General features: G+C 48.2%; 81 protein-coding genes and 2 riboswitches (2 of these 83 only partly in view). Of the genes, 2 read left to right on the top strand and 79 right to left on the bottom strand.

Translation table 11 applies throughout. From position 1 onward, the window contains the following. From flgL to prfA, 74 genes are all read right to left on the bottom strand, one after another. Positions 1 to 63, bottom strand: the 5' portion of a protein-coding gene (gene flgL, locus H583_RS0103660; RefSeq protein ID WP_028559277.1) for a flagellar hook-associated protein FlgL. The gene continues 876 nt to the left of window position 1, outside the view; only the first 63 of its 939 coding nucleotides appear in the window; it begins with the start codon at positions 61 to 63; its stop codon lies beyond the left edge, outside the window. 20 nt (positions 64 to 83) lie between these two features. Next, a complete protein-coding gene (gene flgK, locus H583_RS0103655) occupies positions 84 to 1634 on the bottom strand; it encodes a flagellar hook-associated protein FlgK (protein ID WP_028559276.1) in 1551 nt (516 codons plus the stop codon). A gap of 17 nt (positions 1635 to 1651) precedes the next feature. Continuing rightward, positions 1652 to 2155 carry a flagellar protein FlgN gene (locus H583_RS0103650; RefSeq protein WP_028559275.1) on the bottom strand — a complete coding sequence of 168 codons (504 nt, stop codon included), beginning with the start codon at positions 2153 to 2155 and terminating at the stop codon, positions 1652 to 1654. A gap of 54 nt (positions 2156 to 2209) precedes the next feature. Continuing rightward, positions 2210 to 2488 (bottom strand): flagellar biosynthesis anti-sigma factor FlgM, encoded by a 279-nt coding sequence (gene flgM, locus H583_RS0103645; RefSeq protein WP_028559274.1) that lies wholly within the window; start codon positions 2486 to 2488, stop codon positions 2210 to 2212. A 136-nt stretch (positions 2489 to 2624) separates the two neighbouring features. Beyond that, positions 2625 to 3023, bottom strand: a complete 399-nt coding sequence (locus H583_RS31815) for a flagellar protein (RefSeq protein ID WP_036708327.1) — start codon at positions 3021 to 3023, stop codon at positions 2625 to 2627. A gap of 172 nt (positions 3024 to 3195) precedes the next feature. Then, the gene (locus H583_RS35115) at positions 3196 to 4098 is read right to left on the bottom strand and encodes a ComF family protein (RefSeq protein ID WP_051235940.1); all 903 of its coding nucleotides are present in this window, start codon (positions 4096 to 4098) and stop codon (positions 3196 to 3198) included. 1 nt (position 4099) lies between these two features. Further along, positions 4100 to 6283, bottom strand: a complete 2184-nt coding sequence (locus tag H583_RS0103630) for an ATP-dependent helicase ComFA (RefSeq protein ID WP_028559273.1) — start codon at positions 6281 to 6283, stop codon at positions 4100 to 4102. Positions 6284 to 6448: 165 nt separating this feature from the next. Further along, a complete protein-coding gene (locus H583_RS35110) occupies positions 6449 to 6940 on the bottom strand; it encodes a glycosyltransferase family protein (RefSeq protein WP_051235938.1) in 492 nt (163 codons plus the stop codon). A 57-nt stretch (positions 6941 to 6997) separates the two neighbouring features. Next, positions 6998 to 7702, bottom strand: a complete 705-nt coding sequence (locus tag H583_RS0103620; RefSeq protein ID WP_028559272.1) for a hypothetical protein — start codon at positions 7700 to 7702, stop codon at positions 6998 to 7000. After that, positions 7702 to 8907, bottom strand: coding sequence for a hypothetical protein (locus H583_RS0103615; protein WP_028559271.1), 1206 nt, complete (start codon positions 8905 to 8907; stop codon positions 7702 to 7704). Before H583_RS0103615 ends, H583_RS0103620 begins: the two co-directional genes overlap by 1 nt. 102 nt (positions 8908 to 9009) lie before the next feature. After that, the gene (locus tag H583_RS0103610; RefSeq protein WP_028559270.1) at positions 9010 to 9450 is read right to left on the bottom strand and encodes an anti-sigma factor; all 441 of its coding nucleotides are present in this window, start codon (positions 9448 to 9450) and stop codon (positions 9010 to 9012) included. Continuing rightward, positions 9447 to 9980, bottom strand: a complete 534-nt coding sequence (locus tag H583_RS0103605) for an RNA polymerase sigma factor (protein ID WP_036708324.1) — start codon at positions 9978 to 9980, stop codon at positions 9447 to 9449. The genes H583_RS0103610 and H583_RS0103605 overlap by 4 nt, the downstream gene beginning before the upstream one ends. Before the next feature lie 312 nt (positions 9981 to 10292). Further along, on the bottom strand, positions 10293 to 11018 hold the full coding sequence (locus H583_RS0103600; protein ID WP_028559268.1) for a response regulator: 726 nt from the start codon (positions 11016 to 11018) through the stop codon (positions 10293 to 10295). A 4-nt stretch (positions 11019 to 11022) separates the two neighbouring features. After that, positions 11023 to 12186, bottom strand: coding sequence for a sensor histidine kinase (locus tag H583_RS0103595; protein WP_028559267.1), 1164 nt, complete (start codon positions 12184 to 12186; stop codon positions 11023 to 11025). A 68-nt stretch (positions 12187 to 12254) separates the two neighbouring features. Beyond that, the gene (locus H583_RS0103590) at positions 12255 to 14999 is read right to left on the bottom strand and encodes a stalk domain-containing protein (RefSeq protein WP_036708321.1); all 2745 of its coding nucleotides are present in this window, start codon (positions 14997 to 14999) and stop codon (positions 12255 to 12257) included. A 353-nt stretch (positions 15000 to 15352) separates the two neighbouring features. Beyond that, positions 15353 to 19723 carry an Ig-like domain-containing protein gene (locus H583_RS0103585; RefSeq protein ID WP_154665793.1) on the bottom strand — a complete coding sequence of 1457 codons (4371 nt, stop codon included), beginning with the start codon at positions 19721 to 19723 and terminating at the stop codon, positions 15353 to 15355. A 124-nt stretch (positions 19724 to 19847) separates the two neighbouring features. Beyond that, positions 19848 to 21050: a methionine adenosyltransferase gene (gene metK, locus H583_RS0103580; RefSeq protein WP_028559264.1), complete on the bottom strand. Its 1203-nt coding sequence runs from the start codon at positions 21048 to 21050 to the stop codon at positions 19848 to 19850. 133 nt (positions 21051 to 21183) lie between these two features. Next, positions 21184 to 21456 carry an alpha/beta-type small acid-soluble spore protein gene (locus H583_RS0103575; protein WP_028559263.1) on the bottom strand — a complete coding sequence of 91 codons (273 nt, stop codon included), beginning with the start codon at positions 21454 to 21456 and terminating at the stop codon, positions 21184 to 21186. A 113-nt stretch (positions 21457 to 21569) separates the two neighbouring features. After that, complete coding sequence (locus H583_RS0103570; RefSeq protein WP_028559262.1) at positions 21570 to 22049, bottom strand: hypothetical protein; 480 nt, start codon at positions 22047 to 22049, stop codon at positions 21570 to 21572. Between the two features lie 11 nt (positions 22050 to 22060). Further along, positions 22061 to 24589, bottom strand: a complete 2529-nt coding sequence (locus H583_RS0103565; RefSeq protein ID WP_028559261.1) for a hypothetical protein — start codon at positions 24587 to 24589, stop codon at positions 22061 to 22063. Positions 24590 to 24719: 130 nt separating this feature from the next. Beyond that, positions 24720 to 27647, bottom strand: coding sequence for an S-layer homology domain-containing protein (locus tag H583_RS0103560; protein WP_028559260.1), 2928 nt, complete (start codon positions 27645 to 27647; stop codon positions 24720 to 24722). 592 nt (positions 27648 to 28239) lie between these two features. Next, positions 28240 to 32319, bottom strand: a complete 4080-nt coding sequence (locus tag H583_RS0103555; protein ID WP_028559259.1) for an S-layer homology domain-containing protein — start codon at positions 32317 to 32319, stop codon at positions 28240 to 28242. A 144-nt stretch (positions 32320 to 32463) separates the two neighbouring features. Beyond that, a complete protein-coding gene (locus H583_RS0103550; RefSeq protein ID WP_028559258.1) occupies positions 32464 to 33600 on the bottom strand; it encodes a glycosyltransferase family 4 protein in 1137 nt (378 codons plus the stop codon). Between the two features lie 101 nt (positions 33601 to 33701). Further along, positions 33702 to 34496: a WecB/TagA/CpsF family glycosyltransferase gene (locus tag H583_RS0103545; protein WP_036708402.1), complete on the bottom strand. Its 795-nt coding sequence runs from the start codon at positions 34494 to 34496 to the stop codon at positions 33702 to 33704. Positions 34497 to 34529: 33 nt separating this feature from the next. Continuing rightward, a complete protein-coding gene (gene csaB / locus H583_RS0103540; RefSeq protein WP_028559256.1) occupies positions 34530 to 35681 on the bottom strand; it encodes a polysaccharide pyruvyl transferase CsaB in 1152 nt (383 codons plus the stop codon). Further along, complete coding sequence (locus tag H583_RS0103535) at positions 35648 to 37765, bottom strand: DUF5693 family protein (protein WP_028559255.1); 2118 nt, start codon at positions 37763 to 37765, stop codon at positions 35648 to 35650. Before H583_RS0103535 ends, csaB begins: the two co-directional genes overlap by 34 nt. A 12-nt stretch (positions 37766 to 37777) precedes the next feature. Beyond that, a complete protein-coding gene (locus H583_RS0103530) occupies positions 37778 to 39487 on the bottom strand; it encodes a phospho-sugar mutase (protein WP_028559254.1) in 1710 nt (569 codons plus the stop codon). Then, on the bottom strand, positions 39484 to 39936 hold the full coding sequence (gene fabZ, locus H583_RS0103525) for a 3-hydroxyacyl-ACP dehydratase FabZ (RefSeq protein ID WP_028559253.1): 453 nt from the start codon (positions 39934 to 39936) through the stop codon (positions 39484 to 39486). Before fabZ ends, H583_RS0103530 begins: the two co-directional genes overlap by 4 nt. Before the next feature lie 341 nt (positions 39937 to 40277). Then, positions 40278 to 42878 carry an Ig-like domain-containing protein gene (locus tag H583_RS0103520; RefSeq protein WP_028559252.1) on the bottom strand — a complete coding sequence of 867 codons (2601 nt, stop codon included), beginning with the start codon at positions 42876 to 42878 and terminating at the stop codon, positions 40278 to 40280. 359 nt (positions 42879 to 43237) lie between these two features. Next, positions 43238 to 43579 (bottom strand): DNA-directed RNA polymerase subunit beta, encoded by a 342-nt coding sequence (locus H583_RS31800; RefSeq protein WP_036708317.1) that lies wholly within the window; start codon positions 43577 to 43579, stop codon positions 43238 to 43240. A 19-nt stretch (positions 43580 to 43598) separates the two neighbouring features. Continuing rightward, positions 43599 to 44432 (bottom strand): flagellar hook-basal body protein, encoded by an 834-nt coding sequence (locus H583_RS0103510; protein WP_028559251.1) that lies wholly within the window; start codon positions 44430 to 44432, stop codon positions 43599 to 43601. A gap of 14 nt (positions 44433 to 44446) precedes the next feature. Beyond that, positions 44447 to 45313 carry a flagellar hook-basal body protein gene (locus tag H583_RS0103505; protein WP_028559250.1) on the bottom strand — a complete coding sequence of 289 codons (867 nt, stop codon included), beginning with the start codon at positions 45311 to 45313 and terminating at the stop codon, positions 44447 to 44449. A gap of 118 nt (positions 45314 to 45431) precedes the next feature. Then, positions 45432 to 46430 carry a rod shape-determining protein gene (gene mreB, locus H583_RS0103500; RefSeq protein ID WP_028559249.1) on the bottom strand — a complete coding sequence of 333 codons (999 nt, stop codon included), beginning with the start codon at positions 46428 to 46430 and terminating at the stop codon, positions 45432 to 45434. A gap of 156 nt (positions 46431 to 46586) precedes the next feature. Beyond that, complete coding sequence (spoIIID, locus tag H583_RS0103495; protein WP_028559248.1) at positions 46587 to 46874, bottom strand: sporulation transcriptional regulator SpoIIID; 288 nt, start codon at positions 46872 to 46874, stop codon at positions 46587 to 46589. A gap of 193 nt (positions 46875 to 47067) precedes the next feature. After that, positions 47068 to 47811, bottom strand: coding sequence for a M23 family metallopeptidase (locus H583_RS0103490; RefSeq protein ID WP_028559247.1), 744 nt, complete (start codon positions 47809 to 47811; stop codon positions 47068 to 47070). 75 nt (positions 47812 to 47886) lie between these two features. Beyond that, a complete protein-coding gene (gene spoIID / locus H583_RS31795; RefSeq protein WP_051235934.1) occupies positions 47887 to 48984 on the bottom strand; it encodes a stage II sporulation protein D in 1098 nt (365 codons plus the stop codon). Between the two features lie 183 nt (positions 48985 to 49167). Continuing rightward, positions 49168 to 50601, bottom strand: a complete 1434-nt coding sequence (gene murA, locus H583_RS0103480) for a UDP-N-acetylglucosamine 1-carboxyvinyltransferase (RefSeq protein WP_028559246.1) — start codon at positions 50599 to 50601, stop codon at positions 49168 to 49170. Positions 50602 to 50925: 324 nt separating this feature from the next. Then, a complete protein-coding gene (locus H583_RS0103475) occupies positions 50926 to 51174 on the bottom strand; it encodes a DUF1146 family protein (RefSeq protein WP_028559245.1) in 249 nt (82 codons plus the stop codon). A gap of 49 nt (positions 51175 to 51223) precedes the next feature. Continuing rightward, the gene (locus H583_RS31790; RefSeq protein ID WP_051235932.1) at positions 51224 to 54244 is read right to left on the bottom strand and encodes a S8 family peptidase; all 3021 of its coding nucleotides are present in this window, start codon (positions 54242 to 54244) and stop codon (positions 51224 to 51226) included. 143 nt (positions 54245 to 54387) lie between these two features. Continuing rightward, positions 54388 to 55023, bottom strand: coding sequence for a proton-conducting transporter transmembrane domain-containing protein (locus H583_RS31785; protein WP_051235930.1), 636 nt, complete (start codon positions 55021 to 55023; stop codon positions 54388 to 54390). Between the two features lie 5 nt (positions 55024 to 55028). Continuing rightward, positions 55029 to 56621 (bottom strand): complex I subunit 4 family protein, encoded by a 1593-nt coding sequence (locus tag H583_RS0103460; protein WP_028559244.1) that lies wholly within the window; start codon positions 56619 to 56621, stop codon positions 55029 to 55031. Continuing rightward, positions 56621 to 58171, bottom strand: a complete 1551-nt coding sequence (locus H583_RS31780; RefSeq protein ID WP_051235928.1) for an NADH-quinone oxidoreductase subunit 5 family protein — start codon at positions 58169 to 58171, stop codon at positions 56621 to 56623. Before H583_RS31780 ends, H583_RS0103460 begins: the two co-directional genes overlap by 1 nt. A gap of 247 nt (positions 58172 to 58418) precedes the next feature. After that, a complete protein-coding gene (locus tag H583_RS0103450; protein ID WP_051235926.1) occupies positions 58419 to 58889 on the bottom strand; it encodes a Dps family protein in 471 nt (156 codons plus the stop codon). Between the two features lie 252 nt (positions 58890 to 59141). Continuing rightward, positions 59142 to 59543: a F0F1 ATP synthase subunit epsilon gene (locus H583_RS0103445; protein WP_028559242.1), complete on the bottom strand. Its 402-nt coding sequence runs from the start codon at positions 59541 to 59543 to the stop codon at positions 59142 to 59144. A gap of 23 nt (positions 59544 to 59566) precedes the next feature. After that, complete coding sequence (gene atpD, locus H583_RS0103440) at positions 59567 to 60970, bottom strand: F0F1 ATP synthase subunit beta (RefSeq protein ID WP_028559241.1); 1404 nt, start codon at positions 60968 to 60970, stop codon at positions 59567 to 59569. Positions 60971 to 61004: 34 nt separating this feature from the next. Beyond that, positions 61005 to 61862: an ATP synthase F1 subunit gamma gene (gene atpG / locus H583_RS0103435; protein WP_028559240.1), complete on the bottom strand. Its 858-nt coding sequence runs from the start codon at positions 61860 to 61862 to the stop codon at positions 61005 to 61007. A gap of 103 nt (positions 61863 to 61965) precedes the next feature. Continuing rightward, positions 61966 to 63480, bottom strand: coding sequence for a F0F1 ATP synthase subunit alpha (atpA, locus tag H583_RS0103430; protein WP_028559239.1), 1515 nt, complete (start codon positions 63478 to 63480; stop codon positions 61966 to 61968). A 27-nt stretch (positions 63481 to 63507) separates the two neighbouring features. After that, positions 63508 to 64047, bottom strand: a complete 540-nt coding sequence (locus H583_RS0103425) for a F0F1 ATP synthase subunit delta (protein WP_028559238.1) — start codon at positions 64045 to 64047, stop codon at positions 63508 to 63510. After that, on the bottom strand, positions 64044 to 64529 hold the full coding sequence (gene atpF / locus H583_RS0103420; RefSeq protein WP_028559237.1) for a F0F1 ATP synthase subunit B: 486 nt from the start codon (positions 64527 to 64529) through the stop codon (positions 64044 to 64046). Before atpF ends, H583_RS0103425 begins: the two co-directional genes overlap by 4 nt. A 110-nt stretch (positions 64530 to 64639) precedes the next feature. Beyond that, a complete protein-coding gene (gene atpE, locus H583_RS0103415; protein ID WP_028559236.1) occupies positions 64640 to 64852 on the bottom strand; it encodes a F0F1 ATP synthase subunit C in 213 nt (70 codons plus the stop codon). A gap of 100 nt (positions 64853 to 64952) precedes the next feature. Further along, a complete protein-coding gene (gene atpB / locus H583_RS0103410) occupies positions 64953 to 65726 on the bottom strand; it encodes a F0F1 ATP synthase subunit A (RefSeq protein ID WP_028559235.1) in 774 nt (257 codons plus the stop codon). A gap of 10 nt (positions 65727 to 65736) precedes the next feature. Continuing rightward, positions 65737 to 66117 carry an ATP synthase subunit I gene (locus tag H583_RS0103405; RefSeq protein WP_028559234.1) on the bottom strand — a complete coding sequence of 127 codons (381 nt, stop codon included), beginning with the start codon at positions 66115 to 66117 and terminating at the stop codon, positions 65737 to 65739. Beyond that, positions 66110 to 66331 (bottom strand): AtpZ/AtpI family protein, encoded by a 222-nt coding sequence (locus H583_RS0103400; RefSeq protein WP_028559233.1) that lies wholly within the window; start codon positions 66329 to 66331, stop codon positions 66110 to 66112. The genes H583_RS0103405 and H583_RS0103400 overlap by 8 nt, the downstream gene beginning before the upstream one ends. A gap of 190 nt (positions 66332 to 66521) precedes the next feature. Further along, positions 66522 to 67670 (bottom strand): non-hydrolyzing UDP-N-acetylglucosamine 2-epimerase, encoded by a 1149-nt coding sequence (gene wecB, locus H583_RS0103395; RefSeq protein ID WP_028559232.1) that lies wholly within the window; start codon positions 67668 to 67670, stop codon positions 66522 to 66524. 26 nt (positions 67671 to 67696) lie between these two features. After that, positions 67697 to 68332: a uracil phosphoribosyltransferase gene (gene upp, locus H583_RS0103390; protein WP_028559231.1), complete on the bottom strand. Its 636-nt coding sequence runs from the start codon at positions 68330 to 68332 to the stop codon at positions 67697 to 67699. Between the two features lie 246 nt (positions 68333 to 68578). Further along, positions 68579 to 69826 carry a serine hydroxymethyltransferase gene (locus tag H583_RS0103385; RefSeq protein WP_028559230.1) on the bottom strand — a complete coding sequence of 416 codons (1248 nt, stop codon included), beginning with the start codon at positions 69824 to 69826 and terminating at the stop codon, positions 68579 to 68581. Positions 69827 to 69891: 65 nt separating this feature from the next. Continuing rightward, a complete protein-coding gene (locus H583_RS31775; RefSeq protein ID WP_036708311.1) occupies positions 69892 to 70500 on the bottom strand; it encodes a TIGR01440 family protein in 609 nt (202 codons plus the stop codon). A 14-nt stretch (positions 70501 to 70514) separates the two neighbouring features. Then, a complete protein-coding gene (gene rpiB / locus H583_RS0103375) occupies positions 70515 to 70973 on the bottom strand; it encodes a ribose 5-phosphate isomerase B (RefSeq protein ID WP_028559229.1) in 459 nt (152 codons plus the stop codon). Between the two features lie 257 nt (positions 70974 to 71230). Then, a riboswitch (ZMP/ZTP riboswitch) is annotated at positions 71231 to 71311 on the bottom strand. A gap of 55 nt (positions 71312 to 71366) precedes the next feature. Then, entirely contained in the window at positions 71367 to 71951 is a 585-nt protein-coding gene (locus tag H583_RS0103370; RefSeq protein WP_028559228.1) for a low molecular weight protein arginine phosphatase, read from the bottom strand. Between the two features lie 51 nt (positions 71952 to 72002). After that, the gene (locus tag H583_RS0103365) at positions 72003 to 72563 is read right to left on the bottom strand and encodes a manganese efflux pump MntP (RefSeq protein ID WP_028559227.1); all 561 of its coding nucleotides are present in this window, start codon (positions 72561 to 72563) and stop codon (positions 72003 to 72005) included. Positions 72564 to 72635: 72 nt separating this feature from the next. Continuing rightward, positions 72636 to 73712, bottom strand: a complete 1077-nt coding sequence (locus H583_RS0103360; protein WP_154665792.1) for an L-threonylcarbamoyladenylate synthase — start codon at positions 73710 to 73712, stop codon at positions 72636 to 72638. A 469-nt stretch (positions 73713 to 74181) separates the two neighbouring features. After that, positions 74182 to 74850, bottom strand: a complete 669-nt coding sequence (gene spoIIR / locus H583_RS0103355; protein ID WP_028559225.1) for a stage II sporulation protein R — start codon at positions 74848 to 74850, stop codon at positions 74182 to 74184. A 120-nt stretch (positions 74851 to 74970) separates the two neighbouring features. Then, positions 74971 to 75663 carry an ECF transporter S component gene (locus H583_RS0103345; protein ID WP_245585832.1) on the bottom strand — a complete coding sequence of 231 codons (693 nt, stop codon included), beginning with the start codon at positions 75661 to 75663 and terminating at the stop codon, positions 74971 to 74973. Next, positions 75633 to 77378, bottom strand: a complete 1746-nt coding sequence (locus H583_RS31770; protein WP_036708308.1) for an ABC transporter ATP-binding protein — start codon at positions 77376 to 77378, stop codon at positions 75633 to 75635. Before H583_RS31770 ends, H583_RS0103345 begins: the two co-directional genes overlap by 31 nt. Next, entirely contained in the window at positions 77351 to 78256 is a 906-nt protein-coding gene (locus tag H583_RS31765; RefSeq protein ID WP_036708306.1) for an energy-coupling factor transporter transmembrane component T, read from the bottom strand. The genes H583_RS31770 and H583_RS31765 overlap by 28 nt, the downstream gene beginning before the upstream one ends. Then, positions 78240 to 79199, bottom strand: coding sequence for a DUF4430 domain-containing protein (locus H583_RS35105; protein WP_051235924.1), 960 nt, complete (start codon positions 79197 to 79199; stop codon positions 78240 to 78242). The genes H583_RS31765 and H583_RS35105 overlap by 17 nt, the downstream gene beginning before the upstream one ends. Before the next feature lie 180 nt (positions 79200 to 79379). Next, positions 79380 to 84002, bottom strand: a complete 4623-nt coding sequence (locus H583_RS35100; protein ID WP_051235922.1) for a prenyltransferase/squalene oxidase repeat-containing protein — start codon at positions 84000 to 84002, stop codon at positions 79380 to 79382. A 217-nt stretch (positions 84003 to 84219) separates the two neighbouring features. Beyond that, positions 84220 to 85017, bottom strand: coding sequence for a DUF4430 domain-containing protein (locus H583_RS0103320; protein WP_028559223.1), 798 nt, complete (start codon positions 85015 to 85017; stop codon positions 84220 to 84222). 177 nt (positions 85018 to 85194) lie between these two features. Further along, positions 85195 to 85395, bottom strand: a riboswitch (cobalamin riboswitch). 221 nt (positions 85396 to 85616) lie between these two features. Continuing rightward, the gene (locus H583_RS31750; RefSeq protein WP_051235920.1) at positions 85617 to 98534 is read right to left on the bottom strand and encodes a SpaA isopeptide-forming pilin-related protein; all 12918 of its coding nucleotides are present in this window, start codon (positions 98532 to 98534) and stop codon (positions 85617 to 85619) included. Positions 98535 to 98587: 53 nt separating this feature from the next. Next, the gene (locus H583_RS0103310; RefSeq protein WP_028559222.1) at positions 98588 to 99181 is read right to left on the bottom strand and encodes a class D sortase; all 594 of its coding nucleotides are present in this window, start codon (positions 99179 to 99181) and stop codon (positions 98588 to 98590) included. A gap of 602 nt (positions 99182 to 99783) precedes the next feature. Then, positions 99784 to 100002 carry a hypothetical protein gene (locus H583_RS0103305; RefSeq protein WP_028559221.1) on the bottom strand — a complete coding sequence of 73 codons (219 nt, stop codon included), beginning with the start codon at positions 100000 to 100002 and terminating at the stop codon, positions 99784 to 99786. 101 nt (positions 100003 to 100103) lie between these two features. Beyond that, on the bottom strand, positions 100104 to 101096 hold the full coding sequence (locus H583_RS0103300; RefSeq protein ID WP_036708304.1) for an Rpn family recombination-promoting nuclease/putative transposase: 993 nt from the start codon (positions 101094 to 101096) through the stop codon (positions 100104 to 100106). A 132-nt stretch (positions 101097 to 101228) separates the two neighbouring features. Next, positions 101229 to 102278, bottom strand: coding sequence for a peptide chain release factor N(5)-glutamine methyltransferase (gene prmC, locus H583_RS0103295; RefSeq protein ID WP_081666964.1), 1050 nt, complete (start codon positions 102276 to 102278; stop codon positions 101229 to 101231). Positions 102279 to 102315: 37 nt separating this feature from the next. Further along, positions 102316 to 103389 (bottom strand): peptide chain release factor 1, encoded by a 1074-nt coding sequence (gene prfA / locus H583_RS0103290; RefSeq protein ID WP_028559218.1) that lies wholly within the window; start codon positions 103387 to 103389, stop codon positions 102316 to 102318. Between the two features lie 286 nt (positions 103390 to 103675). Here prfA and H583_RS35095 point away from each other — a divergent pair, with 286 nt between their 5' ends. Continuing rightward, on the top strand, positions 103676 to 104821 hold the full coding sequence (locus tag H583_RS35095) for a tetratricopeptide repeat protein (protein WP_028559217.1): 1146 nt from the start codon (positions 103676 to 103678) through the stop codon (positions 104819 to 104821). Between the two features lie 251 nt (positions 104822 to 105072). Here H583_RS35095 and ychF read toward each other — a convergent pair whose 3' ends face one another. Further along, a complete protein-coding gene (gene ychF, locus H583_RS0103280; RefSeq protein WP_028559216.1) occupies positions 105073 to 106173 on the bottom strand; it encodes a redox-regulated ATPase YchF in 1101 nt (366 codons plus the stop codon). Between the two features lie 107 nt (positions 106174 to 106280). Next, positions 106281 to 107261, bottom strand: coding sequence for a DUF6612 family protein (locus tag H583_RS0103275; RefSeq protein ID WP_028559215.1), 981 nt, complete (start codon positions 107259 to 107261; stop codon positions 106281 to 106283). A 349-nt stretch (positions 107262 to 107610) separates the two neighbouring features. On the opposite strand from H583_RS0103275, the gene H583_RS37120 reads away from it, so the two are divergent. Beyond that, positions 107611 to 107757: a hypothetical protein gene (locus H583_RS37120; protein ID WP_169456458.1), complete on the top strand. Its 147-nt coding sequence runs from the start codon at positions 107611 to 107613 to the stop codon at positions 107755 to 107757. A 111-nt stretch (positions 107758 to 107868) separates the two neighbouring features. On the opposite strand, the gene H583_RS0103265 is transcribed toward H583_RS37120, so the two are convergent. The 3 genes from H583_RS0103265 to H583_RS35090 form a co-directional block, all read right to left on the bottom strand. Next, positions 107869 to 108297 (bottom strand): hypothetical protein, encoded by a 429-nt coding sequence (locus tag H583_RS0103265; protein ID WP_028559214.1) that lies wholly within the window; start codon positions 108295 to 108297, stop codon positions 107869 to 107871. Between the two features lie 156 nt (positions 108298 to 108453). Continuing rightward, positions 108454 to 110829: an S-layer homology domain-containing protein gene (locus H583_RS0103260; RefSeq protein WP_028559213.1), complete on the bottom strand. Its 2376-nt coding sequence runs from the start codon at positions 110827 to 110829 to the stop codon at positions 108454 to 108456. A gap of 273 nt (positions 110830 to 111102) precedes the next feature. Further along, positions 111103 to 115343 carry the 3' portion of an S-layer homology domain-containing protein gene (locus tag H583_RS35090; protein WP_051235918.1) on the bottom strand. The gene runs 2416 nt beyond the window's last position, so 4241 of the gene's 6657 nt are visible here — the last part of the coding sequence; its start codon lies off the right edge, out of view — the gene reads right to left on this strand; its stop codon occupies positions 111103 to 111105.

The raw sequence follows: 115343 nt of genomic DNA, 5'->3' as shown, positions 1-115343 counted from the left end.
ATTACCCGAAACATTACGCAGCAACTGGCTGTTGAGCATCGATTGGGTTACACGAATTGCCATGGTTTATCCCCCTGCCTTCTTTAACGTCCGACGACGCCCATACCGTTAATAATCCGGTCAAGCATCTCGTCAATTGTAGTCATATTACGTGCAGCCGCATTGTAGGCATGCTGGAATTTGATCAGATTGGACATTTCCTCATCTAACGATACGCCGCTCACGGATTGTCTTCTACCGTCAACTTGATCCACCAAAGACTGGGCATTGCTCGTCTGGCGCGCCGCCTCCTTCGTCTGTACGCCTAACTGGCCGACTACTGAACTGAAAAAGGAGCTGAGTGTATTTTCGTCTTTGACAGCATCTGTACCAAAATTGAACTTGGCGTCCCTTGCCTGGGAAAATAACACTGCCAACCCGTTATTCCCGATAACCGGTTTTTCCACACCGTTCTCATCAACCGTTACCTTCATCGCAGTGGCAATTTGAAAAGCATCATCGATGATCGACTGGTTAACCTTGAATGTAAGTGCCGAAATATCGTCGGTTCCTCCGTTTGCATTCGTAAAGAACGGAACCCCCTGCTGACCCGATAAAGTGTATCCAAGCTGATGCAGGCCATTAAGCCCCTTTACAGTAACCTTCGTATCCTCGGTGACTTCACGCGTGCCTGCAGGAATGCCATTCAGAACAACTCCTGGCGGCAGCATTGTCCCTTTAGGGAGCGTAATCTCTACATCACCGTTTGCGATTGTACGTGCCAGCTTGTCCAAATCATTGATGTAGCCTTGAACGAAACGGTCCCTGGATTCGATCAGGCCGTACATTTCACCGTCATTCAAATCCCCATTTGTAAAAGCTTCTTGAATTCCGTCCATAGTCAACGGGTTCAGGACGTTACCCTCTACCAAATTCACGCCGCCCATCGAAATCTGATAGCCTGTGCCCAGTTCCGTTACATTAATATTAATGACTTTGGAAATCTGGTCAGCCAGCAAATCCCGCTGGTCACGCAGATCATTCGCACTGTCCCCAAGTCCCTCGACACGGTTAATCTCCACGTTCAACTGGCTGATGGTCCCCAGCATCGAGTTGACGTCGAGCATTTTAATATTCATGTTAGTCTCAATATCTGCTTGGAGATCATTCAATTGCTTGGCCGTATGATTAAGAGAGTCTGCTAATGCCTGAGCCTGCTCCCGTACAATCTTGCGGCTGTCCCCGCTCTCCGGCGTCTTGCTCAAATCCGACCATGCATTAAAAAACTCTCCCAGCACCGTTCTGAAGCCGGTTTCCGTCGGCTCACTGACGATCTTCTCCAGCTTTTCCAACGTATCCTTTTGAACCGTATAATTGCCCAGCGCCTTATTCTCATTGCGGAACTGGTCATCGAGAAATTTCTCGCGAATCCGGGTAATCGAGGAAAATTCAACCCCCATTCCCATCTGCCCAGGCACTGTGGAGCGCATCATCCCGTAGCCTTCCAACGGTCTGGCCGCTACCATATTTACCTTCTGGCGGGAGAAGCCCTCTGTACTTGCATTCGAAATATTATGTCCGGTCGTATAAAGCGCTGCCTGCTGGGTAAAAATCCCCCGTCTGGAGACCTCCAGCCCATGAAATGTCGATCTCATCTGTCCACACCTCTTTCTTATGCCTTGGTATCAAACTGGCTAAAGCGCTTAAAGCCCTCTGACTGAAGTGAACGGTGGTACGTAGCCTCATCCTCGCTCGGTCCCGCAATAATATCCAGAGAATGTGCGATATATTCAAGATTAAGCTTCATCATTTGCTGATTGAAATCGTTAATATCCTGAAGCTCCTTCAACGTTGCGGACAACTGCTCGCAAGCGGCTTGAAGCGACTGTTTCTCCTCAGCCTTATACACCATCTGAATGAGCTGTGTCATGCGAAAGGAGTTCGTAGGAGCCACTCCCCGCTTTACCAGATACTTGCCTACGGCAAGCAGCCGCTGCCGGTCCAGCTCCGCAGTCTTCTGGATCACCTTGGTTTCGCGATTCGTTGCCGATGCAACAGCATCGGTGGCGTTCGCCAGAATCGCATCGCGCTTCTCCAATCCCAGCGTAATGAGCTGACGGTGCGCCGTATTCAGTTCTTCCAGCGTATCGACAATGACTTGTACAGCTTCATCCATGTTGTAATCTCCTTGTGCTATAAAATAAGGCTGGTTGCTAATCGGCTAATTGATCTATTCTTTAGGTAATTTCAAATAAGGCAACAGCTTTTCCGCAATCTTGCCGGAATCCACATGATAAGTGCCTGTCGTTACCGATTCTTTTAGTTCACTCAGCTTTTTGGCGCGTTCCGCCTGATTTGTTCGCTGCGACTCCAATAATTCTTTCGCCTCCGGTGAAATCGACACTTCGTCTTTGCGACGAGCCGATGCTGCATGATCCGACCGTTTCCCGCTGCCGCCGGCTGCGTATTTCTGTATGCTTGCAATCCGTCCGATTTCATTCAATTTCATAGTCTCACTCCGTTCAAAAAGAAATAGCCGATGATTACTATGATGTAATATCGGCATAGAGTTTATAAAAGTTTATAGCATTCGGGCTGAATCAAGTGCTCCATTGTTTGGAAAATGCAAAGTCGTGAGCAAATACTCAGGATTCCCATTCCCCGATCTGGTATGTATTGGACGATTTATTTCCTGGTCCCTGCCTTCCCTGACCCTTTACCGAATTCACATCCTTAACCAGCCGCTGACGGCAATCATTGCAGATGTTATTTTCACGAATCAGTGTTCCGCATACTTCACAAGGATAGGACATATTGGGAGCATTTATAATCGAAATACGGCCTTCGCGGATGAACTTCGTAATTTGCTTTGTGCTGACCCCCGTTTCCTCAGACAATTCATTAATCGACAATCCCGGGGTTTTTCTGAGCGTATCTGAACAAAGCTCGTACTGCTTATCAATTTCTTTTATACAAGCAGGACACAGGTTCCGCAGATTAAGCTGATAGAGCTTGCCGCAGCGGGGACAGTTACCCAGATTCATCAATGCCAACTCCTTTTCGTTCCAGCTGACTAAGTTACATTTTATTTTAACGGATAACTTTATTTTTTTCACTAATGTTTTCTTAAAATTAATCTTCAGTTTGTCTGAAGCACAGAATTTCTAAGTTGAATATAGAACTAACCATAGGACAGACAGCCTTGCCTTCGCTATCCTATCCCCTCGCCCAGGCAAGAGAATAGACCTCTACCGGAATCACTGTCCCGCTCAGCGATTTGGCACATGCCCTAAGCGTGCTTCCCGTTGTATAAATATCATCTACAATCAGAATTCGGATGGTGCTGTTAGTTGGAGTGCTTTGTTGACGGTTGCGCTTCAGAGATAGCTGATTGAGCAAGTGAGCAGCATCAGGAGCAGGAGTGAACAGAGCTTCTGTATTTTGAAACCTTGCTTTTCGCGATTGAAAGCTTTGCTTGGGCGTGTCCCGAATCCTGTTTAAAAGTTCGATAGCGGGCAGGCCGTACCGCACGGCAAGCCCCTCCGCGAGCAGTTGTGCCTGGTTAAAGCCCCTCTCCTCAGCCCGCTGGCTGCTAACCGGGACATAAGTGAGCGCATCCCATACGTAAGCGGCTTGGTTCGGGCCGCCCCGCTGAAGAAGCTGCATCAGTTCCCGAGGATGATATTTGGCAAGATTTTTATGCGTGCAATATAAGCGGTAAAGCTCCGAGGTCATGTGTTCGAAAGCCGGGCACATAAGTGCTTCAAGCAAGGAGGCAACAGCTTCGTCACCCCGGTATTTCAATTGAGCCAGAAGCTCCTTCATCCCATCGTCATAGCGAACTGCACTGCGATTGCGTATGAGTTCAGAAGTTGGAAGTCTGATACAGTCATTGCACGGGATACTTCTGCCGCAAGCATGGCAACAGATTTGACCGGCTTCAATCCAAGGAATACTGCTGCAGCATTCCCGGCACAGCATGGCGGATACAAAACGGGCATACGACGTATAACCGGGCATTCCTTCCCGCATCGTCTCCGCAACTACTTTTCCGCATATCCGGCAGGATTTGAAAGAGGGACGAAGCAGTTCAAAAAAAGAGCGAAATAACCGTTTCAAATCAGCTCCCCTCCTTACGCAGGAGATAACCGTGTTTACGGGCATAGCGGTTCATCGTCATAATCTGTCTGACTGCCGATGCCTGTGAACGGGTCTTGTCCGGGCTGCAAAAATAAACGTTCCCGAAGGGATCATCGCCTGAACGCCCGGCGCGTCCTGCCATTTGAACAAGAGACGCCGCATCAAACAAACCAGCACCTGCATCCATAATAAAGACATCGCTGCGCGGCACGGTAACTCCCCGCTCCAATATTGTCGTAGTGATCAGCAAACGAATCTCCCGCTTCCGAAACCGCTGCACCTTTTCCGTACGTTCAGCATCGGCAGATGATGTCCCGTCGATCATGACATTCTTCAATAAACCACGAAGCAGCTGACATAATGGCTCTACGTGACGGATCTTGGCAACAAACACAAAAAGCTGGGCCTCCCTGTTTAATGATTTGCGAAGCGCCTGAATCAATTTGACAGGGATAGCCTGCCGGCTAATTAACTCTGCTGTGCCGGGTATGCGCAGAAGTACCGGGACAGGCAGCGGATGACGATGATAGCGTACAGGAACCCTGGCATGAGCGAGGTTGCCGCGGTTTGCGGCTCGCTGGAGGTCTTCCGGCGGAGTTGCCGAGAGCAGCACTCTGGCACCGCCGGGCTTGCTGACCTTCCGGGCAGCAAAATAAAGCTGTTCGTCGCCCAAATAAGGAAAGGCGTCCAGTTCATCAATAATGACGAGCTCAAAAGCAGCTTCAAAACGGAACAGCTGATGGGTGGTGGAAAGTGTAATTTCTCCCGCCTCCCAGCGCTGGCTGCTTCCTCCGTATAGGGTAACAACAGAGCGTCCGGGAAAAGCTTTGCGGATTCTTGGATCAAGCTCCAGTACAACATCCCGGCGGGGAGTAGCCAAGAGTGCCCGGCCGCCCCGCTGCAATGTGGATTCAATTAACGGAAAGATCATCTCCGTCTTGCCGGCCCCCGTCACTGCCCAAAGTAGAAATTCACGATGCTCTGGTTCCGCATAGGTACTCCTAGAAAGATGAAGCCCAATGCGGGCTGCTATCTTCTGATAGCATGGGAACGGCCTGCTGTCAGCAGCTGCAAGCGGAGAAGGAGCCGCCTCGATATAGCGAAGCGCTTCGCCGGCTGCAGCGAGCTGAGCCGGGCTAAGTCCCCAATGACGCAGGCGGTCTGCCAGCGGTATTGGGGTTTGGTCCGCATGGGGGGCCGGCCATGCGGCTGGTGACGCGGCCACAGGCACTGCCGTGGCCGGCTCTCGCCCGGGTGCAGGGCTGCCGAGCACGAGCAGCCCGCACTCGCGTGCCCGGCCCATGCCGAGGCACGCCTCGCAGTAGGCGCACATGCGCCCGCACGCGGCGCATGGTGTACGGCGCATGCGCGCCGCTCCGCTGCCGCAGCGCTTGCAGCGGCAGTCCCTCCGCGGGCGCGGCCATGCCAGCGCCCGCACAAGGGCGCCTCGCCGGCGCCCGGCCGCCGCAGCGGCTATGGCGCTGCACAGGCGCAGCCGGCCCTGATGGGCCGCAAGCTGGAGCAACGCGTCCCAGCTTGCGCCTGCCGGCAGTGCTGCGCCAGCGGCGGCGAGCAGGTCGTGCGCTTCGCTGTGCAGCAGCGCACGACCCTGCAAAACCAAGACCGCAGCATCAGCGGCTGCGGCCCACACTTGCCCTTGAGCATGGCGCAGCAGCCCGCGCTCACTTCCACTTTCAGCTTGTCCCGCAGCGAGCCAGCTGAACTCCATGCACCGGGCGTCATCGTTGAAGAATGTCACCTTTCTGTTCTTCTCTTTCATTTCCCTGGCCCGATGCTCATTCCATACATGCTCCAGCATCTGCTTCAAGAGAGGCTTGATCTGCTGCTTCTCCAGACGACGGCTCCCGTACTTTTCATTCCAGCGCTCCGCCGCTTCAACAGCAATGCCGAGCGGCTGGCTGCTTCTCCCCCAACACATTGCTTGGTGTTCATTTTGCAGACAGTCGGATCGTGGGAAGGGAACTGAATCAACTGAACAATCCGCTGCTTTTTCCAGTTCTTTATTGAAGCGCACCTCCCTTCGCATGACCCCATCCCAAAAATCCTCATCCAGCCAATAAAGCTGTGTCACCTCACTATGAATACTTGCACCCGCCTGCCAAATTCCCGACTCTAGCTGTACAGCATATATCCATGCTTTCATTCTCATCCCCCTCTTTATGACAACGCAAAAAAGCACACTCCTATAAGCGCAGAAAACGCTTTAAGAAGTGTGCTTCACTCCAACTCTTTTACCATTTTCAGTATACCCCACAATCGCCGGCGGAACAACCAAAGGATGACAGAGCAACGACAACGGGCGGAAGGACTATAACGGCAACTTTTCAAGCTGCTCCGGCCTTCTTAAATCAACAACAATCGCGTGGTCGGCTTCCGATACAATTCCTTCCGCTTGCAGCATCCACAAATAATGATGAGGCTCACGGATACCCGAACGCCCCGGCCAGGGGTTGAAGCTTGAAACTGCCTGCTGTGCCGCCGCAGCTTCTGATCTTCGTTTTGCTTCTCCCGCATTGTACAGCAAAATGCCCTTATCCTTACGGGCCAGCTTCTGCACGATTGCCCCGGTTTCATCGGTTGAGCCTTCATCGACAACCGTTATTTTGACCGGCGAACCGGATTTTAAAGATGACCAGCGAATCGCCCGGATGTAACCTTCCATTTGCAGCTCATGGTTGTCGCCCACAAGCACATAATGAGAGGTGTTGGACTGCTTTTGGCCGTAATAATAACGGATGATCAACACGATCGCTGCAGCCAGCATATAGCACACTACAATGCCAAGGAACAAGGAGACCATAAGAGCCACCTCCTTTTTGTAGCACTATATGCGCTGCGCGAACTGGTGGTTCCAGACTTAAAGGTTATCGTTAAGCTTCCAGTTCTTTGGCAGCTCTCCTTCAAATATCGGGCGTACAAGCCATCCAGGCATCTCGACCGGAATAGTTTCCGGCAACACCAGAGTGACGTAGCAATAATCAGAAGAGACTGGAAACCTTCCTCTCTCTTTTAACTGATTCAACGAAATATACAAGGTATCGCCTGCCTGGCGCATACGGGTTACATCCAGTTCCTTCTGCCCTTCCCTTCCTGGCGAGACCAGACAATTCCCAAACACTTCAACACTGCGCTCCTTCATTTTATCAACGGAAACTTGCGGTCCCATTCTGCCGTTTCCACGGACCACAATTCGCTTTATGGAGGCATCAACCGGTTGTTGATGGTCTGTAATATCCATGTATGTTTTTTCCGCTGTTAACTTGCGGAATTCTTCTATAATACCTGAGGACTGCCCAAGCGCTAACAAAATCGCAGTTCCTCCAAAGAAAGCCACCACAAACATGCTGAACAGATCAAATTTGACAAGCGGCGCATCCTGTTTGCTCTGCCACAAATAAATCAAAATTTCAATGCCCACCATAATGAGCAGCAAGGGCCACCATAGAACAGCCCGCTCGAGCCACTGCGATCCAAAGAAATAGGAGAGTGCAATCATGCTTCCCATTGCGATCATCGCCAGGCCCATTGACCAGGTCCCGACTCTCCATTGTCTATTTCCCATTACATATTACCTTCCTTCTTCTTCCTTGTCCCTTTTACCAGAAGCATAATACCGCCAGCAATAAGCAGAATCGCTACCATAGCGGACTGAATATGCTCACGAATGGCATACAGGTTAAACAAGTCCTTGAAATACCGCGGCAAAATACCAACCAGCAGCTGATCAAATACATAATAAATGCCCAGCAAAATCAGTCCTGCACCCAATCCCCGCTGCCGGTTAGGAAGCCATTGTATTACAGGCTCATCTTGCAGATGCCCCCCGTACTGCTCAAATTTGGAGCTTTGCTGCAACCCGTCAAAAAAGGCATAGCACCAAATAATCGGCACAATAAATAAAAACAAAGTTAAGCGCAGCGTATCCAGTATATAAATGGAAAACAGGAAGCCGGCCATAAGCTGCAGGCCGCGGCGCTGCAATCCCAAATACATATGGCCCGCGCCCGGAAATACAGAAAACAGTGTCGCCACAAGCCTGCTGCGTCTGCCGGTCTCCCGCTCGCGATCCCATTCCTCAAGAATCGTAATATCCTGCAAAACCTCTCCTCTTTGCTTTCGGCCAACCAGAGATATAGCATCAAACATTCCATATAGCCATAGAATCGGGAGCGCAGCCAGAAAGACTAAAAAACCTCTCTGATTGGTTAGAATTGACAGAAAAAAAATCATGATCATCATACCGAAAAATCCGACAAGCAAAGTCAACCCGCGCTGCTTCAATCCAAGCTGCAAATGCCCAAGTCCCGGGATGAAAGATAGCAAAATCGTAAAGAAGCGCTCTGTCGCTTGATTCCCTTGTCCCGGCGGAACAGCACCCTGTCCATACCCATGCTGAGCGGAAGAACCGTTATGATGGGACGGCGATACTTCATTATGTGAATATCCATTTGGGGATATTGGAGGTATCGGGGAGTTTACGGATGGTCCGTTTCCCCCGTAATAGCCATCCCTCCATACGCCAGCAGGGTGCCTGACCAAATAAATGATAATGTCCAGCATGTTGAACAGCCATACTATAGCTGCGAAAAAAATAACGATTAAAATATTGCCTCCGTCACCTGATGCAACAGCCAGCAAACCTCCTCCTCCAAGTATGCCAAAAAACAGCAGCATGAAAGTAACCGCTCTGCCAATACGGTTGATTGCAAAATGCCCCATTCCGGGGATAAAAGCCAAAAAGAAAATAGATACCGGACTTCGTACCAATTTGTTCTGCCCCTTTCTTAAATACCTTTTTACATTTCCGTTGCTATATGAAAAACCGTGCCGGAATGTATTGTAATTTCGCGCTTGTTATTCGTTCACGTATTACTTGCCCGTCTTGCCCGTTACCCAGGAGTTTAACACCTCAGAGGTTCTGTCCATAACTTTCTCTGTCAGGAGAGGCGTATCGTGCTCTGCAATTACGGATATCCTCCACTTGTCCGTATAGGAAAACAGTTCATGAAAGACCCCTGATGACATAAGCAAAAACGTAATACTGGCAGCAATCATATAATGGAGAACCTTGGTTTTGCGTTCATGACCGGATGAGTTCTGCCTTGTTGACTGCAAGCCGGACATTACCTTCTCTGTTAATGCTTCTGCCCTTTGCTCAGGCCAGATGCCATGACTGGATTCTGCAGCTTCAGCATAAAGCTTTAAACAGTGGTCACAGGCGTACAAATGCTTCTCCGCAAGCTTCCGCTCCATATCCGTCACGCGGTCCAGGGAGTAAGCCAGCCAAAAGTCTTTGTCCAGATGCTTCATGTCAAATCCTCCTTCTTCCAGTGCTTCCTCAACCATTGTTTGGCGCGATAGAGACGGGACTCAACGGTTTTCAATTCCACTTGTTCCTGTTCGGCAATTTCCTTATAACTTTTGTCCTCCATATAGAAAGCTTGTACAACCTTCTTATGTCCTTCAGGCATAGCTTCAATCATATTATGGACCTGCTGAACCCTTTCGGCCCGTAAAACCGCTCCTTCAGTTGTTCCCTCATAAGCAGCCGCATTGTTATTATTGACACCCAGCTGAGACTCCGGGCCGCCCACTGTCCCTTCCAGCGGCAGCTCAATTGTGCGCTTCAGTTTGCGCTTGTAATCAATTGCCTTGTTGACTGCAATACGGGTAAGCCAGGTTTTGAGGCCTTGCCCTCTGTACTGGGGGAGAGCCAGGTATATCTGCAGCAGCGCTTCTTGGAGCGCATCCTCTGTATCCTTCGGATTTCGAAGCACCGCGTAGATGTAGCTGTACAAATCCTGACGGTAATGCTCGACAAGAAGGCGAAATACTTCCATGTTGCCGTCTTTAATTTGCTTTATCCACTCCTCTTCACAAATACGCTCTCCCCCTTCCCATTTTAAATAGACGAGTAAAAGAACAAAAACCCTGCACGATGATTAATAAAATACTGAAGAAAATTTAAAATATATGATTCTATGTCTTGTGAAAGTATCTGCTGAACCATAAAAAAGAATGCCCCTAACGCCAGATGAACAACGACCCGCAAGAGCATCACTTTTTCAAGCGTTATCTTGCGGGCCATGGTTCATATTAGAGCTTTAGGGCACTCTTTATATTCTGTCCAATATGTATGCAAAAATTGAAGGTTACAGGGTAACCCAGCCATTCTTGATAGAGTTGATTACCGCTTGCGTCCGGTCATCAACCTCCATTTTTTGCAGAATGCTGCTGACATGGTTTTTAACCGTCTTCTCACTGATATACAAATATTCGCCGATCAGCTTGTTGCTTTTCCCCTCAGCCATCAGTCTCAGAACCTCTGCTTCTCTGCGGGTCAGCGGGTTGTTGTCGCCTGCGATAAATTTCACGCCGCTTTCTTTGGTTGCCGCCGCACCGGATACAGCGCCAATCTCGTCCAAGTATGTCATTCTGCGAAGCTGGTTGATCAGCTTGCCCGTGACCTTCGGATGAATATAAGCGTGGCCGCTGACGACAGAACGGATCGCATTGACTAACGCCTCAGCTTCCATGTCTTTCAGCAGATAACCGCTGGCTCCCTTGCGAAGGGTCTCAAACACATAACTTTCATCGTCATGAATCGACAAAATAATGACTTTCACATCCGGGAAAATGTCACGCAGTCTCTCTGTAGCGACGACTCCGTTCTCCACCGGCATATTGATATCCATCAGAACAACCTCAGGCTTCTGATGATTGCAAAACTCCAGTACCTGAATGCCATTGCCGCATTCCCCAATGACTTCGAGGTCTTCTTCCATATTCAAAATCCGTTTCAAGCCTTCACGAAAAAGCTGGTGATCGTCTGCGAGCAAAACCTTGATTTTGCGTGTTCCTGTTGATGCTAACTCCATATTATTAAGACTCCTTTCTTATCTCTGCGTTTATAGGAATATGAATCGTAATTTTAGTGCCTTCCTGGATTGCTGATTCGATATCCAATCTTCCCTCGAGCAAATCCACCCTCTCTCGCATGCCGATCAGTCCAAAGCTGGAATTTTCGGCTGCCCGTTGTTCGGCTTGGCCGACATGAAAGCCGCTCCCGTTATCCTGTACAACAATCTTGACCATCTGGGCCTGATACGTGATTTCTAGCGATACAAATGAAGGATTCGCATGCTTCAAGGCATTCGTATATGCTTCCTGAATTAAGCGGTAGATCCCGGCCTCCATTGCGGAAGGCAGTCTAATTTCCCGGCCTACCAACTCAAAGTTCGTGCGGATTTTTGTTTTTTCCTCAAAATCCTGCACATACTTGCGCAGCGTAGGCACAAGGCCCAAATCATCCAAGGCCATTGGGCGCAAATTGAAAATAATTTTCCGAATTTCCTCCAAGCCGGAACGAACCTGACCTTTTAGATCTATTAATTCGTCCTGAACCAGGCGAAACTCCTGCTTCACCAGCATTCTTTCTGCAATCTCTGTGCGAATGACAAGGTTAGCCAAAGACTGGGCAGGACCATCATGGATCTCACGGGCGATGCGTTTACGTTCTTCCTCCTGCGCCAAAATAATTTTGAGTCCAATCAGTTGACGATTTTTGGCTGACTCCAAAATTCTAGTAATCTGGGTAAGGTCTCCGGACAGATACTCCAGCACTACATTCACTTGTGAGCTGATGGTCTCTGCACGTTCAATCGAAAGTTCGACATTTTTCGCGCGAAGCTGCAACTCGTCCCGCCTCGCCTTTAAATAGTTCTCCTTTTCACGAAAAACCATAAGCTCAAGTTGGATTTGCGTCGCTTTTTCATAGGCGATCTTGATGTCTTCTTCCTTGTACCGGACAAAGTCCCGGCTTACCTCGGTAAGCCGGATTCTTGAACGGCGGTAATCCAGCTCGAGACGATCAACTCTCTCAATCGTCTCGGCTGTTTCCTTGAACACCTGCTCCAGCTCCTTGGTCAGCAGAGTAAGCTCGTTGCGGGCGGCTTCGCAGATTTCAAAGATTTGATATTTACTGTCTTCCATAACCTGAATCGCATTTTTGATGACGCGATCGATGTCATCGACTCTGTACTCCACTACCGAACCCGCCCACTTTCCTATTAAACTCGACTGCTACTATCATACCATAGATGCTGTATGAAATATTATTGGATTGTAACTTTTTGGGCCTTACTGTCCCAATTCACGGTCAAACCAAGCTGCTCGGATACCAGACGGACCGGCACGAGTGTTCTGCCGCTGCGTTCAATAGGACTAACTTCCGTCTTGATTCTTGAGCCATTCATCACAACTTCCTTGCGTCCGATCCAAAGGTCCAGCATCTTGCTTCCCCGGATAAAAGTCACCCGGCGGCTGCTGCCTTCCCAGTTTACCTGACCGCCAATCGCATCCGATACGAAACGCAGCGGCACATAAGTAGTCCCGCTCAAAACGATTGGAGCTGCATCAAGGGCTGTTGCCTGGCCGTTTACTGCGGCGCTCTTCTTGCCGATTGTCAGCTCGATTTTGGAAGCCGCGGGAGTTGAAACCATATTCTGATATTCAAATTTAATATCGTCAATTGCTACCTGTCCTGTGAGTGCGCGCTCCTCTTGTCCGGATTCCGGGTTCGCGACATAAATCTGCTTGACCGAGATTGGGTAGCTTAGGCCCAGCCCGCTCAAGTCCACCTTGACATCCTTCCACCCGGTCCAATCAAGAGGTCTGGCCAGATCGAGATAATGTGTCTTCCCTTTGGCATCGTTTACCTCGGCGCGCAGCCAGTTTTTGCTGCCGTCTCCATAGACGGAGGCTGTCAGGCTTACAGGCTTGCCCTCTACGGCCTTTCCGTTGCTGCCCAGTACTGCGTAAGCCCAACGGCCGCCGGCGCCCGTGGTGAAGTCATACGTAATTTGCAGGGCAGATCCTTCCTTGCCGCCCAGCCCTTTGGCAATAGAAGCAGAACCTAATGTGCCGGATGGATTGCCTTTAAACGTAATCGGGTAATTCACCTTCTCGAAGTCTTCCCAAACTTTCGATGCTACCGATTTCGAAGCAGAGAAGGCAGCCATTGTAGCATAGCCGTCATATCTTGCAATCGCATAGGCATTATCAGCGCCCTTGTTCACGGACTCGACCATCAGCTTTCCGTCCTTCACGGTGCCCTTCATGCCTTGCAGCTCCCAGGTTATGGATTCAGCCGGAACCGTCAGCTCGCGGCCATCGTTTAATTTCACCTTAACTGGCAGGCTGATGGATGAACCTGCAGCAACCGAGCTGCTGCTCGGGGACACGGTCATCTGATCAATCTGGCTTCCGGCAACCACTTCCACATCCATTGTCGCTGATGCGCTGCCGGATTTGACCGTCAGTGTCGTTTTCCCGGTTTTCTTGGCTGTAAATACATTTCCGGAGAAGCTGCCCAGTGACTTCGCACTCCAGGTTGCATTGGCTCCATCAAATTTAATCGGATTATAGTAGGTGTCGTAACCTTTCAAGGAGAACTCCGCCGGCCCGTTAACGAATACGCTTGAAGGTCCGCTGGCGCGGATTCCTTTTGCTTCGCCTTGAGGAGCATTCGTGTATACCCCCAGACCATTGGCCACAGCACGCTGGGATGTTCCAACCCCGTTCGAGGTCGAGTGTGTCAGCCCTGCTGCGAAATCACCCAGCGGACGCGACACCATCGTTGTAGAACCTCCTCCGTCGAGATTAAGCCCTTTCCACACCCCAAGAGAGACCATTGCAGTCTGCAATTCCTTAAGCGTCATGCCCGAGCTGCTGCCTTGCTTCTCAACTGTGAACAGATACAGCTTCTTGCTATCCTTGGAATACCCGATCGCCGTACGTGCTACCGGGCTGCTGCCGCTTACACCGGAAATGTCACGGGTAAATGCAGCTTCCTTCCCGTTATCTACAAGCATCGTATGCCCGCCGACCATCATCTGGAAAGTACCCGGATCCTTCTTCGCTCCTGTAGTCAGGGACACCAGATTATAATTTGTCGAGACCTGTTGACCAACTTTCAGGTTCTCCCGCACGAATTTGGCTGCATCTCCATGTGCCCTGAGTATGTAGCCGTCATTCGTCACCGTGCCGGGAATCGAGCCGTTTTCCTGAATCTGCGTTACTACGCCATTTTTGACCAACACTTCAGTCGGAATAGTCGCGCTGTTCTGCGGGCGTTCAGTCGTAGCCCAGGCGCTTGTATACATATAGAGCGCATTGACATGACTCCGCTGGCCGCCGTTAGCTGTATCCATCGTGTAATTGGTCTTGTTGATGCCGGATAGTGAAAAAGAAGCACCTGACTCCGCTGTTACGGTTCCTTCGAAGGAATAGTTATCAATTTCAGGCGTACGGTTCTTGTCCAGAGAGAAGGAATACATGCCTTTAATTACAGAAGGAGTGGTCACCAGGTTACCATCGGTAATTTGCGGGCCCATTCCAACACCCTCGGCAGTCATAATGAAGAAGTCTGCATTTATACCCGCTACAGCTCCGGTTTCAGCAACCATATTCGTGACCGTATTTTTGCTGGCGACCGTACTGTTTTTACCGCTCATCACATCCAGTTTCACATACGGATTGCTCAAATCAAGCTCCAGCACATATACGTTGGCCTGAACAGCCTTGTTGCTCCGCGTTGAAGTCCATACATATTTTTGCTGCTTGACTCCGGACGTTACCATCACTTCATCCTGCAGCTTAATGGAAGGTGATTGTGCGGATGCTGCCGAAACAACCGTTCCTCCCCATGTCAAAGAAAGCGGAACAAACGGCTGCACCAGCAATACTCCGCTCAACGTCACGATTAAAATCTGCTTTCTCATCGTTGCAACAGTCTTTTTTGCCGGGACGGCCCGGTCCATCCCTTTGCGTCTTTCGCTTCTGTTTAACGGTTTCCGCATTTCTCCTGCAACTCTCCCATCTAGAAATCTATTAGTTATAGACTTCTAAACGTAGAAAAAAGTTCCGCAAAATTAGAAGACTTTAATAGTTTTTTAGAATTGACGGGGATTCATCGCTTGGAATTACCAAATAATTATGGATTTTTTAATTAAATAGAAAAAAACTGCCGCATGGTGTCGGCAGCCTTTTCTGTATAAGTGGAACAAAACAAACGGAAGCCGTATGGCCCAAGTGTGAAAGAATTCTGGGGAAGCGAAGCTTTCGACTTTGTTCCCGAATTTCGGAAGAATCTTCACACGGCGACCCTGCTTCGAAAATCATTCATTCAACTTATTCATCACTAATAGTTAGGTCAAGCATCAAGAAAATTAATATAAACCAGCATTCTTTTAATGATGATCGCCGCTTGCGCCCGTGTTGCATTCGCTTTTGGCCCCATCGTGTCCTTCGTCAGACCGGTAATAATGCCCGCCTCGACTGTTCTTGCCAGGGAATCACGCGCCCAGCTTGAAATGCTTCCACGGTCCTTATACGGGGTGAAGTAAGAAGCGGCGCTGCCGTTCAGATCGATTTTTACACCGGCGACCGCTGCTGCCCGAATGATCATGGCAGCCATCTCTTCACGGGTAATAAAATCATTCGGCTTAAAGCTGCCATCCGGATTTCCTTTGACGATATCAGCTTTGGACGCGGCTCCGATATAAGCTGCCATCGGTGAAGAGGCACTCACATCCTTGAATTTCGCCCCGGCCGCTTTATCGCCGGACAAGCCAAGGCCTCTTGCAATGAACATGGCAAATTCAGCGCGGGTAACCGGCTTCTCCGGTTCAAATTTCGTTGCTGTACGTCCCTCTGTAATATACTTGCCTGTCAATGCAATAATATCGCTGCCTGCCCAGTGTTTGCCCGTATCCGTAAAGCTGGCAGATCCATTGATCACCGCATAGGAACCTCCGGCAGCCTGACGCATAAACGATACAGCAGAAGCGCCATTCACTGTTTTTACCTGGGTCGGGACATAAGACAGTTTGCCTGTCTCCGGATCAAGCCAGATGGCCGAGGTTTTCTTCGCATCGAATTGAATCCTCGAGTTCATCGTATACGTTACATAACCAGACAACGAATCAACTGTTTTTTCTGCTCCATTGCCAAGCACAGAAAGCTGGAAGTAAGCTGGGCTCGTCATCAGTTGGCCCGGTGAACGATTAATCATAGACATCAGTGAGCTGGACGACGAAATCGTTGATGTCGCATCAATCCGAATAAGCAGCTGCGTATTAGCCGAGTTGGTTCCGGCCTGTTTTGCAAGTTCATTAAAGTTCAGGCTGCTCAATGGGATTTCGTACATCATTTCTCTATAGCTGACAGCAAATGAAGCATTGGACATTTGCTTTTGCGTACTTTCCAGCTGGCCCAGCGATACGGCAACAATTGCAGCCTGCTCCGATGTTGGCACTGTGAACTGGACTCTTGGCGCTATTCCGCTTCCTTTCAGAATCGCATCATAAGCAGCCTGCAGTTTATCGGTCTGAATCGTATAGCGGCTGGCCGCGCGGTTGGCTGGAGTCATATCCAGACTCGTCGTGGCAAGGGAGTCTTTCATATTAATTCCGCCTGCTGCTGCATTGTCCATTCCCGCTGGAAGGTTTACCTGGCCAGGGTTCGGATTATTGCCGTTATTTCCGCTATTATTACCGTTAGTGACTTTATAGTCAGTGAAGCTCCCTACAGTTGTACCTGTAGAGGTTCGTAGGCTTCCTGTAGAGCCAGTATAGCTGACAAGCACCGCATCACCAGAATTAATAGCTTTTGATAATTGAAGAACCACATTAGACCCGGATACAGTCACACTGTTTACCGAGGTATATACGCCTTGAATCCTCACATTGAATTGGGATGCCGCTGGTACATAGCTGCTGTTCAAATTCTGCGAGAAGGCCAGCGTGATGCTTTGCCCCTGGGCATATGCACCGGTCAATAACCCGGTACCTGTCGTATGCGTAGCCGCCTGATTTGAAAAGGATGGCGCTTGATTGCCCGACAAATCGATAATTGGCGGATAACCAACCACATAGCTAACCAGTACATTTTGGTTCGTCGATACTGAAGATGCCAGCGTCAATATGACTTGTGTATTATTTACTTCTACATTGGTAATACCTCTGGCTTGTTGGTTGACCAGAACGGCAAATTGGCTTGCAGTTGGAACAGGGCTCGTAGTAAGCCCTTTATTGTAGGTCAGCGTCACCTTATTGCTGTTCACTGTCAATGTCTGAAGCTCAGGCGGCTGCCGGTCAAACGGGTTACGGACGTAAAAATTGCTAAAGGCTTGTACAGAGTTTCCATAGTAATCACGGAGCGCGTAAGAACCCGGTGTATAGTTCACATAAACGGGAGCATTATCCGAAACAATGGAATCAAGAGTAATTGTAGCCGCCATTCCACCTGCCACAACATTTTTAATCGAACGAGAACTGCCACCTACAAAAACAGTAAATTGATTGTACGCGTCCTGTACCGAAGGCATTGCACTTAGGCCTTCAGAGAAATAAACAGTTATCGTATTATTGCTGACTGTCCCGCTGGTTGGCTTCGGCAAGGTAGTATCTGAAGAGTTCGTAACCGTATAACTTGATATATTATTCGCCTGATTGCCTGACAAGTCTTGAAGTGGTGTAGAGCCCTTGGAATAAGACACCTTCACCGTCTGACCGTATATGACCCCATTCGGGAGAGACAATGTAACTGTCTTATCATTAATAGAAATACCTGTTACATTTCTTGAAACATCGTTGACTGTTACATAAAAATTTGAAACAGGAGGAGCATAAGCTGCATTTAACGTTTTGGAATACGTAAGAACAATTCGGGTACCGCCGGACATTTCCGCCTTGGAAAGCTGTGGAATTGCCGTATCTACTCCAGTTCGGAAGGTCCATTGAAACTCATTTTGAATGCCTGGAAACTTATTACCGGCCAAATCGGTTACGGCACCAGCCGGGATTTCTACAAAATACGAAACCCCATTAATTAACGACGATGATGGTCTGATATTTAGTTTTCTGTTGTCATTCGTATCTACAGTTGCTGTAGTGGAAAAGGATGAACTTGTACCTGAACGTCTAATTGTAATAACGCCGTCTCCTCGTTGAATCGGCTTGTTGAACGTAACAAACATCGTCGGGCTGGTGGAGACATTCGTTGCATTATTAGCAGGAGAGTAAGTCACGATATGTGGAGCTGAAGTGTCTTTATTTACTCTAAAAGTCCAGGTCGACTTGTCATTAATACCCGCATAATTGTTGCCCGAGCTGTCCGCGAAAGCCTGATTTCCAATTTGAACGTAATAGGAGCTGTTATCAACAAATTGTCTTCCCGGATTCACAGTAATTTTACTTGTCCCACCGCCAGTAACCAAATCAGAAGTGACAGGAATGGAAGCAAAGACTGCGTCATTGGAGGCATTGCGGATAACTACATTACCTATTCTCGGGTAGACTTCTTTATCGAATGTAATTTCAAGCCTGGTATCCAATGCGTTGGCAGTTGAACCCCGGCTTGGGCTAAGAGTCCGTACTGTCGGGCTTTGGCTATCTACTGTATTAAAGCTCCATGTGGAAGCATCTGAAATCCCCTGGAAGCTGATAGAGCCTACCGCAGAACGGAAAGCGCCGCTATCCATAATGACATAATAGCCTGTATTCGCATCAAAATTATTATGCGTAATTGTAACGAAGGATCCTGATACTTGTACATTCGGGCTGCCTACACTAATCGTTTGAAACATACGGTTATCAGAAATTCGGCGAATTTCAATATTTCCGCTTCCTTTAACCATAGCCGCATTGAAGCTCATCGTGAGCGGCGCATTCACCGCTACCCCGTTCTCCTTATGTGACGGGCTAAAGCTTGGCATGGCCATTGGGGGAGCTGATGTAGTAAAGTTCCAACCGCTAACCGCAGTTGTTCCTTTGCCATATGAATCCACAAAAGCATTATTATCAATGGCTACGTTGTATCTGCTCCCAGAAGCCAACTGAGATGGTAGGGTAACCCGAATCGTTCTGTTAAACGACCCGCTTCCCTGTACATTGCTTGATGTTACGGAAATCACCTGCACATCCCCGGTGTTTTCATTTTGCAAGGTAATATTCCCGGCAGAGGCATACACCGTTTTATTAAATACCAGTTCAAGTGCAGTATCGATCGGTACGACTGATCCGGAAGCCGGATACATGGAGGTAATCAATGGTGAGTTAGAATCTGTTGATATAACTGAGAAATTCCATGCTGTCGCATTTACGATGCCTGCAAAGTTAGCCCCATTGCTGTTTTGGAAAGCACCAGCATCAACAAGAACGTAATAATCACCACCTGCTTCAAGCGTACCCGATGGAAGGTTAATATTTACGATATTGCCGCTAATCGAAATTTCGCTTCCTGAAGCAGCAGAAATCGACCTTACAATTTGATTATCTGCTACTTTACGAATGGAAATGGAAGCTGAACCGGTTCCTCTGGTTACATTCTCGTCAAACGTCATTGAGAGATTCGAATTTACTGGTACATTTACAGCGTCATCAACAGGATAGGTACCGAGCAAAACCGGTCCTGATGGCGCAGCTTCGACTTTGACAGGAGCTGATAATACCATATTTAACAATAACTCTACGATTAACACTGTCACTAGCAATACTGAAATCCGTCTTAAATTCCGAACCAAAGCTGACTCACTCCCCAAAAAGACAATTGTATATATATTTTCGGTTAATTAATTGGCGAAGTTTAGAGCATAAATAAAATAAACCGCCATACTAAAATGTATGACGGTCTAAGAGGGTACTTTATTAGCTCAGAGCATCCGCTTTCAGCTTGTCAGCCTTGTCCACGCGCTCCCATGGCAAATCTACATCTGTACGTCCAAAATGACCGTAAGCCGCAGTTTGTCCATAAATCGGGCGACGCAGATCCAGCATTTTAATAATACCAGCAGGACGCAGATCAAAGTTACTGCGAATCACTTCTACCAGTTTCTCTTCTGCTACTTTGCCAGTACCATAAGTATCTACGTTAATGGATACAGGGGTGGCTACACCGATTGCATAAGCAAGCTGAATTTCGCATTTGTCAGCAAGTCCCGCCGCAACGATATTTTTCGCTACATAACGTGCTGCGTAAGCTGCAGAACGGTCAACTTTTGTCGGGTCTTTACCTGAGAAAGCACCACCGCCATGACGAGCATAGCCGCCATAAGTATCAACGATAATTTTACGCCCTGTAAGACCGGCATCACCTTGAGGTCCGCCAATAACAAAACGACCGGTTGGGTTAATATAATATTTTGTAGCATCATCAAGCCATTCGGATGGTACAGCAGGCTTAATTACATGCTCTTGAATATCGTTTTGGATTTGTTCCAACGTTATTTCCTCAGCATGCTGAGTAGAAACGACAATAGCATCAACACGAACTGGCTTGCCTTCCACATATTCAATTGTAACTTGGGTTTTGCCATCTGGACGGAGGTATTCCAAGGTTCCGTTCTTTCTTACCTCTGACAGCCGGCGTGCAATACGGTGTGACAATGCGATTGGCAGTGGCATCAGTTCAGGAGTCTCATTTGTAGCAAAACCGAACATCAAACCTTGGTCGCCTGCACCGATATCTTCATTTTCCTGACGAATATCTTTGCCATCACGCGTCTCAATCGCTGCGTTTACACCTTGTGCAATATCAGCAGATTGCTCATTAAGCGAGGTCAATACCGCACATGTGCTGGCATCAAAACCAAACTTGGCACGGGTATATCCGATATCCTTAATCGTACGGCGAACGATAGCCGGGATATCCACATAATCCGCACGGCTGCTGATTTCCCCAATAACAAGCACCAGTCCGGTGGCTACAGATACTTCACAAGCTACGCGCGCATAAGGATCAACTTCAAGAAAAGCATCCAATACAGCATCGGAAATTTGGTCACATATTTTATCGGGATGACCCTCGGTTACAGACTCAGAAGTAAATAAGTGGCGACCTTTTGTTGACATCCGTTCAACCTCCCATATACCTTAGTATGTTATAAGTTCGTTTTACCTACATAAAAAATGAACCTTTTCCATAAAGGAAAAGGTTGTTAGACAACTCTCTAGGACAGTATGATACCGGATATGTTTCTTCCTGTCAATGGATGCTTCCAAGCACTTGTTCGGCTCTGGCAATCAGACGCTTTGTAATTTCTCCACCAACAGAACCTGCGTCACGCGTAGCTAGCTGGCTCCATGGAACATATCCTTGACCCGCTGTTGGAACATCACCAATTTCCCCTGCAAACTCAGTATCCGCTTGTGCTGCCGAATGAATCATCAAACCCAACTCAGCAGCGATCTCATATTTCATTTGATCCAATACCTGACGGCATTCGGGTACCACTTTTTTATTGCTTCGAGTAGCCATTATTAGCACCTCCATTGGTTTTGTAGCTTTATTATATGGAGGAAACGGCTACCCGAAGCGTATAACTTGTTTACATTCCGGGGAAAAATATCTAGGTGCAGCAAGGATTTCTTTTATTTTAGGTCATACCCGCCTTTAACAAGGACGATCAATTTATTATTCTTTACTTTGGCATCCGGCACAATGCCGCGGCCAGCCCGTGGTGACAAGATTAAGTGATTGTTGGCTACGGCTTTACCGTTAGTAAGGTCCGTACCAACGGTTAAGTTTGAAATGCCATCCTTCTCCTCACTATAGGCCAAAGCCTTTCCCGAGCGGACAATAAACTCTGTGCCTTCTTGCGTTGCAACGATGGTTTTCCCTTCCGGAACGGTTACAACCTGCATTGCTGCAGTATTCCCTGATCCCGGGTTTTGATTAGAACCGCCGCCATTTTGCTTCAATAATTGGTCGACATAGCTCTTCGTTACAACAGGATCCTCTGCTGTACCAGGCGTAACCTGGCTTCCAATCGCCTCACTATGCCAGACAGTACCGATTACAGCACCGACAGATAGGATGGAAATAGCTGCAAACAGTTTAACCCTGTTCAAAATTGATCCCCCTAGGAATTTGGATTATTGTTGTTGTTATTTTGGGACACATAGAACCGGCTGTAATCTTTATAGGCAAGCAGTTTTTTGTGGCCATTATGATATTCGTATACATTGAGCTTATATCCGTTGTACAGAACACGGGAGATGTTTGGACCGGTAAATTCAATTTTGCGTTGTTGGTTTTTACCTACAACAAGTCCTTTTTCACCTTCAAATTCTACAATCTGCTCATAGGTAGTGTTGCCATCATTAATTTCAAACAGAAGCTGCTTTTTGTTTTCATTCACTTCATATTTCTTGCTATCTGTCAGAGTATATCTGAGGTCCAACGTTAAGGCTGAATTTCCGGAAATCCCTGCATCAACCTTCTCCAGGGTCAGGGTATAAGGATTGATTTTCATATCCTCGAATTTGTCGCTTACTTGATTAATTGCAACAGGTACATTAAAGGAACCGCCTTTAATGTAGCTATCTGGTTTGTCCTCAATTGTGGAGTATTTCCCGGCTGTAATTGCCTCACCAGCGATAAATTGCAAGCCTTCTCCATCATAGGATTTTGGAATTTGAGCTGAGGCAATAAACAGCGCTTTGCCGGTAGGACTCAATTTGGATTTCACATTTTGGACCTCTGCTTCAATGTATTTTCCGTCTTGAGTTTTGAAATATCCCTTCAATACAGGCAATTCAGAAATCCGGTCTTCCTTGTTTGAATAACTAAATTCAACATAATACATGCTTGAATTTTTATCTTCAAAGCGATAGGAATTTTCCAAATCTAGCGTAGCCTTACGCCCTTTAGAATCCAGGTTGTACGTGTTTCGTACGTATTTCACAGGAGTAAGCTCGTTAATGGTGAATTGTCCCATCGTTCTGATTTTCTTCTCTTCAAGCTGGTCATTCAGGACAAGGCTCATTTTAGAAAATTTATAGCTATATGGAACTTTAGTGCTGATTACATATCTAATGCTTTCACCTGCAGGAATCAAAATCTGATTGTCAAGTTTGACGATGGAGACATCCTTGGCATCCAGTGCAGCACCATTCATTTTCAATGTGCTTTTCATATCCGGAATCAGTTGCTCTTTCTCACCTTTGTTACGAATCTCCACGTAGACGTTAACAATATCTTGATCGCCCCATGGCAGTCTTTCGGTATCCATAATAGCAATTTCATATTTACTATTTTCGTTTTGATATTGTTTAATTAAAGATGCTTGTGAGTCTCCAGTTTTAACCGTTGGCAGTTTGAATCCAGTCAGTACGTAACCGGAAGTTTTATTTTCTTCTTTCGGTTGTTGTACGAGCAAAGTCCAAGATTTAGAAGCATCGCCTACAGGTACTTTTCCTGTCAAAATCAATTCTTTTTGAATTCCTGGTACAAGTTCAATTTCCTCAGCTTCAGGGATTGCCGGATATCTGACTCCACCTGAACTGAGCAAATCAAATGAATATTTAGGAAGCTTAATTGCTTTGCTTCCCTTATTTGTAAACTTTAATGTTACAGAAACTTCGTTTTGCTTTTCGCCTTCATCTACGTAACTGTACTCAATACCAGTTTCAACTTGCACACCATCAATTTTGATGCTCTTGGTCTTGTTGACTTCAGCAATAATATTGCTTGCAGCTTGCCAAGTCATCGCGTAGTTTGCTACTGGAGATTCGAATTTTGCTTCGCCTTCAGTTTGCGTAACAAACAGTTGTGCACCATTCAGATCTACATTGGACTTTACCTCTCCAGAGAGCAAAACATCCAGCTTTTTACCAGATTCCAGTTTCTGATCAGCAGTAATATCGGTATTTAGCTTTACAATATTGCCTGCTTTGGTTTTCATATAAAATTGGTATTCAGAGACATTCTTCACAAAGCTGCCCGAGTTCTCCAACTGGAAGGTTGTTTGGAACTGTGTCGTATCACCCAAATTAAATCTTGAACCCGGCTGCAGATACGTTCTGATTCTCTCTGTGCCTTTTGTTAATACATAATATTGGTTGGACGGTACCACATTGGCGTACTTGGATGTGACACGAGCTTCGCCAATTACACGCTCGTAGTTGGGCATGCTAAAGTCCCATTTAATCAGTTTGAATTTCAAATTGTAGTAGTTCAGTTTAGGATTTACTTTCGCATAAAACTTAAAGGTCTGTGAGGACTGTGGAGCGACACGATTCGACTTGCTATTGCCAGGGTTGGCTTGAACTGAATATTTAGAGCCGCTAGTGTCCATAACGTCAACCCAGTAATCCATAAAATCAAGGTTCTTATTGTCCTTGTTATGTACAGTTACCGTATAATGCACAATCTTTTCATTATTGCTGTATTGGAATAATACATCACTAATTTCAATATAGCTTTTGGAAGTAATATTAAAGGTCTTCAGCTTAGTACCTGCGAAGGCTTTAATTGTATTCGTTTGTTTGGTTTGTGTCGTTGTCGTTTTGGCCGCCGTATTAGCGGCATGTATAAGCTGTGATGGATCTGATATAAGAAGACTTGCGGCCAGTGCTACCGTGCATGTGTACCTACCCAGTTTTTTCATCCATTAATTCTCCTTTGTATAAAACTAGCTATATATATAGACGAAAAAAAAGGCGAAAAGTTTCACGAAATCTGGATTTAACTCATTTGAAAAACAAAAAAAGAAGCCCCGAAGGGCTTCCTTTCTTTAATTACTCAACTTCTACAGTGATAGATGCAGGCTCTGCACCATCAACATTGTAGTTTACGTTGAACTTGTCGCCAACTGCCAGTGTAGCTGTAATTTCGCTTGCAGCACCAGTAGTTTTGTTGAATTTGTTAGCAGCTCCACCAAATACGGATGTGATAGTTGGGTCGTATTTGTAGTCGCTACCGTAGTTGTCAACAAATTTCAGGGCGTTATCGAATACATCTTTCAGGTTAGTGAAAGTTGCACCTTTAGTAACATTAATTGTTACTGTACCGTTTTCGCCTTTGTAGTTGTTGTCAGACTTGAATTCAACTCTAGAGATCTTAATTTTTTCGTTAGAAACTACAAATTCTTCGGAAAGCAATTTGTGGTTTTCGTTTTTAACTTGTACTGTGTACTTAACTGTTGCTTCTTTAGTCTCAGTTGTTGGACCAAAGTTGTAGCCAGTACCAACTACTACGATTTTACCATCCTCATATTTGAAGTTATCAGCAGATGGAACGATAACATCGTATTGGGATCTAGCCAATTGATATTTCTCACCATTGTACGTACCGAAAACTTTTACTTCTTTTTTATGAGGGCTGTTTTGACCACCAAAGAATTTGGAAACTTTCTCAACAGAGAAATTATCCAGATCTTTCAGATCAGCAGTCGAGATTGTGAAATCTTGAGTCAGTTCAACATTGTTGTCAGTAGTTGTGCTTTTCAGAGTAACTCTGAAACGAGCAGAACCAGCTTTAGTTACTACAACTTTAGTGTCTTTACCGATAACATATTTGTTACCATCTTTATCTGCATTTTGAACATCGTAACCTTCTCCACCGCTTAATTGCTCAAGAGTCAGTTCGTATCCAGTTTTCAGATCCCAATCACGGGACAAGTTGTCAACAATTTTAATTTTGGAAGTAGATACTTCGAAAGAAGCAGAATTGCCATCCAAAACTTTGTTGCGATCAACATCTACTTTTTTGATGTCGTTAGGTTTTGGAGCAGCTGCAACATTAACTTGTGCAGAAGCTTGGTTGCTACCATTGTTGTTCACATAAGCAAAGATGGTGTAAACGCCTTGGGAAGCTTTAGAAACATCAAGTTGCAGTTCAGCATTACCATTCAGTGTGTTTTCAACAAGTTTAAACGTCTCAGCACCGAAAGAAGAGTTCAGTGTGATCTTTTTATCCAAGTCTTTAAATTTAGTTACTTGGTTGCCGTTGCCATCAAGAGCTGTAAAGTTAACTTTAACTTTTTTGTCTCCTACAGCTACATTCGTTGGAGCTTCCAGTTGAATGCTTTGAACAGCAGTACCTTTATTAACTTCTACATCAAACTTAGTTTGTTTACCAGTGAAGATAGAATTGAAAATTACAGTATTCGTACCTTCTTGTGTAAAGTTGCTGAGGTTGTTTTTGCTCAGTTTGATACCGATTTGATCTTTGTTTTTACCTTGATCATTTACGAAATCAGGAACATTGTTATCCCTTTCTTTCGCAATGTCAAAGATAGATTGGTTAGAAACATAAACGCTCAGATCTTTTTTCAGCTTGTTCAGATCAGTAATCAGGTTACCGTACTGGTCTTTAGCTTCGAAAAGAATTGTGAACTCAGAGAAAGTAGAACCAGCAGAGATGGTTTTGCCATCTGGATGGTACAGTTCTTTAACAGTTACAACATCTACACGGGATTGTGTACCAACTTCCAATGTATCGTTGAAGAATACATTGTTGCTTCCGCTGTTGTAGTTACCGGAAACATATACTTTCTCAGTGATTTGGTAAGACATATTGGTTTTGTCATCAAGAGCCAATACCAATTTACCATTGGATTGAGATTTCACAAAACCTTTGGAAGACTGGAAGTTGATGCTGCTTCCATAGTTTCTTGTTACATCGTCACCATATTGGTTAGTAACTTTGTAAGAAATTTCGATCTCTTGGTTGTTCACATCACCAGTGTTTTTTGTGCCCAGAGCAAATTTGTCGCCCACAAGCTCGATTTTAGCAACTTTTTCATTCTCAGCAGAGAAAGTCGCAGACAGTTCAGCATCAGTAGCTTCTTTAGCAACTACAGTGTAGTCACCAGCTACCAGCTTGTTAGCCAGTTGCAGTTTAGCTACTTTTTTGTCGTCAGAGAAAACAACTTTATCAACAGCTACAGTAACGGATCCACGCTTCAGTTCGAATTTCGCTTTAGCAGTGTCGATCTCTTTGTTGAAAGTTACAGTTACTTCTTTAACGGAGTTAGCTTTAACATCAATTGCAGGAGCTGGTACTACATAACCAGGCAGTCCAAGAACTTCACCCAATTTTTTTCCAGTTCCAGCAACATCTTTGTCAAGAGCAGTTACAACGATGTCATAAGTTACACCGCGTTTTGCTTTCTCATCGATGTTCAGGTCAGAACCGATGATGCCAGCTTTAACAGCCAGTTCGCCGATTTTGGAGTAGTCAGAAGTGTCTACTGCAAGAGCGCGAAGGATAACTGTTGCGAACTCTTTGTAAGTAATTTGGTTGTCAAAACCAAAGTTAGTTGCGGAATTACCTTGCATGAAGTTGTTGTCTTTAGCCCAAGAGATGTATCCGTTGTAGAAAGTACCACGAACATCTGTGAACGTGTGAGTTTTTGCAGTTGCTTTAGCTTCGTCTTCTTTACCAGCAAGACGGGAGATCAAAACAGCTACGTCTTGACGCAACCAGTTTTCGTCCTCCAGAAGATCGCCGTTTTGGTTACCTTTAATTACGCCGTAACCTTCCAGCTTTTTACCAGCTTCGGATGTTGCTGCAGCCGCTACAGATGCAAACATAGAAAACACCATAGCGATGGCTACTAGCAAAGATAAACTTTTCTTCATAACCTTTTTTTCTCCTCCTCTAAAATGCTTCGGTTGTTGAGAGTTTTGATAATTGCTTAATGAATGGCTCGTTTCCCTCATCGGCCGATTCACCCCCTTCCCAGAGTTGAGCGCGATAGTATTAAATAATGTCTGCTGTCATGTTTAACCCTTGTAATAACATGTCGCAGAAACTCGTAAACACAAGAAGAAAAAAATGGCAGATTCGCTAGATCACTATAACATTATACAATGGCTAATATCCAGCGTAAAGTAGAATTTTCCTAAGTATTATCGAACATTTCCCATTCAGGAATTATGTCTCCAATCCTCTGCCTCGTTTCTACATGTATTTAAACGCAGCATTTCGCGAAAAGTTGCGACCCTTTGAAAAAAGTTTTAAAAAATCTTTTTCAGCCTGTCAAATCAGCCCTTTGCTCACGCCTTACGTATGTACATGGAACGAATTTCAGTATAACCCTGTTATCCCATTCCGTCGATATTAAACATTTTCCATGGGGATTGTTTCAAACTGTCGAAGCTTGTCTGCTTGTTTATACTTCGTATATAGCAGCCTGTCCTCTATATGATAGATTCGACGTCATTATTTCATTATACCTCAAAACACATACTGATTGCAAAAAATTACGAAGCGGCATCGTGCCGCTTCGTAATTAGGCCCATTTTCTGATTATTAACTCAACAATTTAGGAAGCTTCTTCTGATCAGCCATTACTTTAGCGATAATAATCGCAGCATCACTTCTCAGCAACCGGGCTTTAGGCTGGAATACATACCCCCGCTTCGGATCATTGATATCTACAGGGGATCCCTGAATAAAGCCTTTCTTCTGAATTGCCAAGATGGATGGGGCAGCATAGAAGTCCATGGTTCCTTCATCCATGAATGCTTTTTGCAGGGCAGACTTCACCTTGGATGCATCCGTCTCCAGTTTCATATTGAGTGCCTTGGCAAGCATTACAGCAGCATCCTGTCTGATAATAGAAGACTCCGGATCAAACACTCTCGGCTGGGTGCCACGGATGATGCCAGCGCGTGCTGCGGTCTCCACATAACGATAATCCCATAGAGACTCCATATTTATACCGCTGCCCAAGTTAGGGACATCTACAAAATGAGTAGGTCCGTCATAACTGAGCTTCATTTCAAGCGCTCTAACCAGCATTCTTGAGAACTCCGCACGGGTAACATATTGATCCCCGCCAAAAGAACCGCTTGGATCAACTGCATTCATAACCCCTTTAGCATAAATAGCTTCCATTGATTCTCTGCCGTAAGGATGATCTGTTACATCATTAAACCCGTATGACAGCTTAGCAACCACATAGTAACCGAATTTATCAAAAGGAACTTTAATCGTATTCTTTTTGTCGTCTACTACTCCGCCAATATTTTCCCACTGCTGGGTGTAGTAATCAAAACGGAATACAGTCACCAGAACTCCGCCGCTTTGACGGATGCTAGGATCGTAAGACAACGTCAGCGTTCCACGTTTGGAAGGTACGACCTCCCTGTTGTTCGGCCGGTTGAAATAATAAGGCTTCGACTCGCCGTCAATGACAGAGAACGGATAAGGATCAAAACCATAAGTCACAGGATCATATACTTTATCTGTCGCAGGATCATCTGCCTGGCCCGCATCAATCCAGTAAACCGGACTGGACTTGATAAAGCGCTGAGGGAAGCTCGCCGAAAATAAAATTTTGCCTAAAGACAGATCAAGGTCATAGTTAGCTGGAACTGTCTCATAATCATGCCGGTCAACAACACCATCCTCAGGGTTTGCTATTGCAAACAACAGGTTATTGCCTTCATATACCTGTCCCTTCAAATTTTCCGGCAAATTATAATCCGGACGAATTAAATTTGTTCCCTTAGTGAAAGAAAGCGTCAGCTTGTTATCAAATACCTTATGGGATGATGCCATCTTTTGCAGCATTTGCCCGCCTGGAATATTCTCCGGCACATATTTAACATTGAAGAAATCCGTTATTTTATCCTTTCCACGGGTAATCACAATGTCAATTTTATTATCCTTGCCTGCTTTCAGGTTGGTTACGTGTGCACTAAAGGCAGGAATCAGTCTTGGTTCGCCATTCACCATATCATTATAATCACGGAACGTTACTTTCTTTGCAGGCACTTTGTTAATCGTCATAGTCTCCGCGCCCGGAGAATTAACAATTACCTCCACATAGTTCTGGTTCAAAATTCGTTTTTCTCTAATTGGAGCAAGTACAGTGTATGGAATGGTTGTCGGATTAATTTCCAGCCTGTAGCTGGCACGCGGCCCATTCTCCCCACTGTTATATACATAGATATTGTATACCAGCGGACTTCCGTCACTCGGAAGATCCTGTGCAGGCAGCATAAAGGCAAAGCTTTGTTTCTCAAGATCATACAAGACGGTTATATTCTCTACCGTGTCGCCTGCTAAAATTTGATTGTTCTCATTGGAGTTTGTTGATTTCGTTACCAGCTGATTATCCAAAGTCCAGACAATATCCTTTTTGCCTGCACTTGTGATTTTGAGCCGGTAATTTTTCTTTTGGTCCCCAAGTCCATCCCGTTTTGCATTGACTCCATCAACCGTACTTCCCAGATCAATGAATCCAAACGTACCATAGATTTTTGCTCTTGCCTCTTTAGTTGTATAAACATTACCGTTCAATATAAAATTCGGGTCATTCGGCATTGGGTCATTATAGTTAACCGAATAAGGAAATACACCTTCTGTATTTGGCGCTGGAATGACCGGCAAATTTGTAGGGATCAGTGTTATCTTAATGTCCCGCTGGTAATTATTCTTATTGGTGCGGAAAACAATACGAATATTGTTGTCACCAGATTTGTACAAAGCATCATAGGCAGCTTTCACTGCATCCGTTTTGATCTTGAATTTAGCTTTATTGTTGTTATCATTGTCTTCAGTATCTACCTCAAGCGGGATTTGCGTATTATTCACATAGAAAAATACAGTCTGTGTCTCCCCATTAGCAGACTCGTAACGGATATCATTGCTATTGGCAATGTTCAGGAGCTCACCTTTAAAGCTGCCAAATTCGTCCGTAATAATCGCTTCTCCTTTGGAGTCTTGCAAAGTTGTATCAAATTTCAACTGCATGCCGTCATAGATCGTCTCAAATTTGGCATAAGGACCGTACAGCAAAGTTATCGGGACAGGGAATTCATCGGTTGTAGCCTGTCCGGCACTGTCCAAGACAAAGTTCAGAGTCTGCTTGCCTGTGGACGGGAGTTTGTTAATCTGGACAAACACCCTGGCGTATTGCTTCTCAACCCCGTCTACATTTTTAACGGTGAAGTAATGCACCTTTCTTTGCTCATATTCATACTTCTTAACGGCATCCTGCTCTGTATATTTTTTTCCGGTCGAGTCTGTAATGCTTTTTATTCTCATCAAATTCTCGAGATTTCCAGCAGACTCCGGGTTGCCAATAACCAGTTCAACCCCGACTGGAAGAGAGAAAATATCTGAATTTTTCATATCCGAGCCCTGCATTCCCTCAAGCTGGGCATCTGACGTTGAGCGTGTGAAACCAGGCAAATACTTAACTTCTTCAATAAAAGCAAGCCCTTTATTGCGAAGCCGGAATGTATACAAATCCGATGTATCTGTGCCAGCAGGAACTTTGGCAACGTTCATTCCCTGAAATTGAAAATACTGCAGCGTATCGAACGGTAAAGAAGCTGAACCGGCTGTCCCCAAATTAATCTCGAAAGGCAGTGTCATAAATCGGGTAGACGGTGTAGGCGTATATCCCGGCTCATGTGTAACCACAGGAATAGCGGTATAAGCCCCATTGGTAGTTCTGCGGTACTTCAAATCAGCTTCCGCGATGGAAGGCTTATATGTTCCGGTCTGTGCATCATAAACCACCGGTACAATAGCTTTACCCTTGAGAGTAATGTTATCGTTGCCATCGACTGAAAAGTTAGGATTTCTTTCCAGACTTGCTGAATCTGTCGCAGTGGTCAGATTCAAATCATAAAACGTAACCTGCCCATTATAAAAAGCTACGTCGCGAACCGTCTCGACGAACTGATTTTTATTGAAGACACGAATGGTAATTGTATTCTTACCTTTACGAACGTTAACGGGGGAAGCAATAAAGCTCCAGTTGGTTGTACTGTTAACAGAATAGGTATAGCTCTTGTTGTTCACAATTACAGTTACCTTGTCCGCGTTTGGTGCACGGCCGGTAATGCTGATATCCGTGCTTGCTTTGCCTTGGGAAGGTACCGAGTGAAGAACTGTCGTTCCTTCTTCCTGAATTTCATATTGCAGGCCGTCAAGGCTGGCCACAAGATTGTACAGGGTCGGGCTGTTGCGATACTCGATATAAATGGAGTCGGATACATCCGAGTTCCCTTGTGTTCCCTTGAACGTAATCCGGTTCAAACCAGGGAACAGCTGCAGGTTATACACAGCAATTGAATTGCCGCTAAGTGTAATGTTCGAAGTCTGATTCTCATTGGAATTTACAACCTGCTCTTCATCACCCAAGAGGTTGATCTGATACACACTGTATGAGATCGTACTCCCGATAACATTATTAATCGTCCCGTTCAAATTTACCCGCTCATTTGTTGTAATCCGGGCAGATTTTGGGGAATACTGCTCGTTTACAAAGGTGAAATTATTCGCTCCTGCTGCTTGGGCAATCGGAGCGGATGGCGGCAGCAACGTAATAATCAGCGCAATCGTCAGCAAAATAGATAAAGCCTTCTTCAACACATTGTCCTCCCTGGTTTGTAGATTTTTCTACTCACATTTCTATAGGTTTGTTATCGGCTCAATATGTCGAAAATTGAAGGGAAATACAAAAAAACTGCTGCAAGCTCATCGCTTACAGCAGTCATCCTATAATTTGTGTTCTTATTTCGAACGCGACTGTGTATCCACTCTCAGCAGCGTACGCTGGATAAAGTTAATAAGAGGCCTTCTTGACTTGTCTACAATACCGATCAGTTCGGCTCCAATCTGCAGGCCGAACACTAATACACATACAACGACAAAGGTTACCCAGCCTCCCGCATCCGAGCGGATTACGACAGCCTGCACAATCGCACAAGCGCCGAAGAATGCGGCAATGGCGTAAATGATCAGCACCGTCTTGCGATGGCTAAACCCAAGCTCGCGGAGACAGTGATGCAAATGGCCTTTATCCGGAGCAAAAATCGGCTTCTTGTTAATCAGACGCCTTACAATTGCAAAGAATGTATCCGATAACGGCACTCCGATAATAAGCAGCGGCGTCACAAAAGAAACAATCGTAATTTGCTTAAATGCCAGCATAGACATCATAGCCAGACTGAACCCAAGAAACAACGAGCCTGAATCTCCCATGAAAATCTTTGCAGGATGAAAATTAAAGAACAGAAATCCGACAATGCCGCCAAGCAGTAAGGCACTCATCAGAATGATTGGCTCAAATCCCATCAGAGTCGCCATGATCAAAATGGTCCCAATTGCAATTCCTGATACGCCTGAAGCCAGGCCATCAAGTCCGTCAATCAGGTTGATTGCATTGGTAACACCAACAATCCAGAAAATCGTAAGCGGTATACTAATCCATTCGGCAATCGATTGCATCGATCCCCCGAACGGAATGTTCACAAAGTTGATTTTCACATCAAAGCCGAATACAACGATGCAAGCAGCCACAAGCTGGCCTGCAAGCTTGACCTTCGCAGATAGTTCAAAGCGGTCATCCAGTGCGCCGATCAATACGATCAACGTGCCTCCGGCAAGCATGGCGCGGATCAGGTTCATGTCCGAACTGTCGAACAGCCCTTCAGGGGCGAACGGAAGAAGAACTAAAAGCCCTGCTGCAAAAGCTACATAGATGGCAAGTCCGCCAAGTCTCGGCATAATGCGGGTATGAACTTTACGGTGGTTGGGCTTATCAATGGCCCCAACTGCAAATGCAAATTTTTTAACAAGCGGTGTAAGAACAAGAGCTAATACAAGTGCAATAGCAAAGCCTGAAAGATAAAGAAAGCTCACTGACATTTCCAACTCTCCTTTTGGTTCTACCGGATTGAATTATACCCCGATTCAAAAAGAAACTCCAATGCCGTTTTCACGCTATTTTAATCATTTTCAAGCGTTTTTCACGGAGTTGGCCAACGTTTTGTGACGTTTTCTTTCTCTCGCACCACTTTCACTACAAATTTCGGCAGCGCAAGCATTCTTTTGTATCGTCTCGGCTCCTGAATCAGCCTATACAACCATTCCAGTCGGAGCTTTTGAAAAATCAGCGGGGCCCGCTTGAGACGGCCGGAGATGATATCGAAGCTTCCTCCGACACCCATGACAACCGGAACGCCAAGCGCTTCTTTATGTTTATAAATCCAGGGCTCCTGGTTATTTGCCGCTCTTGCCACAAACAACAGATCAGGACCGGCTTCCTTAACCTTGGCAATAACTTCCTCATCCTCTGCTTCTCCAAAAAAACCGTTATGATAACCGGCAATTTGAACGAGAGGGTACTTCTGCTGCAGACGGGATGCTGTTTCCTCAATAATCTCTTGAGATGTGCCCAGCAAATACACCCTCCAGCGCTTCTCCTCGCCAACTTGCATCAACCTGTGAAGCAAATCAAAGCCGGCTACCCTTTCCTTTACCGGCATGCCAACGTAACCTGCAGCCCATACAACTCCTGCACCATCAGGAACGATGAGTTCTGCTTGTTCCATGACCCGGTAATAATCTGGACTTTCAAGCGCCATCATAATCATAATGGGATTTGCCGTTATGACTTGAGTGACCCGGCGTTGTTGTATGGATTCAGTTAAATAATGTACTGTCTCATCCATATTCATGCGCGAGAATGGAACGCCAAATATTGGTACAACCGGAGTTTGCTGATTTGACGTATCATTATGGTTTGCTTGTCCTTCCGGCATCCCGGAAATGGAGCTCGAATTCATGATGCTTTGTCACCTCTTCATTTGACGCAAATATTGCACGATTTGTATAGCTGGCTGACGCGATTCTTGTTTCAATTTGTCAATTATATCATTTTTATCGCTGACCCATCCAGCAGGATTTTCGATCAAGGCGGATACAGACGCTGTAAACTCAGCCGGATCCAGAGCTTCCGTTGTTCCTGCCGGCTTTGATTTCAGACGCCCAAGAAACTGGTCAATCTTCGGATCATAAGAGATACCGAGCAGCGGAACCTTAGTATTCGCCGCATAGATAAGCGCATGAAGCCTCATCCCCAGCAACACATCCAACTGGCTGACCTCCTGCAGCATACGCTGCGGGTCATCCCCTACCTCCCGGATCTCTGTTCTTCCAACTCCAATACTTCCCAGCTTCTCTATGACATAAGCCGATGCTTCCGCATCGTCAGGAGTGTGAAAAGGCAAGAACCTCAACTGCACATCCTTGGCCTGAAGCAGTTCTCCGAGGGCGTCCGCAATTCTGTCCAAATCGGCCCGGTCCTTGCGCCAGAAGCGCAGAGAGACTCCGATAATCGGCTGGCGCCCCTCAGCCTCCTGCCCGCTCCTAATTCCGCCTGCTCCGGCTTTCTTCTGTCCCGGAAGCGGCAAACCCATTACCGGATCAGGAACAACCTCAATCCGGCTCTGGGGAACGCCAATCCCGGCCAGCAGCCCGGCGGATTCCTGATCACGGACCGAAATATAACGGCTACCCTTCATTGCACTGCGAATCAGCGGGTTCATCCAGCCGCGGCTCACAGGGCCAACACCCTGTGAATAGATAAAGGTCGGCTTGCCCAGCCACTGGGCAAGCTTAATAATTCCAGCGTAGTAAGGAATCGTCTTTGCGCTGGTTGCATCCTGCAAGAGGCTGCCGCCGCCGCTAATTAATCCATCGCTGCCCTTCAATGCAGCAATGACATCTTTCGGCCGCATCCGGTGTACAGCTTCGACACCATACATGCCAGCGGTCGACTCAGGATCAATGGAGAGCACAACTGGCTGGATGCGAATACCCGCCTCCTGTGCACAGTTGTCCAGCGCCAGGAGGATCGATTTCAGCACTGCTTCGTCACCGCTATTGCGAAAGCCGTAATAACCGGAAATCGCTATACGGAAGACTTGCCCATCTTCGGTACCCATTTACGCCAAACCCCTTCCACAAGCTGCCACACGCCGATGAAGACCAGCCCGATAATCGCCCCGATTCCCAGTCCGAGCAGCACTCGAATGAAGGAAATATACAAAGGTGTATGAATATGCGCAAACGTGTCAACCATAGACAACTGCCCGATAGAAGCTACAATAAACAGAATCCATGCAACACGATATCTCAGGGAAAGGAACAGACCAAGCAGGAACAATGGATGCGCAAATAAAAATTCTTTGAATCTTGGACGAACGCCAATTGTTGTCTCCAGCAGGTTGCGGAACATAATTTCCAAGCCGGTGGCCTGGCCGGAGTTCCCCGTTCTGGAAAGGTAATACATGCCAACAGCACCCAATATGCCCGCAGCAACTACCCATAGCACCGTAATCTGCAGAGAAAGCAGCTTGCGGATATTCGTCCAAACGGATTGCGTGCCTGTGTAAAGGAACAGGTACAACGCCACAAGCGCAATCGGCGCCAGATGAAGCAGACTTACGCCGCGGAATTGCTGCAGCACGAGACTATAAGTAATGTTGTTGAGCAGGCCAAAAACAAAAGGCACTCCCAACAAAGAAATAATTGAAGTGGAAACAAACAGTCCAATTGCCATGGTCAGACGGCGGGTAGCACGCGGCCCCTCAAATACCCATTGTCCGCCAAACAGCGCATCACTGTTCTCGCTTTTCCCTCTCCATGGTCCTCCGACCATTCGCAAGTCACCCTCTGTATGCAAGCGTACACGGCCCAAAGCCCAGATTAGAGCCAATGTAGGCGCAGCGATGCCCGCGCCAAGAGCAAGTCCCTGCTCCAGTACGGAATGGGATAGTACGAACAAGCCCGCACTCCCAATTAAACCGATGAAGAACGAAGGAAGCAGCAGCACAGGGATGAATTGTCCAATTAGCAATGCAATCAGAGCTACCGCTCCAAGAGCAACGACAGCCTTGAATGGCTTGGTCCAAGACGGATTGTCATACTTGAATGCTTTTGCTGTACCATTCTTGAAACCCTGTTGTTCAAGCTGCGCAACAGCGCCTTTAACATCTTCATCTCCTTTTAATGCATGGTACGTATTGTCAAGCGAGTTAATAATGGCAGCTTTGTCCACACTGCGCAGCACTTGGCCATTAATATAAAACATCCGGATGTTCCGATCCTTTGCTGCCAGCAGGAACCGGTCAGCAATAACATCAGGAGTCAGATTCATTGCATCTGCATCGGATAATGAATACAGCCTTGCCACATTATAATGGGTCAAATTGGCCAGCAGGTTAAATCCCTTTTGCGGAGCCTTCAGATTCTCAATTGCAGCAATTCCCATTCCATGCTTATTAAGCTGTTCTGCAAAGGCATTCAAAGTTTTATCAGCGGCATGATCCTCATAGCCCGGAACCGCAGTTCCGTCAAACAAAATACGGGTAATGCCAAGGTCCTGGAAACTTTGGAGCATACGCTCAACAAGCTCTGCATCATAGGGTCTGGTCCGGTCAGACAGACGCGGCAGCAACTGGAAGCCTCTGTCATGCAAATTCTGCAAAGCAATCGGGTCAGGAGGCATTCTTTTCACAACCGCATTCTCCACAGGCGTCTCAATAATCAAGCCTTCGCGCTCGTCAAAAGTCCATGGCGTTACATTGATGCCAGAACGCTCGAACACATATTCAATCATGGATGAAAGCGATTGTCTGGTCGGTGCGTCGGCAAACAGGACATACGTATAATTTTCATTCAAGGGTGCTGTTTTGTTTTGCAAAGTAGCGATCTGGGACGAATTGTAAATCGTCAGCCGTCTGGCGAGGCTAAGCTCATCCAGCGTGCTTTCAAAAACCGCCATCGTCCCGATGCCCGCTTCCTTCAAATGATCGAGCTGCTCGGCAGTGAATGCTTGCGGATTGCCCTGATAGGCCGAAATTTGCAGTAGATCCTTATAGTTGAATATAAATTCAACTTCATTGGATGTATCTTCCATTTGCACTCGCAAATACCCGATCGGCATAGCCGCCAGTACACCAACAATCGTCAGCAGCCACAGCCATTTTCTGGCCTTGCGATTCCATTTTTGTAGGGATTGAAACACGCCTTCCACTCCTTAAGCTTGAAAATCTACCCTTTGCATCACATTATTGACCAATTTATCCAAGGAAGCGGAAGCTTCTTCAGGCGACTTGCCGCATACAGCAAAATACAATTTAATTTTCGGTTCGGTACCTGATGGACGCAGACAGAACCAGGAACCGTCAGCCAGCATATATTTCAAGACATTCTCCGGCGGCAGGCCATTCAAGCCAGGCAAATAATCCAGTACTTGTTCTACTTTTACCCCTGCAACCTCTGCCGGTGCATTTGCACGCCAGTCTTCCATAATAGCAGCAATTTTCTGAACACCGTCTACACCTTTCAACGTGCGGGATTCCAGTGTCTCCAAATAAGTACCGTAACGGCTATAGAGCTCAAGCAGCACATCGTAAAGTGTTTTGCCCTGTTTTTTGTAATAAGCAGCAGCTTCACAAATCAGCAGGGATGCAACTACCGCATCCTTGTCTCTTGCATATGTACCTGTCAGGTATCCATAGCTTTCCTCATATCCGAATAAAAATGCTTGTTTGCCCGATTTTTCAAATTCATTCATTTTCTCACCGATATATTTGAAACCGGTCAATGTATTGACAACCTGAGCACCGAAGGACTCTGCAATATCCGCTCCCATTTCGCTGGTTACAATGGTTTTGACCACTACACCGTTTTCCGGCAAACGTCCCTGCTCCTTCAACTGGCTGAGCAAGTAATGGACCATAAGCGCGCCGGACTGGTTGCCTGTGAGAACTACATATTCGCCTTCATTGTTCTTCACTACAGCTCCCATACGGTCGCCATCCGGATCTGTACCGATAATAATGTCTGCATTCTTCTCCTGGCCAAGCTTGATAGCCAAAGTGAAGGCTTCACGCTCCTCAGGGTTAGGCGATTTGACCGTGCTGAAATAACCGTCCGGCTGCTCTTGCTCGGCGACAATATGCACCTGTTTAAAGCCGACAGTCTTCAAAACTTCAAGGACAGGCATATTAGCAGCCCCATGCAGAGGCGTAAATACGACGCTTATTGAATCACCCAGCTCGTCCTTCAATAACTTGCTGTTCACACTCTGAGCAGCTACAGTATCGATATAAGCGTTGTCTTCATCTTCTCCAAGCCAGCGAATTAGTCCAGCCGCCTCAGCTTCTTCCTGGGAAATCCGTTTAATCTGATCAAAGCCTGTAATTTCTCCAATGGAAGCAATAACTTGTTCTGCATCTGCCGGGACCAGCTGGCATCCGTCTGAACCATATACTTTATATCCGTTATATTCAGGAGGATTGTGGCTCGCAGTAATGACAATTCCGCCACTCGCATTCAGATGTCTCACGCTGAAAGAAAGCTGCGGCGTCGGACGAAGCCCTTTGAATAGATAAGTGATGATTCCATTAGCCGCAAGTACCTGAGCAGATTCCAACGAAAACTCCGGGGACTGGTTACGTGAATCATGGGCAATAACCACTGACGGCTTGTCATTATGCTTTAGCAGCCAATCAGCAAGACCTTGTGTCGCTTTACCTACGGTGTAACGGTTCAACCGGTTCGTTCCCGCACCCATTACGCCGCGCAGGCCTCCAGTACCGAATTCCAGCTCACGGTAGAAACGATCCTCGATTTCCTTTTCTTGACCTGAAATCCCGCTTAATTCAGTCTTGGTCGCTTCATCAATAACCGGATCCTTGATCCATGCTTCATAACGCTCCAACGCCTGCTTCATTTGTGTCATGGTGCCACCTCTTCTGTGCTTGATTTATCAACTAAGGCAAACATAATTTCTCCTGAAGCGACGACCTTGCCGTCTACGCTGGCAGTTGCTTTCCCTTTGCCAATTGTTCCTTTCAGGCGAATAATTTCCACTTCAAGACGCAGCGTGTCTCCGGGAACGACTTGACCACGGAAACGGAAGCCATCAACACCTGCCAGAAACCCGAGTTTATTTTTGAATTGTTCAACTTTCAAAATTGCTGCAGCACCTACCTGTGCAAGCGCCTCAACAATAAGCACCCCCGGCATTACAGGATGTCCAGGAAAATGCCCTGTGAAAAAGGGCTCATTATAAGTCACACATTTTATGCCAACTGCACGAACTCCCTCCTCCATTTCCAAAATGCGGTCAACCAGCAAAAATGGGTGGCGATGCGGGATCGTTTCTTGAATTTGTACAATATCCATCATAAATTCCAGCTCCTTCTACAAATTTTGTAGCATATCTATGTAATAAAATGATGCTCAAGTAGTAATACTATAAGTATCCCTTCATGAACTGCAGTCATGAGGGTTAAGATAAGGGAACAGGGCTGATGAAGAACGGATGTTTCTTTATTATGCCTTGTTCCTTTCTTGACAGAGCTTCCCAATCATTATACCTCTCCCCAACCAAAAAAAAAACCACCCTGGGTCGGGTGGCTTCTTCATAAGATGACAAAATATCGGATTTATTTCCCTGGGCAATCTGTCGACTTCCCTTGTTTTACTGGGCTTGCAGCATACGGATATACGAAAAGATGAGAAACTTCTTATTCGACAGTAATCTGGATTTTCGCCGATTTATTGCCGAATTTCACCGTCACCGTTGCTTTTCCTTTACCTTGTGCTGTAATAAGGCCATGCTTCACATGTGCAACAGTTGCTCTGGATGAACTCCAGATTCCATCTGATGAGATATTTCTTTCTTTATTATCCATGTAAGTAGCGATTCCTTCGAGCTGAATCGTCTGGTCGCTCTTAAGAACAAGCTGAGTAACCGGCTTGCTGTTATTATAAATATCCAAGTATTTCAACATGTCCACATCAACGCTGATCGTTACGGTTTTACCGTTGTACCTGGCAGTAATCTTTGTCTTTCCATACCCTTGCGCAGTAACTTTACCTTGATTAACGGATGCAATTTTCACATTTCCGGATTTCCACTCTGCCAGAGACGTTACATCCTTCGTTCTGCCGTCAGGCAGAGTCGCTGTGAGCTTCAGAGGTTCTGTTGTTCCTGATTGCATCGTCAATATCTCATTATTGGCTTCCAGCTTTTGTACAGAGCCTACTTCAACACTAATCGTGATGGTTTTTCCGCCAAATTTAGCTGTAACGTTCGTTTTGCCCACTGCAAGCGCGCTAATTAAGCCGTTGTTCACATCGGCTACGGTCTTCGAGCTTATAGACCATTCAGCTGCATCTGTTACATCGGTTTTGTTGCCGAGGCTGTCCGAAGCCGTCAACGTTACCTGCTTGGTCTCCGAAAGTTCAAGCAGCACGGTGTAGGTGTCCGCGGTCAGCTTGTCCGCTACATCAACCTCCACATTAATGGTGACCTTTTCTCCGCCAAAACTAGCTGAAATCACAGCTGTACCACTGCCATTAGCCGTAACATGCCCTTTATGCACAGATGCAACATCCGGCTTGGATGATTGCCACTCGGCAGATGACGTGACATCTTTCGTGGTGCCATCCTTGTATTTTGTTGTCAGCGCAATAGCCGATTCTTCGTTTTTGCGAAGAACAATCTTTTTCTGGCTAGGTGTCAACTTCTCAATAACACCTACCGATACAACAGTAGTTGCCGTCCGGGTGCCATATTTAACAGTAATTGTTGAGGTTCCGCTCTTGATTGCTGTAATTGTCCCTTTATTCACTTCCACAATCTCAGGACTGGACGAGGTCCAATCCGCCATTTGTGTAATATTGACAACACGATTATTGTTGTAATTGGCGTTGGCTATCAAAGATAGTGTAGCTCCGGCTTGCATATCAACAGAGTCCTTGTCAATCGTGATCTGGTTCGGCACATCAACCCTTACAGTAGCGGAAATCTGCTTGCCGCCATAAGCGGCCTTCACTTGTGTAGTTCCGGATTTATAACCTGTTACTTTGCCAAGCGTCACATCGGCAATCTCTTTATTCTCAGAGCTCCACTGTGCTTTATCTGTAATCAATTCTTTTTTTCCGTCCGCAAATGTAGCATACAGCTTAAGATCCTTGGAAGCATTCAATTCTACATCAATCGTATCGGTATCCAAATCGAGACGTTTTGGAACCTCAACATCGACATGGATTTTCACGCTTTTGTCTCCATAGGTTGCGGTAATTTCCGCTTCACCGGACTTATAGGCAGAGATTTCTCCATTGGTCGCGAACGCAACCGCTTCGTTGGAAGAGCTCCATTTCGCTTTGTCCGTGATGTCGGCTTTTGTACCGTCCATATAAGTAAGGGTGAGTGTCAGCTTCTCAGATGTGCCTGTCCGCAGGAACAACTCCTGCTTGCTTGCTTCCAGCTTTCTGGATGCGTCTACGCTCACTTCAATGGTAGCAGACTTGGTGCCATAGGTAGCTGTGATGGTCGCTGTACCTGCCTTGTAAGCTTTGATGGTTCCGTTAATCGCATCGGCAACCTTCTCATTGTCACTTTTCCATTCCGCCTTATCGGCTACATTATCTGTAGACCCGTCCGGATAGGTGGCAGTCAATACAATTTGCTTCTCTTCATTCAGGAGCAAATTAAGCTCTGTTTGTGCCACATCAAGACGGCGGGCAATCTCTACGGCCGCTTCTACTGTGACCGATTGATTTCCGTACTTTGCTGTGACTTTGGCATTCCCGGATTTCTTTCCTGTTACGAGGCCGTTGACCACAGTGGCAACAGAGTAGTTGTCTACAGACCAAGCCGCTTTCTTGGTTACAGCCTCGCTTGTACCGTCCTCGTAGATTGCTGTTAATTCAATTTGCTTTTCCTTGCCTACACGAAGATCAAAATCATTGACGTTCATCGTAAGCGCCTTAACCTTCTTGCTGACAGTCACATTGACAATAACGGTCTTGCCGAGGTAGGTCGCCGTAATTACAGCTGTACCTTCCTTCTTCGCCGTGATTGTACCCGCGTATACCGTTGCAACCTCAGGACTGCCGCTGCTCCAGTCTGTCTTGATCGTCACATCGCTTGTGCTGCCGGTTACATACACTGCCGTTGCCGTCAAGGAAACGGCTTCGCCTGCTTCCAACGAAACTTCATTCTTGTTCAATACAAGACGGGAGATTTCAGCTTCAGCAGCAAATATGCTGCCTGCACTCTGTATAATAAGCACCATAATCAATAGTGCCATGGCTACGGGACGGAATCTGCTTAACATAAATTCATTTCCTCCTTGTCATACACATTTGAATCTGAATTTCCACACATGCAGGGACAGGTTAAGGCTACTTGTCCGGCAATGCCTTCTCGCTTCTCCTTTCACAGGCGGTTTATGCCAACAATCTCTCAAAAATCTCAAACTTCGACATCCGTTTACAACTCTATTTATTACATCGGCCGCCAGCAGGCAATAATGAAGACAATTTCGACATTTTTCACATTTGGCATTTCGTATACTGCAATACTTAATGCCAGAAGCAGAAATAGACACCGCGTCCCCGGGAGATTCTCCCGAAGCCGGTGCCTATTTCCCAAGCATCAAACCCGATCATGACACCCCTATTGAGCAAGAGTGTCCTACGAATCTGAAAAAATAAGATCGTACATATGACGCCACGTCTGCAAATCCCATACATCGCCTTCCGGCCCTTTGCCAAGCATGACATAGCCGGCATAAAGGCCCGCGATTAACGCGATAACCAAAATAAGCGGCACTATGCTTTTGCGAAGCAGGAAAAGGAGAATCCGGACAGGAAGCGGCCTTTGCTTTTTCGCACTTGCCTGCTTCTTCTTGCCCTTTTCCCCGTTTCCGCTTTGCCCGCTCTGCACGTCCTCTTCCTTTGCGACGCGGCGCGGCTCGAATCCCCCGCCTCCTGCGGAAGACCGGCGTGTCTGTACTCCATCTTGATCTATGCTCATTGCAATCCTTCCAATCTCATTAACCGCGCAAGCTATTGGCAAGCCCCATCATTGTATCGCTGGAGGTCAATGCCCGCGCGCTCATTTGATATGCCCGCTGTACAATCATCAGTTCAGCCATTTCATTCGTCAGATTTACATTGGACTGCTCCAAGTACCCCTGCATCAAGCTGATCCGATTATTATCATCGGGCGCTACCGTCCGGACCACCCCATCGGCATCCAGACCTTCGGCCACTACAAAAAGATTATCCGCTACAGGAGTCAAAACTCCGGGCTTCATCACCTGAACCAGCTTCATACGGCCAAGCTGAACCGTTGTGAAGCCATCCGCAGACACTCCCTCCAGCACGCCGTTATCCTTCACACGAAGCGTGTAGCCGTCAGGGAGCCGAATCGGTCCTTCCTGGCCATTCGGAAGCTGGGCGATAACCGGATAACCATCCGGTGTAGTCAGTTGTGTATCTCCATTGGCATCCAGCGTCATTTGGAAAGAACCGCTGCGCGTATAGGCTCTGTTGCCCGCAGGGCCCGTCTGAACCTCAAACAGGGCATCTCCCTCAATCGCAATATCATACGGATTATCGGTTGGTTGAATCGGTCCCTGAGCCAGGTCTGGCTGCACCATCGTCAATCTGGAGCCCCAACCCTGGTTAAAGCCGAGCGGTGTCAGGCGAACAGGTTGACGGAATGCCGCATCCTGCTGCTTCATATTCGTCAATAGATCCTCGAATGAGGCTTCTTTGCGCTTATAGCCAACTGTATTTACATTTGCGATATTATCCGCCAGCACATCAAGCTTTTGCTGCATGCCGTTCATTGAGACCATCGCATTGATCATGGAACTGTTCATGGATTAGCCGCCTCCTATACGCGTCCTACTTCGTTGACGGCCTTCTCCAGACTGCGGTCATAATATTGAACGACCTTCTGGTTCGCTTCATAAGCGCGAAGTGCTGCCATTATATCAATCATGGATTGTGAAGGGTCTACATTTGAACGCTCCACATATCCTTGACGGACCTCAAAGCGGTCATCCGCATTGACTGGGCGGAACTGATTGTTCTCCCCTGCAAGCTGAAATTTGCTGTTTCCTTCACGCACTAGCATGTTCGGGTTCTCAATCCGGGTGAGCATCAGTTGCTCGCCTGTATTGTCCCCGGTCAGATTATCAATGAACTGCTGATTCGCATTCAGCACCAACTGATCAATTGCAATGTTCGGGGCAAACTGGATCGGGTTATTGTTTGTACCAAGTACAAAGGAACCGTCTCCCGTTACCAGGAACCCCTCTTCATTCAACGTAAATTTCCCGTCACGCGTATATCTGGTCTCCCCATTACGGTCCTGAAGTGTAAAAAACACCTGGGGCTGAAACGTAATTTCACCATTCTCATTTACATATTTGCCTGAGGAGTCAAAGCTCATGCCAGGAACATCAATATCGGATAAAATCGCAAAATCCGAAGCGCGGTCCGTGGAAGACAAATCCCCCTGCAGGTGAATGGACAGGCTCTCCTCCGCAAATACCCCGGTGTTGACAGCTCCCAGGCGCTTATTGTGCTCCGGCTCAATTCCCGTTAAAGAAATCAGCATATCGGGGAAAGAGCGGGAGATCGCGTTTACCTGCTTGAAGCCCGGAGTATTCAAGTTGGATATATTGTTCGTTACGGTATCATGGCGGCGCTGTTGTGTCACCATGCCAGCCGCAGCGGTATAGAGTCCTCTTAACATGAAGCTTATCCTCCTCTAAAGTCGTATCCGAAATTATACTATCCTAATTATCGGAATCCCGGTGCCGTTTCATTAGCTTCACTCGTGAAAAGAGGGGAATTGTTAACTTTACTGCGGCTTAAAGCATCTTTTTGGCTACTTTGTCGAGGTTGTCCAGCATAATGCCGGTACCTTTCACCACGCAATGCATCGGATTTTCTGCAATGAGTACAGGCACCTTGAGTTCTTCAGCGAGCAGTGTATCCAGCCCGTCCAGCAGGGCGCCGCCCCCGGTCAGAATGACCCCGCGGTCAATAATATCTGCCGACAGTTCAGGCGGTGTCCGTTCCAGCACTGATTTTGCAGCTGCAACGATGGAAAGCACCGAATCCCACAATGCTTCGCGCACTTCATCGGAATGGATTGAAATCGTAAGCGGCAGACCTGTTACCATATCACGGCCCCGGATGTCCATCTTCTCCTTGCGCCCGCTCTGATAGACCGTGCCGATCTTGATTTTAATGTCCTCGCTTGTCCGCTCACCGATCAGCAGCTTATATTTGTTCTTGATAAATTTCATAATGGCGGAGTCAAACTTGTCCCCTGCAACCTTAATAGAAGAGGCGGTAACGACGTCGCCCATAGATAGAACTGCAACGTCCGTCGTTCCCCCGCCGATATCTACCACCATATTACCGCTAGGCTGGAATATATCCATTCCAGCCCCGATAGCCGCCGCCTTAGGTTCTTCTTCCAAAAACACTTCTCTGGCACCGCTGCGCTCAGCCGCTTCACGGATCGCCTTTTGCTCGACAGAAGTGATATTGGTAGGAGCACAAATCAGAATTCTCGGCCGACTGTACCACTTACGGGCGCCAACCCGGTCAATAAATGCTTTCAACATAATTTCTGTAATTTCAAAGTCGGCGATAACACCGTCTTTCAAAGGGCGGATGGCAACAATATTGCCTGGCGTACGTCCCACCATGCGGTGAGCTTCCTCACCGACGGCCAAAACCCTCTTTGTGTCATTTTCAATGGCTACAACTGAAGGCTCATCCAGAACTACGCCTCTCCCTTTAACATGAATGGATACATTAGCCGTTCCGAGATCGATTCCGATATCATTGCTCAACATAAGGCGCAAATCCCCCACACTATTATAATCAGTTTTTAATTTGTAATAAATCCGGTGTTATTTCATCTCAAATAACATGCAAAACGGAACTTCCGAATATCTAGATCTTAATTCGCTATAAAAAGCGAAAATCCTCTATTTTTGTAGAAAAAAACGTTAAATCTTCCCTATTGCAATCGCCTCTCTTTTTTTTCCGCTGGTTTTTTTATATTTGATTTTGGTTGCTTCTCCTCCCCTCAAATGCCGGATCGACTTGTGGTATTCGAGAATGTGCTTCACCTGATCCGCCAGATCAGGATTTATTTCCGGAAGCCGCTCGGTTAAGTCCTTATGCACCGTGCTTTTGGAAACACCGAATTCTTTGGCGATCGTCCGAACCGTGTTTTTGGTCTCCACGATGCAGCGGCCGATTTTTATCGTTCTTTCTTTGATGTAATCGTGCACGTTCCCGCCTCCCTACTCGAGATAGTTTGGTACATTATATGAGTGGAGCGGGTAGATATTCTTTGTTGCCAAGCGTGACAAGCTATTTTGCTGCATTTATTTTCCTGAATCGGCCAAATCCCCTTGAATACATGCACTCTCAAGAGACAGAATCATAAAGAAAGGGCAGGGTTTCCCCCGCCCTTCCTTACTGTTATTGATGATCCTGCGGAAGGACTGCGAGCGGGTTAACCGCCTTGCCTTCTTCACGAACTTCGAAATGAATGTGGTTGCCAAGCTCTTTTTTCAGCTCACTGGTACCGGATTTGGCAATCAGCGTTCCCTGTTTGACCTCGTCACCGTTTTTCACCATCACATCAGACAAGCTTTGGTAGATTGTGACGTAACCGCCCGGATGCGTAATTTCCACCACATGGCCATTGAGCGGGTGGTTCTCAACATGGGTTATTTTTCCGCTTAAAGCAGCTACAACGTCAAATGCCTGCTCATTCGAACCGCCAATATCAATCCCCATATTCGGCATAAATGTATTGTCGTACTGTACCAGCGCTGCCTGGCGCTCCTCATTGGTTGCCTTCGCATCATAGAACGGCATCAGTACTTGCGCTTCCTCCGGCTTCAGAACCGGCCACTGGATTTCCTCTTCCCCGACGACAACTTCCTTCGTCTCTTCTGCTGTAGGGCTTACAACGGTATCGTCCCCTGGCTTCTCTTCGGAGATTTCGCTTGTCTGAGTCGGCAGATCTTGCTGCTGCGCTCCTTGATAGACCCACATTAAGGTTACGATAATTGCTGCCGCGGCCATAAAAGCTGCCGGTGTTACCCATTTTTTCGACAGCAGCCTTTTCCATGAAGAGGCCTTAACAGCAGATGGTGCTCCCTGCATCGATTTGGGAGTTTCCTCCTGCTTTGGTTTGGATTTGTTTTGTTCATTCATATTGATCACCTCAGTAGCCATTGTTGCCAGATCGGAATCTTTTATACGTGAGGTGATTGCTAATTTATAAGATTGCTAACTTTCAAATCTACGGAGCCATGCAGGAGCCGCTTCTACCTTCGTACCCGAATAGTAGTGGGCTATAATCTGCTTGGCCGACCGGCCGCGCTTGGCCATCGCATCCGCTCCCCATTGACTCATACCTACCCCATGCCCATACCCGTACGTCGTCAATTCGATCTGGTTCCCGTTGATGTCCCATGTGAACTGGCTGGAGCCAAGAGCAAGCTTTTCCCGAAACTCTCTTCCGGTAAACTCCTTACTGCCGACTTTTACTTTTTTTACCCTTCTGCCTTCTGTATAACCTAAGATGCTTAGCGTCTTTTCCGCTCCCTTCTTTACGCCAAGCCGGGAGTAGAATTCTGATAACTTCATCGTCACCCTCTGTTTATATTTGGGTGAAGCCGCAACATCCCATGGGCTGGCAACACTTTTGAGATAAGGAAGCGGATTGCCCCAGTAATCCTCTGAATTTTCCGTATAGCCATTGCTGGTAGAGAAAAATAACGCTTCAATAGGCTCGCCCTTGTAGGTAATGATCTGTCCTGCTGTTTCTTCGACTGCTTGGGTCAGCTTGGCCAGCTTCTCTTCCGTGTCCGCTCCCCAACGCTTTTTCAGCTCCTTTAATGGAATATATACCTGATCCTGCACAGTATCCGTTATCTTCACGGGTTCTTCCAGTCCTTTGGACATGTGCCGGACGATATAGGTTCTGGCCGCTATCGCCTGAGCCTTTAACGCCTCAAGCTCGAAATCAGCAGGCATTTCACCTGCAAGAACGCCCCGGACATAAAGCTCCAGCGGGACTTCCTCCGTCCGCTTCATGCTCACAAGCTGAACCGATATATTAATTTTGGCAAGTGCAGCCGCTGCTTGTGCTTCCTGCTGCCTAATTTCGGCCGAAGGCTCTTGCGGAGCTGTCGTTCCAGTCTTTCCTGGGTTTGGCACAGCAGAAGACGGGGGCTTGATTGCTACAGGACGGGGATTGGAGACTGGATCGTGATTAGATGCAGACTGTGGGGGCAAGGATGCTTGTCCCCGGAGAAGTATAATGACTCCCATCATTACGGCCAAAAAGATGACAAACCAAACCTTGTATCCTACGATTTTCAATATTGTTCCCCCTCCGGTGCATGAGGCTCTAAAGCACATGCTAGACTCTCTCTGTGAACGAGATAGTACATTCTATGAACCGGATTAATAGGATAGAACAAAGGGTGGAAGTTTCGACTGCATACAAAAAACGGGCATCAGCCCATAAATGGCCGATTCCCGTTGCTTTTTCCATATTTTCAATTAAGCCCATGTAGGCTGTACTTTCAGTACAGGCATCTCTTTATCCCGTTTATAGCTTGCGGCTGCCTCAGCCGAAGCCTGCTCTGCTGCTTCCGCAGAAGCCATGGCAGCAACCTCCTGATTCACTTCGGAGATGATCTCGGTGACGGATTCCTCCTGCGGCAAGACAACTGTCTCCAGTTCCTCCCGGCGAATATCCGCTCCAAGTCCTGCCAGCTTTCTGGTGAGATCCACATACCCGCGGTCCACATGATGCGTACCTGTAATTTCCGATTCGCCTTCAGCTTTTAATGCTGCACAAATCAATGCGGCACCAGCACGCAAGTCCGTCGCACAAACCTTTGCTCCAACAAGCGGAGCATTTCCGTTTACGATCGCACTGCGTCCCTCTACCTTGATTTGTCCTTGCAGCTTCTTGAACTCCTCTACATGCATGAAGCGGTTTTCAAACACCGTTTCCGTAACAACGCTGGTACCTTCCGATACCATCAGCAACGCCATCATCTGAGACTGCATATCTGTAGGGAAGCCCGGATAAGGCAATGTTTTGACATCTACTGAGCGCAATGGATTTTCAGCTTTAACATGAAGCCCGTTGTCGCCCTCAGTAATTTCCACGCCCATCTCCTGAAGCTTGGAGATAACCGGAGCAAGATGATCTGAAATTGCACCTTCCACGTATACATCACCGCCGGTAATGGCTGCCGCAATTATGTACGTTCCAGCTTCAACACGATCCGGAATTACAGTATGGGTTGCGCCTTTGAGCGATTCAACGCCTTCGATACGGATCAAGCCCGTTCCCGCGCCGCGCACTTTGGCACCCATGGCATTCAAATAATTCGCAAGGTCTACAATCTCAGGCTCTTTGGCTGCATTTTCAATGGTAGTTGTACCCTCTGCCAATGCAGCTGCCATCATTATATTCTCGGTCGCGCCTACGCTGGCTACATCCAGATAAATCTTCGCACCGCGCAACCTGCCGTTTGCTTTTGCTTCAATACAGCCCTGGCCCAGATTAATCTCTGCGCCCATAGCTTCAAAGCCTTTCAAATGCTGGTCAATCGGTCTTGTACCGATCGCACAGCCGCCTGGCAAGTAAATTTTGGCAGAGCCGAGTCTTGCTAACAACGGACCCATCACCAGAAAGGATGCGCGCATTTTACGAACGAGGTCGTAGGGGGCTTCAACCGAAGTTAATTGAGAAGCATGGATACGCATCGTTTCACTTTGGTAGGTCAAGCCCGCGCCAAGCGAACCCAACACTTTCTGTATCGTAATTACATCATCAAGAAGCGGCACGTCATGAATGACGCTCTCACCCTCCGATGCCAGCAGCGAAGCTGCAAGTATCGGGAGAACAGAGTTTTTTGCACCGCTGACTTTTACGGTTCCCGTCAATCTTTGGCCACCGCGGACGATGATTTTGCTCATTTAGTATTCCCCCCGCGCGCTGCGAATTCATTTCCTTTTCCAGTTAGAAAATGGTACGAAGCTAATATCACAAACTTCATCTTAGCACTTTCCTTTGCAGATCGACAAGCGTTATTTTTTTGAACAAGCTCCCTTGCTGCATGTCCGGGTACCAAGGTCGTTGTCCCAGCTGCATTTTTTGGCAAATATAAGAATGTATTAATTTATTGTAATGAATATTCTTATATTTTTAGGCGATAACGATTGCTGCCGCTGACAAGGATAATGACGGCCGATTACGCTTGTTAAACCTGTATTACCCATTGTTTGCTTAATCCGCACAGGTTATTCGACAAACCATCTCAACTTATTGAACCATTCCAGGTAATCCAGAAAAAATCGGGAAAATCCGTGCCCCAGTACAACTGCCAGCAAGATTTGAAGCATTCGGGCCTGTGGCGCCCGGGGACGCTTCAGGAAAGCATCGAGCTTCAAATCCTGAATTACATACCATGCAAAAGTAATGCTGAGCAGCGTCACCACAATCGAGATCAAACCGTTCAAACCTATAGTAGTGCCTACATTTTCAACCATTATGGGTGACAGCCTCCTTGTGCTTTATGAGGTAATAAGAGGCAGCCGGCTAACGAAGGGCACGATACAGAATAACAGCAAATTCAGCCCTGACGGCCTGCCCGTTCGGCTTGAAAATATTGTCTGCATAGCCCTCAATAAGTCCGGACTGCTTCAATGCGGAAATCATTGGCGCCGCCCAGTGATTGGCTTTGACGTCATTGAACGGGCTGGAGGCAACCTGATAGGTCTTCAGCCTCATCGCCATTCCAAGCATGTTGGCCATCTCTGCCCGCGTTATATACCGGTCCGGCGCAAAGGTAGCGTTGCTGTAGCCCTTTACCCAACCTGCATTGACAGCCTCCATGATTGAGTTGTAGGCCCAGTGGCTGGACTTCAGGTCCTTGAAGACTGCATTGACAGGTGTTGCCCCCTTGTTTCCTGTCGGAAATGACTTTACAAGAAGGGCGATAGCCTCTGCTCTTGTAATCTGCCGGTTCGGCTCAAAGCGGTAGCCGCCGGTGCCGTTAATGATGCCATCCTTGGTGAGAGCAGCGATGGCATCTTTGGCCCAATGCCCGTCGATATCTCTAAAGCCTGCTACCAGCTTATCCACCTTAACAGAAAGCCGGTAATATTGATGATTAAAGGCTCCGTTTGCAGTCAATTTGATAAAGTAAGTGCCTGCCTGCAGTTTGCGGTTCGTCGTAATAGAAGTAGAACCACTGACTGATCGTAAGTTAAACAAAGATTTTTGGGTCTTATCGAACACTTCCATCCTCATCGTGCGGTTTGCCGGAATATCGCCCAGACTGATGGTCACAATGCTTTCCCCAGTCAGCCTCACCTGGAACCAGTCTTCGTCATTAGCCGGATCAATCACGCCGACATAGTTGCTGTTCGGACGTATAGAAGTTGCTTCGTAAGACTTATTGTTTGGTTCATTCGGGTCTTCATAGACGGATAAAAATTCAATTGATAATGTATAAGTGCCGACTACAGGGCTTGCATTTGAAGCCGCTGCATTGTTCGTTCGAATATAATACTTCCCGGGTGTAACGTTGATGACTGGGGACTCCTCCGCTTCCCCGTCACGATTCTCGTCAATCTCCAGCATTTGGTCTCCCGCCCGGCCGAATGCCATCGCAGGGTCGATCCTTACCGTATCCGTATCCATCTTCAGCTTCAGAGTGCCCGCCTGAGTAAACGTAATCGAGAACCAGTCCCGGTCCCCCGTCTGGTGGAAGGTACCGGTAATTTTCTGGCTGCGTGGCGGCAGAGTAAATGCCTTTAAGATACTGTCATTGTCTTCAAAGTCATCGGGCGCAATTGTGAAGCTTGAGGTAAGCAAATACGGAATTGTCTCCTGCTGCGCATCATTGTCAAACTTGACCTCCAGATAGCCTTGGCCCTTTTTCACATTTAAATCCACAGAGGTCGTTCCCATTTTCACAAGCTTCTCATCAAGCTTTTGCGAGCCGGAATAGTACGTAATTTTGACCGGCGGCATTACTTGGCCAGATTTAGGCAAGCCTTGAAACTGGATGCCCAAAGTCCCGTCATACGGAATATTGAGTTTAAAATAATCTTTATCCTTCCCCGTTGTCAATTGACCTGCCAGTTGGCTGGAAATGGAGAATGGAGAAGCTAAATTGCGACTATCATTCGGCTCCCTGAAATCAACCTTGTACGGGGTAGTCAACGCTGCGTCCGCTTGGAGCAGTCCATAGCCGGTTTGGGGATCCCAGCCCTTTTGACCTATATTTTTGGCTGTCTGCCTGATTAATTCCCTAATTTGATATGGCTTCATATCCGGATACTTCGCCCAGATCAGAGCAGCTACTCCCGCTACCTGCGGAGTAGACATCGAGGTTCCCTGTTCCTGCGTGTAGCCTCCCCCTAATGCCGTAGTATAGACCGTCCACGGGGCTACAATATCAACTTCGGGACCGGAATTCGAACGGGGCTCCGCTTTGCCGCCGGCATTTGCTCCGCCAACTGCAAGAACTGTCGGGTAAGCGGCAGGATATTTAACCGCAACCTTGGATTTTAACAGCAACCCGTCATTGCCTGTAGCAGCAACAAGCAGGACACCATTTTTTTCTGCATATTGAACGATATCATACATATACGGGGATTCCCGGTAAAGCCCGACGGACAATACCACGATTTTCGCCCCGTTTTTAACTGCATAGAGAATGGCTTCACCCAGCCGGTCTTCGTCACCGTAGCCGTCTTCGTCAAGTGCTTTAATCGGCATGATTTTGGCACGCCACAACACGCCTGAAGTGCCTTTGCCGTTATTGCCGACCGCTGCCAGCACTCCTGCTACCCGGGTACCGTGCCCATTATCGTCCTGAGGCTGCTTGCCGGGACTGACCAGATTCGTTCCTTTGACGAGATTGTCTTTCAGATCGGGATGGGTCAAATCGGCTCCTGTATCCACCACTGCTATAGTCAGCTTGGTCTGTGAAGTTACACTCTCCCAGGCCTTCTTCATGCCGATCTGGTCCAGATAGGTCTGTTTGTCCAGCAGAGGATCATCCGGGGTAACGGAAGAGAGCAGCTCGATCTTCCCATTGGCCTGTAAATACTCGATATCCGGATTCCCTCTCAGGGAAATCAGCCAAGCCTCCATATCCGTTCCCGGCTTGGGACGGACCAGCTCGACCCCTGTTTCACTTTTATGTTCTACAATAATGGTATTTGCAAGAGTGACCGCTTTATCCGGGTTCCGCCACTTCAAAAACCAGGTCCCGTCTACCGATTCTGGAATTGCCCCTTCTTCAGCCTCATGTTCCGGTTGACGGGTCTTGTCCACTCTTGGCTGCTCCGATTCTGTTGACTCATCGGCTTCGGTGTGCAGCACCGGTTCCGAATTCGTAGACAGACCCGGGGTGGTAACATCACCGGCTTCATGATTCACTGTCTGATTTGCAGCGTCCGCATAACTGTAAGGAGACAACAGTGAAACCAGAAGAAACTGCATGACAAACAGAAAGAGGACCGCCCTCTTGCTGTTTACCGAGAATGCCGTCCGAATTGTTGTTTTTCTGTTATTAGAATATGCCGTAGTCCATTTATTCATCATAATTGCCCTTAACCTCTTATTCCCCGTTTGAAACGACTGTTTCGATTGAAATAATGAAGACTTTCTATCTATTATATTCATCCTTTATACGAAATCCTATTGGATGTTGTTTCAAAATATCAACATGTCCATATATTTTCTATTTATGGAAACAACCTTTCCAATAGATTGATCACCGGTGATGGAAAAATACCGCCGGCAAGCGTCATCAGCGCACAAATCCATATAGCGCTATGAGGCATAATGTTGATGCGTATTTCTTCCCTGCCGTCAAAGGTACGCATGAACATATGACGGATAAGGCCAAAATAATAGAAATAAGCAAGAAACGTTGAAATGAGCATCATTACAACGAGTGTATAGTCACCGGATTGCGCAGCACCCGTCAGCAGCATCCATTTCCCTATCCATCCTGCGGATAAAGGAAGGCCGCAAAGTGAAACGATTAGAATCAAGAGGGCCGCTGCAGCCAGCGGTGCACGGTAATATAAACCCGCAAGCGCACTGAGTCCCTCCCGTCCGGAAGCCTTGCATACAACAAAACTTGCAGTGAAAACACCTGCATGCATGAGAACTGCCGCTAACAAATAAAAAACAGGAATCTGCCAGCCCGCAGTTGCAGTTCCACCCGCTGATAAAGAAGCACCCCCCAGGACATATCCGGCATGAACGACCATGCCTGAAGCAAGCAGCCGTTTAAGATTGGCTTGTCTCAAGGCTCCCAGAGTTCCCAGCACCATGGCTGTCCCGGCCAGAAGTTGCAAAATGAAATGGATCATTTCAGCTAGCCCCCTATCCTTGTATTCAGAGAGCTCAAAAGATTGCTAAAGCTGTGCCCAACCATATCCGTCAGGAGGGATGGATACAAGCCCAGCAATATAATAAATGCAAGCAGTACAATCATTGGGATTGCCTCTACTAACCGGGCATCGTTTAAGGCGGCATGAGGCTGCCGGGCCGGACCGAATGTTATCCCCAGTATGGCACGGAGCATATAAGCAAAACCAAGAAGAAGACCTGCAACCATAACCGCAGAGACTCCCCTCATCATGTCGAACATTCCCAGCAGCACCAATAAAGAACCATTAAAACCAGATAAGCCTGGCATGCTGATCGCAGCAAGTCCGGCAGCGGTGAGAATGCCGCTCGTATACGGCATCAGGCGTGCCAGACCTCCCAAATCCTTAATCCGGACTGTTCCGGTACGCTCTGCAATGCTGCCGCAAATCAGAATCAGAAGGGAAGAAATGAGGCCGAGACTGATTACAGTAAATAGAGCTCCCATTAATCCAAGCTGATTCATAGCGGCAATACCCAGCAATACAATTCCTGTCTGACTGACCGAAGCATAAGCAAGAACACGTCTGAAATCGTCCTGTACGAGGGCAGCCAATGCGCCATACAACAGGCTCAGAAGACCGAATACCGTAAAGATAATGGAAATGTCAGCTGCCTGTTCAGGAAACAAGAGAAGGCCAAACCGGAGAATACCGTAAAATCCGGCTTGAACCATTCCTCCCATGACCATCATAATAATTGCCGGTGGTGCCTGCTGATACAACCGGAGCAGCCAGCCATGCAGCGGCACGATGGGCAGACGGATGAAAAAAGCTGCAATAAAGAGACCGAAAATCAGCCGCTTCATCCCTTCGTCCATACCAGATGGCGGATTTACATCCTCCGCTGGTTCCCCAAGCATTGGCGCAGCCCAAGTATCTTGACCTGCGGTATGGCTCTGAAGGTCATCATAGCTTCCACTATATACAGCGGGTTGAGACCCATGCACGCCTGTTGAGCCTCCAGCCAATAGCATAATAAAGGCACTCAGCAACAATACCGACCCCAGGCCATGGTGAAATAAAAAAGAACCGGCTGACTGTTCGCGCCGTTCACCGCCCCAGATGCCGATAAGCAAAAATAACCCGACAAGAGTCAGTTCCATAAACAAATAGAACAATCCGATGTCTCTTGCCAGCAGAAGGCCAAGAAATCCTGTCTCCAGCCATAAAGATAAACTGTAAAAGGCTTTCCATCGCTTTTTAATATGCACAAATGATGCCAATACTGCCACAAAAGAAATCAATGCAGTCAGGACAAGCAAGGATAACGACAGTCCGTCAATACCGAGATGGTATTGCAGTTGAAGCGTGCTTTTGCCCCATGGAAGCTCAAGCCAATCTTTCACCTCTCTGACTCCACCACGCTCCGGCTGATAAGATATAAACAGGATGAATGACAAAATCAGAGTTATTAATGAAGCCGTGAGCGCTCCGTAACGCATCCAGGAACCACGGTCCTTCGGCATGAAAAGAATGACCAGTATGCCAATCAGCGGTGTACATACGATTAATGATAAAATCGGCATTCCCGTCAGCATTACTTCCACCCCTTTCTGCCCAGGCGAGCAGCCTTCTTGATCAGCCGCGGAACTGTGCCTTCAAACAGGAAGCGGTCCATTTTTTGAATGACACTACCAAGCCATTTCATGCATACAGCAATTCGTTCAAAAAAATATTCTATGTAGAAGACTTCCTGCAGCAGTCGTGCTGACCCGGACTGACTGTCTGATGCTGCATTTGCCCCCGATTCAGCTTTGCTTCCTCTCTGCTGTCTTTGCAACAGGATGAAAAAACGTACAGAATACATAGTCGTCAGCATAACAGCTGCCAAGCCTGCTGCAAACAACGGAAGCTGCTGATCCAGTGCAGACCCCAGAATAGTCTTTATAGACCAAAACCCCGGGAATGGCGGCAAACCGGATAAAGAGATTAGGCTAATTACCACAACACAACGCACAAGGATGCTGGCTAATGACCGTTGTCCAGACTGCCGATATCCGAATCCTCCCTGGACAAGCGTGCCTATAACCAAGAACAGCGCCGTATTGGCGAATGCATGTACGATAAATTGATAAACAGCCCCCTCAAGCGAGTGGACTCCGATCGCCAAAAATATCAAACCAAGCTGACTGGCTGAAGAATATACCACCAGCTTAATCAGATTGTTTTGCACCATAGCCGCGATTGCACCTATCAGAGCTGCAATCGCCCCTGCCCAGGCCATCACTGCCAAAATAAGAGGAGCAGCCTGTACAATATTAAAGGTCCGGATAATAAGAATGAAACCCGCAGGGACTAAAGTCACAGTATGTATAAGAGATATAGCAGGCAATGGCCCTTTCGCAGAATGCCGAAGCCAGATATGGAATGGAAACAGTCCGGATTTGGCAGCAGCCCCAACTAGCAGCAGGCCGGCAATTAGCGTTGTAATTTCAAGTGCGATACTTGTGGATTGTCCTTCAAATACATTTTGAATGGAGGAAAAATCCAGTGTATGCTCAGGCATATACCAGTAGAGCATCATCAGTGCCAGAAGCAGGGCAGCATCACCAATACCGCTCATAATAAAGATTTTTTTGACAGCCTCACGCACACCTTCCTTGTCATACCAAAATCCCGTCAACAGCATGACAGCCACACCAAGCAGCTGCCACCCGACAAATAGCGTTAACAGGTTGACTGACAGGACAAGTCCAAACATTGCAAAAGCCAGTAGTGACAAATACCCATGAAAAACGGCTGCCCTGTCGTCATTTTGCATATAAGAATAAGAAAAAAGCTGTACAAGAAAAAAGATCAAACTAACCACTGTCAGAATCAAAGAAGTGAGCGGAGTCACTTCAATACCCAGAGTTAACGAGAAGCTGCCGGTCTTAAACCAGGTAAAGCTTGTACTGTATTCATTATTGGAACCTGCAAGTTGCTCCATTAAAATCAATATCGAAAGAATCAGGGCGGTTACTGATGCCACACCGCCGGATAAAGATGCTGTTCGGTCAGAGGGCCGCCCAAGAGCAGTGACGAACAAAAAAGCCATTAGCGGCAGCAAAGGCACAATCCAGGCATATTGCGAAAATATCGTGGGCATCGGTTCCACCTCCTTTGAAATCACCTTTTAAAAGTTTAACAAATGCTGTCTCCTGCGTCTATTATAACTTCGTTCTTCCAAAATGTTTTAAATCTATTAGCATCATATGAATGCCAATGTTACCCAAAAGCAAAAAACACCCCAAGGGGTCATGAAGTATCTGTCGATATTCATGATTTCCTTGGAGGTGTTTTAATTTTTCCTGTTTAACACGGGAACGGCACACAGAGGCCTCAGCATTCAGTGGTCAGGTTTCCTGATAGGCCTTAAGCATCCAAACTGTCTTCTCGATCCACTCCTGTCTGCCTACCAGCATATCCGCCGTTGGCGCATCGCCAGCATCATCCGCCGTCTCAGCAAGTTCCTTGCTTTCAGCGGCAAGCTGCAGGAGATCATCCGTGAGTTGCTTAATCATTTCGTCTGCGGATTCTCCGCCTTTTGCTTCACGGATTGAAGCGAGCGATAATTGGTCTTTAAGTGTCGATACCGGCTTGCCGCCAAGAGTCAGAACCCTTTCTGCAACTTCGTCCAGAATCAATGTAGCTTCGTTGTACAGCTCCTCAAATTTCTCATGCAGTGTAAAGAAATGAGGGCCTTTTACATACCAGTGAAAGTGGTGGAGCTTCATGTACAAGACACTCCAGTTTGCCACCTGTTTATTCAATTTTTCAATCACTTCAAGTGAATGCTGCTTTTTTTCCGGGGCATTGGTCGCCATTGCAAATCCTCTCCTTTAATACATCATTATCTTCCTGTGCTTGTCTTATGTTTACCCTGACACTCAGAAATCGAAACATGTATAGGTTGTGAAAGGAGAGTTCCGCTTATACACTTTTTGCCGCCGAAAACCAAAAATGTTCTGCTCCTCCAATTTGCAGATCTTACTGACAAAACTTGAATTTTGCCCTTACTAATTGACATTGCATACAAAAAAATCGTCCCCCGCAGTAATCTGCGAAAGACGATTTGATTAACGATGTTTTTTTACATTAATCCGGTTCATGGCACGCTGCATAGAAAGCTCGGAACGACGGAAATCGAACTCGTCCTGTTTGGCTTTCAAACGCTGCTCGGCACGGTTCTTTGCAGCCATGGCACGATCGAGATCGATATCATTCTGGCGTTCAGCACTTTCAGCCAAAATAACGACCTTGTCCTTGCGCACTTCTACAAAACCGCCGTTCACTGCAATGTATTCTTCCTGTCTGTCTTTTTTGATGACCACAGGCGCAATTTGCAATGGCGTTACAAAAGGAATGTGATTCGGCAAAATACCGAATTCTCCTTCAATCCCCTTTACACTTACCATATCAACATCCTGAGCATAGACTTTGCGCTCAGGCGTTACAATTTCCAATAAAAAGGTGCTCATGTGAAATCCTCCTGCCTTTCGCCTTACAGCGTTTTGGCTTTCTCCACGGCCTCTTCAATCGCTCCTACATACATGAACGCCGCTTCCGGCAGTTCATCATGCTTGCCATCCAGAATCTCTCTGAAGCTGCGTACCGTATCTTTAACGGATACATACTTACCAGGAGTTCCTGTAAATGCTTCGGCAACGTGGAACGGTTGGGACAGGAATTTTTGAATTTTACGCGCACGCGCAACAGTCAACTTATCTTCCTCGGACAGCTCATCCATACCCAAGATTGCGATGATATCTTGAAGCTCTTTATAGCGTTGCAAAATTTGTTTAACACCTTGAGCTACGTTATAGTGCTCGTCACCCAAAACATCAGGTGAAAGAATACGGGAAGAAGAAGCCAGCGGATCTACCGCAGGGAAGATACCCATCTCGGAGATTTTACGCTCCAGGTTCGTCGTTGCATCCAAGTGGGCAAAAGTAGTAGCCGGAGCCGGATCCGTATAGTCATCGGCAGGCACGTAAATCGCTTGAATGGAAGTAACAGAACCCTTCTTCGTAGAAGTGATACGCTCTTGAAGCTGCCCCATCTCGGTTGCCAGCGTTGGCTGGTAACCTACCGCAGACGGCATACGTCCAAGCAATGCGGATACCTCAGAACCCGCTTGCGTGAAACGGAAGATGTTGTCAACGAACAACAACACGTCTTTATTCTCAACATCACGGAAATATTCCGCCATGGTCAAACCGGTCAATGCAACGCGAAGGCGCGCACCAGGAGGCTCGTTCATCTGTCCGAAAACCATTGCTGTTTTCGTAATAACGCCAGCTTCCTTCATCTCATGGTACAAGTCATTACCTTCACGTGTACGCTCACCAACACCCGCAAATACGGAAATCCCGCCATGCTCTTGTGCGATGTTGTTGATCAGTTCCTGAATCGTTACCGTTTTACCTACACCGGCACCGCCGAACAGACCGATTTTACCGCCCTTGGCATAAGGAGCCAGCAGGTCGATAACTTTAATTCCTGTTTCCAGGATCTCCGCTTGCGTGGACAATTCATCAAATGATGGCGCCTCACGGTGAATCGGAAGATGTACTTCTGATTTTGCTTCGCCTACATTGTCAATCGGCTCTCCCAAAACATTGAAGATCCGTCCAAGTGTAGCGGAGCCAACGGGTACAGTAATTGCTGCACCTGTATCAATAACCTCTGTGCCACGAACCAGACCGTCAGTCGAGCTCATTGCAACCGCACGAACCTTGTTGTCCCCCAGGTGAACGGCAACTTCAAGCGTCAGGTTGATTGCTTTGGTGTTGTCATCGCCTTTATGGTCAATTTTGATCGCGTTCAAAATTTCCGGCAAGTGACCGCGCTCGAACTCAACGTCGACAACTGGACCCATGACGGATACAACGCGTCCTTTTTTCATGTTTTTCCCTCCTGCTTCCTTCTTGAATTCCGTTCTATGATTGTGCGTTCGCTCCAGCAACGATTTCCGAAATTTCCTGGGTAATCGCAGCCTGGCGCGCCCGGTTGTAAGTCAACGTAAGATTCGATACCATCTTCGTTGCGTTTTTCGTTGCACTGCCCATTGCTGTCATACGGGCACCAAATTCACTAGCCTTGCCATCAAGCAATGCTGTATAAATCAGCGTCTCCGCATATTTCGGAAGCAGTACCTCAAGCACGCCTTCCGGTGACGGCTCATACTCATAGCTTGTGGCTGTGCCCGAGCCGGTCATATCCTCAAGAGGAAGCAGTCGCTTTTCAACCGGAATTTGGGTCAATGCATTCACAAACTCATTATAGTAAAGGTACAACTCGTCATAAGCGCCCTCTGCAAATTTCTTCACAGATTTATAAGCAATGGATTTAATATCCGCAAAAGCCGGCGCGTCAGGCAAGCCTGTCACTTCCTCCATAACTGGCATATTGCGCCGGTTGAAGTAGTCGCGTCCTTTGCGTCCGATGACGAACAATACATATTCGTCGTTGGACTTATGCCTTTGACGGATGGTTTGGGTTACTTTACGCAGTACGTTGGCATTATAGCCCCCTGCCAAACCACGATCCGATGTGATGACGAGATAACCCGTCTTCTTAACCGGACGCTTCTCAAGCATCGGATGATTGACATCCGTCGTTCCCGAAGCAATGCTGTCCACAACTTCCTTCAGCTTCTCCGCGTAAGGACGGGATGCTTGTGCAGCCTCCTGCGCACGGCGCAGCTTCGCAGCAGCAACCATCTCCATCGCTTTCGTAATCTGCTTCTGGTTTTGGATTGATTTGATTTGGCGTTTTATATCGCGTCCACTAGCCATTCATTTCACCCGCCTTTATTGCCCGGTCCAAAGTGGAGCCTGTTCCTCGCTTAAGCAGGACAGGACTCCACTTTAGCCCCTGGGCCTGGTGTTTGTTTATATATTAAACGGAAACAGAAAAGCTGCGTTTGAATTTATTGATTGCATCCACAAGCGCTTTCTCGTTATCTGCTACAAGGTCTTTCGTATCGCGAATCGATGCGGCAATCTCAGCATGATTGGAGTCCAGGAAAGCCAGGAATTCTTTCTCAAAGCGAAGAATATCGGCCACTGGAATTTCATCCAAATGTCCTTTTACGGCTGCAAAGATACTGATAACCTGTTTTTCAACCGGCATTGGCTGGTTGACGCCTTGCTTCAGAATTTCGAGTGTACGCGCACCACGGTTCAACCGTGCCAGCGTGGATTTATCGAGGTCAGAACCGAATTGGGCGAATGCTGCCAGCTCACGGTAAGCTGCAAGGTCAAGACGGAGTGTACCGGCAACCTTCTTCATCGCTTTAATTTGAGCGGAACCCCCTACCCGGGATACAGAGATACCAACGTTAACCGCTGGACGCTGACCGGAGTAGAACAGGTCGGACTCAAGGAAAATCTGACCGTCTGTAATCGAAATTACGTTGGTTGGAATGTATGCGGATACGTCAGAAGCCTGAGTCTCGATGAACGGCAGGGCTGTCAACGAGCCTCCGCCCAGTTCGTCGCTAAGCTTCGCAGCGCGCTCCAGCAAACGGGAGTGAAGATAGAATACGTCACCCGGATATGCCTCACGGCCCGGCGGACGACGGAGCAAGAGTGAAAGCTCACGATAAGCTGCCGCTTGTTTGGACAGGTCATCATAGATAACAAGCACGTGCTCACCTTTATACATGAAGTACTCACCCATTGCGCAACCGGCATAAGGAGCCAGGAAGAGCAGCGGAGATGGCTCAGATGCAGCAGCTGTTACAACAATCGTGTAATCCAGCGCACCATTGCGTCTCAGTGTTTCCACAACGTTTGCAACAGTGGATTGTTTTTGACCAACAGCAACGTAGATACATTTCATTCCGCTGCCTTTTTGGTTGATGATCGCATCGATTGCAATCGCCGTTTTACCGGTTTGGCGGTCACCGATGATCAATTCCCGTTGGCCGCGGCCAATCGGAACCATCGCATCGATCGCTTTAATACCAGTCTGCATTGGCTCATGTACCGATTTACGGTCAATTACGCCTGGTGCAGGGGATTCGATTGGACGGAATTGCTTTGTGTTGATCGGCCCTTTGCCGTCAAGCGGTTGTCCAAGCGGGTTAACGACGCGGCCCAGCAGCTCTTCGCCAACCGGAACCTCCATAATACGGCCCGTTCTTTTAACTTGGTCTCCCTCGCGAATATCCGTGTAAGGTCCCAGGATGATGGCACCAACGTTGTTTTCTTCAAGGTTTTGCGCCATGCCAACTACACCGCTGGCGAATTCAAGCAATTCGCCGGCCATTACATTCTCCAGGCCGTGAATGCGGGCAATACCGTCACCGACGTTGATTACTGTTCCGACATCAACGACTTGGATCTCGGATTTATACTTTTCGATCTGCTGTTTAATCAGCGTGCTGATTTCATCAGGTCTGATACTCAATTCGCTCACCCCTATCTTAACAGTGCTTTATGCTTTCAACGATTTTTCGAGACGCTCCAGCTTGCCGGACAAGCTTCCGTCATACAGGCGGTCGCCTATACGCACTTGAATGCCGCCGAGCAATGCAGGCTCTTCGATTTGTGTTGCACGAATCTTCTTGCCGATCAATGCGCCGAATTGTGCAGCAACTTTGCCGAGCTCTTCTTCAGAGAGCTTCTGGGCTGTATACACGATTGCATCAGCCTGGCCAAGCGCATCACCGGCGATTTTCTTGTAAGCTTCGTACAACTCGCTGATGATTCCGATCCGGCCGCGGCTGATCAGCAATTCAACACTTCTCAGCACATCATCGGATACATGTCCATTCAGCGCGGATTTTAACAATTCGGACTTTGCGTCCGAAGCTATATTCGGAGTTCCGAGAAATTTGGAGACCTGCTCGTCGCCAGCTATTGCCTGGGCAACAAGACTCAGCTCGCTCTCAACACCAGCAACAGCATTGCTTTGCTGCGCCAGCTCGAACAACGCTTTGGCATATCGCTTCGCTACGACATTATCGCGGCTCATGATTTGCCTCCTACCTCTTTGAGGTATTTGTCTACCAGCTGCTCCTGGGATTTTTCATCAATCTGTTTTTCAATAATTTTGGAAGCGATTTTAACGGACATGCCGCTAACTTCACCACGAAGGGCTGCGATCGCTTTGTTTTTCTCGGTTTCAATATCCTTAACAGCTTCATTTTTCATACGGGAAGCCTCGGATTTGGCAGTATCCATAATGTCATCTGCCTGTTTCGTGCTTGTCAATCTTGCTTGCTCTATGATTTCGTAAGCTTCCTTGCGAGCGTCCTGGAGCGCTTGCTTTTGCTCAGCCAGTTGCTGTTCGGATTGCTTACGATTTTGCTCTGCTGTGGTGATTTGTTCCTGTACGAGTTCTCTGCGCTTCTCCATAATGCCGAATAACGGCCCGAAAGCGTACTTGCTGAGGAACCAATACAATAAGATAAATGAAATTATCGCAATGATTGTCGATGACGGTACAAAACTCAATGCTGACACTCCTTTCCGCATATGGTTTCCTAGTAATTCAGGGGACGCCAATCATAACGAAGGCGTGGAGGCAAAGGCCTTCCCCGCCTTGAAATGATATCGTTTAATTATTAACTGAAGAAAATAAGGAAACCAAGAACGACACCAAGGATCGGCACTACCTCAACGATACCAACACCGATAAACATTGTTGTTTGCAGAGCGGATTTCGCTTCTGGCTGACGAGCGATACCTTCAACTGTTTTACTTACGATCATACCGTTACCAAAACCTGCGCCGATTGCGCCCAAACCGATAACAATTGCTGCTGCCAATAAATCCATTTGTAATATCCTCCTTAAGGATGGTTTTTTGGGGAAAGCTGATTATATATTGCTAATCCTGATTAAAGAGAAGTATCTCTATTCAGGTTCATACGGGTAATCAATGTTCTTCGTGTTCTTCATGGACAATTGCCTGTGAGATGTATACCATGGTAAGAACCGTAAACAGGAAGGCCTGAATTGCGCCTACGAAAATACTGAAGCCCTGCCATACAGCAAGGAGCGGAATACCGAACCACTTCAGCATAAGAATAGTTGAGATTAGAACCTCACCGGCGAAGATATTGGCGTAGAGCCGGAGTGCCAGTGAAACGGGCCGTGCGACCTGTTCAACAATGTTGAGCGGGAAGAATATCCAGAATGGCTTGAAGTAGTGCTTGATATAGTGCTTCGCATTCATCTTAAGTCCGAGAAAATGGATAAGGAAGAATGAGACAATTGCCAGACCTGATGTCACTGCAATGTCAGCGGTTGGAGATTTCCAGAAAGCAATGTGAGCGGCTCCACCTTTTTCATCAACAAGCTCTTGCGAAACGACAACCACGTTTCCCCATTTCACTTCATGATGGGCATCGAATGTTACACCGAATGGCAATCCCAAAAGGTTGGAAACAAAAATGAACATGATTAGCGTCGCTGCCAAATTTATGAATTTCTTCGCCTTGTCCAGCGGCATTGTGCTTGCGACCGTGTTGTGCACAAACTCAAGGGTCCATTCCATAAAGTTTTGCATCTTGGAAGGATTGGCAACCGACAATTTTCTCGTCGCCAGAACACCCAGAACCATACAGATTACGGTGGATACTACAATCGCGATAATGGAAGAGAGATCGAAACTCAGCCCCCCGAGCTCAATTATCGGGAATTCATGCATATTAGTTTTTTCACCCCTTTCCACTGGAATCTCTCAAATTTTGAACAAAAGCAATAATGAGAACTACAAATTGTACATAAAAACATGAAATCAGAGTAGACGACACATTGAACTGATCCGGAAACTTAATCGCTATCATGACAACAATCAGCACCGTTGCCACCCGTGCGCCTAAACCGATACTGACTCTCTTCGGGCGTTCCTGCTGGAGCGCCTTGTCCAACAAATTAATTCTTCTGCGCAACAAAAGCGCATTCATAAGACTTGCCATCAAGCCCAAGATGATACCTGCGGCTATTGTTCTGCCGTCAGGAACCATGAAACGGACAACCAGGCAAGCAGCCACCAAAAAAAGGGCGGAGCGCACCGCACGCCTTACAATTTCATCCATCGGTATCCTCCAGAACCTTTTTAACAAGCAACACGCAGGACAGAATACCGACCGCCAATCCGGTAAGAAGACCCAGGACAGTCCAGCCCTTTGAGCCGCCGAGCCAGCTTCCGACGAAATAACCTAAGCACATGCATATTGCGACATTAAGTCCCAGCACGCCAACCATACCGGCGGCAAGCAACGGATTGTCCCTCTTATTCTTTGGATTCATGGCTTATACCCCTGTCAATCCTCATATATTTTATCGAAGCGACGCAAGGTTTGTCAATCAATATAAATTTAAACATTTGGTGAACGCAAACTAAGAAACCCTTGATGGCTATGGGTTCAGAGCACCTCACAACCATACAGTACAACTGTATGCTGTGAGGTTTGCAGGCATTCCCTGACCCAATGTTGAATTATGAACGTTCTGTGAACGCTTCCGGAGGCGAAGAGACTTTGCCAAAATGATGGAGAATGGCTTGAACGATACGGACTGAAGCCTGTCCATCCCCATACGGGTTGGCTGCGTTGCTCATCCGGCTGTAAAGCTCCGTGTCATCCAGAAGCGCCTTGGCCCGTTCATAAATAACGGTTTCGTCTGTACCTACCAGTTCAAGCGTACCGGCATCAATACCTTCCGGACGCTCCGTAGTGTCACGCAGCACGAGGGTCGGTACGCCAAAGGAAGGCGCTTCCTCCTGCAGTCCGCCAGAGTCCGTCATAATCATGTAGGTATGAGGATAGAAATTGTGGAATTCAAACACATCAAGCGGTTCAATCAGTCGAATACGCGGATGCCCGCCCAGTATTTCATTAGCCGGCTCCCGAACCGCCGGATTCGGATGGACCGCGTAAACAATGGCTACATCTTCATACTCATCGGCAATCCGTTTGACTGCACGGAACACATTGCGGTGCGGTTCGCCAAGCGATTCCCTGCGATGAGCGGTCATGAGGATCAGGCGCTTGCCCTTTGCCCATTCCAATTCAGGATGAGTAAAATCCTTGCTGACGGTATATTGGAATACATCCGTCGCCGTGTTGCCTGTAATATAAATGTCAGGCTCCGGCTTGTTCTCCTTGAGCAAGTTACCCGCTGAACGATTCGTAGGCGCAAAATGAATATCCGACAACACGCCCGCAAGCTGGCGGTTCATTTCCTCCGGATATGGCGACAGCTTGTTCCACGTGCGCAGACCAGCCTCCACATGCCCGACTTGAATCTGTTGGAGAAACGAAGCATAGCTCGCCAGAAACGCGGTTTGCGTATCGCCGTGGACGAGCACCATATCCGGCTTCGACTCGCTCAGGATAGGCTCAAGCCCCTCCAGCACGCGAACCGTAGTCTCCGTCAGGGTCTGACGTTCCTTCATGACATTCAAATCATAATCCGGCCGGATCTTGAAAAATTCCAGCACTTGATCGAGCATCTGACGATGCTGTGCGGTAACACAAACCAGCGGTTCAATATGCTCGCCATGCTTCTGAAGCTCCAGTACAAGCGGCGCCATTTTAACTGCTTCCGGACGTGTCCCAAATATCGTCATAATTTTCAGTTTTGACAAAATGATCACTCCTAATCAAGTAGCCCCTAATTATGCATGGTTCCAAACAAGCGGTCTCCAGCGTCACCCAGGCCGGGGATAATGTAGCCGTGCTCATCGAGATGACTGTCAAGCGCTGCCAAATAGATATCCACGTCTGGATGAGCTTTTTGAACGGCTTCCACACCTTCCGGCGCAGCAATCAGGCACATCAGTTTGATCTGCTTGCATCCGCGATTTTTGAGGGATTCGATCGCCGCATTGGCTGACCCGCCGGTCGCCAGCATCGGATCAAGAACAATAAGCAGACGTTCTGTTGCATCCGTAGGCAGGTTAATATAATACTCCACCGGTTGGAGCGTCTCCGGATTGCGGGCCAGCCCGATATGTCCAACCTTGGCTGATGGAATCAGCTTCAGCATTCCTTCCACCATTCCCAGGCCAGCACGCAGGATTGGGATAAGCCCTACCATACGCCCGGATACCACCTTGCTATCCGCTACCGCTACAGGCGTCTCAACCTTGATGCTGTCCAGCGGTACATCACGGGTAATTTCATAGGCCATCAGTGTCGCAACCTCATCGACCAGTTCCCGGAAATCCTTGGTGTTCGTATTCTTATCCCGGATAAATGTCATCTTATGCTGAATTAGCGGATGATCGCAAACGATCAATCTGCCCATGTGTTCGTCCTCCTTAAAACATCTGTTCAACTTTTTTATCCCAACTATTATAGCATTGTCAGGACAAGGCTGCACGAAAAACAATTTGAGAACTTTTTAACAGGAGCAAGGCTTTAAACCACATGTATGAATGACAGAGCCGGCCGTTATTGGCAGAAGTTGAAGGGAAGAATGGGGAGTAGTAAAAAAGCGCCGCCCGGAAAGTGCGGTTCCCCGCACTTAGGGCAGCGCCCAGTTAGAGTAAAGTTAGTATTTCAATGTCGGGTACAGCGGGTATTGCGCTGTCAACTCGCGAACCTTGGTTTTGGCTGCTGCCAGAACCGCTTCATCTTTGGTGTTGTGAAGCACATCAGAAATCACTTCGGCAATAACTTTCATTGCTTTCTCATCCATGCCGCGGGAAGTAGCAGCAGGCGTCCCCAAACGGATACCGCTTGTTACAAACGGACTGGTCGGATCAAATGGAATCGCATTTTTATTAACGGTGATGCCTACTGAGTCGAGCACATGCTCTGCTTCTTTACCTGTGATGTTCAGGCTGCGGGTGTCAATCAGCATCAGGTGATTGTCTGTACCGCCGGATACGATGTTCAGGCCGCGGGAGATCAGCTCTTCTGCGAGCACCTTCGCGTTTTTAACCACATTTTCGCCGTAGGTTTTGAAGGAAGGCTGAAGCGCCTCGCCAAAAGCAACTGCTTTTGCTGCCACGATGTGCATCAATGGACCGCCTTGTGTTCCCGGGAATACAGCTTTATCAATTGCTTGCGCCCATGCTTTGCGGCACAGGATCAGACCGCCACGTGGCCCGCGCAATGTTTTGTGTGTAGTTGTAGTTACAAAATGCGCATGCGGAACCGGGCTTGGATGATGCCCGGAAGCAACCAGACCTGCGATATGCGCCATATCTACCATGAACAGCGCGCCTACATCGTTTGCAATTTGGCCAAGCTTTTCGAAGTCGATAATGCGCGGATATGCGCTTGCGCCTGCAACGATCATTTTAGGGCGATGCTTGAATGCTGCCTTGCGTACTTCTTCATAATCAATTGTGTAGCTGTCTTGGCTTACGCCGTATTCAACGAAGTTGTACAGAAGGCCGGAAGCATTAACCGGGCTGCCGTGTGTCAAGTGTCCGCCATGAGCGAGGTTCATACCAAGTACAGTATCGCCAGGCTTGAGTGCCGCCAGATAAACTGCCATGTTGGCTTGAGCACCGGAGTGGGGCTGTACGTTGGCATGCTCAGCACCGAACAGCTCAATTGCGCGCTTGCGTGCAATATCCTCAGCGATGTCTACATACTCACAACCGCCATAGAAGCGTTTGCCAGGGTATCCTTCTGCATATTTGTTCGTCAGAGCGGAGCCCATTGCTTCCAGAACTGCTTCACTTACAATATTCTCGGATGCAATCAGTTCGATGTTGTCGCGCTGGCGCTGCAGCTCCAGATTAAGAGCGTGTAAAATATCTGGGTCTTGTTTACGTAAGTTTTCCATTGTTCATTCTCCTCCTGAATACGTGTTGTGGTGTGCCCGAAATGAGCAATATATTTAAAAATAAATTACATACAGGTATCATCGCGATGATTCACCGTGTGTGAATTCGCATCGGCAGAACTATCGGCTGTATAGACCGCACGTGCCCCGCCGATCAGTTTCGGCCTTGTCCATGCCATCGTTACGTGCGCCTCGCCCAACTGCCTTATCGAAGGCCTGAGCGGCACAGCTACTTTTCGCAAATGCATTCCGATGAACGTATCTCCGATATCAATGCCCGCATGAGCCTGTACCGTCTCGACCAGACATGCATTCCTCAAGTGCCGATAAGCATAGGCTGCCATTGATCCGCCCGCTCCCGGTACCGGGACCGCAGCAACTTCCTCCAGCCCATAACGCTCCGCCGCCTCACGGGGCACTACGAGCGCTCTGTTCAGATGTTCACAGCATTGAAAGACCGGGTAAAATCCAAGTTCCGCCTGAGCGGCGGCAACCCCTTCATAGATCAGCCGCGCTGTCTCCAGCGTTCCTGCCGTTCCGATATGCCGGCCCAGCACCTCACTGGTGCTGACACCAATTACAAGGAGCTGTCCGGAATTCAGTCCGCCCGCTTCTGCAAGCTCACGGACCAGGGTCTCCATCTGCAAGGCAATCTCCTGATGCTTGGTATCCATGATCTGACCGTCCTTTACGGATGAAGGCTGAACTGGTTCTCCAGCTCTTTCACCTTATTGACCCGTCCGACATGGCGCTCTCCCTCAGAGAAAGGCGTCTCCAGCCAAATACGGATAATCTCCTGGGCAACACCCGGGCCGACTACCCGCTCGCCAAGCGCCAGCATGTTGGTATCATTGTGCTCACGTGTAGCCTTGGCGGAAAATAGGTCATGCACAAGCGCACAGCGGATGCCGGGAACCTTGTTCGCCGCGATTGACATGCCGATTCCGGTACCGCAGATGAGAATACCGCGCTCAGCCGTGCCCCGGGTAACGCGATCCGCAACCGGAATCGCATAATCAGGATAATCGACAGACTGGTCGCAATTGCATCCCAGATCCTCCACTTCATGACCAAGCTCCTGAAGAAAAGGCACAATAACATCCTTCAGCCGATAGCCGGCATGATCGGCTCCAATGGCGATTTTCATCACTAAATCCCCCTCATAAGATCTGCCTGAAACGAGCATGCAGCTTGCTGCCGCATCGGGAACCCGCGGCTTGTCGCCAAGCTTTAAGTCCGGTAGTTTCTTCTGGCGTTATATGATCTTATTATACCTGATTCATCCTATCTTAAAAGACAAGAATTACTGGCTCATTTCCCCGTCACCGGGCGAGCCCGTGCTGTGAACCTGCAAAAAGGCCCCAAAAAGACGAAAAAGAGCAAGCGTGCAGAATGCACACGCAAGCTCTTTGCCCAGGCGACCGGCCGTATATTCCGGTGCTCCATCGTGGTTACCCACTCTCGTCGCCAGTTACACCGGATCTGTCTTTGTTCTCTTCATCATAACGGAATTCAGGATCAAAATCAATCTTTCTTCTGTCTAATTTTCCCCAGTGCGAAGCTTAATCAGCAGACGCTCAAGCAATTGTGCAATTTCATTCGCTGCCTGCCCATAACGGGTGAGTGAACCCCCAAAAGGATCAGCAATATCGAAGCCGGGAATACGTCTTTCAAGTTCAAGCAGGCGCTGCCGCTGCTCATCGCTAAGCTTTATGCCCAAAGCCTGATTCATATGCAGCTCGGTATATAGCGCCTCCAGCTCTGCAATATCATTCAATATTCCAGAATCGTTCTCTACATACTCCTTTAAGGTATAAGCCTTGTCTACAGCCTGCGGATATCGTTCCAGCAGGTGGCGTTTATGCCCTGTGGTCATCGTTAATATCAAATCCGCCCATGCAATTGATTCAGAGGTCACCGCTCTCGACGAACCTGAATGGGAGACTTTCATCGCAGAGAGTGTCTGCACGGCATTAGGGGATACGGGAAGCCCATCCACCGTTGATACGCCTGCAGATCGGGTTTCGACAGACAGCCCTGCGGCAGCGGCCTTATGTCTGAGCAGCGCCTCCGCCATCGGGCTCCGGCATGTATTACCTGTACATACAAACAAGATGCGTTTCACGCTGCGCGCCCCCTTCTTGTTCCATCATTTATTATCATCTTACCCTTTTTATTATAATAAAAACATGACCCCGAAAGCGAGCAAAACAATCCCCCCGCACGCCTCCCCGTACTCGCCCAAATTGTGGCTTACGCGTCTGCCCAGAAGCAGACCCAGTACGGACATCAGCCCGCCAAACAGCCCGAACAGGATCACAGTCATCATCATATCCGTATTAAACATCCCAAGTGAAACGCCCACCGAGAACGAATCTATACTTACACTGAGGGCAAATATGAGCATGCCCCACAGTGTACGGTGATTAAAAGAAGGCACCGCATCCCCGCGGAGAGAGCTGTATATCATATGGCCCCCAAGCAAAATAAGCAGCCCGCCGGCTGCCACCACGGTCACATCCCCAAGGATTGAGCTCATATAACCACCGGTAAAAATCCCCGCCAGCGGCATTAAAATATGAAACAGGCCAATTATGAAACTAAGCTTCAAAATATCGAGGAGACGGATTCCTTTCATCCCTATGCCGATCCCAAGCGAGAAAGCGTCCATGCCAAGCGCAACAGCCATAAAAAGTATGGTCAAAAATTGGCCCGCATACGCGTTTGCTTCTATCATCTGTATTCCCCCTTGTCCGCTTCTCTCTCATTCATATGCGGACAGGTTGGGGATCATGACGATGCAGCAGGTTTAGACAAGCTGGACCTGATTGGAGGCGGCTTTGAGAAGACGGTTCATTAAGGCCTCGCCGATTCCTTCCGTCTTGCAAGCCTCTGCCCAGATTAAATCGATGTTCCGGGTATCAAATTCACGAAGTGCCGCGTACAGTCCTCTGGCTGCAGACTCAAGGTCGGACAAGCTGCCGCAGGAGATGACCAGATCAGCTTCATAATTATGCGTATGTTCGTCAAATGCGAGCACACCGGTTCGTTCGCCACGAATCCGGGCAGCAGCAAGCTCGCGCCGAATATGCCTTTGTACCCGCTCCGGCTCTCCGTCCACGACCCGTACACTCCCTCGCGGCGCATAATGCTTGTACTTCATGCCGGGAGAGCGCGGGGCCGCTTCAGCTCCCGGAGGGGAGGCAGCGTCATCCTCCTCAAGAACCGTCCCAATCTCCTGCAGCGCCTCGCGCGATATCCCTCCAGGGCGCAGAATACGGATCGCTTCCCCAGACGGTCCTTGTGCAATTTCAACAACTGTAGATTCCAGCCCGACACCTGCAGCTCCCCCGTCTACCAGGCCGTCGATACTGCCGGACAAGTCCTCGGCTACATGCTCTGCAAGCGTAGGACTCGGACGTCCTGAACGATTTGCGCTCGGCGCAGCGATCGGGCAGCCGGATGCCTCAATAAGGCGAAGCGCCGTCTCATGCTGAGGCATCCGCACGCCTAATGTGTCTAGTCCGGCCGTAACCAAATGCGATACAGCCCCCTCCTTCACCGGAAGCACAATAGTTAAGGGCCCCGGCCAAAACCGCTTCATCAGCTGGTCTGCCAGCGCCCCCCATGGCTCCACCAGCGGCAGAAGCTGACTGGACGATGCAATGTGGACAATAAGCGGATTATCTGATGGCCGCCCTTTGGCCTGAAATATTTTGGCTACAGCATCCGGATTGCGCGCATCCGCTCCAAGGCCATAGACCGTTTCCGTAGGAAAAGCAACAGTTTTACCGTTCTTGAGCATAACCGCTGCCTCTGCGATCGCCTGCCTGTTCGACTCCCCGTCCTGATGGAGCTGCCAGATGCGGGTATTTATTGGTTCCACTTCGCACTCATCCTTTTATATTAAAAATACAATCGTAAAGACTGCCTCCATAAAGGGACAGTCTTGTTTTACGCAGATATATCGTATAAAACTTCAGTTGAATTCATTGAATTTTGCTTAGGGTTGCTGCTGACTGTATGGATTAAGCCAGAAAACTCTGGCATCTATGATCGGTTAACAAGTAGTAATTATATCATAAATAAGGGTCCTTCGCGGCTAAACGGCAATATGGCCGGCAAACCTTGTCCGGCTCATAACCAAGGCTGCTGGCTCCAGGATAGTAACTGTTGTTGTAACCGGAGTTTTGATCACACTAGGGGCTGGCTTCCAACCGTAAAGGCGGCTCGTCTGATGGAACGAAGACGTTGTCCGCCTTAGTGCTAAACGCAATATCTGCTTTTGGAGCTGCCAGCAGTCGGCCTGATGCATCGCCAATTAACAGTTTAGACTACCAACACCGCCGGTACGTCTAGAAAAGATTTTTAAAAAAATCTGCAACCGACTCTATCATTTCCACGAAGAAAAACTTCACTTCCGGCGCTTGTGCTTCGGATGCGTCCGCAGCATGATCTGCTGCAACACCATCTTGGGACTCGAGAGCCGCTGCCGAGGCCGTCGCCTCGCCGCTTACACCATCTACAAAGCAGAGGGGCGGAAACAGGACGCACCACCAGTTCTGTCCATCACCGCTGCCAAGCGTAATCCGCAAAGCCTCGTAATCTCCAGCCGGATAGACGGTTTTACCGTACATTTTGGTAGGGAACGGCACGACCCCGAGCTCTACCTGATATCCGTACTTGAAGCCGCGGGCCTCCAGCACTTTGCCAACAATTTGCTCCAGCTCATGAAGACGGGATTTAATCGTCAGGCGTGCCTGTTCGATCGTCTGCGGGCCTTGGGCCCAGCTTGTCATTTGCTCTACGATTGCATCACGGACATGACGTTTTACAGCCTGATCCTGGGGAGAGTCCGAGTTCGCCAGCACACGCAGCCGGATCGACTCCTCGGGGATATCTCCATTCACCACTGCCGCATCGATACGATGCCCTTCCCAGCTCATCAAAAGAATAGCAAGAACAAATACCAGAAGGCCGAACGACTTGCGAAAAGAATTACGGGTATGATTGCGGATTACCATATGACACACAAGCTCCTCTCATCCGCACCCGTCGGTGCGCCGCTTGCGTTCCGGAACGTCTATGTCCCTAGTATGTCCGCCTGCCTGTTCTTTAAACCTATCAATCTCAAAAACTTTCAATCACGAATCCTCTTGAAGCACCCCGTACTTGACCTTCATCCGGGTCAAAATCTTGATCCATCGTGCGGCAAAGAGTCCCAGGAAAAAGACATTGCTCAGCGCGTGTGCCAGGTCAAAATAAAAGCTCGCCGCATAAGCCATGGCAAAGGTATGCCAGGTCATCTCTCCAAAATAGCCGATGATATACCAGATGTTCATAATCCAGCCGAACAGAAAACCCCAGACAAAGCCAAACGCCACTCTGCCAAAGCGCGTCCCCATCCAAAGCTGATGGCGCAGCAGTCCGGCGCTAAAGCCCATCATGCCCCAGCAAAACATTTGCCAGGGCGTCCACGGCCCCTGCCCCAGAAACAAATTGGATACCACTGCGGCGACACTGCCGACAATAAAGCCTACCTCCGGCCCCAGCACCAGCGCGCTGACAATGATAACAAAGGAGGTCGGCTGGACACTGGGGAGCGATACGAACGGGACTCTTCCCACAGCGGCAATTGCCGCCATCATCGCAATCATGACCATGCTTTCGGCATGAAATGACTTGCGCTCGAAGCGGACCCAGAAGGGGATCATTACAGCCAGAATCATGATGATACTCAGCGGAAGGTAATATTCCTCCCGCCACAATGCCGCAATGAGCAGCACAAAAGCGATCGCAAAACCGCTTAAATAGAGCGCCCGGCGAATGCCTGCCACCTGTTAATCACATCCTCTTCCGTAACCAGCTTTGGCCAATGCTCCCCAGCCACACGCTGGATTACCGTTGTGTAGAAATAATTTTGCTGAAAGAAGGAGGCTGTATCTTCCGGTCCGATCACTGTTCCGTTAAACAGCATCGCGCTCCGGGTTGCATGGCGGGCAGCAAACTCCACATCATGGCTAACCATCAAGATGGTACGGCTGCCTTGAAGCCATTTCTTTAACAGCTCCGCAAACGTTTCCTTCTGATACGGGTCAAGCCCTTTGGTCGGTTCGTCCAGCAGCAGCAGTTCAGGATCAGCGAGCAAAACAAGCGCCAGAGCGGTCTTTTGCTGTTGGCCGCCGCTAATATCGTAAGGATGATGGTTCAGTATCGGCTCCAGTCCGAACAGTGATACCATCTCCTCCAGACGTCGTGTCTGCTCCGCTTCAGGCAAGTCAAGCCGACGCAGCCGTTCCTCCAGCAGTTCCCGAACTGTATCCCGGTTAAAATAAAGCAGCGGATTCTGCGCGAGATAGCCAATGCGGGCGATACGCTCCTTCTCCTTCCACTTGGACAACGGCTTTCCGTCCAATTCTACCTGGCCCCGTTGTGGCTTAAGCAGATGGGCAAGCACGCGCAGCAATGTCGATTTCCCCGCTCCATTCCCCCCCATTAGCGCCATCATCTCCCCTTTGCGAACCTCAAAGGAGCAGCCGTGAAGCAGGAAGGGCGAGTCCTTCTCATATTGAAAAAAGAGCGACCGGCACGCGAGCATAATGTCCTTTGCAGGAGAAGAATTGCTAATGCGAAGCTGCTCTCTGCTTGTGGCATGCGTAATTGCCGAAAGTGGAAGGACATCATCATCTCCAGTTGTTGCTTGGTCGCTATGCTCCCCTGCCATTTGCGCCATCCATGTCTTTCCTTCCTTAACGGTAAGCGGAATGGTCCCGTAGTGCTGACCCGGCCACAACAATGCGATTCTGCTGACAGCCGGAAGGAAAGCCCTTGCTTCCTCATCGCCACTACTCCACACATTTGCAATAACCTGGCGTGCAGAACCGGCATATTTCAACCGGCCGTGGTCGAACAGGCACACCTGTGTCGCGAGTGGAAAAACATCTTCCAGTCGGTGCTCTGCAATAACAACGGTTAAAGACAACTCCTGATTAAGACGGTGCAGCACTTGAAGAAACTCCTTGGCTGCAATCGGATCGAGCTGGGCAGTAGGCTCATCCAGCAACAGTACCTTCGGCCTCAACATCAGCACTGAAGCCAGATTAAGCAGCTGTTTTTGCCCGCCGGAAAGCTCATGCACAGACTGTCTAAGCCATCCTTCCATGCCCAGAAAGGAGACCATCTCCGCCATCCGGCGCTGGATTACGGCAGGGGGCAGGCCCAGATTTTCCAGTCCAAAAGCAAGCTCTTGTTCCACCGTCCCCATTACGATTTGGGCTTCCGGATCCTGAAACACCATGCCAATCTCTGAGGCTGCCCGCTGTGGCGGAAGCTCTTCAAGCGGCAAGCCATCATATCGGAAGACTCCGGTCCGCTTGCCCTCCGGCCAGATTTCACGCTTCAGGTGCCGGATGAAGGTGGTCTTGCCCGAACCGGTCGAACCGCAGAGAACGACGAACTCCCCCTCTGCGATGTCCATCGATATACCGCTCAGTGAAGAAGTTTCCTGCTCAGGGAACGTAAAAGTTACATCCTGGATCTGATAGTGCGCCATCTCATCACCTCTCTGACATCCATTACAACCGGCACCAGTAAAAAGCCGGCAAAGCAGGCGTAATGCAATAATGTAAAATAGGAAGCATCCGGGGGCAGCAGCTTGGGATATACAGAATAGCGTCCGCAGCCAAGCATGGCTCCAACCAGGGTCAACAGCCCAGTAGCAGCCATCCAGCCGAGCACCTGCCAGTCCCGCCGCTCCATCCGGTAGACGATTGCCGAGCTTCGTTTGCCAAGCCCGTAACCCCTGGAGCGCATCGACATACCCGTCTGAAGTGCTTCTTCCAGCGACCAGCTGACAAGTGTGTGCATCGTCTCCATGGCTTCTTTAGCTTGCAGCCATTTCTTCTTTTTATATAAAAAATATCCCTGTGATTTCTGCACCCGGATAATCTCTTGAATCCGGCGCTTCAGCAAAGGGACAAACCGCATCGCTACGGTGATGACAAATACAGTGCGCGGCGCAAACCTCGCAAACAAATACAGGAACCGGTTCGGGGTAACAATGCTGTTGTAGCCGATAAAGCCGATAAGCACAGCGAGCAGCGACATTGCAAACAACGCTCCATAGGCAATCGCCTCAAGCGTAACCGGCAAATCCCGGAAATAGAACAATATTGTCCTGCCACGGCTGGTTAGCAGCGGATTGCTGATAAAAATGATGAGCGCAAGCAGCAGGTAATAGGGCAGCGGCTTAACAAGTCCGCGCCCTCCATCTTGCAAAATGGCAATGGCAATCGCCACCGCCAGCACTGTCAACAAATAGAGCGGATGCTTCAGCATGACTGCCGCTCCAAAAACGAAAACAAAATAAACGAAGCTTATGGCCGGATGAAGCGAATAGAAGCCGCCGGGCCATTTATTCTTCTTTTCCATCCCATAAACCGCCCATCTCTACGCCAAGGTCTTTGCCCAGATCTTCCGTATAGCGCCACTCAATTTTGTCTCCCGGCTTGACTGGCCATACACCCGCGCCGCGGTTTGGATATTTGCCGTTCATGTTGAACATCCACCCGCTGCCGGAGCCGTAATCAAATTCGTAAATATTGTCGATGCCTTCAATATAGGCGGTTGCGCCTCTGCCGCGGAACTCCATATGAATCTTGTTCGCGCGCGTGACCCGCTTGAGCACATCCAGCACCGTATCGTCCTTCTCCATCTTGACCTCGGTTGTCTTCAGGATTTCCCCGACATCGGAAGGGCCAACTATGGTGAAAAGCACCGTATCCTGCTTAACGGCTGCTGGTGGCTTTGTTTCTTTGCCGCCGGAAGTTTGGGACGGCTTAGTACCGGCATTGGTGCTCCCTGGCTTGCCTGTATTGGTGTCAGCCGGGGCTGTTGAATCTGCAGGCTTGGACGTTTTTACTGTCCCGGAGGCTGGTTTTTCAGAAGAAGCAGGGGCTGACTGATCTGCCGGCTTGGAGGTTCCGCTTGCGGAGCCTGTATGATTTTCGGAGGATTTTGCCCCCTCTTTCGCTGGTTCACCTTGTGCAGGGGAGCCGCCGTTTTTTCCGCCAACTAATGCCTCTTTATTCCCCTCCGGTGATTCTTTTGAGTCGTTAACGGCCTGCTGACCAGACGAAACCGGGGTTTCCTCTGTGTTTACAGCCTTATCCCCTGTCCCTTTTGCAGGCTGCTCGTCAGACATGGTATCAGAGCCGCCAGCTGCCTTCTGCTGGTCCCCGCTGCCGCTATTACCTCTCTGATCATCGCCCTGTTGCAATTCTTGCCCGTCAACAGCAGCATTGGTCACCTGATTGTCCCGGCCGGATAATGGCTCCGGCTGTCCGGCAGAGCAGCCTGCCAATATGGCTATCAACAGGATAAGAACTGCTGTGAGAAGGAGGTAGCGTCGTTCTATTCTATGCAATTTCGTAGTCGCCTCCATTCTTGAGTTTGTAGTCGATAAACCTGATGAACCAGGAAAAAGAGACATTTCGTCTCTTTTCCTGTGGACTCTATACTTGCATAATTGTAAATTTCGCAAAAGATTAATCGCCTAAGCGGCCTGTTGATCAGACTGGTAGAATTGCATCAGAATGAACACTGCAAGTTCGCGGGATACATGTCCTGCCGGATTAAATGCACCGTTCTCCCCGGCCATAATGCCTGCCTCATAGAGATAAGTAACTGCCGGAGCGGCCCATGGGGATACCTTCAGCAAATCCGCGGGCAGCTTGGCATTTGTCTGCCTTGCATCAGCAAAGCCTAATGCCCGGCCCAGCATAACCGCCATTTCCTCACGCGTGATCGCTTCATCCGGCCTGAAAGCGCCTGTTCCAGAGCCCGTAACAATTCCGGCCTTGCCGGCTGCAACAATGGATCCTGTATACCAGCGGCCTTTCATTACATCAGTGTATACCGAATCCGCCTGCTCTTCAATCTTTAATCCCAAATAGCGAACCAGTACAGCTGCAAACTCAGCACGCGTCATTTCATGCTGAGGCATAAATTGCGCAGAAGCACCTGTTCCCTGCACAAATCCTGCTGCTGCTGCCTTGCGGACCGCATCGACTGCCCATGTTGAGATACCCGTTTCATCCTTAAATGCCTTGGATGTGTCTGGCTGCCCTTCGCCTCCAGTACCGGTCTTGCGAATATCCGAAAAGTCATAGAGCGCCTTTTCCTTTTGCAAGAAACGCTTATGGGCAAGCAAGCCCAGCAGTCCCTGATGGGTCGCCATGTAGTTGCTGTCTCCGCCAACATTATGCGCGATTCCGCCATCCGCATTTACGAAGCCAAGCAGATTGCTGTACAAGTTGCCTTTTTCCTTCACGAAACGTTTGTCATCCAGTGGAATTCCCAGTGCAGACAAGGCTATGATGACCTGAGATACACTTTCACTGTTTTCTTTGCCCCAAGCATTCATGCCGCCGTTTTGCAATTGCTGCTTGGACAGCCATTCCAGGGCTTTATCTGTAGCTTGCTTTACCTTATCTTGCTGCTGATAGCCCGCAAGCGCTTGAAGGGCCATTGCCGTGACATCCACATCGCTATCACCATCCTGCTCCTTGCTGAGCGGGAAGCCGCCGTCTTCATTTTGTTGGGTCAGAAGCCAATCGACTAGACGTTCACGATCCCATTTGGCATTAGACGGTATAATAACACCGCTAGCATCGAGTGCAATAAGAGCATAGATTACGCCATTAGACCCTTGAGCCGTCATCCGCTCATTGTTATAAATCTTTTCAAGAAAATCATATCCCGCGATCGAAGAGGGATCCTTGCCAATTGCAGCTACCGCCATTACAGTACGCTCATAGTCCGTTACCTTACGGAATTTGCCTTCCACTTCTCGTACGTAATTCTCCAGTGTAGTAAGATATATGGCCGGAACCACCTTGCCAGAACGTACTAAAGCCATGACATCCCAGTCATGAAACGGATCATAGGTTCCAAAATCCGTATTTTTCAAAATCCAATCAGCTGATTTATTGATCGTTTCGATAATCTTTTCAGGTAATTGCGTTTTGATATCCGGTTTAGAGGGATTAGGCTTTTCCTCGGTCCCGTTATTTTTCACTAAAACTAATTTTTTCTGAGCTGCACTTAACTCTTTTAGAAGTTTTACAAGTTCAAGACTCTGATCATCACTCTCATTAACCGCTTTTTCTGCCAACGAAATTACTCTTAGCAGCTCACTCCATGACGAAGCCGTGTAATCCGACTCAGTCAGACCTTTAAGCTCGTTTATTTTCTTTTTTAGCGCCTCTTTGTTTTGAGGTCCGATAACAGAGTCATACCCTCCGATATCCTTCCCCAGATCTTTTGTATATCTCCATCTTAAGATGTCACCATCCCGCAGATACTTGGTGCCCGCGCTATGTGAAGGATAAATGTCATTTACCGAATACATCCAACCGCTATAAAGACCATGATCAAATTCATAAAGCCCGTCAATACCTTGAACATAGAGAGATTCACCGGAGCCTATTGAACTAACAGAGACTCCTTTCTCCGAAGCATACCGCTTCATTAAAGTAAAAGCTGTGTCGCCGGTTTGAAGCGAAACGTTGACAGGTTCAGTAATATAACCTTGACCGATCGATATTTTTTCGATAGATAGCTTTACCGATGCGGAACTGCCACCATTCCCGCCCCCCGGAGATGGAGTACCCGGTCCTGGTTCGGACGGAATATCCTTTAGACTGTAGGTGATAAAATCTGTAAAATGATTTGTCTTAACGATTAAATTACCATTTTCCGCATACGCATACTCGTTAAGAGAACTACCCGGACCTTTCGGTATATTATGAAACTTCCCAGCAGAGTCCACATATCCTGCAAGAAGTTTCTCTTGTCCTTTGAAAGTCAGGGTCACCGTCTCATTGAAATTAATAGGAGAAGAGCCGCCAACACGGATTGCTGTTTTAATTTCATTAACTTTTGCTGTTCCTGATTGCTTTTCAATTTGCTCTTTAATTGGTTCCAAATCCAGTACCGCCTTGACTGGCAAAAGCAACTTTCCGTTCCAATCCTCAGAAAGCACCTCAACCGGCGGCATATTCAAGCCAATAGTACCATAGTTCACCTCGATTGCAGGCAGTGTGGTACTTAAAGGTCTAATATAAACGGGACTATTATTGTCTTGTGGCAGTGTGATATTCAGTGTCTCCACATTATTTCCAATATTAAGCACAAGTTTTGTGCCTATTTGTTCAGCATCGAGGTCCAGATTCGCATATTGTTCTGTTACATTAAGAACAGACTCCTGTGGCTCCTCAGGTTCTGTTATATCCGTCATATCATAAAGCTTGTTCTGCCCATTTAGAAAACGCTCATAGGCACTAAGTGCCATCAAGCCTTGGTGAGTAGCAATATAATTGCTCTGTTGTCCCACTATATGCTCAAAACCACCATCAGAAGAAATATGTTTAATAAGGGCGTCTAATACATTACCTTCTTTTTTTACAAACCTTTCATCCAGTGGATCAATCCCTAAGCTGGTTAGGGCAATAATAACCTGTGCCGAACTTTCACTGCTTTCAACATTCCCAAATTCAAAACCGCCATTGCTTGTTTGAGCTTTAGACAGCCATTCAACTGCGCTCTCAGCTGCCGACTTGACCTCATCCCGACTGATATAATTTGATAATGCCTGTAAAGCCATAGCCGTTGTATCAACATCACCAGCACTGCTAAGAGCAAAGCCCCCGTCTTCCTGCTGATAGCTTAGCAGGCGCTCAATAAGCTTATCCCTCGTCCATAACGCATCATCAGGTACAAATGAGTTTTTTAAGTCAAGGGCAATCAACGCATAGGTCGTTGCGTTCGCCGCCTGCTTGTCGAGACGGTCGTGGTTATACACACCCGCTATAAAGTTATAACCTGCTATATTTTCAGGGTCAAATCCTGTAGCGGTAATTCCAATAACCATTCGCTCTACATCCGTTGCATTCCGGAAAGAACCTTTTTTGCCAACAATATAGCTTTCTAATACCGGGTAGTAATCATCCGGAACTTTAATTCCCGCTCTGGAAAGAGCGACTGCATCCCAATCATTAAAATTATCCTGTTGTTTAAAATTCCGGTTCGTCAGTATCCACTCGCCAGCCTTGTTAATGCGCTCGCGGATAGTCGGGGGCTCAGCCTCTTCCTCAGGAGTCGAAGGTTCCTGTATAGGTAATATATCTGTCATATCATACAACTTGTTTTCGCCATTCAAGAAACGGTCATAGGCACTTAATGCCATAAGCCCCTGATGAGTCGCCATATAATTGCTTCTGCCATCTAAAGTATGTTTAATTCCATCATCTTCAGCAAAAAAACGGATAAGAGCTTCCGCCATATTTCCGTTTGGTTTGACAAACTGGGGATCTAACGGATCTAACCCGAGGCTTGTTAACGCAATAATAACCTGAGAAATACTCTCACTGCTTTCTGACCCCCAGGATTTGAACCCGCCGTTGGCCTGTTGCGCTGTAGAAAGCCAGGCAATCGCACGCCCTACACTAGTCTTCACGAGATCATCATCCATATAGTTGGATAATGCCTGCAATGCCATTGCAGTTATATCTACGTCTCGCGAGAAGCTTCCATCGACTTGTTGAAAGCTCAAAAGGCGTGTAACAAGCTTCTCTCTTGTCCATAAAGCATCATCAGGAACAGGAGATTTTTTCAAATCCAACGCGATCAATGCATAAGTCGCCGCATTCGCAGGCTGGCTTGTGATGTTCGCATGATTGTAGATACCTTCAATAAAATTAAACCCTGCAATGTTTGCCGGGTCCTGACCAGCCGCCGTAATGCCAATAACCATTCTCTCTACATCGGTTGCCACATTGAAAATACCATTTTTGCTTACAATATAACTCTCTAGAACCGGGTAGTAATCCTCAGGCAAATCGTATCCTGCCCTTGAGAGAGCGGCAATATCCCAATCATTAAAATTGTTCTGAACTTTAAAATTACGATTTTTATAAATCCAGCCGGCTGCTTTGTCCATCCAGGTACGCAGCTCTATTTGCTGTGCCGCCCTCGTCGACTCGCCCTCCAGATTACTTAATGCCAACGAGTCTGTTTTTAAATCTGAAGCAAAAGCTGCCACAGGATACAGGGCTGCCAGCAGCAAGTGAATAGTTAACCATAGCGCTAATGTTTTTTTCATAAATGTTGCTTTCATACTCACGATCCTTTCTCCTTTTATCTCATATGTACGATTCAACCTTTAATATATAAAGATCAAAATAATCTATGAATGAATCCTCTTGTAAGGGAATTGTTGGCCCTACTATAAAAACAATCTAAATATTCAATTATGCCTTATAAAGTGCGAAAAGAACAAGTCACAGCTAAACTACACCGTGACTTGTTAGTCTTCTTACTGACCTCAAAAAAGTCTAATTCACTTGAATAACAACAGGAATCGGACGAACCAAGTTGTAGGAATTGCTACCGAATTTATTAGCAGTTATTTTATAAGTTCCTGGCGTGCTAAAAGTAATTGTTGCCTGGCCGCTAGTGTTCGTAGTATAGGTAGTCGGAGATCCATTAATGGAAAGGGTCGCACCTGAAATTGGAGCAAACGGAAGCGGTGTCCCCCAGCTTGATGGTTGTCCGGAGACGGTGAAAGTAACACTTTGGCCTGTCCGGACGGAAGTAGAAGAAGCTGTTATTTTTCCAAAATCATAAGTTGAGTAGTCACCAATATAAAACACTTCCAAAAGATCATTTGCCTGCAGTGTCTGCTGGCCAACCCCTAACAAAGGAAGTACACCATTTACTTTATACATCCAACCGGAATTCGGGCCTTGATCAATCTCCCATTCTCCAGCAATTCCACGGATATAGTTACCACCGTAACCAACATCTATAGCGTCCTCATCTGTTACATCATAGCCTTCCAGTTCCATAGCCTTCAAAATAGCATGTATAACCAACGGCGTGGAATTCGTTTGATGCCAGTTGCCCACACTGTTATTTCCTACAACGTTGGTAATATCATAAGGAGCAATCGCAATCTGCTTCAGCGGAATAACTGTCTGATTCCATCCTTCAATTCGAACTTGAACGGATATGCTTGCTGCTTGTGCGGAGTTCGCACTGGCAGTCGCTACAAGAGCAGGCTGGGCGACGGAGATTAATAGTAATAAACTAAACCATAAGGCCAGCGTCTTTTTCCATACATTTGTCTTCATATTTCACTTTCCTTTCGTCAATCAAAGTTGTTGTTAACCTGAAAAGCTATAACCTCCATCATGCACAAATACACCTTTCCTCTGCGAAGAAAGATGCGGATGCAAAAGACAGCCGGACCAAAGCATATCTGCGTGGTCTATGTAGTCCCGTTCACCTCCTTCTCATCCTCGTGAGTGCGGTAATGTTCCATAGCGGCAGGTCTCCTGGCTCAGCGTCATCGCTAAGGCCGTCCCTTCCCGTTTGCACAGTGGGTGTATACAGCCTGCTCCGCTTTACAGTGGCGGGACCGCGCCGGTTTTGCACCGGACTTCCCTATTAAGCCTATGGCTTCCCGCTGACAGGCAAGGAAGATAGGCACCATTATGGAGGATATGAAGTTGTGCAATATTTCCAACCGAATTAGAGTATACTATAATTCCCGAAAAATTCAATTAAAATATGGATCAGTAATTTCTATTAAAAATAGATAGAGTTGAAAACGGAATCCAAATCAAACAGCCGGCCAACAGGCAAACGGGATTCCTGTGACCGGCTGTTTTGGAATAATTGTCTATGCGTTCTCTTTATATGTCTTCCCTTTTTATACTAAAATGCTTCTCTATTTGTCTGCTCTTCTTAATCTGGAACGTTTATTGAATAACAACCATGATCCGGCTGCTATCGCGAGCAATCCCATGATCACATTCGTGTAGGAAGCTTCTTCACCCGTTCTTGGAAGCTCCTTGCCACTGCCCAGAGGCTTAGCCTTACCCGGATCGGTACCATTTGTTCCTGCTCCCGAGTGCTCCGAACCGCCCGTGCCGCCGCGGGAATGATCTGTGCCATTCAATCCGTTGCCCGACTCCTCCGTACCATGCGGATTATTACCGGAGTCGCCAGCTTCAGAATCGCCCGGCTGTTTGCCGCCATCTTTACCACCTTTGCCGTCTGGTTTGACAGATGGATTACCAGCGCCGTTATCAGGTTTGCCCGGGTGGCCGCTGTCCGGTTTATCCGGACTGTCAGGGTTCTCCGGCGTTGTGCCTCCATCTCCTGACTCATCAGGATTGTCCGGCTTATCTCCAGGCTTCTGGCCTGGATGTTCAGTGACAGGCTTATCTGGGCCAGGAGGTTTTTGTCCCTGGTCCGGATTTTCACCCTGTCCAGGGTTCTCAGGGCTCTCAGGGTTCCCTGGACCTGGCGGATTTGGTTCTGATGGATAGTATGTGCTTAACTTGTTGGTTACCGTTAATTCCAGTGTATCAGCCTGATTGAAATGAATTGTAAATTCAATTGGTGTCCGATCTAGGCTATAGCCGGCCGGTGCCTTGGTCTCTACGAATTGATAGTTGCCCGGCTTCAGTCCATGAACAGCCAGCTTACCGTCCTGATCCGTCACAAGACCAGCGTGAATGACATTGCCGCTCATATCCTTCAGACTGAACTCAGCGCCCTTTAGGGTCCGGTTATGGTTGTCTGTGTCCACCTTGATCAATTGTACAGAGCCTGTTTTTTGCTGATTGGACACTTCAATCTCCAGTGTCTTCTGCTGACCCTCTGTAATGGTGAACGGAACCGGCGAATTCTTCAGCTGATAACCTTCCGGAGCTTTTGTTTCAATAAATAGATAGCTGCCCGGCTGTAAGTTCTCAATTAGAAGCTTGCCGTCCTGACCTGTCGTCAATCCCGTTTGCAGTTCATTGCCCTGTGTATCAGCAAGGGTAAATACCGCACCTGCCAAAAGCTCATTCGGATAGTCTTCATCCACTTTAACGAGCTGTACTGCACCCGGCGTTAACGTATTGGCAAATACGAGCTTCAGCACTTCCGGCTGACTCTTCACAATCTCAAAGTTGATCGGAGCAGCATTCAACTCATAATGCTCCGGCGCTTTGGTCTCGATCAGCTGATAGCTGCCTGGTACAAGATCACCAATGAACAGCTTCCCGTCTGCATCTGTCGTAAGCTCATCTTGCAGCAGGCCGCCCTGCGCATCCAGAAGTTTGAACTCCGCTCCCAGTAGCACACGTACCGCAGTTTCTGAGTCTACTTTGGTCAGTTCTACTGCACCTTTAATCAAGGTATTTTCCATCGTCAGTTCCACAACCTGCTGCGGATTAAACGCAATGGTGAATACCAGCGGCTGAGCGGAACGGCTGTAATGCTCCGGCGCTGCAGTTTCTACCAGGGAGTATACGCCCGGCTTCAGAGCCGGAATAAGCAGTTTGCCTTCGCTATTCGTTGTCAGTCCGGTACGCAGTACCTGCCCGCTCTGACTGCGCAGTTCGAAAATCGCCCCTTGCAGGGTAATGCTGTGATCGACAGCGTCTACCTTGGTCAGTTCTGCCGCGCCTGTAAGGCGTTCATTTTGCTTGGTTACCTGAACCGTTTGGTTTGATCCTCTGTCAATCGTGAAGGTAACCGGAGCAGTATCCAGTCTGTAGCCTGGTGCTGCTGTTGTTTCTACGAACCGGTAGTTGCCCGGCAGCAGATTTCCAACGGCAATTTTACCTTCGCGATCCGTCTTCAGTCCCGACTGAACGACTTGACCTTGTGCATCACGAAGCTCAAATTCTGCTCCCGCAATGACTTGACCCGCTGCATCCGCATCGGTCTTCACAAGCTGAACATCTCCACGGATCAGCCCGTTTTCAGCTTTCACATCAACGACTGTACCTGCGGTCTCATTCTTCACAATCGTAAATCCGATTGGTGTGGAATCCAGCTCATAATGCTCTGGCGCCCTGGTCTCTACAAATTGATAGGTTCCTGGCTTCAGATTTGTGACCACAAGTTCACCATTTTCATCGGTGGCCAGATTATTTTGAACAACTGTACTGTCAGCCGCTAGCAGCTTGAATACAGCACCTTCCAAGGTAATCGCATCCTGCCCCTTTTCCACCTTGGTCAGTTTCACTGACCCTTTGATGAGCTGATTGACTGCCTCAAGCTCCACAGGTGTGTTTTCACCGAGCTTGATTTCAAATGTAATCGGCGCGGCATTCAGTTGATAATACTTCGGCGCCTTCTTCTCAATGAAACGATAGAAGCCTGGCTTCAAGCCTGCTACTGTAATTTCACCATTCCCATCGGTCGTCAGGTTGCTTATTAGCACATGGCCTGTTGCATCTGCAAGGTCGAACTCTGCACCCTCCAGCTTCAATGACGTATTGTCTGCATCGACCTTCGTCAATACAGCAGAACCCGGTAATGGCTCATTCGTCATCGTAAGCTTTAGTACGCCCGCCTGGCTTTTCACAATTGTGAATGGCTGAGGAGTCGCGTCCAGTTCATAACCAAACGGTGCTTTGGTCTCTACAAATTGATAATTTCCCGGGAGCAAATTACCTGCCGTAATTTTGCCATCGGCATCAGTCACCAGATCGGTCAGTAAAGTCCGTCCGGCGGCATCTTGAAGCTCAAATTCTGCTCCCTGCAATGTCACCGATGAATCGTCAGCATCCAGCTTCACCAGTTCTGCGGAACCGCGGAGCAGCTCATTCGTAATTTGAACCTGCTCGATGGTCTGCTGATTGCGAACAATCGTGAAGCTGACAGGTTTTGTGTTCAGCTTATAATTTGCTGGAGCCTTCGTTTCTGCCAATTGATAGGTTCCCGGCTTCAAATTGTTAATGACCAGCTTGCCGCTGCTATTCGTTGTGAGTCCCGTTTGCAGCTCTGTGCCATCTGCACTCAGCAATTTGAATTCCGCTCCCGGAAGTGTCAGTGTGTGGTCTTGTGCGTCTATCTTGCTGATTTCCAATGCACCATTGATCAGCTCGTTCTCTGCTGTTACTTTGGCAGCTGACTGTTGATTTTTAACAATCGCAAACGGAATTTCAAGATTAGATAATACATAGTCTACCGGTGCCTTGGTCTCTACAAAGCTGTAGTTGCCCGGCGGCAGATTGTTTACAACCAGCTTCCCGTCTGCATCGGTTATAAGATTGTTCTGCAACGTAATTCCATTTGCATCCCGAAGCTCAAATTCAGCCCCTGGGAGCACAATGCTATTGTCGTCCGCGTCTACCTTGGTCAGTTCAACTGAACCTGGCTTCAGTGTGTTCGTCTTGTGAACAGCAACTGCTGCGGACTGGCCGAGTACGATTTCGAATACAACCGGTGTCGTATCCAGCAGATAGCCCGTTGGAGCTGCAGTTTCAACCAACTGATAATTGCCAGGCTTCAATCCGTCAACAATCAGTTTGCCATTCGCGTCCGTAACAAGACCGGTATGAATGGCATTGCCGTTCATATCCTTCAGACTGAATTCAGCACCCTCAAGTACCAGGTTAGAATCACCTGCATCTACCTTGGTCAATTCAACTGTGCCCGGCTTCTGCTTGTTGGATACTTGAAGCTCCAGTGTCCGCTGTTGTCCCTCTACAATGGTAAATGGAATTGGAGCTGTTAATAGCAGATAGCCAAATGGCGCTGTCGTTTCAATGAATTGGTAGCCGCCCGGCTGTAAGTTCTCAACCAGAATCTTGCCGTCCTGACCTGTCGTCAAGCCCGTTTGCAGCTCCGTGCCTTGTGCATCGGCAAGAGTAAACACCGCACCTGCCAGAAGCTCATTCGGATGGTCTTCATCCACTTTAATAAGTTGTACCGCACCCGGCGTCAGCGTATTGGCAAATACGAGCTTCAACACTTCCGGCTGACTCTTCACAATCTCAAAGTTGATCGGAGCAGCATTGAGTTCATAATGCTCCGGCGCTTTGGTCTCGATCAGCTGATAGCTGCCTGGTGCAAGATCACCAATGAACAGCTTCCCTGATGCAGTTGTCGCAAGCCCGCCTTGCAGCAGGCCGCCCTGTGCATCCAGAAGCTTGAATTCCGCTCCCTGAAGCACACGTACCGCATTTTCCGAGTCCACTTTGGTCAGTTCAACGCCGCCCTTAATCAAGGTATTTTCCATCGTCAGCTCCACAACTTGCTGCGGATTAAACGCAATGGTGAATACCAGCGGCTGAGTTGAACGGTTATAATGCTCCGGCGCCGCAGTTTCTACTAGAGAGTACACGCCCGGTTTCAGAGCCGGAATAAGCAGTTTGCCTTCGCTATTCGTTGTCAGTCCGGTACGCAGTACCTGCCCGTTCTGACTGCGCAGCTCGAATGTTGCCCCTTGCAGGGTGATGCTGTGATCGACAGCATCTACCTTGGTCAGTTCTGCTGCGCCTGTCAGGCGTTCATTTTGCTTGGTTACCTGGACCGTTTGGGTTGGTCCTCTGTCAATTGTGAAGATAACCGGCGCAGTATCCAGCCTGTAACCCGGTGCTGCTGCCGTTTCTACGAACCGGTAGCTGCCCGGCAACAGATTTCCGACGGTGATCTTACCTTCACTATCCGTCGTCAGTCCCGATTGGATGACTTGACCTGTGGCATTCCGCAGCTCAAAGACTGCTCCGGCAATGACCTGGCCTGCTGCATCCGCATCGGTTTTCACGAGCTCCACTCCTCCGCGGATCAGCTCATTTTCAGCTTTCACATCAATGACTGTACCTGCGGTCTCATTCTTCACAATCGTAAATCCGATTGGTGTGGAGTCCAATTCATAATGCTCTGGCGCCTTGGTCTCTACAAATTGGTAGGTTCCCGGCTTCAGATTAACGACTACAAGTTCACCATTTTCATCGGTTGTCAGGTTATCTTGAACCACTGTATTGTCAGCCGCAAGCAGCTTGAATACAGCACCTTCCAAGGTAATCGCATCTTGCCCCTTTTCCACTTTGGTCAGTTTCACTGAGCCTTTGATGAGCTGGTTGGCCGCTTGCAGTTCCAAGCGGGTGCTTTGACCCAGTTCAATTTCAAATACTCGTTGTGAAGGATTGAGTTCATAATACTTCGGAGCTTTCTTTTCCACAAATTGATAGAAGCCCGGTTTTAATCCTGTGACGACGATCTCCCCGTCCGCATCAGTGGTCAAGCTTGCTTCCAGCACATTGCCCAAAGCATCCTGAAGCTCAAACTCGGCACCCTCCAGCTTCAATACAAGATTATCTGCATCAACCTTTGTTAATGCAACTGAACCTGGTACCGGTTCATTCGTCATCACAAGCTCAAGCTTGCCTGTCTGGCTTTTCACAATGGTAAATGGTTGAGGAGTCGCGTCCAGTTCATAACCAAACGGCGCCTTGGTCTCTACAAACTGATAGTTTCCAGGGAGAAGCTCCTCTACAGAAATTTTGCCGTCCGTATTTGTCACCAGACCGTCTTTAACCAGGTGGCCTGCTGCGTCCTGAAGCTCGAATTCTGCTCCTTGCAGAACTTTAGACAGGTCATTGGCATCTTTCTTCGTCAGCTCTACTGAACCCCGAAGCAGTTCATTTTCTATCTGAATCTGTTTCATTGCCTGTTGATTTCGTTCGATCGTGAAGCCTACAGGCCTCACGTCCAGCTTGTAATCTGCCGGGGCTTTCGTTTCAACCAATTGGTAGGTTCCCGGCTTCAAATTATTTATGACCAGTTTGCCGCTGATGTTTGTAGTGAGTCCAGTGAGCAGCTCTGTACCCGATGCGCTCAACAGTTTAAACTCTGCATCTGGAAGCAGCAGCGTGTTATCTTGGGCATCCACCTTCGTGAACTCAACAGCACCATTAATCAGCTCATTCTGCGCTGTTACTTTGGCGATTGCCTGCTGATTCTTCACAATGGTGAACGGAATAGGCTGATTGGATAACACATAATCTGCCGGAGCTTTCGTCTCTACAAAGCTGTAACTGCCCGGTGGAAGATTGTTGACAACCAGCTTGCCGTTGGCGTTTGTCGTCAAGCCCGACTGCAGCACATTGTTCTGAGCATCGCGCAGTTCAAATTCCGCATCTTCAAGAACAATGCTATTGTTGTCCGCGTCCACCTTCGTCAGCTCTACTGAACCTGGCGTGAGTATGTTTTCCTTTTGGACAAGGACAACTCCGGTATGCCCCAAAACAATTTCAAACTGAACAGGTGTCGCATCCAACTGATAGCCTGCCGGAGCGGCAGTCTCTACAAATTGGTACTTGCCCGGCTTCAAATCGGTTACGGTCAGTTCACCGTTCGCGTCTGACGCAAGGTTACCCTGAACAAGCGTTCCTTGTTCATCCGCCAGCTTGAATAAAGCGCCTTCCAGCTTCTCGGATGTGTTGCCTGTCTCTACTTTGGTAAGTTTGACAGCGCCTCGCAGAACCTCATTGGATTTTTGCACGGTTTCTGCTGCCGTTTTGAAGCGGGTTACGGTAAAGGTAACGGGACTTGCATCCGGCTTATACCCGAATGGAGCTTTTGTTTCCACAAGACTGTAGCTTCCAGCCTTCAACCCGCTTGCCTGAAGCTTGCCATATTGATCTGTTGTAAGTCCTGTACGAATGATATTGCCGGCTTCGTCAATAAGATTAAACTCTGCTCCTGCCAGCACTTGGCCAGGGTTATCGGAATCAACCTTGGTCAGTTCGACAGCACCGTCCGCCCACTCATTCTTCACCGTAAGCTGCTTGCGAACAGTCTCTGTTGTTCCCTTATCAATTGTAAAAGGAATCGGCGTGCTATTCGGTGCATATCCGGCTGGTGGTTGTGTCTCAATCAGATAGTAGCTTCCCGGTTGCAAATTGCCGGAAATAGCGATTCCGTTTGCTCCGGTTACCAAATTCGTTGCAACCTCACGATTTTGGTTGTCTACAATTTTAAATGCCGCTCCCGGCAGCTTGCGTGTGGAATCCGCACTATCTTCTTTTGTCAGCTCCAGATTGCCGGGGATGAGCGTATTTTTGATTTCAACTGTCTTGATCTGCTGTTGTCCAAGGTCAATCTTGAACTCAACCGGCTGGTTCAACAGCTTGTAATATTGCGGCGCCTCGGTTTCTACAAACCGGTAATCGCCAGGACGCAGGTTCGTGACGGTAATTTTACCTTCATCATTCGTAACCAGATTGTCTTGCTGCAATGCCCAATCTTTTGTTACATGATCCATTCGCTCCAGCTTAAACTTGGCATCCTCCAGCTTGATGCTGCCATCCTGGTCATCTACCTTGACCATCTCGACATCGCCAGGCTGAATGACATTGCTCTTGGTACGCTGAACCGTTACCGTCTGGCTCTTTTCAATTTCAAAGGCAATTGGCGTACTGTCGAGCTTGTAACCAAATGGAGCTTTTGTTTCAATCAGCTTGTAATGGCCGGGTTGAAGAGTGTTAATTGTGAGTTTACCACCGTCAGCCGTTTGCAAATTGGAACGTACTGTGTTCCCCGCTGCATCTTCCAGCCTAAACACGGCCCCATCAAGTTTGATGTCTGCATATGCCGCATCCACCTTCGTCAGCTCGAATGAGCCTTCTTTCAGTTTGTTTTTGACGGAAAGGCCAAGCGCAACAGCCTGACTCTTCACAATTGTAAATTTGCGCGGCGTTGCATCCAGACTGTAATGCTCTGGCGCAACCTTCTCCACAAACTGATAGTTGCCCGGTCTCAAGTTATCGACTCTGATTTTGCCGTCTGAATCCGTCGTCAGAGGAACCGGAACACCAGGAACCGGACTTCCATTATCGTATTGAAGTTCAAACTCGGCATTTTCTAGCTTGATATTCCCGATATAGAAATCCTCTTTAATAAGTTCAACTGAGCCGGGAATCAGCTTGTTTTGGGCGACAGGCGCTGCCACAATGCCTGTTCCGGCTGTAATGCTAAATTCAATTGGTGCGGATAAACGTACATAGTGCTGCGGTGCTTTAGTTTCCACCAGCTGATAGTCGCCATTCGGCAAGTCATTGATCAAAAATGTACCGTTATTGTTCGTTATAAAGGTCGCTGGCAGGGTTTTGCCTTTCTGATCTTGTGTAACTGGCGTACCGTTCCGATGCTGCAATTCAAACTCCGCGCCTGCCAATCGCGCATTGTCAAATTCATCGGCCTTGGTGAGTTCCAAGGCGTTGCGAATCAGAGCATTCGTAAATGCAATCTGCTTCGGCGCCGTCTGTCCTCTGTCGATGACGACCTCAATCGGCTCAGCGTTCACGAGATACCCTTGCGGGGCCTGTGTCTCCTGCAAATAGTAGGTTCCCGGCTTCAAGCCCTCCACAAGCAGCTTGCCGCTGGCATCTGTGGTCAGATTGCTGCGAAGTGTCTGGTTCTTGGCGGCATTCAGCAGGTTAAAAACAGCTCCTGAAAGAGCAACCGTCCGGTTGTCCTGATCCAGCTTGGTCAGTTCCACAGCTCCCGGCGTCAGCTCATTGACGAATGGAGCAAGCCTTCGCACCTCAGTCTGCTTCTCTCCGATTGTGAACGTAATTGGACGGGTGTTCAAGAGATAATCCTGGGGCGCTGTAACCTCAATGAATTGGTAAGCTCCAGGGTCCAGCTCCTGAACCAGAATTTTCCCGTCTGCATCCGTAACCAGATTTGTCTTGCCTGGCACATCCTGATACCCGCTGCCATCCTGCGCATCAAACTGCAGCTTGAAGACCGCTCCCGGCAGCCCGGTGTTGTGCGTATCCTCACCGGTCTTGATGAGCTCCACATCACGAATGATCTTCTTGTTTTGAATCATAAACGGACTCACAGGCGCATCCAGCTTGACGGTCTGCTTGTCTTGAATTCCAACTACATAGCCTTCAGGAGCTGTATCCTCTCTAAGCACATAATTGTCGTATACGAGGTTGGCAAACACGATTTTCCCGTCTGCTCCTGTAGTCGCAGTGCGAATCGCAATCGTTCCTGTGCTGTCATATAGTGTGAACACGGCCCCGTCTAACACTTTGCTATTGTCTGCTGCATCCACTTTGGTAATTTCCAAATTCCCGATCTCTCCGGTAGCAGAGCCTGAGCCGGCTGAGAAACGGACGACGATGTTCTGCTTGCTCTCTTTGATGACTTCCTGGATATGGTCACCCTTGAAGCTGACACTGTTGCCTACAGTAGCGCCATTAGCCGCATTAATGAAGGATTGATATTCCAGTACATAAGGAACTTCAATATCCTGTTTAAAATTAAGCCTAAAACTCTGCGAACCATCCGCTCCGGTCGTGATGTCCAGATCATAGTCGGTTCCTTTTGCCAGCAGTCGGCTTCCTTTGCGGACATCGCCATCCACTTCAACCTCACCCTGATAGAGCTTGAAGGAATTTTCCACAAGAATTTGGTTAGGTGTCAGCTTATCAGTGATTTCTACATTCGAAACCTTCGACTGGCCGCGGTTAATATCCACCTTCCAGTGAACAGCCTTCCCTTTTTGTACGCCCTCTTTCGCGACATACTCCTTGCCGTGCTTCACAGTTACAGACGCATTCAGCTCGGTGAGCTGAGTCGTGCCGTCAAGCAAAGCAGCCTTGTTGTGATACTCGTCTACAATGATTTGATCACTCAGACTTGTGCGATATTCAATTTGATAGGCTGCCGTAATGGATGAATTGAATTTGAACTCAAACCCTTGATTCCCATTGCCGTCTACCCGGTTATAATCGACCTGATAGACACTGCCGTCCGAATTATCCACTTCGTTCTTCACAACAACGCCATCGGTTGAACCCGTAAGCTCCAGCTCATACACTTTGAGAGAGCCGGCAACCATTTTTTGCTCGCCTGTGTAGTAATCCTGGATGACAGGAGCTCCGATAAACTGCTTGTTATAGTTCAGCCCGATTATCCACGTAATCTCTTTCGTTTGGGCATTGTATGATCCGTTCTTGAATCCGTTGGCCTTCGTGTACGTATCCGGCTCGAATATCGCCTGTGATTCTTTGCCAGGCATGTGAGCACCGTCTTCTACCCAATCAAGCTGTGCTTTATTCACATACCGATGGGCATCTCCTACCGTAGGATCGAATTGGGTCGTATAACGAATCGTATAGCTCTCCGTAAAAGTGCCCAAAAAGCGAATTACAAAGCCTTCAGTATAGCTGTTCACTGGCTCCAGCGTGTAATCCGTATCCAATCTCAGCGGGTTGCCGGCTTCATTCGTAATGATCAAGGAACCCGGCAAAAACTCTAACCGGCTGTTTACGAAGGAATCGGTGATCACCGGGTTCTCCATTGGGAAATGGTTTCCGTTCAAGCGGATTTCCCAGTTCGTTGTTTTCGCTGCATAATCTGTAGATACATTGCGCTTGTTCAGGACAACCTGGCCGATGGGCTGGCCTGTTGTCACATCCATTCCATCCCAGGATGCCGTATTGTTGACGGTGCCATCGTCGTAGACACGATCCTGAATAGCGGTCTGATACACCAGTTCATAAGCGGTGGTCACATCATCGTGGAACCGGAATGAAAACCCTCCAGGCGCGGATGAATCCAGCGTATAGCGGTCGCCCGGAACCTCAGTTCCACGCACAGGCTTTCCATCACGGTCAAAAGTAATGGGATACAGCTTGAATGAACCGTCTACCAGCTCCTGGCTGCCGTCAAACACGTCGGTCAGCACTGCTTTATCTTTTACAATCAGCTTCTCATTATAGTTATACTTGATCGACCACAGAATCGTCTGATCAGTAGCGCTGTAGACAAGAGCTGCTTTATCAAGCGCTTTTCCGTAGCCGACTTCCACCGTAGCTGTCGTGTTCAAGTCCGACACACCATCGCCCTTTAGTGTGGCTTTGTTTTGGAATTCGGTCTGATCTTCGTCGGTAATGTTGGTCGTGAACTCTGCGATATACGCCCCGGATATCGGATGCTTGAACCGGATTTCAAAGCTGCCGTCCGGCATTGGAACAACCTCATACTCATCTTCATCAATGAGATCGCCCTTCTGTGAGGTTCCATCCAGGTTCATGGTCAGACCATACAGCTTAACCGTTCCTGCAGCAAGCTCCAAGCCTGCCGGAAGCTGCTCGGAGAGAATTGCATTTTCAATAGAACGTTCTCCCTTGTTGAATGCAATCGACCAATGGATTTGATCCGGATTGAGCGGCTTGTTCGGAAGGCCGGACTTATCAATCTCTGAGCCGATATCTGTCTGGAAATGAATAGGCACTTTCTTCAGCCCGTCTTTGAGCGGAAATTCAAGCACCTGCTTGGTGCTGCCGACAATCGTCTGCTCGCTGAATTTCGTCTCGGCCTTAAAAGTACCGGAAACATTGGAGTTCACTTCAATGAGTGAATTAAATGTAAATACGACTGTTCCATCCATAGAAACTTCATAGGTACCATACTGGCTCAAAGGACCGTCAAATTCGTTATACAGCTCAAATGCCTCGGGGAGCTGGAAAATAAATTGGTCCCCTGCTTTGTATCCGTGCCCGTTCTCCAGCTTCCATTCGTATTCGACGGTGAGCGCGTCGCCGCGTTTGGGCCGATTTCCCGGATTAGCGTCCGCATCAATGATATTGCCGTTCGCATCTCTCAAAATGACGCTTGTAAGCAAGCTTTCCTCGATCATTCCGGCCAGCTTATCTAGCTTCAATTTGTCATTTGCTACCGGAATAACGATTTTCTTGGCATGATGCGTAAGCTGAAAAATGAATTCGGCAGCGGCCTGTTCTTCAGCGACTTGTTCTGCCGCTTCATCTGTCAGCCGCACTTCGATCTCCAGCGTTCCGTGAAGCACCTCTACCGGATGCTCAGGAATTGTTACGCCGCCTTCGTCCGAATCTATGTCACCGGTTGGAGCATCTTCCTGTTCTTCTGATTGTTCATTCCCGGAAGGGGGAGAAGAACCATTGTCGCCAGCAGGCTGTTCTTCTGATCCAGCAGCATTCTCATGTGAAGGCTGCTCACTTGAAGGCTGCTCTCCAGCAGCTTCGGACTGGTCTTTATCAGGCTCTGAACCGCTTGAAGATGGTTCTGTCGTCAGATCATCTGTTGATGATAGATCACCAGCTGATGCCTGGTCTTCAATTGGTGCTTGATCATCTGTTGATCCCTCTGTTTGATCTGTCTCCGTCGCTGACAGGACCCGAACCTTGCCCTTGTCTTCCTTCTGCTCCTGCCTGGTTGGATCTGCTTGATCAGTGTCTGTATGCAGATCAGCCTCTCCGGCATTTTGTCCGCCCGGATTAGCTTCGTTCTCTGGCTGTGTGGCAGGTGTTTCAGCAGGATTGGACTTTTCATCATCGTCCACAGGCTGTTCTTCCGGCGAGGCGCCTTCCTTGGAAGGTTCCTCTGCATCCACACCATTGTCCGGTTCATTATCCGGCGTTGTCCCCGGCGGGTCCACTTCTTCACCCGCTGGCGCTTCTTCCGGAGCCTGCGGCTTTACAGCATCAAATGTCAGCTGTACTGTTCCATCTTCCCCAATTTGGTAGCTCCCAGCTGCAACATGATCCGAAGTCAGCAGCTCCCCTTGCTCGGAGACTGCAAGCAGGTTCTCCGGAAGCTTGAACATGTAGCTTTCTTCGTGCTCCCTGGTGCTGGCAAGCGCCCAGTTGTACTTCACGCGGAAAATGGAATCCTTTTGAATCACCCGCTCAGGGTAAAGCTCCGCATCTAGTATGTTGCCATCGGCATCTTCAAGCTGCACGTCGTTCAGCACGATCCCTTTCGCACCTTCCGCATAAATGACGGATAACGGGGACAAAATGCTCTGCAGCAACAGCACAAGTGCAATGGCTGTCATCCTGAATTTCTTTCCCACTGTCAAGCTCCTCTCGACAATATTGATTCTCTAACCTGACCCTTCATCGAACACTACTCTTGGAGTTCTGCGGTGATGATCAGCCGGTCCGGCGGATTTTTCTTACCAGCTGGTGTACAGGTGACTAATGTCAACATTGGCTTGTCGTTATCATCCAGAACGTCTACCTTGGATTTAGGTACGACAAAGCTGTCCGTTACAATAAAGGTCAGATTCTTCTCATAGGTTTTGACTTCAATGACATCCCCCGGTACAAGCTCACCCAGACGGTTGAATTGCTTGCCGTAGGTTAACGCGCGATGCCCGGCTAATCCGACATTATGAACCCCGATTTCTTTTTCCGGCTCAATCATGCCGATGCCTTCACTCAGCGTCTTCAAGCTGGAGCCCTCAAAAATGACGATCTCCAGGTCAATCCCAGCAATTTGCAAAACACCCCGGGCACCTTGCAGTTCTTCCATCCTGTTGGAGTCAACACTGGTCTGCACCGGACCCGAAAGCTCCTCCAGACGTTCCGTGTTTCCCAGTTGCTCAAAGCTGGCTACCAGTTCGGCTTGTTTGTCCAGTTCCTGCCTTCCCTTGAAATGCGGATAAAAGACAAGCGCTATTCCTATCAGCAGCAGTGTCGCGCCAATCAACCGTCTCATCAATCTCAAACACTCCTTCCGGCATGCAAAATAGCCCGTTGAAACGATCCTTCAGGGCGAACAAAACATTCGCAAGGAAAGAGCGCTAAACGAATCTTTTCACATGCATCAATATGGACCCCACCTCCAAATGACAAAGAGCAGCGATAGCTATTAAAATGTCATGACTTTAGAATGAACGCATGCATGAACAATGCCCTTATGCTTAATAGGCCACCGCTACATCTCTGCGCTGAAATATAAGATGAAAAGCGAACTGGAATTCACCATTCTTATATTTCAAAAATAGCCCAAGTTACGCGCCTCCAAACTGGACAGCAACAGATGACCGGTTTCCTTTAAGCTTGCAGGTTCATTGCAAAATGCGTCTCTTTGTAGCAAAATTCAAACTTCATCCAGTATATAACAGGAATATATACAACTTCTGAACAACAGGTTTACGGAAAAAAGCCTTGAGCAGACTGTGGGCTTGGACATATCAGAGGGAAGTCTGGCTGAGGGGCTATACAGAATTTTTATAGTTTTAAAGCGGGGAAAATCTGCGCAGGGCAAATATGAGGAACATTGGGAAATAAAAAAACCGCCTAATCAGCGGTCGGATATTATTTATGGCATTGTTTCTGTAAATGTTCAACCTGATCCAATGTGTATCCTGTGGCAGCGGCAATCGCAGAGGTGCCCATTCCCATCGCAATCAGACGTCGGGCTATCTCACGTTTTTCCTGCTCTTTACCTTCAATAATGCCTTCCTGCTTGCCCTCTCGTTTGCCTTCGATAATACCTTTCCGCTCAATCGCATTTAGCGTTTTTTCCAGTCCCATTATGGATATACCTCCCTTGGCATCCTGGATCAGTTCCTTAATCTGATGCTGATTTTCGTAAGCTAAATAAAAAACCGTTCCTTCAGAACGGCTGATTCACTCTATTCAAATCGTCCTCGCAATTGCTCTACCTGATCCAGGGTAAAGCCGGTAGCCACAGCTATAGAAGAGGTCTCCATTCCCATCGCAATCAAACGCTGGGCTATCTCACGTTTTTCCTGCTCTTTACCTTCAATAATGCCTTCCTGCTTGCCCTCTCGTTTGCCTTCCCGTTTGCCTTCGATAATACCTTTTCGCTCAATCGCATTTAGCGTTTTTTCCAGTCCCATTATGGATATACCTCCCTTGGCATCCTGGATCAGTTCCCTAATCTGCTGTTCACTTCCCGGAAGCTTGTGCGTAAGAATATTCGCCATCCAGGTAACAAATTGCTGTTGACTTTCCTCCGGAAGCCGCTGAATCGTAACCATTAGCTTGCCCAGGCGTTTCAGCAATTGCTCCTGGTCTTCCGTCTGATCCATTAAAAATACAGAGCCGATTGTGTTGGAGAGAAGAAGAAGCTCTTCCTCCGTATATCTTGCAACATCAATACAAATATATTCAAAATCAATAAGTTCCGAACCAAACATTTGCTCATTGGCAATCATCTTGCGGAATTGACGGTGAACGCTCCATCTCTGTCTGCCATTGTATAAAACAATCGGAATGATTGCAGGCAGCCGGAATGACTTCTGCCTCGTCTTTGCCTTATCTTCATTTTGCAATAAATAGCGCCAAATCTCAACCTGATAAAGCAATAACCGGTACGGCATACTGAAATCAACTTTGGATTGCATCTCCAGTAACAAATAAAACACAACATCCTCGCCATTCAGCTTAACCCGGTAGACCAAATCAGCTTCTTTGCGCTTGAAATCCTGAAGGACAAAAGAATGGGGAATCTCCTGCACATTGGCTTCATCAATATCCTGGACCCATCCCTTATGAACAAAAGAACGGAGCAACTCTACAAAAATCTTTTTGCTGGACAGCAAAAAACGATACGAGGTATCGTGACGCTGATGTATCTGATCTCCTCGTTCATTGGGAACCAACGCATGCACCTCTTTGAGTTCTTTTCCATAATTATATCGTTAAATAAAAACAAGAACAAATGTTCTTTTTCGAAAAATAATTAACCCCTGAATCTTTCGCAAAAGTGAAAGATTCAGGGGTTTCTGTTGCTGCTATTCTGTTGACACTGCGATGACATGGCGTTCAATCCCGCCATAATCCGTAATGATCCGCACATCATCCCAGGCGCCATAATCCCTCAGCAAACGTGCAACCTGCTGTGCCTGGCCCATTCCCAGCTCAAAGGCAACAATTCGCGGGAGCTGTGCAAGCTCCGGCAATTGCTCAAGCATGCGGCAGTATGGGTCCAGCCCGTCGGCGCCGCCATCCAGCGCGAGGTGCGGCTCGTAGTCCCGCACCTCGCGCTGCAGATGGGGAAGATCGCCCGCCGGAATATAAGGCGGGTTGGAGACAAGCACATCGGCACGCAGCCCGGCCAATTCGCCGGGGCTGCCGCCGCTGCCGGGCCGTTGCTGCGCGAACGGCCCGAGCAGGTCGCCCTGCACGAACTGCACGCGCCCGCCCACGCCGTGGCGGGCAGCGTTCGTGCGGGCGACCGCCAGCGCGTCCTCCGATAAGTCGGACGCGCACACGCGCCACGCGTGACGCTGCGCAGCCAGCGTCACGGCGATGGCGCCGCTGCCGGTGCCGACGTCAATGACCGTCGGCACGACCCGGCCCTGCTGCACAGCCGCAGGGCCAGTCCCATCCATGCTGGCGGCTTCGCCTGCGCCAGCATCCCCGCCAGCGGCGCGGCCAGCCTGCGCGCCGCTGGCCTCCGGCCATAGCCCGTCAGCGGCGGCCAGCACCGCCTCGACGAGCAGCTCCGTCTCCGGGCGCGGAATAAGCACGCCCGGCCGCACCGTGAAGGGGAGCCCGTAGAACCACTGCTCCCCTATAATATACTGCACAGGCTCGCCTGCCGCCTTGCGGCTCACCAGCCCGCTCCATTGCTCCCACACGCCGCCAGGCATCGGCTCGCTCCAATCCCTGATTAGCTCGGCCCGTTCCATGCCGAGCAAATGCATCAGCAGCAGCTCGGCATTGGCTCTTGCTTCATCCACGCCTGCCCCGGATAAAAAAGAAGAAGCCTGCAAGCAGGCTTCTCTCAGGGTCATGCCGGGATGATGGGACAATGCGGCTGCATTCCCCTTCTCACTCATCGTCTTTACCCCCAGACTATGCTGCTGTCCGCAAGCATTAAGCCAGATTTTCCTTCTCCAGCAATTCAGCTTGCTCGGCAACTGTCAGTGCATTAATAATTTCATTCATTTCACCGCTCATAACCGTATCCAGCTTATGCAGCGTCAGACCGATGCGGTGGTCGGTTACACGGCTTTGCGGGAAGTTGTAGGTACGAATACGCTCACTGCGGTCACCTGTGCCGACCTTGCTTTTGCGCTCGCCAGCATACTTGGCTTCCTCTTCCTGCCGGTGTATGTCGTAAATACGGGCACGCAGCACCTGCAGCGCTTTGGCCTTGTTGTCATTTTGCGATTTGCCGTCCTGACAGGTCGCCATAATCCCAGTCGGAATATGCGTTACCCGTACAGCAGATTTCGTCGTGTTAACAGACTGTCCGCCAGCACCGCTGGAGCAGAATGTATCCACACGAATATCCTTGTCGTGAATTTCAACCTCCACTTCCTCAACCTCAGGCATAACAGCTACCGTTGAAGTAGAGGTGTGAATCCGGCCGCCCGACTCCGTCACCGGAATACGCTGAACGCGATGCGCGCCGCTCTCGTATTTCAGTTTGCTGTAGGCACCCTTGCCGGAAATCATGAAGATAATCTCCTTATAACCGCCGAGATCATTCTCGCTTGCGTCCAGCACTTCAACACGCCAGCCCTGGCTGTCAGCAAAACGGTTGTACATGCGGTACAAATCGGAAGCAAACAAGGCCGCCTCGTCACCGCCTGCTGCACCGCGCACCTCCACGATGACGTTTTTGTCATCATTAGGGTCCTTCGGAAGCAGCAGAATGCGAACGCGCTCTTCGAGCTCCTCCAGCTTTTCACCAAGCTCTTCGATTTCCAGCTTCACCATCTCGCGCATTTCATCGTCGAGCTTCTCACCTTGAAGCACCTTGGCATCTTCGTACTGTGCCAGGGTTTCTTTATATTCCATATAAGCGTTATACGGCTCCTGCAAATCAGACTGCTCCTTGGAGTAGTCGCGCAGCTTCTTCGTATCGCTTGCAACGTCCGGGTCACAAAGCAGCTCGCTAAGCTTGTCGTAGCGGTCGGCAAGTGCCTGCAAACGGTCCAACATCATATATATGCACCCCTAAAGTCAATATCCGTCCCCTTATTATATCACAATCAGGCAACAAATGAACAAGGCGCACAAACATTCTGCTTAAGCCCTGACTTCATCTTTTTCCTTGCTGAAGTCCTTTGTTTAAAGCTTCTATTTGATGAACTCAGCTGATTTGGAGAACAATATTTCCTCCACACGGTTTGAACGGCAAGTCTTTATTTTTTATACAACATGCTTTGCCAGCCTTAATAATATCCTGTATGATATTGTAATTACAACCAATAGAGGAAGTCGGAAAATGAAAAAAAATATTGCCGCAACAGGCAGAAAATTTGCCAAAAACGATGATGATTCAACCACATTTATTTTTTATGTGGCTCTATCGTATTGCTTACTAATAATTCCTGCATTACTTGGAGCAATAAACAATGTTTCATTTCTCGTATCATTGGCAATATCCGGTGTCTTTTTCACATTGTACGATATGACTGCTAAACATTCTGCAAAAAGCGGAGTCATGATGTTCTTTGGCATCTTGTTTGCTATCGCCGTACCGCAAACCTTACATATTAACCTGATCAAATCCTCACTCAGTTGGCTGCTCTCGGCATTAAACTCTTTATTGGGTTCGAATATTAGTTCCACATCAATCAGCAATGCACTCACTATCGCCAGCTTAGGTCTCGTGTTATTAAGCTTGTCCAACAAAAACCGCAAAATTAAAAAAATCAGTGAGGAAAAAGAACAGCTTGCAGAAACAATTGAACAACAAATCAATTGGGCAGAAAAATTTGACCAGATCGAACAACTGGACAACGTAGATGATCAAATCAAGGAGCTTACAATAATCATTCAATCAGAAAAAGAACCTTCCATTCTGGCTAAGTCCTATATGATACGCGGGAAACTATATGGGCAAATAAAAAAATTTATCGAAGCAATAAATGACATTACCATCGTAATTCAATCTAATCCTGGTCACATTCAGGCTTACAATACTCGGGGGAATCTGTTTAAAAAAACAGGAAAGCTGGATAAAGCTTTAGATGACTATAACAGAGCCATTCAGTTAAATCCTGATTACTCAACTGCTTACTATAATCGGGCGATTCTGTTTAAAAAAATAGGAAAGCTGGATAAAGCCTTAGATGACTATAACAAAGCTATTCAATTAAATCCTAATTACTCCAAAGCTTACACTAATCGAGGAAATCTGTTTAAAAGAACAGGAAAGCTGGATAAAGCCTTAGATGACTATAACAGGGTCATTCAATTAAAACCCGACGAACCCGTAGCTTATACCAACCGTGGTCATTTATTACTCAAAATGAGTAAAGAATCCGAGGCTATAAAAGACTTTAATCAGGCAATTCAGCTAAATCCCAAACTTTCAGATACGCTAGAAAATATATTAAAAAATTTAAATTACAAACAGGAGAGATAGAAGAATCCTTCCCTGACAATTCAGATAGGTCCACTTGAATACTATACTGACAAAGGGTAAGCTAGAGGATTTATTATAACGAAGTAGATAGGATTGGTTATCCAAAGAGGCATCATTCCCCCAATGGCGGGGTCGCGGATTATATAATTACTAACTTCTTGAACAAGCTAATTTATTCATACCGTTTAGGCTAGGCGCAAATGTGAGAAGAGACGAACATTTCGCCTCTTCTCACTGAATGGCACTAACCCCTACACATTAAACCGGAAATGCATAACATCCCCGTCTTTCACGACATACTCTTTGCCCTCCAGGCGAAGCTGGCCTTTTTCCTTGGCCGCATTCATGGAGCCAGCGGCAATAAGGTCCTCATAGGAGACAACCTCTGCACGGATAAAGCCGCGCTCAAAATCAGTATGAATCACGCCCGCAGCCTGCGGAGCCTTCATTCCCTTGCGAATCGTCCAGGCACGAACCTCCTGAACTCCCGCCGTAAAGTACGTATAAAGCCCCAGCAGCTTGTAAGCAGCGCGGATCAGACGATTGAGACCGGATTCCTCCAGACCCAATTCTTCAAGGAACATCTCCTTGTCTTCACCCTCCAGCTCGGCAATCTCTGCCTCCACTTTCGCACTGATCGGAACAACCTCTGCATTTTCAGTTGCCGCAAACTCTCTTACAATCTTCACATAAGGATTGTTGTCCGCATCGGCAACCTCCGCCTCACTTACATTGGCCGCATACAGAACAGGCTTCATAGTGAGAAGGTGCAGCTCACGGATAAGCAACTGCTCGTCATCGCTCAGCTCCAGGCTGCGCGCAGGCTTGTCCGCATACAGTGCTTCCTTGATACGCTCCAGCACTTCCACCTCTTGCGCATACTTTTTGTCGCCGCTCTTCATGTTTTTCTTAGAACGGTCAATACGCTTTTCGACCGACTCCAGATCCGCAAGCACCAGCTCCAAATTGATTGTCTGGATGTCGCTCAACGGGTCCACTTTGCCGGATACGTGCGTAATGTTCTCGTCCTGAAAGCAACGTACGACGTGGACAATTGCGTCCACCTCACGAATGTTGGCCAGAAACTTGTTGCCCAGCCCTTCGCCTTTGCTTGCCCCTTTTACAATACCTGCAATATCAATAAATTCGAATGCAGTAGGGACCGTCTTGTTTGGTGTTACAAGCTCAGTCAGCTTGTCCAGACGGTGGTCTGGAACCTCTACCACACCTACGTTAGGATCAATTGTACAGAACGGATAGTTAGCAGACTCCGCCCCGGCTTGTGTGATGGCATTAAATAAAGTCGATTTCCCTACATTCGGGAGACCGACGATTCCGCAAGAGAGTGACATTTAGATACATCCCCTTATCATAAACATAGTCTTTTGCCATTATACCTGATGCACCCAGCCAAAGGAAGCCCCGCTGTCTCCAAGGGGGCCTCCATGACCGGACAAGACTACTGCTTCTGCTTCTGCTTCTGCTCCTGCTGGAGCCGGTCCAGCTCCTTTTGAATCTGCCGCTCCATCTCACGTTGTTCTTCCTCAGACGGAATGCTCATCTCCGGGGCGGTTCTCGCTTTCTCCGGAATTAAGATGGCCGGTGTCTCCTCCCACTTGCTGTAGCTGACCTCCAGTGTCTGCTGCAGGTGAACCGCATTTCCGGGCTCCAGCTCGATGCTGAAGGAAGCATCCGTCAGAATACGGGCAGGCAGATCCTTATGTTTGCTCACTTCAATTTCCCAGCTGAGCTTCTCAATTTTGAGCGACTCTCCAGCTTCACGGGTCATGCTTTGTGCACCGAGGGTGCTTCGCAGCAGCTCCGTCAACAGCTTGCGGTTTGCCTCAGAGTTCTCGCCCGATTCATATTTCAGAATATTCTTCCCCGTTCCGCTGACCTGAACCTCTCCCCCGGCTGTCTGCCGGAGCTGCTCTATTTGCTGTCCGGGTGCCTTCTGAAAGCCCGATATCGTCTCCTCGACACTCCCTTTATCGGTTTCCGGAATCCGGCTCCATCCTTCCCCAAACGTCAAATCCTCGACATAGTAGGTTTTGCCGTCCCACAATGTCCGTTGCTTCACCTCTTCTTCCCCGGTTCCTGTCACGACCATCTGATCAATCCGCAGCGGATTTCTTTCCACCCGGCCGTCTGAAGCCAGTTCCAGACTCTCTTCCCCCTCATTCGATTGAAGCTGCTGCTTCAGTTTCATTGTCAAGGAGAAGCGGCTTGCTTTGTCCGCAGCAGCAGCCGACCTCCTCAGCAGCTCATCTCCTTGTGCTTCGCTGCCTGTCTGCGGCTCCTCATTCACTGGCACCTTGCCGCCTCTCGAACATGCCGGGACCACAAGCAGCAGGAACATAACAAGCAACAGAATCAATAGACCCGGCACCGCGCGGTGCAACATCGGCATTCCCGTCTTCCATGCATATTTATGTATCAACAACGGACTCCTCCTTTGTGAACTTGCCTATGGATATCCCATCATTATCCCCAGACTGCCCACAAAATAACAACATATATCCACAAACTTATCCACAGTATCCACTGCTTATCCACAATATTCCCGGATTTTCTGGGGAAAAACAATAAATTGTTTAATAATTTCGGCAAATCTGTGCACATCCTGTTTTTTATTATTTTATGCACTGTGCATAATCATCTTTTTCAGCAGAAGCTATAACTTGATAAAGGCCGGGAAGTTTGAGAGAACGGTATGCAATGATTTACCGATGGCGTATATGGAGCCGGGAATTGAAAAATAATAACTCTTTGAGGGAGGTGACAAACACGTGGAAAATAAAACTCATGCCAACAACTATAAAGGAACAACAAACATGAAAGCGGAAAATCAGGATATGGCTTTCGTCAACGACAATGTTGAACAAGCCAAGTCCGTAGCACCATTTTCAGAGCAGAAGAAAAAGAAAACGGACTAGTTCTCAAGCATCGGGAGATGAATGGGCACTGAACATACGATCTTCGTCATGAAAAGACTCCCGGGCTGCATGCAGATTCGGCTTCCGCTCCAGCGGGAGTCTTTTTTCGGCTTACTTTTTACTTTTACTTTTTACTTTTACTTTTACGTTCTTCTTCCAATCTACAAATGGGAATGAAGTGGCATAAACAGACATAAGAAGGATATACATGCTCTGATAAACATAAAAGCTGCCCGGAAATTGAGGTGGAAACAATGCCTGGATGGGATTTGGCGGGAATAAAAATAAAAGCAGTACAATACTCCATAGCAACGACCGGTATAGCCCCGCATGCCGGATGCAGTTTCTTACACGGTTAAATATCAGAATATCAAATGCCAGCCAGAGCCCAAGAAACACATAGTAGATTTTTAGGGGAAAGCTGAAAAGTTCAGGGTTAAACGTCTCAAGGGCTGAAGTCATATTTATGCCGATCCATTGTACAATAATGCCCGCAGCTGCAAGGAAAATCAACGGGGATAAAAAATACAGTTTTTTCATTTCACTCTCCATTAAAAATAGGATTTGCACAGGAAAAGCTCCATCAGCAATCCGCGACTAAAAGATTTTATGAATTATACCATATATATAGAAAAGCCTGCCTCACATGCAATTTGCAAGCGAGGCAGGCTTCCCTTATTATACAACTTTCGAAATCTAGTCGCGCAGCGGCGCTTCCTTTAAATCTGCTCTTGCCTGAAGGAAACGGAAGAAGGCAGCTGAGGCTTCAGCACGGGTAACCTGGCCTTCCGGCTTGAAGTTGCCTTTGCTGTCTGCCGACATAATGCCCAGTCCGGCAACGATGGCCGCCTGGCCCTTCTTCTTCAGCTTCGCAGCATCGGTGAAGTTGATCTTGAACAGATTCTCATGATCAGCCAATGTGTTATAGCCCAGCGCACGAACGATCAGTTCGGACATCTCTTCACGGTCAACCTTGCCCTCCGGATTAAACGAACCGTCTCCGCGGTCGATCAGGTTATTGGCCAGTGCATCCTCCACGTAAGGGAAATAGGCAGAGCCGGCGCCTACATCTTTAAAGGAAGCTGTCTCAGCCGCGAAGAACGGACGATATCCGCCCCCGCCGTTCATCGCCAGCACGAGCATTTTGATCAATTCGCCGCGCGTAACAATCTGGTTCGGACGCACCTTGCCGTCTTCCAGATCAAGCGCCTTGTAGGAGATCATCAGCTCCAGTTCTCTTGCTGCCCAGTGCCCTTCGATATCCGTCGCTTTCTTCCGCTCCAGATCGGTGACTTCTCCCGAGCTTTGCGAGCGCCATTTGCCAGTTACAGCATCCAGGAACACGGATTCGTCGATCGACTTGGGCACCATCCGGTAGATGAGCTTTGCCTCACTAGTTCCGTTGCCTTCAGAACTTCCCGGCGGAATTTCGCCAGAAGCTATCATCAATTTTAGTTTCTGTTCCGGAATGCCTGCATACCTGTCATCACCCAACAATGAATATGTGAGCTCAACCTTGTAATAGTTGTCAAATGCGCTTAGCACCTGATCCTGGCTGATAACAGCCGGAAGCTTGGACGGATAATTGAAGTTCAGCAGCTCCGAATAAAAATTGCGTACTTCTCCGGTAGCAGCATCTATGCTGACGTAAACGCGGTCATAATCGGCCACTGCCCCGTTAATCTGATGCTGGAAGGAGAAATTGTAGCTGCCGATTTCTGACGGTTTCTTGCTGTCATAGCGGGATAAATCCGGCTCTTCCTGCAAGTAAAGCTCATGCACATAGCCCGGAAGCTGCTTTTTCACCAGCTCCAGCGCTTTTTTCTTGGCATCTGCATAAGTTGCTCCCTTGTCATCTGAAGGCTTCTCATTGTAGTACCAGGAAGAGTAATTGCGAATCTCCCCCGTTTGGGCATTGACATCCGCCCATAAGGAGTATGTGGTCTTTTTATCCTTTTCCACCGTCCAATTGAGATTCCAGGACGCATGCACCTTGCCTGTGGCATCATCGTTATACTCGGAGAAGCTGCTATCTGTCAGCTTGGCTCCCTGCGGAATCGAGAAGGTATCGCGAACCAGCTTCTCGGCTTGCTCAGAGGTTAGCGTCTTGCCTGCAACCGGCTTGGAACCCAGCGCCTTGTCACTGACAGGGTCCGTCGTATTGCGCTTGATTGGAAGACCGCCTTCGGAAATCGTTTTTCCGGTTGCAGCATCAAGTGTCAACGGCGGCAGGCTGTAAGCCAAGGCAGGCTGACGGTCTTTTTCATTCTTGGCGTTATAAGGAATGATATAGCTAAGCTCCGGCTTGGCTTCCCCGTGGAACCGCTTGATCGCTTCTTCCAGCGTTATGCCCGGAGTTGCCTTCTGGAATTTGATGGTCGGGTCCCAGTTCACCATATAGTCCAGTACGTGGCCCTCACCGTCTACCGTCAGCTGGATATAGTTGTCCTTGAACGGCTGTCCGTCCACTGTACGGTTATAGCGGAAATCATAGTAGACATCCCCGCTCAGCGGCTGGCGGGCATCCGCGCCGTAATCGCCGTCAAGCTTGATTTGATTCTGGTATTTTACGCCGACTTCCTTGATGAAGGAACTTGCCAAGTCCTGAGCCTTATCCCGGTTCACCTTCGGCGGGTAGGAAGGCTTGCGCGTCGGATCGTTCAGGCTGGAGTTGTAGCCGATCAGCTCTCCTGTATCGGCATTGATCGTCGTGCGGACATTGCCAATCGTCTTGTTATTTTTCTTCAGCGTATAGTACAACGACCAGTTGCCTTCCTTGCCTGCATACAGTGTGTTCGACTGGTAGGATGCATGCTGGAGCACGTATTCCTTTGGAATTTTCACAATGCTTCTGGATAACTGATCCGCCTTCTCCTTGGAGATTTTGGCGTTGATCGGGCTCTCGCTCTTCTCCACGCCTTGCGCCTCCTGACTATCCGCTTTAACGACAATAGCCGTCGTCTGACCGGCAGCTTTGTCCGCGAATGCCGCTTGCGGAATCGTTCCTGTTAAGGCAATTACTGTTGCAAAGGCGATCAGCCATTGCTTTCTTCTCTTTTTGGACCGGCTCATAGACATCCTCCTGAAATGGGATATTGAATACTAACTATCCTCATTAACGCACCCTTAAGGGAATATGTTGCACATGGAGGAAAGGCGATCCAATAATTTTTTTTAGCCTCTATTTCACCGCTTTAATTGCAAACATCGGCCTAAGGCAATTTAAAAAGGACCGCCCGAAGCTGACCGTTAGTCAGCAGTCCGGGCGATCCTTTTTTCGCAGCTTTATTATTTGATGATCATCTTCAACTGCAATTGTATCCGATTATCTCTTGCATCGGATCATTACTTGTTCAGCAATTGTGCAAATTGCAGCAAGCGAGCGATTATTGTAGCGGCTTCGGCACGGCTCGCCAAATCAAGGGGCAGGAAATCACTCTTGTTATTGCCTTCAAGAATACCTGCGGCTGCAACCTGCTTCACTGCCTCCAGTGCCCAGCTGTGAATGGCCGCTTCATCCTTAAAGCCGGTCTTGCTGCCACCGTCAGCCTGCGGGACATCGGCCCCGGCAGCTTTGGCGAACTCCAGCGCATTAGCAGCCACAACAGCCATTTGCTCCCGGGTAATTGTCGCATCCGGACGGAAGGTGCCGTCCGAATAGCCCTTCAACAATCCCGCTTTCGCCGCGGCAGCAACATAGTCTGCATACCATGCAGTTACGGGAACATCCTTAAAAACTGACGATGAAGTGCTCTCGCCTGTCAAGCCCAGCGCTCTTGTCAGCATTGCTGCGAATTCCGCCCTCGTAACAGTCCGTCCCGGTGCAAATTCAGAGCCGCTTACCCCGGTTATAATCTGTCTGGAAGCGAGACGTTCAATGTTCGCTTTCGCCCAGTGTCCGCTAATGTTCTGGAACGATTTTGGGTTGGATGCAATAACGTAAACGCTGTTGCTTGTGCTCATGATGGTGGCAATCGTCTTGCCATCCTTCGTCTGGAACAGGGCAGGCACATAACGGAAGCTGCCTGCTGACGGATCATAAATGAATGCCACAGCAGTATGAGCATCCAGCTCGCCATTCATGGTGATGGTCCGTTTAACATAATGATGTCCCAGGCTTGTTATTGCAACCGATTGGCTGCCATCAGATATGTCTATGCCAAACTCAATCGGCTGACCGGCAAGCTTGATTCCTGAAGCCGCAGCTTTTTTGGAAATCGAATCTGCTGTTTCCTGCTCAACAGCTTTCACCGTGAAGCTCCAAACCAGTTTGCTGTCGATCTTCAGCTTCGTTTGCTCCAGCAAGCCTTTTACAAGCGCCAGCGGAAACTCATAGACCGCTGTTCCCTGCTCGATGACCAGAACACTGTCCGGACTTTCTTTTGCCGCCTCCAGCAGCTTTTCAGCAGAGAATGACAGCTGTCCGTTAGTGTCAAGTTCAGACTGGCTGAACACAATGCGCTGCTGCTTGCTCCGGGATTGCTCTTTCAGCTTGGCGTCCGGTTTGTCGGGAGTAATTGAAGGGACGCTGCCCGGATAATATACAGGGTCTTCGGCACCGCTGACTTCAACCGTAAAGACACGGCTCTCAGCACCATATTTGACAGTCATTGTTGTTGCGCCCGGTTTTAGCGCTGTGAGACGATTCGTCCCATCAACAACCGCGATGCCCGCTTTGGCAAATGTAATCGCCGCCGCAGCTGTCACATCTGTACCGGATGAATCCAGCACCTTCAATGTCTTTTTATCTCCTTTAGCAAGCTGGATTGGTCCGCGGCTGCCGTCCTCCAACTTAACAAGGAAAGGCTTGGGCCTGCTGGCGAAGCCTTCATTGCTCTCCGTGAAGGTCAGCTTGTCATTCGTATTGTTAATCATGGCAATTCTCTCGCCGCGTACGATAATGTTGTCGGCCTGGAGATTGCCCGCAACATTGTCCGTTACATCAATACCATTCGTCCCCATACCGTCCAGAACGAGGTTTTGCAGCGATACATGGTTCATATTGAAGCCGCCGCCGTGGATAATCAGACCTGCAAAAGTGCTGTCCAAGGCCACATTGTCCCGTAAAATAATCGGGCTGTTGATATCCTTTTCCCCGGCAAAAAGCCAGATGGCTCCAAGGTTGATCGTATATGCCTTATCCGCACTTCCCGTACGAAGCAGTGTATTGCGTTCGACAATCGTCGTCCCGCCGAATTCTACCGGATTGAAGCGTGTCGAGACAGCAATACCTGCCCCGCCAGTGATCGTGTCTGTGCCGATACTGTCTTGAAGCTTGTTGCCGATTCCGCCGAAAATAACGAAATTGTCCGCCAGCCATGGCAGGGCTACTGTATTGAAGCGCGCCGTGTTGTTGATGCTCGCTACATTTTCCGCGGACCAGATGGCAATGCCATCATCTCCCGGATAGCGGACAACCGTTTGCTCCATCAGGCTGTTTTTCGTACCGACCGAGAAGTTGATGCCGTCCGCCATCAGATTGCGCAGCCGCAGTCCAACCATATGCAAGCCTTCAGTCATTTCCACGCTGCCTCTGACCCGGGACAGCCATAGTCCTGTCTTGGAATGCTCCACCCATACATTCTGGATGACCGAGCCAGGTCCGAAACCGCCGTACAATGCATGTGTCAGTGCTTCATCATCTCGAACATTCAAGTCTCCGTCAATCAGAAGATCATAGACGCCAATGTTCGCGCCTTTTCCGATAAATTTGGCTCCAATCAGCTTGGTGTACCACATGCCTGCTCCGCGAATGATGATGTTATCCAGAATAATATTATCTAAATCCAGCACAAACTCGCCTTGCGGGAACCATACTCCCTTGCCCTGCTCCTTGGCAGCTGTTACCGCACGATTGAGTGCCTCTGTATCATCATTGCCGTCACCTGATACAGCACCAAAATCGGTTACAGACAGGAATCCGTTTGGCATCGCTAAAGGTCTGTCTACCTGCTCCAGATCCACCAGGTCAATGACGTAATATTCGGCTTTATTTCCGGCATCTTTTTGCAGGCGAATCGTCGAGCCTGCCTCAATGTCGCCAATCAGCGCATGAATTTCGGCAAAGAAGCGATGTGCATTTCCCTGTTTTGGATCCTTAGACCACGGGTAGCTGCCATATGCCCATGCATGCTTGGAGCTCAGTTCCAGATTTTGCTTGAAGACGCCATTGACATAGAGTGCAAGTGTCTCATTGCGTCCGCCGCCATTCTCGCTGTCTGGAATGACATAACGCAGCACAAGGGAATTGGCCGGCTTAGCCAGCTCAAACTCCACATACTCGCCTTCATTCACCAGCTTTACCGCCTGGCGTCCCGAGGCTTCCGAAGCGATCTCCCCGTAAGTGCGGGACGGACCAATTCGTTCGCCGTTCGTCTTGCCATGTTCGGCTTCATAGGTGATATAAGGCACTGTCGCACCGCGGTAATCAAGGCCAATGCTGTCCTTCACAGTCAGGCTGTCAAACCAGATGCCTCCAGTGTCTGCAGCATCCTTCTGCAGCGTGATGGTATTGACTCCTTTTCGCAGTTGAACTGCAATTTCCGCCGTCAGCCAACTTGCCCGCGGACCTGCTGAATGAAAGGAATGCTGCTTGACTTTGAGACCATTAATATACAGACTTAAGGTTTTGCTTCCGGCAGTCGCATCAAAGTAACGAAGCACGGCGTTATAGCTGCCCGCAGATTGGGCATGTACTGTAAACGTGATCTTGTCACCAGTTGCTGTGAAGCTTCCTGTGTAGCCTTCACCGCTATAACCTTCATACGAAGTCCCCGTTGAGTTACTGCCCGAGTAAAATGCTTTTTCCGCTTCATACACCTGATCGGAAGCGACAGGCTCCAGCTGCCACAGTGATTGTTCTACAATTTCAGTTACACCATAATCCACTTGCTCTCCGTCAAGCAGCAGCACTCCTTTATCTGCCGCGGCATTGAGAAACTGTTGATAGCCTACACGGGCTTCGAGCGTCCACTGTGCAGCATCATTGCCTCTGACATCGCCCGGCAGGGCCACAAGTCCCGCTTCAGTCCAAACCATCAGATGGCCTGTCGCTTTGTTCTTAAGCAGCATACGACCATTAAAATCCTGCGGCAGCCATTGCGAACTGTAGCTATTTTCCTCTACGGAGCCAATCAGGACCTTGCCGTCACCTTCATACAGATAACCTGCACCTGTCTTCCCTTTGATTCTGACATAATTATTCGCGCTGAAAATCGGCGTAGCCGTATCGTTCGTTTTCGCTTCGCCCATATTCGGCGTCTCGAACTGCTCCGGAGCCAGCTCAAAGGTCCATTGCACCGTGCCGAATGAGGCCGGATACAATCCGCGCTCCGGATAGCCGGCATTATTTTGAACATGAACCAGCTCATCATTATACTTGCCGTTCAAGCTCCGAATGAAGTATTCGGCTCCGCTCGGCGATTTTTCAATGGCCCACTGTGAAGCAATATTTCCGGCTTCGACATCCTTCACTTCAAGGAAGGCATAGTCGCTGTTCATCGTAACATAGTGGCCCGTGGCACGGTTTTTGAGCCGCTGTACACCATCATGATTTTCAATCAGCCAATGGCTGTAGCCGTTATTCT

This window comes from Paenibacillus pinihumi DSM 23905 = JCM 16419 (genome assembly GCF_000422505.1).
Taxonomy (GTDB): domain Bacteria; phylum Bacillota; class Bacilli; order Paenibacillales; family Paenibacillaceae; genus Paenibacillus_D; species Paenibacillus_D pinihumi.
This window is presented reverse-complemented; position numbering and strand designations above follow the sequence as displayed.

Excerpts from the sequence above, each read along its gene's own strand:
- flgK (WP_028559276.1), bottom strand. The coding sequence starts at position 1,634 with ATGAGATCGACATTTCATGGGCTGGAGGTCTCCAGACGGGGGATTTTT.
- H583_RS0103650 (WP_028559275.1), bottom strand. The coding sequence starts at position 2,155 with ATGGATGAAGCTGTACAAGTCATTGTCGATACGCTGGAAGAACTGAAT.
- flgM (WP_028559274.1), bottom strand. The coding sequence starts at position 2,488 with ATGAAATTGAATGAAATCGGACGGATTGCAAGCATACAGAAATACGCA.
- H583_RS31815 (WP_036708327.1), bottom strand. The coding sequence starts at position 3,023 with ATGAATCTGGGTAACTGTCCCCGCTGCGGCAAGCTCTATCAGCTTAAT.
- H583_RS0103630 (WP_028559273.1), bottom strand. The coding sequence starts at position 6,283 with ATGAAAGCATGGATATATGCTGTACAGCTAGAGTCGGGAATTTGGCAG.
- H583_RS35110 (WP_051235938.1), bottom strand. The coding sequence starts at position 6,940 with ATGGTCTCCTTGTTCCTTGGCATTGTAGTGTGCTATATGCTGGCTGCA.
- H583_RS0103620 (WP_028559272.1), bottom strand. The coding sequence starts at position 7,702 with ATGGGAAATAGACAATGGAGAGTCGGGACCTGGTCAATGGGCCTGGCG.
- H583_RS0103610 (WP_028559270.1), bottom strand. The coding sequence starts at position 9,450 with ATGAAGCATCTGGACAAAGACTTTTGGCTGGCTTACTCCCTGGACCGC.
- H583_RS0103605 (WP_036708324.1), bottom strand. The coding sequence starts at position 9,980 with ATGGAAGTATTTCGCCTTCTTGTCGAGCATTACCGTCAGGATTTGTAC.
- H583_RS0103600 (WP_028559268.1), bottom strand. The coding sequence starts at position 11,018 with ATGGAGTTAGCATCAACAGGAACACGCAAAATCAAGGTTTTGCTCGCA.
- H583_RS0103590 (WP_036708321.1), bottom strand. The coding sequence starts at position 14,999 with ATGCGGAAACCGTTAAACAGAAGCGAAAGACGCAAAGGGATGGACCGG.
- metK (WP_028559264.1), bottom strand. The coding sequence starts at position 21,050 with ATGTCAACAAAAGGTCGCCACTTATTTACTTCTGAGTCTGTAACCGAG.
- H583_RS0103575 (WP_028559263.1), bottom strand. The coding sequence starts at position 21,456 with ATGGCTACTCGAAGCAATAAAAAAGTGGTACCCGAATGCCGTCAGGTA.
- H583_RS0103565 (WP_028559261.1), bottom strand. The coding sequence starts at position 24,589 with ATGAAAAAACTGGGTAGGTACACATGCACGGTAGCACTGGCCGCAAGT.
- H583_RS0103560 (WP_028559260.1), bottom strand. The coding sequence starts at position 27,647 with ATGAGGGAAACGAGCCATTCATTAAGCAATTATCAAAACTCTCAACAA.
- H583_RS0103550 (WP_028559258.1), bottom strand. The coding sequence starts at position 33,600 with ATGTCAGTGAGCTTTCTTTATCTTTCAGGCTTTGCTATTGCACTTGTA.
- H583_RS0103545 (WP_036708402.1), bottom strand. The coding sequence starts at position 34,496 with ATGCCGGAAGGACAAGCAAACCATAATGATACGTCAAATCAGCAAACT.
- csaB (WP_028559256.1), bottom strand. The coding sequence starts at position 35,681 with ATGGGTACCGAAGATGGGCAAGTCTTCCGTATAGCGATTTCCGGTTAT.
- H583_RS0103530 (WP_028559254.1), bottom strand. The coding sequence starts at position 39,487 with ATGACACAAATGAAGCAGGCGTTGGAGCGTTATGAAGCATGGATCAAG.
- fabZ (WP_028559253.1), bottom strand. The coding sequence starts at position 39,936 with ATGATGGATATTGTACAAATTCAAGAAACGATCCCGCATCGCCACCCA.
- H583_RS0103520 (WP_028559252.1), bottom strand. The coding sequence starts at position 42,878 with ATGTTAAGCAGATTCCGTCCCGTAGCCATGGCACTATTGATTATGGTG.
- H583_RS31800 (WP_036708317.1), bottom strand. The coding sequence starts at position 43,579 with ATGAGCATAGATCAAGATGGAGTACAGACACGCCGGTCTTCCGCAGGA.
- H583_RS0103510 (WP_028559251.1), bottom strand. The coding sequence starts at position 44,432 with ATGAACAGTTCCATGATCAATGCGATGGTCTCAATGAACGGCATGCAG.
- H583_RS0103505 (WP_028559250.1), bottom strand. The coding sequence starts at position 45,313 with ATGTTAAGAGGACTCTATACCGCTGCGGCTGGCATGGTGACACAACAG.
- mreB (WP_028559249.1), bottom strand. The coding sequence starts at position 46,430 with ATGTTGAGCAATGATATCGGAATCGATCTCGGAACGGCTAATGTATCC.
- H583_RS0103490 (WP_028559247.1), bottom strand. The coding sequence starts at position 47,811 with ATGAATGAACAAAACAAATCCAAACCAAAGCAGGAGGAAACTCCCAAA.
- murA (WP_028559246.1), bottom strand. The coding sequence starts at position 50,601 with ATGAGCAAAATCATCGTCCGCGGTGGCCAAAGATTGACGGGAACCGTA.
- H583_RS0103475 (WP_028559245.1), bottom strand. The coding sequence starts at position 51,174 with ATGGTTGAAAATGTAGGCACTACTATAGGTTTGAACGGTTTGATCTCG.
- H583_RS31790 (WP_051235932.1), bottom strand. The coding sequence starts at position 54,244 with ATGATGAATAAATGGACTACGGCATATTCTAATAACAGAAAAACAACA.
- H583_RS31785 (WP_051235930.1), bottom strand. The coding sequence starts at position 55,023 with ATGATCCATTTCATTTTGCAACTTCTGGCCGGGACAGCCATGGTGCTG.
- H583_RS0103460 (WP_028559244.1), bottom strand. The coding sequence starts at position 56,621 with ATGCTGACGGGAATGCCGATTTTATCATTAATCGTATGTACACCGCTG.
- H583_RS31780 (WP_051235928.1), bottom strand. The coding sequence starts at position 58,171 with ATGCCCACGATATTTTCGCAATATGCCTGGATTGTGCCTTTGCTGCCG.
- H583_RS0103450 (WP_051235926.1), bottom strand. The coding sequence starts at position 58,889 with ATGGCGACCAATGCCCCGGAAAAAAAGCAGCATTCACTTGAAGTGATT.
- H583_RS0103445 (WP_028559242.1), bottom strand. The coding sequence starts at position 59,543 with ATGAGCACCTTTTTATTGGAAATTGTAACGCCTGAGCGCAAAGTCTAT.
- atpD (WP_028559241.1), bottom strand. The coding sequence starts at position 60,970 with ATGAAAAAAGGACGCGTTGTATCCGTCATGGGTCCAGTTGTCGACGTT.
- atpG (WP_028559240.1), bottom strand. The coding sequence starts at position 61,862 with ATGGCTAGTGGACGCGATATAAAACGCCAAATCAAATCAATCCAAAAC.
- H583_RS0103425 (WP_028559238.1), bottom strand. The coding sequence starts at position 64,047 with ATGAGCCGCGATAATGTCGTAGCGAAGCGATATGCCAAAGCGTTGTTC.
- atpE (WP_028559236.1), bottom strand. The coding sequence starts at position 64,852 with ATGGATTTATTGGCAGCAGCAATTGTTATCGGTTTGGGCGCAATCGGC.
- atpB (WP_028559235.1), bottom strand. The coding sequence starts at position 65,726 with ATGCATGAATTCCCGATAATTGAGCTCGGGGGGCTGAGTTTCGATCTC.
- H583_RS0103405 (WP_028559234.1), bottom strand. The coding sequence starts at position 66,117 with ATGGATGAAATTGTAAGGCGTGCGGTGCGCTCCGCCCTTTTTTTGGTG.
- H583_RS0103400 (WP_028559233.1), bottom strand. The coding sequence starts at position 66,331 with ATGAATCCAAAGAATAAGAGGGACAATCCGTTGCTTGCCGCCGGTATG.
- upp (WP_028559231.1), bottom strand. The coding sequence starts at position 68,332 with ATGGGCAGATTGATCGTTTGCGATCATCCGCTAATTCAGCATAAGATG.
- H583_RS0103385 (WP_028559230.1), bottom strand. The coding sequence starts at position 69,826 with ATGGAAAACTTACGTAAACAAGACCCAGATATTTTACACGCTCTTAAT.
- H583_RS31775 (WP_036708311.1), bottom strand. The coding sequence starts at position 70,500 with ATGGATACCAAGCATCAGGAGATTGCCTTGCAGATGGAGACCCTGGTC.
- rpiB (WP_028559229.1), bottom strand. The coding sequence starts at position 70,973 with ATGAAAATCGCCATTGGAGCCGATCATGCCGGCTATCGGCTGAAGGAT.
- H583_RS0103365 (WP_028559227.1), bottom strand. The coding sequence starts at position 72,563 with ATGATAGAAGCAAACGCGTATGCGGGCCAATTTTTGACCATACTTTTT.
- spoIIR (WP_028559225.1), bottom strand. The coding sequence starts at position 74,850 with ATGGTAATCCGCAATCATACCCGTAATTCTTTTCGCAAGTCGTTCGGC.
- H583_RS31770 (WP_036708308.1), bottom strand. The coding sequence starts at position 77,378 with ATGGCGCACTATCAGATCCAGGATGTAACTTTTACGTTCCCTGAGCAG.
- H583_RS31765 (WP_036708306.1), bottom strand. The coding sequence starts at position 78,256 with ATGGAAAAGAAGAATAAATGGCCCGGCGGCTTCTATTCGCTTCATCCG.
- H583_RS35100 (WP_051235922.1), bottom strand. The coding sequence starts at position 84,002 with ATGAAAGCAACATTTATGAAAAAAACATTAGCGCTATGGTTAACTATT.
- H583_RS0103320 (WP_028559223.1), bottom strand. The coding sequence starts at position 85,017 with ATGAAGACAAATGTATGGAAAAAGACGCTGGCCTTATGGTTTAGTTTA.
- H583_RS0103310 (WP_028559222.1), bottom strand. The coding sequence starts at position 99,181 with ATGAGACGGTTGATTGGCGCGACACTGCTGCTGATAGGAATAGCGCTT.
- H583_RS0103305 (WP_028559221.1), bottom strand. The coding sequence starts at position 100,002 with ATGGGACTGGAAAAAACGCTAAATGCGATTGAGCGGAAAGGTATTATC.
- prmC (WP_081666964.1), bottom strand. The coding sequence starts at position 102,278 with ATGAGTGAGAAGGGGAATGCAGCCGCATTGTCCCATCATCCCGGCATG.
- prfA (WP_028559218.1), bottom strand. The coding sequence starts at position 103,389 with ATGTTGGACCGTTTGCAGGCACTTGCCGACCGCTACGACAAGCTTAGC.
- H583_RS35095 (WP_028559217.1), top strand. The coding sequence starts at position 103,676 with ATGAAAAAAAATATTGCCGCAACAGGCAGAAAATTTGCCAAAAACGAT.
- ychF (WP_028559216.1), bottom strand. The coding sequence starts at position 106,173 with ATGTCACTCTCTTGCGGAATCGTCGGTCTCCCGAATGTAGGGAAATCG.
- H583_RS0103265 (WP_028559214.1), bottom strand. The coding sequence starts at position 108,297 with ATGAAAAAACTGTATTTTTTATCCCCGTTGATTTTCCTTGCAGCTGCG.
- H583_RS0103260 (WP_028559213.1), bottom strand. The coding sequence starts at position 110,829 with ATGAGCCGGTCCAAAAAGAGAAGAAAGCAATGGCTGATCGCCTTTGCA.